Source organism: Tunturiibacter gelidiferens, assembly GCF_014201335.1.
Lineage (GTDB): Bacteria > Acidobacteriota > Terriglobia > Terriglobales > Acidobacteriaceae > Edaphobacter > Edaphobacter lichenicola_E.
Genome location: NZ_JACHEB010000015.1, coordinates 57,672 through 160,937, shown reverse-complemented (window position 1 = coordinate 160,937; position 103,266 = coordinate 57,672). Strand labels below are relative to the sequence as shown.

General features: G+C 56.3%; 93 protein-coding genes, 1 tRNA gene and 2 pseudogenes (1 of these 96 cut by a window edge). 44 read left to right on the top strand and 52 right to left on the bottom strand.

Translation table 11 applies throughout. The features are described from left to right. Positions 1–636: 636 nt before the first annotated feature. The 3 genes from HDF14_RS24430 to HDF14_RS24420 form a co-directional block, all read right to left on the bottom strand. Positions 637–2,583, bottom strand: a complete 1,947-nt coding sequence (locus HDF14_RS24430; RefSeq protein ID WP_183981363.1) for an alpha-amylase family glycosyl hydrolase — start codon at positions 2,581–2,583, stop codon at positions 637–639. A 56-nt stretch (positions 2,584–2,639) separates the two neighbouring features. After that, positions 2,640–4,457 carry an alpha-amylase family glycosyl hydrolase gene (locus HDF14_RS24425; RefSeq protein ID WP_183981362.1) on the bottom strand — a complete coding sequence of 606 codons (1,818 nt, stop codon included), beginning with the start codon at positions 4,455–4,457 and terminating at the stop codon, positions 2,640–2,642. A 103-nt stretch (positions 4,458–4,560) separates the two neighbouring features. After that, positions 4,561–7,974, bottom strand: coding sequence for a TonB-dependent receptor (locus HDF14_RS24420; protein WP_183981361.1), 3,414 nt, complete (start codon positions 7,972–7,974; stop codon positions 4,561–4,563). 311 nt (positions 7,975–8,285) lie between these two features. On the opposite strand from HDF14_RS24420, the gene HDF14_RS24415 reads away from it, so the two are divergent. Both HDF14_RS24415 and HDF14_RS24410 read left to right on the top strand, forming a co-directional pair. Next, positions 8,286–10,502 (top strand): winged helix-turn-helix domain-containing protein, encoded by a 2,217-nt coding sequence (locus HDF14_RS24415; protein ID WP_183981360.1) that lies wholly within the window; start codon positions 8,286–8,288, stop codon positions 10,500–10,502. 356 nt (positions 10,503–10,858) lie between these two features. Beyond that, a complete protein-coding gene (locus HDF14_RS24410) occupies positions 10,859–11,146 on the top strand; it encodes a helix-turn-helix domain-containing protein (RefSeq protein WP_183981359.1) in 288 nt (95 codons plus the stop codon). A 674-nt stretch (positions 11,147–11,820) separates the two neighbouring features. On the opposite strand, the gene HDF14_RS24405 is transcribed toward HDF14_RS24410, so the two are convergent. Beyond that, entirely contained in the window at positions 11,821–12,333 is a 513-nt protein-coding gene (locus HDF14_RS24405) for an SEFIR domain-containing protein (RefSeq protein WP_313899685.1), read from the bottom strand. An 859-nt stretch (positions 12,334–13,192) separates the two neighbouring features. Between HDF14_RS24405 and HDF14_RS24400 the strand changes: the two genes are divergently transcribed. Then, positions 13,193–15,688, top strand: a complete 2,496-nt coding sequence (locus HDF14_RS24400) for a zinc-dependent metalloprotease (protein WP_183981358.1) — start codon at positions 13,193–13,195, stop codon at positions 15,686–15,688. Between the two features lie 377 nt (positions 15,689–16,065). Here the strand turns inward: HDF14_RS24400 and HDF14_RS24395 are convergent, their stop codons facing one another. Beyond that, a complete protein-coding gene (locus tag HDF14_RS24395) occupies positions 16,066–19,494 on the bottom strand; it encodes a TonB-dependent receptor (protein WP_313899683.1) in 3,429 nt (1,142 codons plus the stop codon). Positions 19,495–19,756: 262 nt separating this feature from the next. After that, positions 19,757–20,953 (bottom strand): glycoside hydrolase family 88/105 protein, encoded by a 1,197-nt coding sequence (locus tag HDF14_RS24390; RefSeq protein WP_183981356.1) that lies wholly within the window; start codon positions 20,951–20,953, stop codon positions 19,757–19,759. A gap of 122 nt (positions 20,954–21,075) precedes the next feature. On the opposite strand from HDF14_RS24390, the gene HDF14_RS24385 reads away from it, so the two are divergent. The 3 genes from HDF14_RS24385 to HDF14_RS24375 all read left to right on the top strand — a co-directional run bounded on the left by HDF14_RS24385 (position 21,076) and on the right by HDF14_RS24375 (position 25,629). Next, positions 21,076–23,580, top strand: coding sequence for a glycoside hydrolase family 2 TIM barrel-domain containing protein (locus tag HDF14_RS24385; protein ID WP_183981355.1), 2,505 nt, complete (start codon positions 21,076–21,078; stop codon positions 23,578–23,580). An 80-nt stretch (positions 23,581–23,660) separates the two neighbouring features. Then, the gene (locus HDF14_RS24380) at positions 23,661–24,836 is read left to right on the top strand and encodes an ROK family protein (protein ID WP_183981354.1); all 1,176 of its coding nucleotides are present in this window, start codon (positions 23,661–23,663) and stop codon (positions 24,834–24,836) included. A 28-nt stretch (positions 24,837–24,864) separates the two neighbouring features. After that, complete coding sequence (locus HDF14_RS24375) at positions 24,865–25,629, top strand: SDR family oxidoreductase (protein WP_221304867.1); 765 nt, start codon at positions 24,865–24,867, stop codon at positions 25,627–25,629. 16 nt (positions 25,630–25,645) lie between these two features. On the opposite strand, the gene HDF14_RS24370 is transcribed toward HDF14_RS24375, so the two are convergent. Together HDF14_RS24370 and kduI are read right to left on the bottom strand one after the other, a co-directional pair. Continuing rightward, positions 25,646–26,113, bottom strand: a complete 468-nt coding sequence (locus HDF14_RS24370) for a cupin domain-containing protein (RefSeq protein WP_183981353.1) — start codon at positions 26,111–26,113, stop codon at positions 25,646–25,648. Between the two features lie 40 nt (positions 26,114–26,153). Then, on the bottom strand, positions 26,154–26,984 hold the full coding sequence (kduI, locus tag HDF14_RS24365) for a 5-dehydro-4-deoxy-D-glucuronate isomerase (RefSeq protein ID WP_183981352.1): 831 nt from the start codon (positions 26,982–26,984) through the stop codon (positions 26,154–26,156). A 325-nt stretch (positions 26,985–27,309) separates the two neighbouring features. On the opposite strand from kduI, the gene HDF14_RS24360 reads away from it, so the two are divergent. After that, the gene (locus tag HDF14_RS24360; protein ID WP_183981351.1) at positions 27,310–28,662 is read left to right on the top strand and encodes a glycoside hydrolase family 6 protein; all 1,353 of its coding nucleotides are present in this window, start codon (positions 27,310–27,312) and stop codon (positions 28,660–28,662) included. A gap of 99 nt (positions 28,663–28,761) precedes the next feature. Here HDF14_RS24360 and HDF14_RS24355 read toward each other — a convergent pair whose 3' ends face one another. Beyond that, positions 28,762–29,973 carry a hypothetical protein gene (locus tag HDF14_RS24355; protein ID WP_183981350.1) on the bottom strand — a complete coding sequence of 404 codons (1,212 nt, stop codon included), beginning with the start codon at positions 29,971–29,973 and terminating at the stop codon, positions 28,762–28,764. Positions 29,974–30,181: 208 nt separating this feature from the next. On the opposite strand from HDF14_RS24355, the gene HDF14_RS24350 reads away from it, so the two are divergent. The 3 genes from HDF14_RS24350 (at position 30,182) to HDF14_RS24340 (ending at position 35,424) form a co-directional block, all read left to right on the top strand. Continuing rightward, positions 30,182–31,366, top strand: a complete 1,185-nt coding sequence (locus HDF14_RS24350; protein WP_183981349.1) for an alginate lyase family protein — start codon at positions 30,182–30,184, stop codon at positions 31,364–31,366. A gap of 73 nt (positions 31,367–31,439) precedes the next feature. Next, the gene (locus HDF14_RS24345) at positions 31,440–34,787 is read left to right on the top strand and encodes a TonB-dependent receptor (RefSeq protein ID WP_183981348.1); all 3,348 of its coding nucleotides are present in this window, start codon (positions 31,440–31,442) and stop codon (positions 34,785–34,787) included. 64 nt (positions 34,788–34,851) lie between these two features. After that, positions 34,852–35,424, top strand: a complete 573-nt coding sequence (locus tag HDF14_RS24340; protein ID WP_183981347.1) for a hypothetical protein — start codon at positions 34,852–34,854, stop codon at positions 35,422–35,424. Between the two features lie 32 nt (positions 35,425–35,456). On the opposite strand, the gene HDF14_RS24335 is transcribed toward HDF14_RS24340, so the two are convergent. Both HDF14_RS24335 and HDF14_RS24330 read right to left on the bottom strand, forming a co-directional pair. Continuing rightward, entirely contained in the window at positions 35,457–35,633 is a 177-nt protein-coding gene (locus HDF14_RS24335; RefSeq protein ID WP_183981346.1) for a hypothetical protein, read from the bottom strand. 202 nt (positions 35,634–35,835) lie between these two features. Continuing rightward, the gene (locus HDF14_RS24330; protein ID WP_183981345.1) at positions 35,836–36,495 is read right to left on the bottom strand and encodes a hypothetical protein; all 660 of its coding nucleotides are present in this window, start codon (positions 36,493–36,495) and stop codon (positions 35,836–35,838) included. A gap of 290 nt (positions 36,496–36,785) precedes the next feature. Here HDF14_RS24330 and HDF14_RS24325 point away from each other — a divergent pair, with 290 nt between their 5' ends. Continuing rightward, on the top strand, positions 36,786–37,283 hold the full coding sequence (locus tag HDF14_RS24325) for an HD-GYP domain-containing protein (protein ID WP_183981344.1): 498 nt from the start codon (positions 36,786–36,788) through the stop codon (positions 37,281–37,283). Positions 37,284–38,137: 854 nt separating this feature from the next. On the opposite strand, the gene HDF14_RS24320 is transcribed toward HDF14_RS24325, so the two are convergent. The 6 genes and pseudogenes from HDF14_RS24320 to HDF14_RS27770 form a co-directional block, all read right to left on the bottom strand. Next, positions 38,138–38,656 (bottom strand): peroxiredoxin-like family protein, encoded by a 519-nt coding sequence (locus tag HDF14_RS24320; protein ID WP_313899682.1) that lies wholly within the window; start codon positions 38,654–38,656, stop codon positions 38,138–38,140. Positions 38,657–38,712: 56 nt separating this feature from the next. Next, complete coding sequence (locus HDF14_RS24315; protein ID WP_183981343.1) at positions 38,713–39,018, bottom strand: putative quinol monooxygenase; 306 nt, start codon at positions 39,016–39,018, stop codon at positions 38,713–38,715. A gap of 145 nt (positions 39,019–39,163) precedes the next feature. Beyond that, complete coding sequence (locus HDF14_RS26980; protein ID WP_313899684.1) at positions 39,164–39,415, bottom strand: beta-propeller fold lactonase family protein; 252 nt, start codon at positions 39,413–39,415, stop codon at positions 39,164–39,166. After that, positions 39,379–40,290, bottom strand: a complete 912-nt coding sequence (locus HDF14_RS24310; RefSeq protein ID WP_260698557.1) for a lactonase family protein — start codon at positions 40,288–40,290, stop codon at positions 39,379–39,381. Before HDF14_RS24310 ends, HDF14_RS26980 begins: the two co-directional genes overlap by 37 nt. Before the next feature lie 1,027 nt (positions 40,291–41,317). Then, a complete protein-coding gene (locus tag HDF14_RS24305; protein WP_260698556.1) occupies positions 41,318–42,181 on the bottom strand; it encodes an acyltransferase family protein in 864 nt (287 codons plus the stop codon). A gap of 55 nt (positions 42,182–42,236) precedes the next feature. Beyond that, a pseudogene (locus tag HDF14_RS27770) lies at positions 42,237–42,371 on the bottom strand (DsbA family oxidoreductase); the annotation flags it as partial. Positions 42,372–42,497: 126 nt separating this feature from the next. Between HDF14_RS27770 and HDF14_RS24295 the strand changes: the two are divergent. Both HDF14_RS24295 and HDF14_RS24290 read left to right on the top strand, forming a co-directional pair. Then, a complete protein-coding gene (locus HDF14_RS24295; RefSeq protein ID WP_183981376.1) occupies positions 42,498–42,881 on the top strand; it encodes a winged helix-turn-helix transcriptional regulator in 384 nt (127 codons plus the stop codon). Positions 42,882–43,220: 339 nt separating this feature from the next. Next, positions 43,221–43,535, top strand: coding sequence for a hypothetical protein (locus HDF14_RS24290; RefSeq protein WP_183981341.1), 315 nt, complete (start codon positions 43,221–43,223; stop codon positions 43,533–43,535). Between the two features lie 194 nt (positions 43,536–43,729). On the opposite strand, the gene HDF14_RS24285 is transcribed toward HDF14_RS24290, so the two are convergent. The 8 genes and pseudogenes from HDF14_RS24285 to HDF14_RS24255 form a co-directional block, all read right to left on the bottom strand. Beyond that, positions 43,730–44,170 carry an amino acid permease gene (locus tag HDF14_RS24285; protein WP_221304865.1) on the bottom strand — a complete coding sequence of 147 codons (441 nt, stop codon included), beginning with the start codon at positions 44,168–44,170 and terminating at the stop codon, positions 43,730–43,732. 38 nt (positions 44,171–44,208) lie between these two features. Beyond that, positions 44,209–45,035: pseudogene (gene trpC / locus HDF14_RS24280) on the bottom strand (indole-3-glycerol phosphate synthase TrpC). Positions 45,036–45,238: 203 nt separating this feature from the next. Next, positions 45,239–45,643, bottom strand: coding sequence for a zinc-binding dehydrogenase (locus HDF14_RS26975; protein WP_313899681.1), 405 nt, complete (start codon positions 45,641–45,643; stop codon positions 45,239–45,241). Then, positions 45,640–46,155, bottom strand: a complete 516-nt coding sequence (locus tag HDF14_RS26970) for an alcohol dehydrogenase catalytic domain-containing protein (RefSeq protein WP_260698554.1) — start codon at positions 46,153–46,155, stop codon at positions 45,640–45,642. Before HDF14_RS26970 ends, HDF14_RS26975 begins: the two co-directional genes overlap by 4 nt. Before the next feature lie 219 nt (positions 46,156–46,374). Then, complete coding sequence (locus tag HDF14_RS24270; RefSeq protein ID WP_183981340.1) at positions 46,375–46,767, bottom strand: cupin domain-containing protein; 393 nt, start codon at positions 46,765–46,767, stop codon at positions 46,375–46,377. A gap of 111 nt (positions 46,768–46,878) precedes the next feature. After that, positions 46,879–47,622, bottom strand: coding sequence for a helix-turn-helix domain-containing protein (locus HDF14_RS24265; RefSeq protein WP_183981339.1), 744 nt, complete (start codon positions 47,620–47,622; stop codon positions 46,879–46,881). 654 nt (positions 47,623–48,276) lie between these two features. Then, positions 48,277–48,696: a DoxX family protein gene (locus HDF14_RS24260; RefSeq protein ID WP_183981338.1), complete on the bottom strand. Its 420-nt coding sequence runs from the start codon at positions 48,694–48,696 to the stop codon at positions 48,277–48,279. 181 nt (positions 48,697–48,877) lie between these two features. Beyond that, entirely contained in the window at positions 48,878–49,750 is an 873-nt protein-coding gene (locus HDF14_RS24255) for an NmrA family NAD(P)-binding protein (RefSeq protein WP_183981337.1), read from the bottom strand. A 169-nt stretch (positions 49,751–49,919) separates the two neighbouring features. On the opposite strand from HDF14_RS24255, the gene HDF14_RS24250 reads away from it, so the two are divergent. Beyond that, positions 49,920–50,600 carry a TetR/AcrR family transcriptional regulator gene (locus tag HDF14_RS24250; protein ID WP_313899680.1) on the top strand — a complete coding sequence of 227 codons (681 nt, stop codon included), beginning with the start codon at positions 49,920–49,922 and terminating at the stop codon, positions 50,598–50,600. Positions 50,601–51,075: 475 nt separating this feature from the next. Here the strand turns inward: HDF14_RS24250 and HDF14_RS24245 are convergent, their stop codons facing one another. Next, on the bottom strand, positions 51,076–52,095 hold the full coding sequence (locus HDF14_RS24245; RefSeq protein WP_183981336.1) for an IS110 family transposase: 1,020 nt from the start codon (positions 52,093–52,095) through the stop codon (positions 51,076–51,078). Between the two features lie 260 nt (positions 52,096–52,355). Further along, complete coding sequence (locus tag HDF14_RS24240) at positions 52,356–53,351, bottom strand: AraC family transcriptional regulator (RefSeq protein ID WP_221304862.1); 996 nt, start codon at positions 53,349–53,351, stop codon at positions 52,356–52,358. 321 nt (positions 53,352–53,672) lie between these two features. Here HDF14_RS24240 and HDF14_RS24235 point away from each other — a divergent pair, with 321 nt between their 5' ends. From HDF14_RS24235 to HDF14_RS24220, 4 genes are all read left to right on the top strand, one after another. Next, positions 53,673–54,404, top strand: a complete 732-nt coding sequence (locus HDF14_RS24235; protein ID WP_183981334.1) for an SDR family NAD(P)-dependent oxidoreductase — start codon at positions 53,673–53,675, stop codon at positions 54,402–54,404. A gap of 101 nt (positions 54,405–54,505) precedes the next feature. Beyond that, entirely contained in the window at positions 54,506–55,240 is a 735-nt protein-coding gene (locus HDF14_RS24230) for an SDR family NAD(P)-dependent oxidoreductase (RefSeq protein ID WP_183981333.1), read from the top strand. 71 nt (positions 55,241–55,311) lie between these two features. Then, on the top strand, positions 55,312–55,914 hold the full coding sequence (locus HDF14_RS24225) for an NADPH-dependent F420 reductase (RefSeq protein ID WP_158945372.1): 603 nt from the start codon (positions 55,312–55,314) through the stop codon (positions 55,912–55,914). A 65-nt stretch (positions 55,915–55,979) separates the two neighbouring features. Then, positions 55,980–56,396, top strand: coding sequence for a nuclear transport factor 2 family protein (locus tag HDF14_RS24220; protein WP_183981332.1), 417 nt, complete (start codon positions 55,980–55,982; stop codon positions 56,394–56,396). A 353-nt stretch (positions 56,397–56,749) separates the two neighbouring features. On the opposite strand, the gene HDF14_RS24215 is transcribed toward HDF14_RS24220, so the two are convergent. The 5 genes from HDF14_RS24215 to HDF14_RS24195 form a co-directional block, all read right to left on the bottom strand. Next, positions 56,750–57,781, bottom strand: coding sequence for an IS110 family transposase (locus HDF14_RS24215; RefSeq protein ID WP_183981331.1), 1,032 nt, complete (start codon positions 57,779–57,781; stop codon positions 56,750–56,752). Positions 57,782–57,989: 208 nt separating this feature from the next. Next, on the bottom strand, positions 57,990–59,237 hold the full coding sequence (gene hflX, locus HDF14_RS24210) for a GTPase HflX (RefSeq protein WP_406707267.1): 1,248 nt from the start codon (positions 59,235–59,237) through the stop codon (positions 57,990–57,992). A 445-nt stretch (positions 59,238–59,682) separates the two neighbouring features. Beyond that, positions 59,683–60,192, bottom strand: coding sequence for a peptide-methionine (S)-S-oxide reductase MsrA (gene msrA, locus HDF14_RS24205; protein ID WP_183981329.1), 510 nt, complete (start codon positions 60,190–60,192; stop codon positions 59,683–59,685). Positions 60,193–60,196: 4 nt separating this feature from the next. Then, the gene (gene msrB, locus HDF14_RS24200) at positions 60,197–60,652 is read right to left on the bottom strand and encodes a peptide-methionine (R)-S-oxide reductase MsrB (protein ID WP_183981328.1); all 456 of its coding nucleotides are present in this window, start codon (positions 60,650–60,652) and stop codon (positions 60,197–60,199) included. 140 nt (positions 60,653–60,792) lie between these two features. Beyond that, entirely contained in the window at positions 60,793–61,203 is a 411-nt protein-coding gene (locus tag HDF14_RS24195; protein ID WP_183981327.1) for a helix-turn-helix domain-containing protein, read from the bottom strand. Positions 61,204–61,757: 554 nt separating this feature from the next. Between HDF14_RS24195 and HDF14_RS24190 the strand changes: the two genes are divergently transcribed. Together HDF14_RS24190 and HDF14_RS24185 are read left to right on the top strand one after the other, a co-directional pair. Beyond that, positions 61,758–62,336: a hypothetical protein gene (locus tag HDF14_RS24190; RefSeq protein WP_183981326.1), complete on the top strand. Its 579-nt coding sequence runs from the start codon at positions 61,758–61,760 to the stop codon at positions 62,334–62,336. Then, positions 62,281–62,862, top strand: coding sequence for a site-specific integrase (locus HDF14_RS24185; RefSeq protein ID WP_183981325.1), 582 nt, complete (start codon positions 62,281–62,283; stop codon positions 62,860–62,862). Before HDF14_RS24190 ends, HDF14_RS24185 begins: the two co-directional genes overlap by 56 nt. Before the next feature lie 175 nt (positions 62,863–63,037). On the opposite strand, the gene HDF14_RS24180 is transcribed toward HDF14_RS24185, so the two are convergent. The 3 genes from HDF14_RS24180 to HDF14_RS24170 all read right to left on the bottom strand — a co-directional run bounded on the left by HDF14_RS24180 (position 63,038) and on the right by HDF14_RS24170 (position 65,412). Continuing rightward, positions 63,038–63,112 (bottom strand) — tRNA-Asn (locus tag HDF14_RS24180). A gap of 328 nt (positions 63,113–63,440) precedes the next feature. Then, positions 63,441–64,202 carry a CAP domain-containing protein gene (locus HDF14_RS24175; RefSeq protein ID WP_183981324.1) on the bottom strand — a complete coding sequence of 254 codons (762 nt, stop codon included), beginning with the start codon at positions 64,200–64,202 and terminating at the stop codon, positions 63,441–63,443. 439 nt (positions 64,203–64,641) lie between these two features. After that, positions 64,642–65,412: a WecB/TagA/CpsF family glycosyltransferase gene (locus tag HDF14_RS24170; RefSeq protein ID WP_183981323.1), complete on the bottom strand. Its 771-nt coding sequence runs from the start codon at positions 65,410–65,412 to the stop codon at positions 64,642–64,644. Positions 65,413–65,586: 174 nt separating this feature from the next. Between HDF14_RS24170 and HDF14_RS24165 the strand changes: the two genes are divergently transcribed. After that, positions 65,587–66,327, top strand: a complete 741-nt coding sequence (locus HDF14_RS24165; RefSeq protein ID WP_183981322.1) for a DUF305 domain-containing protein — start codon at positions 65,587–65,589, stop codon at positions 66,325–66,327. After that, positions 66,324–68,339 (top strand): LVIVD repeat-containing protein, encoded by a 2,016-nt coding sequence (locus tag HDF14_RS24160; RefSeq protein WP_183981321.1) that lies wholly within the window; start codon positions 66,324–66,326, stop codon positions 68,337–68,339. The genes HDF14_RS24165 and HDF14_RS24160 overlap by 4 nt, the downstream gene beginning before the upstream one ends. A 136-nt stretch (positions 68,340–68,475) precedes the next feature. On the opposite strand, the gene HDF14_RS24155 is transcribed toward HDF14_RS24160, so the two are convergent. The 3 genes from HDF14_RS24155 to HDF14_RS24145 all read right to left on the bottom strand — a co-directional run bounded on the left by HDF14_RS24155 (position 68,476) and on the right by HDF14_RS24145 (position 72,156). Beyond that, positions 68,476–69,288, bottom strand: coding sequence for a family 1 encapsulin nanocompartment shell protein (locus tag HDF14_RS24155; protein WP_183981320.1), 813 nt, complete (start codon positions 69,286–69,288; stop codon positions 68,476–68,478). After that, complete coding sequence (locus HDF14_RS24150; RefSeq protein WP_260698551.1) at positions 69,281–70,363, bottom strand: Dyp-type peroxidase; 1,083 nt, start codon at positions 70,361–70,363, stop codon at positions 69,281–69,283. Before HDF14_RS24150 ends, HDF14_RS24155 begins: the two co-directional genes overlap by 8 nt. A gap of 71 nt (positions 70,364–70,434) precedes the next feature. Beyond that, a complete protein-coding gene (locus tag HDF14_RS24145; RefSeq protein ID WP_183981319.1) occupies positions 70,435–72,156 on the bottom strand; it encodes a tetratricopeptide repeat protein in 1,722 nt (573 codons plus the stop codon). A gap of 236 nt (positions 72,157–72,392) precedes the next feature. Here HDF14_RS24145 and HDF14_RS24140 point away from each other — a divergent pair, with 236 nt between their 5' ends. From HDF14_RS24140 to HDF14_RS24125, 4 genes are read left to right on the top strand one after another with little or no spacing between them, the layout of a single operon-like run. Next, entirely contained in the window at positions 72,393–72,728 is a 336-nt protein-coding gene (locus HDF14_RS24140; RefSeq protein ID WP_260698550.1) for an ArsR/SmtB family transcription factor, read from the top strand. After that, positions 72,725–73,141: an SRPBCC family protein gene (locus tag HDF14_RS24135; protein ID WP_183981318.1), complete on the top strand. Its 417-nt coding sequence runs from the start codon at positions 72,725–72,727 to the stop codon at positions 73,139–73,141. The genes HDF14_RS24140 and HDF14_RS24135 overlap by 4 nt, the downstream gene beginning before the upstream one ends. 29 nt (positions 73,142–73,170) lie before the next feature. Further along, positions 73,171–73,371, top strand: coding sequence for a hypothetical protein (locus HDF14_RS24130; protein ID WP_183981317.1), 201 nt, complete (start codon positions 73,171–73,173; stop codon positions 73,369–73,371). 39 nt (positions 73,372–73,410) lie between these two features. Beyond that, on the top strand, positions 73,411–73,830 hold the full coding sequence (locus HDF14_RS24125) for a DUF1801 domain-containing protein (protein ID WP_183981316.1): 420 nt from the start codon (positions 73,411–73,413) through the stop codon (positions 73,828–73,830). Between the two features lie 471 nt (positions 73,831–74,301). On the opposite strand, the gene HDF14_RS24120 is transcribed toward HDF14_RS24125, so the two are convergent. Further along, on the bottom strand, positions 74,302–75,306 hold the full coding sequence (locus tag HDF14_RS24120; protein WP_183981315.1) for an NAD-dependent epimerase/dehydratase family protein: 1,005 nt from the start codon (positions 75,304–75,306) through the stop codon (positions 74,302–74,304). 366 nt (positions 75,307–75,672) lie between these two features. On the opposite strand from HDF14_RS24120, the gene HDF14_RS24115 reads away from it, so the two are divergent. Continuing rightward, complete coding sequence (locus HDF14_RS24115; protein ID WP_260698549.1) at positions 75,673–76,143, top strand: DUF3011 domain-containing protein; 471 nt, start codon at positions 75,673–75,675, stop codon at positions 76,141–76,143. A gap of 35 nt (positions 76,144–76,178) precedes the next feature. Next, positions 76,179–77,066, top strand: coding sequence for a transporter substrate-binding domain-containing protein (locus HDF14_RS24110; protein WP_183981313.1), 888 nt, complete (start codon positions 76,179–76,181; stop codon positions 77,064–77,066). On the opposite strand, the gene HDF14_RS24105 is transcribed toward HDF14_RS24110, so the two are convergent. Beyond that, positions 77,067–78,884, bottom strand: coding sequence for a mechanosensitive ion channel family protein (locus HDF14_RS24105; RefSeq protein WP_183981312.1), 1,818 nt, complete (start codon positions 78,882–78,884; stop codon positions 77,067–77,069). Between the two features lie 205 nt (positions 78,885–79,089). Here HDF14_RS24105 and HDF14_RS24100 point away from each other — a divergent pair, with 205 nt between their 5' ends. From HDF14_RS24100 to HDF14_RS24080, 5 genes are all read left to right on the top strand, one after another. Further along, positions 79,090–79,425 carry an STAS domain-containing protein gene (locus HDF14_RS24100; RefSeq protein WP_183981311.1) on the top strand — a complete coding sequence of 112 codons (336 nt, stop codon included), beginning with the start codon at positions 79,090–79,092 and terminating at the stop codon, positions 79,423–79,425. A 109-nt stretch (positions 79,426–79,534) separates the two neighbouring features. Beyond that, positions 79,535–80,371, top strand: coding sequence for an ABC transporter permease (locus tag HDF14_RS24095; protein ID WP_183981371.1), 837 nt, complete (start codon positions 79,535–79,537; stop codon positions 80,369–80,371). Positions 80,372–80,425: 54 nt separating this feature from the next. Further along, the gene (locus HDF14_RS24090; RefSeq protein ID WP_183981310.1) at positions 80,426–80,905 is read left to right on the top strand and encodes a hypothetical protein; all 480 of its coding nucleotides are present in this window, start codon (positions 80,426–80,428) and stop codon (positions 80,903–80,905) included. A gap of 26 nt (positions 80,906–80,931) precedes the next feature. Further along, positions 80,932–81,390: a metallophosphoesterase family protein gene (locus tag HDF14_RS24085; RefSeq protein ID WP_183981309.1), complete on the top strand. Its 459-nt coding sequence runs from the start codon at positions 80,932–80,934 to the stop codon at positions 81,388–81,390. A gap of 102 nt (positions 81,391–81,492) precedes the next feature. After that, on the top strand, positions 81,493–81,945 hold the full coding sequence (locus tag HDF14_RS24080) for a hypothetical protein (protein ID WP_183981308.1): 453 nt from the start codon (positions 81,493–81,495) through the stop codon (positions 81,943–81,945). 82 nt (positions 81,946–82,027) lie between these two features. Here the strand turns inward: HDF14_RS24080 and HDF14_RS24075 are convergent, their stop codons facing one another. Next, the gene (locus HDF14_RS24075; RefSeq protein ID WP_183981307.1) at positions 82,028–83,113 is read right to left on the bottom strand and encodes an aldo/keto reductase; all 1,086 of its coding nucleotides are present in this window, start codon (positions 83,111–83,113) and stop codon (positions 82,028–82,030) included. 127 nt (positions 83,114–83,240) lie between these two features. Here HDF14_RS24075 and HDF14_RS24070 point away from each other — a divergent pair, with 127 nt between their 5' ends. Beyond that, positions 83,241–84,434: an amidohydrolase family protein gene (locus HDF14_RS24070; protein ID WP_183981306.1), complete on the top strand. Its 1,194-nt coding sequence runs from the start codon at positions 83,241–83,243 to the stop codon at positions 84,432–84,434. A 23-nt stretch (positions 84,435–84,457) separates the two neighbouring features. Here the strand turns inward: HDF14_RS24070 and HDF14_RS24065 are convergent, their stop codons facing one another. The 6 genes from HDF14_RS24065 to thrC all read right to left on the bottom strand — a co-directional run bounded on the left by HDF14_RS24065 (position 84,458) and on the right by thrC (position 90,664). Further along, positions 84,458–85,129 carry a hypothetical protein gene (locus HDF14_RS24065; RefSeq protein WP_183981305.1) on the bottom strand — a complete coding sequence of 224 codons (672 nt, stop codon included), beginning with the start codon at positions 85,127–85,129 and terminating at the stop codon, positions 84,458–84,460. Positions 85,130–85,149: 20 nt separating this feature from the next. After that, positions 85,150–86,109 carry an ABC transporter permease gene (locus HDF14_RS24060; protein ID WP_183981304.1) on the bottom strand — a complete coding sequence of 320 codons (960 nt, stop codon included), beginning with the start codon at positions 86,107–86,109 and terminating at the stop codon, positions 85,150–85,152. Continuing rightward, complete coding sequence (locus tag HDF14_RS24055; protein ID WP_183981303.1) at positions 86,106–87,503, bottom strand: hemolysin family protein; 1,398 nt, start codon at positions 87,501–87,503, stop codon at positions 86,106–86,108. Before HDF14_RS24055 ends, HDF14_RS24060 begins: the two co-directional genes overlap by 4 nt. Positions 87,504–87,732: 229 nt before the next feature. Further along, on the bottom strand, positions 87,733–88,065 hold the full coding sequence (gene trxA / locus HDF14_RS24050) for a thioredoxin (protein ID WP_183981302.1): 333 nt from the start codon (positions 88,063–88,065) through the stop codon (positions 87,733–87,735). A 296-nt stretch (positions 88,066–88,361) separates the two neighbouring features. Beyond that, positions 88,362–89,279: a homoserine kinase gene (thrB, locus tag HDF14_RS24045; RefSeq protein ID WP_183981301.1), complete on the bottom strand. Its 918-nt coding sequence runs from the start codon at positions 89,277–89,279 to the stop codon at positions 88,362–88,364. Further along, entirely contained in the window at positions 89,276–90,664 is a 1,389-nt protein-coding gene (thrC, locus tag HDF14_RS24040) for a threonine synthase (RefSeq protein ID WP_183981300.1), read from the bottom strand. Before thrC ends, thrB begins: the two co-directional genes overlap by 4 nt. Between thrC and modA the strand changes: the two genes are divergently transcribed. From modA to HDF14_RS24025, 3 genes are read left to right on the top strand one after another with little or no spacing between them, the layout of a single operon-like run. Beyond that, positions 90,649–91,464 carry a molybdate ABC transporter substrate-binding protein gene (gene modA / locus HDF14_RS24035; RefSeq protein WP_313899679.1) on the top strand — a complete coding sequence of 272 codons (816 nt, stop codon included), beginning with the start codon at positions 90,649–90,651 and terminating at the stop codon, positions 91,462–91,464. The genes thrC and modA overlap by 16 nt on opposite strands. Positions 91,465–91,514: 50 nt before the next feature. Then, on the top strand, positions 91,515–92,201 hold the full coding sequence (modB, locus tag HDF14_RS24030) for a molybdate ABC transporter permease subunit (RefSeq protein ID WP_183981299.1): 687 nt from the start codon (positions 91,515–91,517) through the stop codon (positions 92,199–92,201). Continuing rightward, positions 92,191–92,946, top strand: coding sequence for an ATP-binding cassette domain-containing protein (locus HDF14_RS24025; protein WP_260698548.1), 756 nt, complete (start codon positions 92,191–92,193; stop codon positions 92,944–92,946). The genes modB and HDF14_RS24025 overlap by 11 nt, the downstream gene beginning before the upstream one ends. 9 nt (positions 92,947–92,955) lie before the next feature. Here the strand turns inward: HDF14_RS24025 and HDF14_RS24020 are convergent, their stop codons facing one another. Further along, a complete protein-coding gene (locus HDF14_RS24020; protein WP_183981298.1) occupies positions 92,956–94,041 on the bottom strand; it encodes a UDP-N-acetylmuramate dehydrogenase in 1,086 nt (361 codons plus the stop codon). A 128-nt stretch (positions 94,042–94,169) separates the two neighbouring features. On the opposite strand from HDF14_RS24020, the gene HDF14_RS24015 reads away from it, so the two are divergent. From HDF14_RS24015 to HDF14_RS23995, 5 genes are all read left to right on the top strand, one after another. Then, on the top strand, positions 94,170–94,595 hold the full coding sequence (locus HDF14_RS24015) for a BrxA/BrxB family bacilliredoxin (protein ID WP_183981297.1): 426 nt from the start codon (positions 94,170–94,172) through the stop codon (positions 94,593–94,595). A gap of 115 nt (positions 94,596–94,710) precedes the next feature. Continuing rightward, positions 94,711–95,712 carry a sigma 54-interacting transcriptional regulator gene (locus HDF14_RS24010; protein ID WP_183981296.1) on the top strand — a complete coding sequence of 334 codons (1,002 nt, stop codon included), beginning with the start codon at positions 94,711–94,713 and terminating at the stop codon, positions 95,710–95,712. A gap of 99 nt (positions 95,713–95,811) precedes the next feature. Continuing rightward, positions 95,812–97,617 (top strand): DUF885 domain-containing protein, encoded by a 1,806-nt coding sequence (locus HDF14_RS24005; RefSeq protein ID WP_260698547.1) that lies wholly within the window; start codon positions 95,812–95,814, stop codon positions 97,615–97,617. Positions 97,618–97,654: 37 nt separating this feature from the next. Continuing rightward, positions 97,655–98,506, top strand: a complete 852-nt coding sequence (gene proC, locus HDF14_RS24000; protein WP_183981295.1) for a pyrroline-5-carboxylate reductase — start codon at positions 97,655–97,657, stop codon at positions 98,504–98,506. A gap of 40 nt (positions 98,507–98,546) precedes the next feature. Continuing rightward, positions 98,547–99,527, top strand: a complete 981-nt coding sequence (locus HDF14_RS23995; RefSeq protein WP_183981294.1) for a COX15/CtaA family protein — start codon at positions 98,547–98,549, stop codon at positions 99,525–99,527. A gap of 59 nt (positions 99,528–99,586) precedes the next feature. Here the strand turns inward: HDF14_RS23995 and HDF14_RS23990 are convergent, their stop codons facing one another. Further along, positions 99,587–99,979, bottom strand: a complete 393-nt coding sequence (locus HDF14_RS23990; RefSeq protein WP_183981293.1) for a hypothetical protein — start codon at positions 99,977–99,979, stop codon at positions 99,587–99,589. Positions 99,980–100,116: 137 nt separating this feature from the next. Between HDF14_RS23990 and HDF14_RS23985 the strand changes: the two genes are divergently transcribed. Continuing rightward, positions 100,117–101,529, top strand: coding sequence for an L-fucose/L-arabinose isomerase family protein (locus HDF14_RS23985; protein ID WP_183981292.1), 1,413 nt, complete (start codon positions 100,117–100,119; stop codon positions 101,527–101,529). 5 nt (positions 101,530–101,534) lie between these two features. On the opposite strand, the gene HDF14_RS23980 is transcribed toward HDF14_RS23985, so the two are convergent. From HDF14_RS23980 to HDF14_RS23970, 3 genes are read right to left on the bottom strand one after another with little or no spacing between them, the layout of a single operon-like run. Further along, the gene (locus HDF14_RS23980; RefSeq protein ID WP_183981291.1) at positions 101,535–101,735 is read right to left on the bottom strand and encodes a hypothetical protein; all 201 of its coding nucleotides are present in this window, start codon (positions 101,733–101,735) and stop codon (positions 101,535–101,537) included. Continuing rightward, positions 101,732–102,070: a hypothetical protein gene (locus HDF14_RS23975; protein ID WP_183981290.1), complete on the bottom strand. Its 339-nt coding sequence runs from the start codon at positions 102,068–102,070 to the stop codon at positions 101,732–101,734. Before HDF14_RS23975 ends, HDF14_RS23980 begins: the two co-directional genes overlap by 4 nt. Before the next feature lie 10 nt (positions 102,071–102,080). Beyond that, a complete protein-coding gene (locus HDF14_RS23970) occupies positions 102,081–102,656 on the bottom strand; it encodes an RNA polymerase sigma factor (RefSeq protein WP_183981289.1) in 576 nt (191 codons plus the stop codon). A gap of 164 nt (positions 102,657–102,820) precedes the next feature. On the opposite strand from HDF14_RS23970, the gene ppk1 reads away from it, so the two are divergent. Further along, positions 102,821–103,266: the 5' end (the start) of a polyphosphate kinase 1 gene (gene ppk1 / locus HDF14_RS23965; protein WP_183981288.1), read on the top strand. It continues 1,735 nt past the right edge of the window; the window shows 446 of its 2,181 coding nt (coding positions 1–446); it begins with the start codon at positions 102,821–102,823; its stop codon lies beyond the right edge, outside the window.

The window sequence follows — 103,266 nt, the reverse complement described above, 5'->3', positions numbered from 1 at the left end:
CGTACGCCAGCCTGCCTCCGTTAGGCGTCGTCCCTGATCGCGCATTTCAACTCTTGCAATAGGAGTTCTGGTTGCGATGAAGTCTTTCGCACTCACTCTAGAGCGAACAATTCACTCATTGAGCTGCTTGATCGGCTTTTCGGACAATTCCTGTAAAGTCGGATTTTCGGTAAGTTCATTTGCCAAATGGAGATAACAGGCGTGGGTGTTGAAAAACTCGAAATCTCAGAAAACCAGTACAAATTTGGGGATAGAAAATGTCTAGGCAACCTCAACAAATCGTTTGTAGGGCATCCGACGCGATCTATTTTCTGAGGATTTTTGCAAAGTGAGTTTTTCGACACCCACGCCTGTTATCGCCGGGTGAGGAAAGGGCCTGAGTGAATTTTCTACGAGGGCTCGCAATGTCAAGTGCATCCTGTAACGAATGCAAGGCCCGGGCCACTATCGATTAGTGGCAGGCCCTGGCCAACTGTAGACCCACTTTCCAAGCACCGCATCTGTGGACTCTTCCCGCAGGGGAAACGCTCTCCGGTTGGAGTGATTCGAAGACCGGGGCGCATGGCACACCAGTACGGTTGGCGCCGAGGTCCTTCTTCTTTGACGATAGCAACCAGTCACAAATATCTCCGGTAGTCAGCGAAGTTGTACGACCGTTAGGCCTAGGGGAGCGACGTTAGCGCTAATTGAATGCGAAGATACTTGGACTGAGTGCTGGTCGCCGAGTAACATCTCACTTCTAGTGCAGCCTTCCATTGCAGTTTCGTTCATTTCTATATTTAGCTTCCTGGCGGTAGCGGACTTGTTTGCAAGGACTAGAACTCTCTGCTGGCCTGCGGTACATCCGTGTTCCAGACTCAGTCCGCGCACATAAGCAATTGTGTCGTCATCGGACTGGACCAATTGTTGCCTTCCTTGCTGCAACTCCTTGACGCCATTTCGCAATGCTAAAAGCCGCTTGACGGCGTCGTGAACGCTCGCCTCGTCGGTGCTCCTTCGAGCGGGAAGGAATGCGTTTGTCGAGGATTCCTGTGGTTCGAAACCACCGGGGTGGTCTCTCCGATTATCGGGGTCCTCGCCGCCGGCCATGCCAATCTCGTCTCCCGAATATATGACGGGGGTACCACGTGTGGTAAGAAGAATGCCGAACGCCAACAATAGTTTTTCGGGCGTCGCTCCGGGTTCGCTCATGAACCGTTTCGTGTCGTGACTGCCGAGAAGAGTTACTAACCGGTCGGGATGAGGGTACACGCTGTCTTGCCGGAACAAATTTGCCAGATCTGTCATCGGCGCATTCCGAACAGTGACATCTCGTATGACTGAAAAAAATGGGTAGTCGAAAGGAGTGTAGAGACCTGTGTCGATATCGGTTGTGCCACCGCTGCGAACAACGCCTCCAGCAAAGAAAGAGTTGAGCATGGGAGGCATGGCGAAGGTTCCGTTGAATACCTCGCCGACCGTTGTCAGGTGGGGAAAGATCTCGGTGAGTTGGGCGTGAAAATCATGCCAGAATTGACGTCCTACGTACGGGAAAGTATCCAATCTGAGGCCGTCGGCAGAAGTCTCCTGGACCCACCAGATTGTGTTTTGTATCAGATACTGAGCCGCGAGAGGATTCTCTTGGTTCATATCCGGCAGGAGATCGACGAACCATCCATCGAGAACATCTTTTCGGTCTCGCGCGGAAGTATCAGGATCCATGAGAGCGCGGAAGTTGCCTTGAGCGAGTCGATGTTGCGCGTTTGTTCCGTGGAACCAATCTGGAGTGGGTGAATCCTCAACCCACGGATGCGCCGGACCGACGTGATTTGGAACGATATCCAAAACCAGCTTCATGCCTCGAACGTGCAGGTCGTTGGCAAGCGCGGTGAGATCGGCAAGCGTGCCAAAGTGTTCGTCCACTTTGTACATATCGGTCGTACCGTAACCGTGATAGCTGTCTGGCTCGCGATTCTGATCGACCGGGGTGATCCAGACGGTGTTTACACCCAGATCCTGAAGGTAGTCGAGGTGCTGTCGAATCCCACGAAGATCGCCGCCATGCCAAGCGTGCGGATCGTTGCGGTCGTATGTCATGCCTGGTTGACGATTATTGCTAGGATCGCCGTCTGCAAAACGGTCGGTCATGATGAGATACATCGCGTCTTGCGACGAAAATCCCTGTGGGTTTGCGGCGGGCTTCTCGCGTGCAGCGAGGGTGTAGGAAATTGACGTGGCCCCAGCGGAGTTTCGTGCTTCGAGGAGGAATGAGCCTGGTTTTGCCGACTTGATGCCAAGCTTTAGGAACGCCCAATGACCATTTGGAGAGGTACGTACGAGATCGATGGTTGTGTCTGAATTTTTGATGGAGAACTGTGTCCGTTGCAGATGTTCTCCCTGAACTAACAGCACCGGGTCTGGCAACTGTGTCCACCAATTGGGAGGATCTATTTTTGAAAGGACCGGCGCCTGGGCAAACCCGAGTGGTCCCGCCGCACAAAGCAGAAGGAGGAGCGCGAGTGAGAGGATGTGGTTCGACGGAAGATGCTTTCCTCTAATCGATGAATCGTTGATTGTACCTGCGATATGACGTGAACAATCCATCTGCGATCTCCTTCATGAGAGGTCGGTATCTATTTCGAGCCTGTGAGTCGGACTGCCTAATCGAGGTCTGAAATTACCGCTGCATTGGCGGCGAGATGGACTGTAAGAGTGCCGGTGTTGATAGAGATTGAGTTGGGCGAGCCTAAGAGGACCGTGCTTCTTTGCGCGTTCTGAATCTCTGCCTTGTCGGTCTTGATAACGACGTCTGCCGCTTCGCTGCCTTTGTTCACGGCAACTAGAGTTCGCTGCATTCCATGGGTTGAGGTGGTAAGTGTGCGAACGTACACGATAGTGTTGTTGTCGGCGTGGAGCAGTTGTTCGGTCCCGGTCTGAAGGGCTGGGTGGGAGCTGCGAAGAGCAAGAAGATTTTGAAGTAGTGAGAATGCTTTTTGTTGATCGGGAGAGCGCCCTGCTGGATTGAAGGCATTATCCTGCGTGGGACCAAAGCCTCCGGGAAAATCGTGGCGATTGTCCGGGTCTGCTCCTCCGCGCATAGCGATTTCGTCGCCAGAATAGATCTGCGGTAAACCTCGCATGGTGGTGAGAATAGTAAAGGCCAGCTCAAGAGTATTGGATGAAGTGGCACCGTCGAGAAAACGAGTCGTGTCGTGGTTCCCGAGGAAAGGAACGAGGCGCTCAGGATGGGGATATAGGTTGTCGAGCCGTAGGACGTCGGCGAGTCTGGTCATCGGCGCGTCCTTCAGAAAGACATCGCGGAGAGCAAAGTAAGTGGGGAAGTCGAAGGGGGTGTCGAGACCTGTGTCGATGCCAGTGCGAGTGACTCCGCCAGCGAACGTGGAAGTTATCGTAGGATCGCTGTTGAATACCTCTCCCACCGTGGTGAGGTGTGGGTAGAGCGAGTGGAGCTGGGCGTGGAAGCTCTGCCAAAAAGCGCGACCGACGTACGGGAAAGTGTCGATACGTAGGCCATCGAGACGAGCCTGTTCTGTCCACCAGACAGCGTTTTGCGTCAGGTATCGGGAGACGGCAGGATCCTCCTGATTGAGATCGGGAAGAGTGTTGGCGAACCATCCCTGAGTCACATTGATTTGGTCGCGCCAGGGGGCGTGGGGATTGGTGAGGGGAGCAAAGTCTGTTTGAGCGAGCGTGTGATTTTCAAGCGTGCCATGGAACCACGTGGGATCAGGACTGTCGCGAACCCATGGGTGGTTTGGGCCGACGTGGTTTGGAACGGTGTCGAGGACGAGCTTCATGTGACGAGCATGTAACGCCGCTGAGAGATCTCTCAGATCGGTGAGGTTGCCGAAGTGTTCGTCGACGGCGTACATGTCGGTTGCACCGTAGCCGTGATAGCTCTGGTTGCCGTGATTTTGATAGACGGGCGTAATCCAGACGGTGGTGATGCCGAGCTGCTGCAGGTAGTCGAGGTGCTGAGTGATGCCGCGAAGATCTCCGCCGTGCCAACCGCGGGATTTGGCGAGTTGAGCATCGTGATCAGGTCCATCATTGGAAGGATCGCCGTCTGCAAATCGGTCGATCATGATGAGGTACATCACGTCTTTTGAGGAGAATCCGGAGAAGCCGCCGGAGGGGTTTCGGCGAGGTGCGAATGTATAGGCGACTGTGGTTGCGCCCCTTGATGTTCGCGCGGTGAGCCGGATGGTTTCCATTCGAGCGGGCGAGGCTGTCAGCCAGATTTGAGCGTAGTGGCCATTATCGGAGATGACTGTTTTTTTGATGTGTAAGGCAGCGTCGCTCAAGGTGAAACGTGCGTCGTTCAGGTTTTGCCCTTTTGCAAGAAGCATGGGGGCAGGCATCGTGGCCCACCAGTTCGGTGGATCTACTTTGTCGATTTGCGGAGACTGCGCGAGCGCGGAGACGGAGCACGCGAAGACAAGAAGGAGGCGGCGCATGGAACAGATCCTCAAAAAAATACGCGACGGCGCGAAGATTGAATTGATGAAGACAAGCGGCACCAGAGAGACGCGCTCAGAGGTGCCGCTTGGATAGAAGCAGTTAGAAGTTGATGTGGGCTGCGAGCTCTAACTGGCGTTCGGTGTTGAGGCGAATGCTGTTAATGCTCCCGAACCCGTTGTCTGCTCCACTGGTATTTGCACCAGTGGTAAAGACGGTGTTGGATCCGGGGATGTTGGTGCCATCGTGGATGTTGGTGTCCGGATTTCCGAATTGCGGTGTGTTGAACAGATTGTAGGCTTGAGCGCGGAACTCAGCGTTGACCCGTTCGGTAACGCGGAATCCCTTGAAGATTCCAAGGTCTACCGTTTTATAGCCAGGGCCGGAGAATGCGTTGCGCTGCAGGTTTCCTGGCCGTGTGAAGATGCCGGACGAGTTGATGGGGGGAAGGCCGAAGACGCCGGTAAAAAACGTGCGATTGTTGGAGCTGTTCGATCCGCCAACGAGCTGACGCTTCACTTTGCTAAAGCTGATGAGGTCGGGCCGGTTGTCGATCGTTCCGGGACTTCCTGTGGTGCTGAAGTCGATCGGTGTGCCGCTGTCGAGTGTGACGATTGTGTTGAGCTGCCATCCTCCGAGGAGCTCATCGAGGCCACGGTTCATGTTTGCGCCAAACATTTTGCCGCTGCCGACGGGAAGCGAGTAGACGGCGCTGGCGACAAAGACATTTCGCTGGTCCTGATCGGAGTTGCCGTAGTTGGCGCTCAGGTCTGGACCGGCCGGGGTGATGAAGATACGTCCGCTTGAGCTTGCGCCGGTGCCTGAGCTGAAGGCTCCGTTTGAATTGTCACGCGAATGCGACCAGGTGTACGCGACGGTTGCGAGCAGGCTCGACCCAACACTGCGGTTGAGATAGACCTGCAGGCCGTCATACTTGGAGGAGCCGCCTGCGAGACCTTCCGTGATCGTTCCGCGGTTCGGAAAGAGGCCGGCGGTGGTGCCGTCGAGGACGGGCGAGTTGGCATTGAACCAGGTCATCAGGTGATCCGATTTGTTGCCAACATAGGCGATGTTCACCGAAGTCGCGTGGTCGAGTTGTTGTTGGATCTGCAGGTTGTACTGCGTGACTGCACCGTTCTGATTGTTTACTGGCACAGAGATGACAGTTGCGTTAGCGAGGTCGATTGAGTTGATCGCCCCGGGGCCAAATGCAGGTATGGGAAGAGCAGCGGTGGCGGTGGCGGCATTGCCCGGGATGGTGGGGCTTTGGCCAGTGAATGTAATGCGGTAGCCATTGGTGGCGGCATATTCATTGATACCGTTGAAGCCTGGCTGGTTGGACAGCTGATTGCCTACTCCTCCCCGATCGAGGAAGTAGAAGATGCCGTAGCCGCCGCGGAGCGAAGTCTTTCCGTTTCCGTAGAGGTCATAGGCGAAGCCGACGCGAGGTGCGAAGTTGTTCTTGTCAGTGTTAATAAGCGAGCGCGAGTTTCCATTGACCCCGGCGACCTGGAGGGTGCCGGTCGAGAAGTCGTAGTTCGCTTGATTGTTGTTCTGCTCGTAGGGATAGGTGTAGAGATCGTAGCGGATGCCCAGGTTGAGAGTCAGGCGGCGATTTACTTTCCAGTCGTCCTGTACAAAGTAGCCAGTCTCATAGTTGAACGTCTTGAAGAAGGTGCTTGCCGCTCCAATCTCGTAGTCCGAGAAACCGGCAAGGATCTCTGAAGTCTCGTAGCCGGTGAAGCGTCCGGTCCCAGGAAAATTGACGCCGCCAAGGACAAAGTAGCCCTTCGAGTCATTTCCCTGGAAGAAGTCGACTTCACGACGGATGATATTCGCACCAGTTTTCAAAGTGTGTTTGCCGTGAGTGTAGTTAACACTGTCAAGGTACTGAAATGTCTTTTCAGGGACGGAGTACGGGCCGCCGTCACCGGTGTACTCGATCTGGGTGTTGCTTCCGCCGATGAGAGCGCCGCCTCCCAGGAGTGAGTTGCGATTGGCGTTGACGATGCCGAGATTGGCAGAGATCGGTGTGCCCTGGTCAGGGTTCACATATGCGAACTCAGGACGAATATAGCCGAACCGGAATTCGTTGACGAGGTTCGACGTGAAGATGTGGGTGTAACCCGCCGCTCCGCCTCGTGGGTGATTTACGTTTCCACCCGAGGCAAATCCTGCCGGCAGGTTCGTAAAGAGACTGTTTACGTCCAGGTTGTCCTGGCCATAGCTGTAGCGTACGAAGACGGTGTCCTTTTGCGAGACGTGGTAATCGAGGCGGGCGTCGAAGTCGTTGAAGTTCTGGATGGCATTCCGTACGGCAAAATAGTTATTCAGTACACCCGCCCGGGTGGGTGCATCAAAGGCATTGAGATAGTTGAGCCCCGCTGAATTGATACGATCCTTTGGAATGATGTTGCCGGCGAATGGCTGGCACGTGGTCGGATCATAGATCGCTCCAACAACAGGTGTGGCACCGGCGGGAAGCGCTGGGCAGCCGGTGGCCGACGCGAAGGCTCCGGGATTGCTGGTCACGTTCTGACCAAGAAGCTCGGAGAAGTTCCCCTGGCGCATAAGAGCGGTCGGTACGGTGTAAAAGCCGGTGTCCTTCGGCTGCTTCTGACGTAGAGCCTGATAGTCACCGAAGATAAATATCTTGTCTTTCCAAAGCGGACCACCGACCGCGCCGCCGAACTGTTTGCGCTGGAATGCGGGAGCAGGGTTGCCAGGGTTGAAATAGAGAGGGTTTGCATCGAAGATCTGATCGCGGAAGTATCCGAACGCCGAGCCGTGGATGCTATTGGTCCCCGACTTTACGGAGTTTTGCAATATGGCTCCGCCGGCACGGCCGAATTCGGCAGGAGCGACCGAGGTTGTAACGCGGAACTCCTGGATCGCCTCGGGAGGCGTAAAGAAGACGATGGAGTTGACGAGTGACTCATTGTTATCGACCCCATCGAGGATGAAGTTGTTGGACTGCTGACGAAGCCCGTTCACCGCAAGCGCGCCGCCGCCTGAGTCGGAGTAGCGGAAGGTTTCGACGTTGCCATTTCGGCCGCTTGCGTCGGAGTTGAACGCTCCACGTGTGACGCCAGGGATGAGGTTCGCGAGTGATGTGAAGTTGCGACCATTGAGCGGGAGGTCGGTGACCTGCTTTCCTTCGATGACCGAGCCGGTGGAAGAAGTCGAGAGGTCTACAACCGGTGCGGCGTCATTAACTTCGACGGTCTCGCTGGAGGCACCAACGGGCATCTTGAACTCGACCGTCTGGACCTGGGAGACCTGAAGCACGAAGGCCTGATTCACACTCTGAAAGCCAGCATGGCTGGCTTCCACTTTATAGTTGCCTCGAGGCACGGCGGAAAAAGTGAAGTTGCCGTCGCTCCCGGCGGTAAGAGTTTGGGTTGCTCCGGTGTCTGTGTTGGTGAGCTTCACGGTAGTGTCAGGGACCACGGCGCCGGTTGGATCCGTGACGATCCCGGTGACGCGTCCGGTGTCGGTCTGCGCTCGTAAGCTCAAGCCTGAGACTAGGAGTAAGCAGACTATAGATAGCAACAGATTTTTAATGAGAGATCGGTAACCAGAGGGTGTATTCACGGTGAAGCCTCCTAAAAGACAACTCAACTGAAGTAGTTCTTTGAACTTTTCATGTTGCGGGTAGAACATTGTCGGTTCGCTGACGATCAACGCCATCGTCCGAACGTCTTTTATGAGCTATCTTTTCGTCAACAGATAAGTTGTTGATTCTTAGGCAACTAAATTCGCGCGATCAACAGCCAAAACGGGCCCTACTCTGCGCAACATGCTAGACTTAGGTTCTAGGCCACGTCATGCCGTCTCATAGCGATACAGTCTCGAAGGTCAGTTTTGGAGTGTTTGAAGCCGATCTGCAAACGGGAGAGCTTTGGAAGGCGGGTCGCAGGGTCAAGTTGCAAAGCCAGCCATTTAGAGTACTGACCTGCCTTATCGAACGGGCGGGTGAAGTCGTCAGCCGGGACGAACTTCAGCAACAAGTGTGGGGCCCCGACACCGTCGTCGATTTCGATCATTCCATCGGCACAGCTGTTAATAAGATCAGGGACGCATTGGGCGACACCGCGGACAATCCCCGGTTTGTGGAGACACTCGCCAAACGCGGTTATAGATTTATTGCGCCAGTCGCAATTCGGACTGCAGCACTTGAAACAGGCATCTCTGGCGAACGCTATGTGTCGGATACCATCGATGCGCAAGCCGTTTTGGTAGTGCCTAGGACTGCCGACGCCGAATCAACTTCTACGCATCAAGACTTGCCAGTTCAAGCTGCGACTGTTACTTCGCCAAAGCTTGGAGTCTGGGTTGTTGCGGCTTGCTTGGGGGCTGTTCTGGTTGGCATCGGCGGTTTTTATGCTGGCTCAAGGCGACCTGGCCCGCTACCACGGATAGAACGGCTTACGCGGACTGACTGGATAGCCCCGGGTACGCCGGCAACTGAGAGTTTGCCGGCATCAGCCACGGATGGATTAAGGATTTTTATCCCCGTAATCTCCGGGGGCAGATCAGTCCTGGCACAGGTAGACGTACGAACGGGCGAGGTTCAAAAGCTTCCCCTGCCAAGCGAGATCTCCTCTCCTACTCTTGGTGACCTGTCGCCCGATGGCTCAACGCTGCTCCTACGCAACCACCTGTCTCCTGAATCTGAGCAACCGCTATGGACGTTCTCGACGGGAGGGGGTACGGCGCTGCGACTGGCCAATGTCATAGCGCACGACGCAACCTGGATGCCCGATGGTAAGAGGGTTCTTTATGCGGCCGGAAATCGACTGTTCATCAGCAGGTTGGAGGATGGGACGTCTACACCTTTTGCAACGCTCCCAGGTCGAGCCTTCTGGCTGCGTTGGTCGCCCGATGGAAATATCCTCCGATTTACGCTGATGGATCCCGTGGATCACACCCTTGGCCTCTGGGAGACCAGTAGGGACGGTCGGTCATTGCGACCGATTCTGAGTAGTTGGACAAAGCCTTCTTCTGAATGCTGTGGGATATGGACCGGAGACGGTAAATACTTCGTCTTCCAATCTGATAGAGGCGGCAGCAGTGATCTTTGGCGGCTTGACGGGAAGAAGATCGTGAACCCGGTACGCGTGACGAACGGTCCGTTGAGCTTTGCCGGTCCTGTCACTTCGCGCATTGGGCACCGGATCTATTTTCAAGGCGTTGAAACCCAGTCTTTGCTGCAGCGTTATGACGAAGGACGGCGAGAGTTCGTGTCTGCCCCCGGGTTCTTGTCCGACGCCAACAGGATCGAATACTCACGTGATCGCCAATGGGTTACCTGGACGGACCTTCAGGGACGCCAGTGGAGGGCGAAGTCCGACGGCACTGAGCTCATCCAACTCACACCGGACTCGCTGCAGGTGTTCCATGCACACTGGTCACCTGACGGAAAAAAACTCGCCTTAATGGCGCGCGAACCCGGCAAGGCATGGCAGATATACACGGTCGCTGCAGATGGTGGAACTCTTGAGCAACCTCTTCACGAGAACCGAAACGCCGCTGACCCATCTTGGTCCGACGATGGGCAGTCAATCGTCTTTGGGCGGATACCCGACATCATGGGCAAGGAAGACGGTCCCAGAGCTTTGCAGATCCTTGATCTTCGAACGCACAAACAAACTCAACTTCCAGGCTCTGAAGGGCTCTTCAGTCCGCGTTGGTCTCCCGATGGACGATATATCGCCGCGATCTCACTGGACCAGCGCAAGCTCCTGCTGTTCGACGTAGCAACACGTAGTTGGCGGACGCTAGCAGATACGACAGTTGCGGACCCGGTATGGGCCTCGGACAGCAAGGCCATCTTCTTTCATGCCTCTTCCGCGGACATGCAGCCCATCTACCGAGCCTCAATCTCTGATGGTCAGCTTGAACAAATTGCGAATCTTTCCGACTTCAGCGGAGGTGACACAGAAGACTACTTTTTCTGTGGCCTTACGATCGACAACATCCCTATTGTGCGATCAAGAACCGGAACAGGAGATCTTTACACGGTCGATCTCGACAGCCAATAGCAATTTGGTCTCTGTGGGTATCGCGGTATCTGTGAAGATGGCTTCCGTATCACTCGGGCAGTGGTCTTTGCTTCTCGGGATATGGATGGACTGGCAGCCGGGTGGCACCTGGAATGATTGAACAATGTTGCAAGTGTGGGCGGGCAGGAGATGCCGGCGGGTGTATTTTCGGTGCACTCGCCGTTGCGGGCTAGATGCCAGCCGGTAGGGCGGGTTCGCTGGTGATTGCGAACAATACGTCGATGGTCTTCTCAAAGGAAGATAAGCCTCCGGCAACTTCCCGCAAAGTCAGGCGGTCTCAACCGGTCGATGCAACACACCATCTGATATGAATTCGATTTCTAAAGGTGGTGTTTATGGCACAAGGAAAAGGGAACAGGCTTTCCACTGAGCAGCGGATCGAGATGTGGCGGCGCTGGAAGGCGGGCGAGTCGTTGCATGACATTGGGCGAGCCTTCGGTAAGGGGCATGGTTCCATTCGGTTCCTGTTGACGCAGCGCGGCGGGATCGTTCCTCCCGCTCGTCGGCGTTCACCGCGGACTCTGACGCTGGCCGAGCGGGAAGACATCTCACGAGGAATCGCAGCCGGTTCGACGATCCGGGAGATAGCCAGCAGGTTGCAACGTCCTGTGTCCAGAGTGTAATTTTCTTGTAGCCTGCCGCGCGCGCGAAGTACGTGCACTCGTCTACCAAGGCCTTGCCGAGGCCTCTGGCGCTCGCTTCGACGAGCAGCAGGCGCAGCTTTCAGCGACGACAGGATTTCCGAACAGCCTGGCGGGTGGCATGCATCGCAGCTTGTGTGCCTGACCTCAACTTCCACGATCTTCGCAGGACCGCTATCAGGAACATGCGCCGGGCTGGCATTCCCCAAGTTGTGCGAATGAAAATCAGCGGTCGCAAGACCGATAGCCTCGAACGTCGCTATTCGATCACTGATAACGAGGATATTGAGAATGCTCGCGAGTTGATGGAAAAGCGTTCCTCTATCGCAAAGATCGAAATGAAGCCGAGGTAACTCAACATCATAGCGACTGGAAATCAGGATCTATTCCGGGCATGAACTGCATGCGCTTGTAGCTTCCTTTAATCATCTTCCTATGAAACTTTGAGAACACCTCTACAACGTCGTCCTTGGTGCCAAGGAACTCGTCGCCCTGACTGGTCTCCAAACTGTGTTTAACCTCTCCGTTTATCTGCCACTGACGAATGAGTGCATACACCCAAGGCCCGGGGGTGCCGGGTTTATCGTATTGCGCATGAAATTCAGCCTGTGGTCGTTTCTTGAGAGGACCTAATAACGTCCCGGCATTCTGCTCTGCTAAAGCCTCTCCGGCCGCTTGCAGGAAGATTTTAGCTTTCGGTTCTGCCTTCTTTGAAAGTCTGGCTTGCTGCCAAGTGGTGGCGGCTCGATTGGCTCTCCGTGCAGTACGCGAAGCAAACTGTCATATTCATCTTCGCGGATGGGATCGTCGGTGAGATTCACATCCATGCGGCTTTTGAGATATATGGGTGTCGCAGTTTTATACGTACCGCTCCGGAGAACCGGCAGAAATTTATTGGTTAGAATGTCCTCTGCCATCTGACCTGTAATCACTGTCGACTCGTATCCAACACCACCTTCCCGATTGTCGGCTCGCTTGGCATATTTGTCCGTGCAGATGACGATCACGAAATCGCTTGTAGCGATAGCTTGTTCCATGAAGTGGGTTTTGTCTTGTCCGGGTTTTAGGTACCACGTATCGAGGATTGTTTCGCCGCTCTCGCCCTGTAGTCGTACCGCAAACTTCAACACCCATGCTTTATGCTCCGGGCAATCCCACGAATACGATATGAAGGCACGCGGTGCTGTAGAAGTAGGTTTTGCGAGAGGGATGTCTGTAGCTGCGGCGGGTGTCTGGATCTCCTGCTGGAGCAGATATTCCTTGCCTTCGTCGCTTACCTTGTGAAAGCCGAACCGGACACATCGACGAGGTATCCTTCATTGACCAGTTTCGTCCACGAGGCGCCAAGCAAATGTTCTTTTGACGGCTGATTTGTCGACCTCTTGGTAGCCGAAGGCAAGTCCATAAGGGTCACCCGTCAGGATGAGATTATGTTTGCTAAGCGCACTGGTATCGCGACGACCTATCTTTTCGAGCCTTGCCAGAAGAAGTCGCGATTTCTGCTCTAAGGGCAGCTTCTTCAGTGTTCAAGGGTAGGAGCGGTTCAGACAGGGCGTTCGCGGGGTCGTTCATTTCAGAACATTACATTGATGGCCTTCCTGAAGTGGTCTTGCAGCGGAACGGCGATAGTCGGGATACAGGGGATACTCAGTTTTCCTGGAATCAGCGACTTGAGGCTCCAAGATACCCGGTGATACACTCATCTTTAGGTTGAGGTGCTAGCGCCGCAAGGCATAGGGTTCAAGTCCCCTCGTCCGCACCAATCCAAAGAATCAATGAGATATGAGAAGGCCAGCCCTAATCGGCTGGCCTTATTTCCTGACACCGTAACGGCTTTTGTAACGGTTGCAAAAAAGGGCCGTTACAACTACAGCCTATTGATCCGCCTGATCACTAGATCGGATTCGCTTGGACCAAGTATCAAGGACATCGGCGGAACGTCCCGACGAAATGATCGGCCAGCGTGAGGTAGCGAAGGTTGTTAACCCGCAGGCGGTATGCGCCGATCCCCTGGTGTAAAACAAAATAATGCCCAACCGCCCGACCCTGGCCCTCCTCGCACTCTCCGCGATCCTCCCCGCCACACTCTCCGCACAAACCATCGCCGCCAAAACCACCGGCATGAAGCACCTCGACGGCTATCTCCCACTCGACTGGGACGCCAAGACAGGCAAGCTCTACCTCGAAATTCCTCATCTCGACGCCACAGGCCACAGCCCAGAGCTCATCTACACCCACTCCCTCCCGTACGGCACCGGCTCCAACGATCTCGGCCTCGATCGCGGCCAAATCTCCTCCGGCGAAGTCCTCCACTTCGAGCGCACTGGTCCCAAAGTCCTCCTCGTCGAACCAAACCAATCCTTCCGCTCCACCTCCACCGACCCGCTCGAGCAGCTAGCCGTCCGCCAGTCGTTCCCCGAGTCCATCCTCTACGGCTTCAAGGTCGAAGCCGAGGACCCCAACGGCGCCGTCCTCATTGACGCAACTAACTTCTACCTCCGCGACGCCCACTGCGTCGCCGAAACACTCACCACCACCAAGCAAGGCACTTACAAACTCGACCCCGACCGCTCCACCATCGCCCTCGACGCCACCAAAGCCTTCCCGAAAAACACCGAAGTAGAATCCATCCTCACCTTCACCACCGACGATCCCACCAAAGCCGAGTTCGTCAATAACGTCACCCCCGATGCCCACGCCCTCACCCTCCGCGAGCACCAGTCCTTCATCGAACTTCCCGGCCCCGGCTTCGCCCCTCGCCGCTTCGACCCACGCACCGGCTACTTCCCCGCCAGCTATCGCGACTACGCCGTTCCACTAGGCGCCCCACTCGACCAGCAATTCATCATCCGCCACCGCCTCATCAAAAAAGATCCCTACTGCAAACAAAACTGTGAAGCCGTCACCCCCATTCAGTACTACGTCGATCGCGGCGCCGCCGAGCCCATCCGCACGGCGCTCCTCGAAGGCGCGCGCTGGTGGGATCAAGCTTTCCAGGCCGCAGGCTGGGCCAAAGGCACCTTCCGCGTCGACATCCTCCCCGCCGACGCCGACCCCATGGACATCCGCTACAACATCATTCAGTGGGTCCATCGCTACACCCGCGGTTGGAGCTACGGCTCCGCCGTCGTCGACCCGCGCACCGGCGAAATCATCAAAGGCAACGTAACCCTCGGCTCCCTCCGCAGTCGCCAGGACTACCTCATCGCCGAATCCCTCCTGAGCCCCTACGAGAACGGCAAACCCCTCCCCCCCGCAAACGATCCCATGCTTGCGATGGCTCTAGCCCGCACTCGCCAGCTAGCAGCGCATGAAACCGGCCACACCCTCGGCCTCGCGCACAACTTCGCCGCCAGTTCCTTCCCCCACACCCCCGAAGAGTCCGTCTCAGTCATGGACTACCCCCACCCCTACATCACCCTCAACAAAGAAGACATCCCCACCCTCTCCGAAAGCTACGCCGTCAACATCGGCATCTGGGACAAGGTCGCCATCGACTACGGCTACCGCGAGTTCGACTCCGCCGGCAAACCAACAGAAGACCCCGCAGCCCTCAACAACATCCTCAATGCCAGCGAAAAAACCGGCCTCCTCTACATCACCGACGAAGACGCCCGCCCCCTCGGCGGCGCCCACCCCCGCGCCCATCTCTGGGATAACGGCACCGACCCCGCCGACGAACTGGACCGCATCCTCACCATCCGCACCGCAGCCCTAGCCCGCTTCAACCAGAACGCCATCACCACAGGTACGCCCATGGCACAGCTCGAAGACACCCTCGTCCCCCTCTACCTCCTCCACCGCTACCAAACCGAAGCCGCCGTCAAAGAGATCGGCGGCCTCGACTATCGCTACAACCTCCGCGGCGACGCCCAGTCCAACCCCGAGATCGTCCCCTCCGCCGAGCAGAAAAAAGCCCTCACCGCCGTCCTCAAAACTCTCTCCCCCGAAACCCTCACGCTGCCCGAGCCGCTCTTAAAAATCCTCCCACCCCGTCCACCCGGCCTCCCACGCACACGCGAATCCTTCCCCTCTGAAACTGGCCTAACCTTCGACCCCATCGCCACCGCCGAATCTGCCGCAGACCTCACCCTCAACGTCCTCCTCGACCCCGCTCGCGCCTCCCGCCTCGTCCAGTACCACATGCGCCTCGCCGACTCCCCCTCCCTCCGCGGCGTCCTCGAAGCCATCTCCAAAACTACCGCCGAGCGCCCCGAAGGCGGCCACACCATGTCCTCCGAAGTAGAACGCGCCGTCGAATTCCGCGCCCTGGAAGCCATGCTCTCGCTCGCCGTCAACCCCCAAGCCTCCACGCAGGCCCGCGCCATCGCCCGGTCTCACATCAACGATCTCCTCAAGCAGTGGACCACCGCCGCCCCACTCACCGACACCGCCGAAGCCATCCACCGCGCCGCCCTCATCGATCGCATCAACGACTTCAACCGCGATCCCGCCAAGTTCATCCCCGCCAAACCCATCGAAGCCCCACCCGGCATGCCCATCGGCAACGCCGACGACTTCTAGAGGCGTGCCGCGATACGCGCATTTTCCGAATCTGTGGGGATGGATGATTTTCCTCAAATATCGTCACCTGAGCGTGGAAGTCTCAGCGACTGCCTTCCTCTTCACGTCTCCGAGAGAACGACCGCAGTTACATGGCGCATCGCCGACCAAAACCTTTCTCTACGTACCTCCCGCCCGCTTCGTAAAAAGCGACAAAAAGGGTAGGTATCGCCCTCGATATCGGAGAGCGGTGCCAGAATATCGCCACTAGTTTCTGCGCAACGATAGTTTCCCTGCTCCAACAGCGAGAGGGCATCACGATGGATTGTGAACGCCCTCGTCCACTCATTCTGTCGCCTTGTAGCATCCCGTCGTTTGTCGTTCTCGAAAGAGAGCGATCAGAACAGAATGCGACCGCCCAGCTGGATGATGCGCATGTTGGTATTCGTCGCCTGACCTGAGATGACGCCGAAAGTACCGGTGTTGTTGAGGGTGGCCGCAGGCTGCCCCATGTTTACCATGTTGAAGACGTTGGTCGCTTCACCACGGAACTGGAACCTTACGCGCTCATAGATTGAAAAGTCGCGGAATATAGCGGCATCGACGTTGCGATAGCCTGGGCCATCAAGCGAATTGGCCCGAACCGTGCCATCGCGATCTCCCGCGCCTGCACCTGCCGGACAGCCTGTCGAGGCCACCTTGCAATATGCTGTCGTGTCGAACCACTGCAACCTGGAGACGGAGCGATTCCGGCTGGTATTGAGCACGTTCTCACGCTTCCCTACCGCGACGTTCGGACGATCGTTAGTGTTGCCGTCCATGTTGTCGTCGGTGCCGCTGGTGATGTTGAATGGAAGACCGCTGCGAAGTGTGACGATGGCCGAGATCGACCAGCCGTTCAGCAGCGTGCGTACGACAGGCTTGAAGCCACCGAAGTAATCTGGCTTCCACACACCCGATGCGACAAACTGGTTGCGGATGTCGTTGTCGGTGCGCTGCCGCTCGAGCGACATCATCCGATAATCCTCAGGGATGGTGGCGTTGCTATTGCCGATGTTGCCTTGCGTCTGCAGCGAGGCGCTCGCCAGAGCCTTGGCCCAGATGTAGAACCCGCTCACGCTGATGTGGTTGCTGAGGCGTTTATCTACCGAGATCTGCAGACCATTGTAGTTTGTGTTCTGACCATCTTCGATGACGTATCCGTTGCTCATGTACTTCGAATTAATGGCTGGATTTGCGCACGCCGTTCCCGAGCCAAACGGAATCGCGTCGAAAGGACGACGGCAGTTGTAGTTTGAGGTCGTGTTCAGAGCCGGATTGTCGGTGTTGTAGATCGGATCGTTCTCGTCGATGTAGAGCGGCAGTTTGCGGCTGAACGCACCCGCATAGTTGATGGTAACGGCAAGGTCCTTCGCAAGCTGCTGCTGCATGCCGAAGTTCACCTGCACGTTGTACGGCCACCGCATGCCCTCCTGCAGGAAAACCAAGGAGGCGGGCGAGACATAGCGCGGATTAGTCTTACTATAGACATACGGGAAAGGCGAGGTGCAGCCCGCAAAGTCCTGGCAGTCGGTCGAGTAGATATGTTGCAAGCTGGTGACGTGACTGAACGCGGCCGTCTCGCGAACAGCAAAGGGCTGGAAGTTCTGCGGCAGCATCCACTCGTTGCCTGCGATGCTGTTGAAGAAGAGACCGGCGCCGCCATGAAAGACCGTATGGCCGTTGTTGTACGGGTCGTAGGCAAAGCCGACGCGCGGCGAGAAGTGGTTGTAGTTTGTATCCACACCACCCTGCGGAACACCGGGATCACCGGGGAAGAGCTGGCCCAGCATGGCGTTCGGCGAGACAGTCGACTGTACGCCGGGACGGAAGATGGCGTAGCGTCGCTGTGTATCCGTGGGTGCCGTCTGCACGTCGTATCGCAGGCCAAGGTTCAGCGTAAGCGTAGGTAGCGCCCGGAAGTCGTCCTGCGCGAAGAAGCCGTAGTTCCAGTAGTTGGCGTTTGCATCATCGGGCGAGTCCTGTCCCATCGTGTTCGGGTGTCCAATCAAAAAGTCTGAAATGGCTGCGCCGGTTTTGTTGTAGGTCGCCAGAGACGATGCAGTGGTGGGGACCGTGGTGCTGGTAAAGCTGAAGGTTCCGTAGTTGTTCAGCAAGGTCTCAAGACGGTCTTTTTCAAGATAGACTTCGCCGCCGATAGAGAGCGAATGACGGCCCTTCGTCGTGTTGTAGACATCGCGGAGACCGTAGACGTTGTCGCCTGCAACCGGTCCACTGATCGCGTTGGCGAGATGGAAGAAGTTCGCAACGTTGATATCCGGCAATGACGGGGTTCCCTGAACGTTCAGGTCGGATCCATACGAAGCGAGCGAGATGTCAGGATTACTAATACGCCCGCCCATCATGCGGGTGTAACTCAGCCAGATCTGGTTGACCGACCGTGGGGAGATGGTCCAGACATCGCTGACGTTGGCGTTCTGCTGACGATAGTCGTAGTCGTTTACCGCCCATCCGGGAAGATTCGAGCCGGATGGAAGATTCTCTTGTGCGCCGTTCGACTGGTAGTAGGAGACGGTGAGGCGATGCGCGGCCGCAAGCTGATGCTCGACCTTGATGAGGAACTCGTCGGTCTGGTTGGGCAAACCTTCGTTTCCAATGAAGCGATTGTCGGTGCGGCCGGGAGTTGGTAGCGGCACATTTTTCGCAAGGACCGCCGCGGCTACCGGATCGGGTTGATAGTTCGGGTCCAAATCAAGGCGATTTCCTGCCACGGGCTTGTGGGTGATGGGATCGTAGACCTGAAACTGGCCACCAAAAGCAGTCGAAGACTGACCCTGTCCCGGCAGATTCTCGGAGAAGTTTCCCGCACGCTGCAGTTGATCAGGAACGACGGTGTTGAAGTTCACAGGGCTGATCTGGCGCAGACCCGCGTAACTGCCGAAGAAGAATGTCTTGTCCTTCCAGATAGGGCCGCCGAGTGTTCCGCCGAAGCGATTGATGTGTTCCGGCGTACGCGTCGTTTGTAGCCATGCATTCGAGTTGAAGTTTGTCTCCTGGTGGAACTCGAAGACAGAACCGTGCATCTGGTTCGTACCGGATTTGGTCAGCACAGTGATGATTCCGGCGCCTGTTCGACCGTATTCCGCGTTGAAATTGCTAGTCTGCACGGCGAATTGATCGATCGCATCTGGGTTTGGCAGCACGTTTCCGGTATTGCGCAGACCGGTCATATTGATGCCGCCGTCCAGGTAGTAGGTCACCTGGCCAACCATGTTGTCGGAGGAACCATTGATGATCACGTGTTGGGCGGGAAATCCGACAGTGTTTTCTGGAGGTCCCGCCGCCTGCACCCCGGGTGTGAGGTTTAGCAGTTGGTACACGTTACGGCCCACGATTGGGAGGTTGTCGACCTCGCGGTTGTCCACCGTTTTCCCGAGCACCGAGCTTCCGAGGTTGACCAGCGGCACTTCCGCCGTAACCTCGACCACGGAGTTGTCGCCGCCAATCTGAAGCGGCAGGTTGATGTTCGCCTCCTGCGTCGCGGTCAGTACGATACCGCTCTGCACCAGATCCCTGAAGCCGGCTGCTGACGCCTTCACGGTGTAGGGACCGACGGGCAGAAATTCTGCCCTATACTCACCTCGGGCATTTGAGGTCGTAGTCCGAACAAAATTGGTTGTCTTTTGGGTAATCGTAATGGTTGCGTTCGGAATTACCGCTCCGGTTGTGTCGACTACGTTTCCAAACATGGTTGCGGTGCTGAGCTGCGCCGACGCTCCGCCAACCAACGACAGCAAACACGCCAAGCACAATAACAAACTTTTCACTAGTCTTCTAAAAACCATTTCAGCCCCTCTGCCTCGAAAATGACACTCTCTGGTCGCCGCCGATTGTCCTGCTTTCACTTCACCGATACTCGCGACGCCATCCTCTTCTTACTTCGATCAAAAATCTCTTCCCTTGTCGGGTTTTGTTGCAACGACGAACATAAGAAACTTCTGTATATACAACTGTCAAGAATTAAAATTTTTGTAGTGCTTTTTTTCCCGAAAATCACCTTGTTCGAGATGGCCCACCGAAGGAGGCCGGCTATTGCCGGATCTGCCTCGGACTGTGTTTGTGGGTGCTCTCCATCAGCTCGCTGCCGGCCAGGAGAAAGCCGCCCACGCCGTATACATAGCTGGAAGAAGGTGTAAAGGAGTCGGGTGCGGCGCCGATTGGTTGAATCGCGCCCAGTCTGCCGTCTGCATAGATGTGCTTCACCATGCCCGCCCACGAGCGCTCCACGACCGGCCGAAATGTCTTTCTATCGAGGATGCCTTCATTGATTCCCCACGCTATCGCGTAGGTGAAGAACGCTGAACCTGAGACCTCGGAGGCCATGTACGCATCCGGATCAAGCAATCCCGTCTTCCAGAGCCCATCTGCCGTCTGAAGCTGCGCGATCCGCGTTGCCATCTCGCGAAATTGAGCCACGTAGCGATCTCTCGTCGGATAATTCTTCGGCATGAACTGAAGTACGTTCACCAGTCCGCCGAGGACCCATCCATTTCCGCGCGCCCAGAACAGAGGTTTGCCGTTTTTTTCTTTTTCGGTGAGATAACGGGCGTCTCGAAAGAAGAGGTGTTCTGCGGGCGAATATAGCAGGTCTGAGGTCACCTGCCAGTTTCGGTCGAGCGTTTCGAGATACTTGCTATCCCCGGTGATGGCGTACATCCTGACAAGTACGGGTGGCGCCATGAACAGCGCATCGCACCACCACCAGGTTGGCTTGCTCGCAACCACGGGCTCAGCACCCAGACGATCCATGATCTCCTTGGTCGCCGCCATACGCACAGGCTCCCTCTTGAGACGATAGAGGTCTAGATAGGCCTGACCGATCGCCTGATCGTCGGCATGCGGAAAGCGCGTATCTAGCAGCTTCCACTCAAACCCTTCACTGATCTTTGTGACCGCGTCGGAATACTTCGGATCACCAATAGCCCGTGAAGTTGCAAGCAGACCGTCATAGAGCGCAGCGTAGGTCCACTGTTGGTTGAATCTCCCTTTCGCGTCCTTAAGCTGCCAGTCGGCCACCTTGCGCATGACGCGTTCGATGTCAGCTCGATCCAGCTTTGCGGACAAATCTGACGCGAGTGGCCCGGGATCTGTCGGCGCATCGCCGCTGGCCTGTCGATCAACCGTCGTTCCTTGCTGCGGTCCTGCGGCACGCTGCGCAAAACACCGGATTTGCGAGGTTGAAACTGAAAATAGGAACAAAGAGATGAGAAAGGACTGACGATTCAAAGATGCCTCACAGGTGACAACCGGGTGACCGTTTTGACAATCGACTACGCCTGCGAATATATCAGTGCTTAGGGTTATGCAGCATCTTTGAACTAAATCAGAGTTTGGGCCACAAACACTTCATGCATGTAATCTCGCGCCGCCAGTTCCTGATGTCTACGCTTCCAACCGCAGCAGCCGCGGTGCTTCCAGTTGCTCCCGCATGGTCACGCGCCCTGGCAGAACTGCAAACGCCGGAAGGCAGCACGGCCGCCGCGGAGCGGATCACCGATGGGTGGGAGTATCTCGAGGGCTCACTCGATGGACCATGGCAGGTCTGGAATAGTTCGGAGATTGCCACGTGGAGCAAAGTCAGTCTGCCCCACTGCTTCAATCACTACGACGGTTGCGATCCGGACACTCCCGCATATCGTGGCATCGGCTGGTATCGCAGGCATATCGCGGTCACGAATCCTTATCCGAAGGGCCGGACCATACTTCATTTCGCCGGCGCGGGCCAGACGACGGATGTTTTTCTTGGCGAGTCTCATCTAGGACATCACGTTGGCGGATATGGCGAGTTTGCCGTCGACATTACGTCGCAGGTTCAAAAGCCTGGCGCAGACCTGCGGCTCGCAATCCGTTGCGACAACGGCCGCGACCTCGATCGCATGCCTTCGGATGTGAGTGATTTTACGTTATACGGAGGCCTATACCGGCATGTCAGTGTCGTCTACCTGCCGGAGTTCTCACTTGAAGCCGTTCACGTGCATATCGAACTGAACACCACCCGCGATGCCGCGGAGGTTACAGTTACCGGGCGTCCCAATGGCTCGATGTTCCCTTCGGATTCTCTGCTCAAAGTGGAGCTCGTTGCGCCAAACGGCCAACTCATACACGAGGGCTCCATCACTTGGGCGAACGCAGAACCGGCTAAGACGGCTTTCGATGGAGAGCGTGTCTTGAGCGGCTTCAGCCTTCCCTCTCCCGATCTCTGGTCACCATCGAATCCGCATCTTTATCAGTGCCGTGTCACTTTAACTGTAGAAGGAACAAAACACTCGCTGACAGAGCGATTCGGTGTGCGTTCCGTCGAGTTTCCCGAAGGCGGACCATTTCTGCTCAACGGAAAGAGACTGCTACTGCGTGGCACCCACCGGCATGAGGATCATGCAGGATATGCCGCCGCCCTGCCCGATGAGATCGTTCGACGAGAGATGCGGATGATTCGGGAAATGGGAGCTAACTTCATCCGGCTCGCGCACTATCAGCAATCAAGACTCGTGCTGGAGTTATGCGACGAGTTGGGCCTGCTTGTATGGGAGGAGTTGCCATGGTGCCGCGCAGGTGTTGGATCAGATCGTTGGCAGACTCTAGGCCGCGAGAAGTTGCGCATCATGATCGACCAACACATCAACCATCCTTCGGTCATCTTCTGGGGTCTCGGCAATGAGGATGACTGGCCGGGCGAGTATCCATCCGTCGATGAGGCTGCGATTCGCGGCTATATGACAGAACTTAATACACTCGCCCATCAGCTCGATCAATCGCGGTACACGTCATATCGGCGTTGCGACTTCGCCCGCGATATTCCCGATGTCTACAGTCCCTCGATCTGGGCCGGCTGGTATGGTGGGCTTTACACGGATTATCAGCATTCACTTGAGACACAGCGCAAACGTGTCGGCCGATTCATCCACATCGAGTGGGGTGCGGACAGTCATGCACGCCGTCACTCCGAAGATCCAAACCGCGGCATCTTCGGAGTCTCCGCGGGAGCCAACACGGCTGAGCGCGGACTTGCCTACGAGAACCACGGGGGTGTAGCTCGCGTCTCGCGTGACGGTGACTGGTCGGAGACCTATGCATGCGATCTCTTCGACTGGCACCTGAAGACTCAGGAGTCGCTGCCGTGGCTTGCCGGTACGGCTCAGTGGATATTCAAGGACTTCACCACACCGCTGCGCGTGGAGAACCCGGTCCCTCGCGTAAATCAGAAGGGGCTCGTCGAGCGGGACATGACGCCGAAAGAAGCCTACTATGTCTTCCAGTCTTATTGGAGCGCGACTCCAATGGTACGTCTCTACGGGCATACATGGCCGGTCAGATGGGGAGCTTCGGATGAAAAGAAGACGATCCGGGTTTATTCGAATTGTCCCCAAGCAGAAGTCTTTTTGAACGGCACCTCGCTCGGCGTCAAACACCGCAACCCCGACGATTTTCCATGTGCAGGACTACGCTGGCTGGCTTCGTTTCGAAAGGGACGTAATGAGCTACGCGTTGTCGCGCGGCCACACGAAGGCAGAGAGGTCGCCGATGAGCTGAGCTTTGAGTACCAGACTGAGTCCTGGGGCAAGCCGGCGAAGTTCGAGCTGCGTGAGATCGCACGCGATCAGGGACAGATTACCTGCCAAGCGACGCTTCACGATGCAAACGGTGTGCTCTGCCTCGACGCTGCTCATCCGGTGCGTTTCACACTCGCGGGAGAAGGCGCGCTGATCGATAACCTTGGCACCTCGACTGGATCACGGGCGGTGCAGCTCTATAACGGTCGCGCAGAGATCTCAATCGCCAGCGTGCGTGGCGAAGTGAGCTTGGCTGTCTCCTCTCCATCACTACCTACAACGCTGTGCAAACTCTCCGGCTAACGCCAAACTTCGTCAATTCCCTCTTTTAGGCTCACTTCTTCCACAGACGTAATGAATCTGAGGTACGCTTACATCCATCGATGAGCACGCAACGATTCCGCAATCGAAAACATGAGACGGCCGCTTCGAACAAGACCCCGCGACAAATTAATCGTAATCTGATCTTCAACCTGGTCCGGACGAAACAGCCTGTCAGCCGTGCGGATTTATCCCGTCTGACAGGCCTCCAACGCAGCACGATCTCACTCATCGTCGAAGAACTCATAAAGAACGGATGGCTCGTTGAAGGCTCGATTGGAAAGCTTCCTCGTGGCCGCAACCCGACGTTTCTGGGACTCAACCGCAGCCGTGCGATTCTTGCAGTCGATATCCATCCCACGCAAACAACCATCGCGGTTGCGGACATCGAAGGCAGGATCATCTCGCAGCAAGTTCTGATGCTGCCGCAAGACGCGAATAAATCCCTGCACGCCATTGTGGGCGCTATCCGCAAGATCCAGCTCTTTCATGAAGAGTTGTCGTTTTATGGGATAGGCATCTGTCTGCCAGGACGTACCGATCTGAATTCGAAGAAGCTCATCTTCGCGCCGAACCTGAAGTGGCCGGTACTGGCGTTGAAACAGAAGATGGAGCGCGCTACCGGGCTGCGCGTCAAGATGGACAACGTAGCAAATGCGTGCGCGCTCTCGGAGGTATGGTTTCAGAGCAGCGATGGACAGCACGATCTTGTGGTCGTCAATGTCTCCGAGGGTATCGGTACCGGCATTTTTGTGAACGGCAAGCTGCTGCGCGGAGAGAGAGGAATGGCCGGCGAGTTCGGCCATATCCAGATCAAGCCGGATGGACCGTTGTGCGCCTGTGGGAACTATGGCTGTTGGGAGACGCTGGCGTCAAATCGCGCCGCAGTCTCGTTTTATACGAAGGCCCGCAATCCTCACACACCACCGACCTTCGAAGCACTCGTCAAGATGAGCCAGAGTGGCGATCAATCGGCGACCCAGGCTCTTACCCAGATGGCCAAATATCTTGGGCGGGGCATTCGAATAATCTCGGTTGCGCTCGCGCCTAAAGAGATCGTCGTGGTAGGTGAGATTACGACGGCGTGGCACAGCTTCGGATCGATCATTGAAGACCAGCTCAAGAACAACGCATTCACCAAGATCCCGATTCTACGTCCCGCCTATGACGGCAACACTGCGCGCCTTCGCAGCGCCGTCGCGCTCGTGCTGAGCGAAGATCCCGCGTGGACTGAATAATTTCCCGGCAGAGGAGAGGTGTGTTTTTATGAGTATTCTCGATCGTTTTCGTCTAGATGGAAGACTCGCGCTGGTGACCGGCGCGGCCAGCGGCCTAGGCGCGGCCATTGCAGTTGCGCTGGCAGAGGCCGGGGCCTCTGTTGCCTGCCATGGGAATCGTCGCCCGGCGGATGAGACCAGCGAACGGATTCGTGCCATGGGTCGTAAATCGCTGAGTTTCGTGGCAGATCTCGGTCGCACGGATGGCGCCAATACGCTGTACGCCGCGGTCGAGACGGGCATGGGCAAGCCGGACATTCTCATCAATAACGCCGGAACGATCCACCGCGAGGCCGCAGAGCAATATGGAGCCGAGGCGTGGGCACAGGTGCTGCAGGTTAATCTTTCGAGCGTCTTTCGGCTCTGCCAGCTCGCCAGCATCTCGATGCTCGAGCAGCGCCGCGGCAAAATCATCAATATCGCTTCGTTGCTCTCGTTCCAGGGCGGAATTCGGGTGCCCGCGTACGCTGCCTCGAAGGGTGGTGTTGCGCAGCTAACGAAAGCGCTCGCCAACGAGTGGGCCGACAGGAACGTGCAGGTTAACGCGATTGCGCCCGGCTACTTCAGTACAGACAATACGACGGCGCTGCGCAACGACGAGGTTCGAAGTCGTCAAATCCTCGAACGCATTCCTGCAGCTCGCTGGGGCGAACCGGAAGACCTCGCTGGCGCGGCCGTCTTTCTTGCCTCTCCCGCGAGCAACTACGTCACGGGCGAGGTTCTAGTTGTCGATGGGGGCTGGCTCTCTCGTTAGAAGAGGGCCTCCACTCTTACTCCTTCACCTTGACGACCACCGCGCTGAACTGCTCGCCGGGCGCCAGGATGAGCTGATGCGGCGTTCCTGCGGGGACATGCACGACGTCTCCCTTCGCGACGGCGTGAGTCCGCCCGCCTTCGATAGCTGTGCCCTGGGTCTCGCCACCGTCCTTCGTCTTAGGGTTCTGCACTGTGCCGCCGGTGATCAACGTCGCTTTGCCACCAGTCACAAAGAAAATGTCGTCGAAGTGTTCATGAATCTCGGCGCCGCCACTTTTGGCGCGCAGCGATAGCTTGATCGCGTGCGAGCCGTAGTCGCCCAGCGTGGCTCCTCCGCTGCCCTTGGACTTTGCATCGGCTGCGAGCCCGGAAAACTGCGTAGCTACGTTCGCGGAGGAAAACACTTCGGCATCTTTGCTGGGTTGCCCAAGAGCCGGGAAGCTCAACGCTGCGACTGCAGCGCAGAGAACAAAGTTTCTCATCGTTCACTCCTAAAAAATCGAATGAAGTTCATGCCAAGGTTTAACGCAACGTTGTCAGCGGCGCTGGGTCCATATCTGCGTAATCTTGGTTCTCGCCGCCCATGCCCCAGCAAAAGCTGTAGGCCTGCGAACCGGCTCCGGCGTGGATCGACCAGCCGGGCGAGATAACGGCCTCACGATCTTCCACGAAGAGATGACGCGTCTCGTGGGGCTGGCCCATCAGGTGAAACACGCGAGCCTCCGGCGCGAGACTGAAGTACATATAAACTTCAGACCGGCGCATGTGAGTATGGGCGGGCATCGTGTTCCACACACTACCCTTCTCGAGGTGGGTTACACCCATCACAAGCTGGCAGCTTCTCGCCCCTTCAAGGTGGATGTACTTGCAGATCGATCGGCGATTGGCAGTCTCCACAGAGCCTAGCATCACGGGCGTGACCTCTTGCTTGCGGATCAGCGTCGTCGGCCACGCAGTATGGGCAGGATAGCTGAGCAAATAGAACGCCGCCGGGGCGTTCGTGTCGAGCGATTCGAAGATCACATCGCGGCTGCCGCGTCCGATGTAGAGACAGTCGAGCGAATCCATCGGATATACTTGGCCGTCGACACGGATCTGCCCCTTACCCCCAATGTTCAGGGCGCCAAGCTCGCGGCGCTCCAGGAAGTACTCCGAACGAAGCATCGTCTCGTTCGCGAGCGGCACGGAGACGTTGATAGGTGAGGCCATGCCTATGATGGTCCTATCCAGATCGACGTAGCACATGCTTAAATTCTGCGGTTGATGCAGCCCCTTCACAAGAAATGTGTCCCTCAGCTCTGAGGTCGTCATGGTCGGAAACCGCACGGCATCCGCCATCTGATAAAGCCTCATCGATTCTGCCTCTCTCGCTTCAAGAATCTTCTCTAGTCAAATAATCTTAAGATCAAACTTTATGCTTTGCCTTCGGCAGGGCAAAGTATACCAAATAAGCATGGCGATGCGACAACCTTCGCACATGCTGCCGAGGAGGAGACGATATGGAACGACCTGAAGAATGCTGTCGCTCTATACTGCAGCGACTTCGAGTCGTTTATCCCATTGACAACAAGAGTCGAGGATCAATAAGTTGATTCACTGCACGGCGATTGAACCTCTCACGTTCGTCGAAAGGTGTCGATCGCACGCGCGCTTGCCAATACAACTCGGGAGGCTCACCATGCGCCATCGCTTCATTTGCAAGATTAGCGTCAGAGCATTCGCAGCAGCCGCTCTGCTTTTGATCGCCTCTCCGGCAATCCAGGCATACGCCCAGACGCCGGCAGACAAGACCCTTCCCCCGAACACCCGCTTCTTTGTCCCACAACCTGCTGATGGCTCCATTCAACAGGCTGTCGGGCTGCTCGAGAAGTTCCAACTCAAAAACGCTCTCCTGATCGCTGAAATGGAGGCCACCCCGCAGGCTGTCTGGCTCACGGGCAATACTCCAGCACAAACTGCCACTACCGTTACGAGTACACTGCGCCAAGCCAACTTTCAACGGGCAATTCCAGTCTTCGTTCTTTACAACATTCCCGGCCGTGACTGCGGAAGCTACTCCGCAGGCGGCGCCGAGAATACGGCCGACTACGAAGCCTGGATCGACGCCATCGCCGGCGCCGTTGGCAATCAAGAGGTCGTCATCGTGCTGGAGCCTGACGCCATCGCCGACCTTCCCAGCGACTGCGGATACGATCCCACCGTCGTGGATATCCCGCAAGCCGTCTCCAATCGCTATGCCCAGATCAACTACGCCATCACTCGGCTTGAGCAGCAGCCTCAGACCAGTGTGTACATTGACGGCGGCAACGCCCATTGGCAGGCCGTTCCTGTCATTACTCAGCGCTTGATCACCGCAGGCGTTCAACAGGCCCAAGGTTTCTTCTCCAACGTCTCGAACTACAACCTCTCTACCTACGAGTCGAAGTTCGACACCTGGGTCTCATCCTGCATCGCCTTCGGTATGAATCCTGCCGATGGTGGCTGGCGCCTCGGCAACTACTCCTACTGTGCGAGCCAGTATTACTCTCCGCTCGGCACGGTGAACCCCGACGACATTACCACCTGGGTTTACACCGACGAGTGGTTTCAGCAGAACATGGGCAGCGCAGTCCCGAGCACTCACTTCGTCATCGACACGAGCCGCAATGGACAAGGCCCCTTCAACGCAGCCAGCTACGCCAACCCGCCTTACAACCAGCCCTCATCCGTGATAACGACCCTGAACAACGGAGGCTGGTGCAACCCACCTGCCCGTGGTCTGGGTGCTCCCCCGACAGCGAAGACGGGCATTGCCCTGCTGGACGCTTACCTATGGGTTAAGACTCCTGGCCAGTCCGACGGCACCTGCGACTCTGCTGGTGGCGCACGAGCATGGGACTACGGCGTCTATGAACCCGCCGGATGGCCCACCACCGCCGCGCAACAGGCGATCTTCGATCCGCTCTGGGGACTCGACGATCCGATAGCAGGTGCGTGGTTCCCTCAGCAGGCGCTCGACCTTGCCCAACGCGCCAACCCGCCGCTCCATTAGCCAGCCTGCCTCCCGCTCAACACAATGCCGCTACTTCCATATTCAAGTAGCGGCATTCGGGTGTATGCCTCCCAGGATAGCCTACGAGCCATTCAAGACTCACCATACGTGAGTGGCTACCACAATTGGAGCTCCGACACGTCCATTCACCACATCGACACGAAGCACAACCTCAACATTCTTGTCGCGCCAGTTCCATCCCACCTGCCGATTGAAATGCTCGAGCAGATCAGGAGACGTTGCAAACTGTGACGCTGCATCCGTGCCGAAGCGTTGGAGACCCGCGATGGCAACAACCATACTGTCCGTTGAGGGATTGCGGAACCTCGCCACAAGCGCATAGTCGGGACTATCACTGAACGGCTTCGAGCGGTCGCGTTCCCAGACTTTCTTAGGATCATCAGCGTCCACGATGCTTTCGTCAGGATGTTGCGCAAAGTGGAATCGCAACGGTGCGACCAGCCTGCGGGTCCAATCGTTGTTATACGCACCCACTAGAACCGTAGGGCTCTCTCGTATCTGCGCCAGTGTCGTGTAGGAGGACGGTTGCACCCGATAGACGCCCCCACGCGCATTGATCAGAGCTGCGACCCTACCCATCGCCAGTCCGTTTTCAAAGGACAGATAGGGATTGAGGTTTGCAGGGTCTGTCGCGACCTCGGTGCCGATATTGGAGCGCGGTGAGAAGATGACCCCGCCCAAACTGATGACCGTAGGTGTCTTCTGGTCAAGAATTGGGGACCAGAACCGTCCCACCGCATCGGTCCGCATAATGTTCCAGGAACGCAGTCCGACGAGAATAAGCAGGATGACACAGGAAGTTACGACCACCCATTCCAGCGTACGTCTCGGTTTGATCAGTACAGTTCGAGTGTTATCTATAGATAGCGCGTCCACGACCGACTTGGCGTCGGCACCGTCCCCCTCGGAGACTGGGGCTTCCACCATGCGCAGGAACTCCGGCCGATACGACCTGGCCGTTAGGCTTATCTGGATTGGTGTCTCTACCTCGTGATAGTGAAGAGATAGTCGTTTGCGCACTTCGCCAGCTGTGTAGCGGACGATCGTGTCTAAATTAGTGTCATAGTCAGGCGCCCGACCAAAGACATCAATGCCAACAGTCCGTTCCTTGATCTCATCCCCATGCCCAAGTAGTGTCTGCTCGACAACGTAGCGCAGCAGAGCCGGGTAGCGCTTGCTGTTGCAGAATTGCGGACTTGCCAGCACGCTCTCCAGCTCATGCAGAACTTCAGAATGCTCCTCGGGTGAGGTCGGTATCCAACGTTCGCGTACTGGAGGGGGGTGGATCATTGAGTCGTCCAAAGTATAGCGGACGCGGATAGGCAAAGTAATGCTTTCAACAGCTTGCGGATTTGGGACAAACGTTTTCTGGGGCTAACAACGATCCAAAAATGGGACAAACGGTGAGTTACTTGCCGATTGCACCTTTCAAGGTGAAGTGTGGTGTCCGCCGCTAAAGGACCATCTCTGCAGTGGCTATCTCAAACAGGCTGGAATAATGGCATTCAATCGAAGAGAGTTTTGTGCCGCCGTGGCGGGCACGATCGTAGTTGGACGGGCAAGGTCAGCCTGGGCTGCAGGCGAGTCGGCAGCTTACGTAATGGTCGCTCAAAGAGATAGGGGTCGAATTCTCAAAGCAGCCAAGGAATATCTGCCGATGGAGCCGGTGACAATCACCGCGTTACGGTCCCCCAAGAGTCCAGGCGGACCCCACGACTTCTTCTCTCAGGCAGACTACTTCTGGCCCAACCCAAAGAACTCCGATGGGCCGTACATCAACCGGGATGGACAAAGCAACCCGGAGAACTTCAATGACCACCGCAAGGTAATGATCGATCTTTCGGTTCGAATGCCTGCTCTTACCGCGGCATGGCTCCTGACGAAAGACCGTCGCTACGCGAAACGAGCCGGGGACCATCTGCGCGCCTGGTTCGTGACGCCGGAGACGAGGATGAATCCAAACCTCGAGTACTCCCAGGGTGTGCATGGCGTATCCACGGGTCGCAACTACGGCATCATCGACACACTCCACCTGGTTGAGGTTGCGCGAGCTGCCAGCTTCCTTGGCCCCGAGGCCCTCTCCGCAGCCGACCTGCAGAGCGTCAAGCAATGGTTTCGTGAGTACCTAAGTTGGATGGAGAACAGCGAGAAGGGCAAGCAGGAGCGCACGACTCTGAACAACCATGCCACCTGCTGGGCCTTGCAGGCTTCGGAGTTTGCCCGGCTGACTGGCGACGAACAAACGCGCGACGAGATCCGGCAGTGGTTCATCGGAGCGCTTCTCCCGGATCAGCTCGGCAAGGACGGCTCATTCCCGAAAGAGCTAGCGCGCACCAAACCTTACAGTTACTCCATCTTCAACTTCGACGTGATGGCTGGACTGGCACAGTCGCTGAAAGGATCTGGTACTGACCTTACAACCTTCGCCCTGCCTGATGGGCGTGGCCTCTGCAAAGCCGCGGAGTTCCTTTACCCCTATCTGAAAGACAAAGCGAAGTGGCCCTACGCAAAGGATGTCGAGCACTTCGATGCTCTGCCCGTACGTTCGCCAGGATTACTCTTCGCCGGGCTGGCGTGCCGGCACGAGGAATACATCACGCTTTGGAAGACTCTAAATCCCGAGCCAACTGACAAAGAGATCATTCGTAACTACCCGATACGTCAGCCGCTGCTGTGGGTCTGAGACAGGAATAGCCATGACATTGCTGACATCGGTCGCAACACCAGGAATTCGAGAGAGGTAAAGCACTATGCGTATGACAAAAGTAAAAGTTCTTCTAGGATCGGCCCTATTCTTTCTCGGAGCTCTCGCGGTACCGCTGGCGATATCTCAAACCAACACGGGCACCATCGTGGGCACGGCGACGGACGACTCCGGTGCGGCCATCCCCGGTGCAACGGTCACAGCGACAGATCTCGGCACCGGAGAAGCGCGCACAGTTACGACGGGTAGCAATGGCGAATTCACCATTCCCAATCTGCAGATTGGGCACTACTCCGTCGCGGTCAGACGCGAGGGTTTCGCGCCAGCTGAGATTGCCGACACAGAGATACAGGTCGCGGAGCGTGCGACCATCAACCCTGTTTTGCACATAGGCAGTGTGAGCGATAAGGTCACCGTCATTGCAGATCAAGCACCGCTACTCAACCAGGCCTCTTCGTCTGTCGGCCAGGTCATCGATACCCAGACCGTACAGAACATGCCGCTCAACGGCCGCACCTTTTGGCAGCTTACGCAATTAACGCCCGGTGTCAGCTTCATACAAGGTGGTCAGAATATCGCCACCGGCGGAACGTCGATTCGCGCAAGCGCGGTCAATGTCAACGTCAATGGACTGTCTCCATCCTGGACCGGCTGGTATCTTGACGGAGCAAACATCACCGAGTTCCAACTTGGCGGCACCATCATTCAGCCGAACGTCGATGCGCTCGATGAGTTCAAAGTGGAATCGAGCAATATGGGCGCGGAATATGGTCACAGCCCCACCATTGTGAACGCCACGCTCAAGAGCGGCACCAATAAATTTCATGGCACCGTATATGAGTTTCTGCGCAACAATGCGCTTGATGCGAAAAACTACTTTTTCGTGCCTCCTGTAGGATCCAACGCACGCAATCAGGCGCTGCACCGCAACCAGTTCGGACTTGCGGTGGGAGGGCCGATCTGGCGAGACAAGACATTCTTTTTTGTTGACGCGCAAAGCACTCTCTACACCCTCGCGCAGAACTTCAACAGCATCGTTGCAACCGATGCCGAACGTACAGGTGACTTCTCCGGAGCGCCAGGGGTGACCATTCGCAATCCGCTCACCGGCGCGATCGCAAACGACGGACGAGGACCCAACACGTTTACCCCTGTGCCCCAGGCCGCCTACCTCCTGCAGTACATGCCGCACGCCAATGTCGTATCAAACGGCATTGGCCGAGCCATCCTCACCAACAAACTGAAACAGCAATTGGACCAGGGTGATATTCGCATCGACCACCAACTCACGCAAGCGGATCATCTGACCGGGCGCTACTCCATCTCGGACAGCCACGAGACCGACCCCAACGCGTATCCGGCGATGGGTGGGTTTCCACTCAGCAGCCTCGGTCAGGATGCGCTCTTCCGAGAGACACACGTCTTCAATTCCAAGTGGATCAATGAGCTTCAGGTGTCCTACTATCGCAGCTACTTTCTCTTCACCAGTTCGTTGCAGGGCCAGGACATCAACGCTGCCGCGGGGATCTCTGGCTTGCAAGGATTAGCACCTGAAAACACCGAAGGGTTTCCAAGCGTTACCATCTCGAATTATTCCAACTACAACGGTCAAGCCAACAACAGCTATCCCAAACAGAACAAGATTCGCTCCTGGCAGTACGCCGACCACGTGACGTATGCGAGCGGAAAACACGACGTCCGTTTTGGGTACGAGCTCTTCCACAACACGAATACCTTTGTGGCGGGGAACAACTCCACGGGAACCTTCAATTTCAATGGAAATTACTCGGGCGACAATATGGCCGACTTCCTGATGGGTTATCCGCGCAGCGCATCTCGCAGCAGCTTTCGCAGTCTCTGGGGAAATGCCGGAAACTTCCAATCGTTCTATGCGCAAGATAACTTTCATGCAAAGTCGAATCTGACCATCAATGCCGGCCTGCGGTGGGAGATCAACCCCTTTTATAACTCGGGGGATAAGGGCCAGATTACGGGTTTCGATTTGACCAATGGCAAACTCGTTTTGCCACGAGACTTCTCCATCAATGCGCAGCCGCTCACGCCCCAACTAGTCGCAGATTTCTCCGACCGCTTTGAGTACGCAGAGGATATGGGGCTCCCGAAATCCATTCGTAAATCAGCTTACTTTGACGTTGGACCGCGCCTCGGGTTCGCTTACAGCCCCACAACCAATACTGTCCTGCGCGGCGGTTATGGCTTGTTCTTCCTGTTCCCAGACGATAATGCCATCAACAATACGCAGAATACGGTGCCATTCATCGCATCGCAGTCGTTGAACAACACGACGTCGATTCCGACCTTCACGCTGGCTGACTTTTATCAGGGTCAGCCTGTGGTAGCGCCGAACACGTCTGGCGCGGTCTGCGCCTTCGGCTATGTCGCCAATTCCTGCTCTACGCCCAGCGTAACCTCCATGGCCCTCGCTGCGCAGAACACAAGTATTCAAGAGTGGAACGCCGCGGTACAACATCAATTCGGAAGTAAGGTGTCGCTCGACGTCGCTTATGTAGGGAACAAGACCACGCATATGCAACAGGCATTTCAGATCAACGATCCGAACCCGGGACCCGGAGCTGTACAAAATCGTCGAGAACGGCCACAGTGGGGCACCATCAGCTACTCGAAGTTCGCCGGCAACGGGAACTACAATTCGCTACAAACAAAGTTCGAGGCGCGCGATTTGCACGGCGCTACCTTTCTCGTTTCGTACACCTACGCGAAGTGCCTGACGGATGGAACTTATACGACCGTTGTGCGCGAGGACACGCCTCTGATCAACTACTACGGCGTGTGCAGCTACGACCTGAAGCACAACTTCGTCGCAAGCGCCCTCTATGAGCTTCCATTCGGCCGCGGCCGTACATTCTTTTCGGAGATGCCCGGTTGGGCGAACGTCATCGTCGGGGGCTGGAATCTCTCAAACATCGCGACGCTGCAGTCTGGGTTACCGTTTACCCCGACCATCAGCGGCGACCAGGCGAACACAGGGGTAGGCAGCCAGCGGCCAAATGTTGTCGGACAACCTGTCTTGGTCCGCAACGTCAACTGCTGGTTCTACGACTCGCACAACTCTGCCTGCCACACTTTTCGGCCAAGTGGCGCCGATGCCTTCGCCGTTCCTGCGCAATATACCTACGGTAATGGCGGCATTAACACGCTGCGAGCCGATGGTTTGGTCCAGTTCGACACTTCGCTGATCAAATCGTTCCGCTTTTCCGAGTCGAAAGCACTCGAACTCCGGGCATCGTTCTACAACATCTTCAATCACACAACCTTTGCGGCTCCAGCAACAAATATCGAGGCGACGTCAGCAGGAACGATCAGTTCTACGTTGAACGCGGCAAGAGAGGGTGAAGTGGCAGCAAAGATCTATTTCTAAGGCGGAGCGGAAGGTTCACGCCCTAACATCTCCAGCCGATAGGTCAATCAGACTAGGAATTTTGATGCAAGACGAACAAATTCTGTTGGAACGTCCCAGACTGCAAGCCGCGAAGGCGCTTGTTTCATTCATTGACGAGGACCGAGACATCCTAAGTCCGAACGGTTGTCCCTACGAGGACAAAGGGAACGGGCGACGAGTAGGACTGAAACGGAAAGTAGCGAAACGGTTCTTTGCTACCTTTTACACCCTTATCCGGTCTGCCGCCCGCTCCACGCGGAAAGACGGCGTCGATTCTGAGATCCTGCGCGAACAGGTGGACCTCTTAGGAGAAGCGCTTGCCAAGATGGTTGTTGAACTCGAAATTATCAAAGGCGACATGCCCCTGTCGAGTCCACAAGCTCTGCTTTTTGCTGACGATGCGCTCCAACTTATAAGGGAATTGAAGGTACGTGACCACTATTCTAGCCAAGATCTGAATGCACTCGCACGACCCTTTAAAAATATTTCGCTAGTAAATACAGGAATAAAACGACGATCGCGCACGCCATACCCCAGAAAGTCCAACCTCCGCGATCCCCAAAATACAATGCGTTGTCAGGGACAGAGTTGGAACGGGTTGTCAGGGTCACATTGAAGAATGAAACGATCACCGATTTGGGCCGCTTCCTATACGTTCATGCGCCGCCTGTTTACAACGCCTTCCACTTGAACAAACTCATCATCGCCGACAAAGGTCCGCATGTAAATCTTTCGGGCAGAACTCAGTCCGACCCAACCATTCTCTCCGATCGCACGTTCGGCTGTAGCGCCTTCCGTGACGAATTTGTGGCTGATGTCTGTCACGACAATCCTCGTGTTATGTCCCTGACCATGAAGCTAAACCGTTTGCCCTCTTACAGGCAGTCTGCCGCTACGGGCGGTTGCGGTGAATATTGCGGGGGTGGGCATAGCGAATGTGACTGACTGCGGATCAACAAGCGGAAGGTCTGCCTTCTTGCCGGTTGGAGCGACGTTTACTCGCGATTCTTCTACGAGTACAACTGGCTCAGCTATCTTCTGTTTCTGAGCCCGTCGCAATGGTCGCCCCAGCTGTGTTGATGTGGCTGGCAAACATCTTAATGAGGTCTGCATGAACGTGGCTATCGAGGTTCACCATGACACGTTCCGCCGTGAGTCCCTGGGAACTATGACTGGTGACCGCGTAGCCGTGATCGAAGTGCCGCATCTGGTTGGCATCGAAGCTGACCGCTTTGCCGTTGTCCATCTTTACGGAGAGCTGGCCGTCTTTGTCGATGCGTTGCACGGTGCCAAGGTCGCGGTTGGCAACGCCCAGCTCTTTGGACGGCGCGGTGAAGCTCAAACGGTCGCCAACAGCAAACTCCCGTTCCAACTCGCGGTAAACCGTCACGCCGTATAACCGCGCAGGGTTGTAGGTGGCCGTTGTTCCGTCCTCTTTCTGAATGGTCAGCAGGTTGTCTTTGGGTTGGGTCGCAATGACCTTCGTATAGCCTTGTTTTTCAATGCCGATGTCCTGACTGCCGCGCGGATAGTAGAGTACGTCATTCACGGCATAGCGAGCGGCCCAGGTACGGTCGGCTCCGGTCATATCCGAACGCGGCGCGAGGCGTTGTCGGGCGAGACGACGATGGTGTTGTCCGGTTGGCAGCATAGCTTCGCGCAATCGCCGCGATACGCTGCTGCGCATGGGCAATCTCCGTAACGCGCCCCTGTTGTTCCAACAACTTCCATCGTTTCAGATACAATTCTCTCGCTATCTTCGTCGGAAATTCCCATGGTGGTTTGGGATGAGCTCACTTCATCCGAACTGTTATCTCATGTTATTGCGTTAGAGCCTCGGCATCGCGATTTCTCCGACAAGAGACTCACTATCGATGGTATATGTCTCGCGTTCGCGCTGATAGCCGATTCAAACTCTGCTGGCTTCATTGCGCACTCTGTCGGGGTGGCGAGGGTCGCGGTCTCGATAGCAAACTCATGGGACTTGACCGGAAGAAGATCAAACTCCTTCAGCGGGCGGCGTTGGTTCATGACATTGGGAAGATCGGCGTCCGGTACCCTGTTCTTGAAAAATCGGAAGCTCTTACTTTGGACGAGTGGAAAGACATCCATCGGCACCCCAGTTACACAAAAGAGATCCTCGATATGATCCCCGGATTTGACGAGATCTCCGCTATTGCCGTCACCCATCACGAAAAACTGGATGGATCAGGATATCCGTGCGGATTGAACGCTTCCGAGCTTCCATTGCCTGCCAGAATTCTGACGGTCGCGGATATATATGATGCGCTTTCATCTCAACGGCCTTATCGACGACCGCTAGGGCACGAAGAAGCGCTTGCCATCATGTATCGTGAGGCGCCAAGAGCGCTGGATCAAGGATGTTCGGACGCTCTGGCAACGGTGACAAGCCGTGACTCTTCAACGAAGACCTCTAAGAGCCGACCAGGATCAGTCAGTTTATGTGGGTATTAGCGATTCCGCCAAATAAGTGTGGTGGCAAATTGTATTGCAAACTGCTTCGTGATCTTTGAACGGCTTCGTAAAAAGAGACTTGGCAACAGCGAATTTCAATAGTGTTATGGAAAGGGTCATGCAAATAACGACGATAGAATGATAAGGCAAAGAAGAAGGCCGCGAAGAAGGTTGAAAAAGCGGTCAGAAAAGCTGTGAAGAACGGCTTAACCGAGAATGCAGTAGAGGAAGCGGTAGGACTTGCCTTGTCTAGGTCTGCGGCAAGAAAAAGGCAGTCGGCAAAGCATCCGTAGCTGAGGACGCGCAGGCTGCAAAAAAAGCCTGATCCTGTAACTGCGCCTCATTTCAGGTGTGCCAATTCAAGGAGTTTCTCGCGCAGTGCGGGGTTATCGAGCGTGCGTTCCTTTGGATGGAGAGCTTGCTGCCACCCTCTTAAAGTGGCAGGAGAGACAGGGCAAAAGGACGGGCCTTGTGTTCCCTTCCCCTCTCACTGGTGGCTATCACGCGGGAATGATCCAAAAAGCTGCATCTCAAACCCGCAGGAGAACGCATCGGCATCAAGGGGCTTGGCTGGTACGCCTTCAGACACTCCTATCGTGGTTTACTCGAAGAATCTGGAGCAAATGCAGGAATGCAGAAGGGCCTAATGCGTCACGCCAATATCAGCACGACCATGAACACATAGAGACGTCAAAACGCACGAAAAACGATGCAGTGAAACAAGCGCACGAACACAAGTTCCGCCATACAGCTTGGCTAGCTCTCGTGGAGCCACGCGACTGCGGTCTCCGGCGAAAGTCGCTTCATATAGTCGACCTCGACGAAAGACTTCAGGACAATCCCGTCCGCGCCTATCAGAAATGTAGCGGGCAATGGAAGTTCAGAAGAGTTGTCCCCATTGAATGCAGGAATGTCAACTCCAAAAAGACTCCTGCCTTGAGCCCATCGTCCAGCCTGAAGACGATTCCAAACGCTCGAGCAACCACGTTGCCGCTGTCGGATAGCACAGGAAAGACCAGCCCATGCTTCTCCGTCGTGGTCAAGGAATCGTCCGGAGTCTGTGACGAGATCGCAACCAACTTGGCTCCACTGCTCACGATCTCGAAGTGACGCTCCTGCATCGCCTTGACCGTGAGATTGCAAAATAGGCACCAATGACCCCGGTAAAACATGATAAGCAGTGGACCAGCGGCATGCGGCTCCGCACTCCTTACGATCTTTCCGTTGGCGTCCGGCAACTCAAAGTCAGGCATCGACCGTCCAGGCTGAAGTGCAGCATCTGATAATCCCGCAACCTTGGGCTTCGGTCGCAGCTTCGATCGTAGGCATGACGTGGGGTGGAATCTTCTCGCGCACCATCCGAGAAGTAGCACTTAACTAGCTTTGCAGATCCATTCGTGCCCTCTCCTCAGTGAGGAGAAGCTCTCGACTAGTCGTTGGGTGTCTTGGACGCAAGAATCGAAGCCATCTCGATTTGAGGAGCCGTTGCGAACAGCTCTTCAGCCCTGGCAAAGAGTGCTTTGGCCACAGCACCACTGACGTGCGCAGTTCTTCCCTCTTCGTCGACAAAGGTATCGAAGATGCCGAAGGATGCGGGACCGATCTTGATCGCGTACCAGGACGTCGTTCCTGTCTCTTCTGCAACCAGGGGTTGAGCTGACTTCAAAAACTCTTCCACTTCATCTTCTTTGCCGGGCCGGGCATTCAACAACGCCAATATCGCAAACCTGTCCATGTATCGCTCCAGTAATGTCGTATTCGTGCTGCGTGGTATGACACGGACAGCTTCTTCGGGTTACATGAATATTCCGTAACACGGCAAGAAATACAAGTCAATAAATTGCGGGCTACAGATAGACCCGTAGCCCGCTGGTAACTGCTTAGAGTGCGGCGATACCGTTGAAGCCGACGCTCTTGGGCAAATTGCCCGCCTGACCGAGGTTGGTGAGAGATCCATCTTCGTTAATCGCAAACGTGGAGACGTTCCCAGATTGCGAGTTGATGGTGTAGAGGTACTTGCCGTTGACGGAGACCGCGATGTCCACGTTGTGGCTGCCGGACGGGATGCTGCCTACGACTGTGCTGCCGATAGGAGTTAGCTTTCCGTCTTTGCCAATGTTGAAGCCTGAGATGTCGTTGCTCGCGGAATTGGAGACATAGACCTTGGTTCCATCAGGCGTGATCGATTCCAGCAGTTGCCAGAGGCGAAAGTGGGGAGGCTTTGGGTGACAGCGGTCAGGGTGCCGTTCGCATTGACCTTATAGGAGGAGATCCCGGATGCGTTGTTCCCGCCTGCGGGTCCGGTCTCGGAGACGATAGCGAAGTTATTCGGAGCGTAGTTGACGGTGAAGGTACCGGGAGCTGGATTTGCGTTCACGATGATTGGCGAGAGCCTGCCGTCGGCCTCGACGTGGAAGGCATCGAGATTGTTGGTGACGCGCTCTGTAACGAGAAGGAACTGTCCATCGGGGCTAAAGGACAGCGATGCTCCGCCGCTGGTGGTCCCGGTGAGAAACTGCGTTGAGTTCTGGATCTCCTTGAGCTGTCCGCCGAAGTCGAGGTGGAATCCTACTACGCTGCCGGGTCCGCCGCTGTTGAGGACATAGATCAGGCCACCGCTCTCCGCGACCGCGGAAGGCTGTACTCCTTCAGAGGGTGTCTTATTGAGGAAGGTAAGGTTAGCTTTGTGAACGCTGAAGACAGAGACCGTACCGCTTCCCGCGTTGACCGCGAAGAGTAAGGAGTGATCCTGGCTAAGGGTGAGAGAACCTTGTGATTCGAGTGGGTCGGTAGTGCCGCCACTGCCGCGGCCGTTGGTGTCGTGGTAGACAGGTTCTGAGAGCGTGCCATTGGCAGCACGCTCATACGCAATGACCTGATTCTTCTTGGCATCGTTCGTCATGATGAAGACCGCGCCAGTGTTGTTGCCCTGCGCAGCGCAAAGAACTGGAGACGCCGCTCCAATTCCAACCATGATCATTAATAGGCTTCGAGTTACTCTGCTCATCACTTACCCCTTGTGTCGACCGAATTGCGCGCAGTCGACGAACTCTACCGAATGCTTCAAGTGAAAAATTTGGTTTAGTTCATTTATGCGCGCAGTTGTTGGAGAGGTAACGACTGAAAAGGTTACAACATTCCGAATGTCATGTGACCTTGCTCTATTTAAGAAAGCGATGCATCCATCGCACGATTCATTCTTGGATGTTTCGCGAGTTGGAGATGCACGTCATCACAACGTGAAGTAATCTCTTGCGAGACTATACTTTCTACGCAGTTACTCCTCTACTGATGTGAGCAATAACTAAATTGGGACAGTGAGATAAACAGCCAGCTGCTAATAAAGTACTTCGCAAAGAGGCCTGCCATCCGTATCAAGCAGACTGATCTTCCCGAGATCAAGTTCCTGCACCGCAGCCTTCTATCCGGAGTGCACAGCCAGCGTGTTCCCTTGTAATCCGTCAGATTCACCTTGCATCACGGAGATGGCAAGATGCAGATCTCATAGCGTCGCCATGCAGCTGCGTAATGGGAGTGTCCCCAAAAGCGTCCTGAATCTCCGCCTCCGTCAGCATCCTGAGAGGCATACTGCCTAGGCAATGTGCGCTAGTTTGGTAAGGCCGCTAGCCCTTCATAAACCCGAAAGGCGGGAGCGTCTTGGATCTTCATGAAATGAAATCGCAGATCGCCAAACATCGTATTGGAAATCAGGATGAGCCGGACTCCATTGCATGCGAAATAAGGAAACAAAACGCCGAGGGAGATTGTACTTCCCGTGCACGCTCTACCGAAGGAGACAGCATCGGGTTCTTCGGTGGCTAATCCCGCACCTGTCTGAAACATTCAGAGCACCTTCTGCACCCGCAGAACGAGCTTGTTGCCAGCAACAGCAGATACGGCAGCACAAAGGCCCAATCCTCATCCGTCACAGCACTCGGGTAGCCGCCGACTTCTTTGCTTCACCCATACTCCAAGGCTCTGCAAAGATACCTCGCCAGCAAAGTAACTACCTGGATGCAAGTTAAGAACAGGCTCTAGACTCGGCCTTGCTTTGCAAGGAACCTTCTGCTTAACCATTTCCGTACAGGCTCGTCGTAAAGCTTCAGGCTGGTATACGCAATCGTGATGGCCGCGATCGCGACCAGAAGTGCTGGGAGGACGCCCTGAGCTCCGGTTGGTTTATCGCGTACGACCCACTGAGTGTAGATGTAGATCAATGGATAGTGTGTGATGTAGAGCGGATAGGATAAGTCTCCGAAAAACCGCGCCACTCGAATCGATGGACCGTCAACACGCTTCTCGCCGGCACCGATGGCCACAATGATCGGGAAGAGAAGGATGACGCAGAACGCTTCGTAAAGGCCATTCATCCAGTGGTACTGTGTACCTCCGAACCGCGGAAGCGACAGTGCAACAAGCAGGAGCAGGCTGGAGATGCCGAACGCACCCCTAAACTGGATGCGCGCTCCGAGTCGACTGAGCAGAATCCCTGCGAAAAAAGGGAACAGAAGCCGGGAGAAGCCGACGTGCAGCTCCTTTGCGCTAAAAGCCCAGCCACCAATGAGGTCTCCACGCTGCCCAAAGACGGCGAGCTGAATGAGAAGAATGGCTGCCAGGAAGACGAACACGCTGAGGGCTCTCTTTGAGAGCTTACGCAGGCCAAGCGCGTAGAGGATGTTGGCGATGTACTCAAAGAAGAGCGACCAGGCCGGGCCATCGAGTGGCTGCATCTCATTCCAGCCCCGGATGTCCATCGAGGTCGGGAGAGGAAGCAGGGTGCAACCCACGAACATGACCAGCAGCATCTTCCACACGGGGGTGGTAGCGATCAGGGGAAAGGCCGGACCCTTCTGGAAATAAAAGAACGCCGCACCAATGAGGCTTCCCATGATGACCATGGGTTGCAGGCTCCCAACTGCCGAACTTCGCCGAGCGGTACACTCGCCGGTCGAGGCCATTGACTGGCATATCGGCATTCAGCTCGAAGGGAAGCCAAGGCATCTCAACCCTTTGCCCCAGGATCGCGGCCGCTTTCTCTACCCGCCGCTTCGCCACAAAGCACCATGGACAAATCAAATCGGACACCATATCAACCACCAACGAATTTGTGTGCTGTGTACCTGTCTCCAAGACATCCTTCATAAAGGGCGCTCCGCACGTCTTCATTACTCTAGAGACCAAGTAACTAACAAACAAGTCGTTACTAAATGGTGACTGTCGAAGGACTATGAAAACAAAGATCCGATCGGACGTCGCAGAACCGCTTTACGATCCGCAGTACCCAGCCAGACAGGTGTTGCAGATCATCGCCGATGGACCCCAATCGTCCTTTTTTGCATCAGAGGCCGCACCCGTCGTTTCAACGAGCTGCAGCGTTCGATCCCAGACATCTCCAAAAAGATGCTCACTCAGACGCTACGGAAGTTGGAGAAACGCGGACTGCTCAACCGACTGATTCATCCAGTTGTCCCCCCTCATGTTGACTACAGCCTCACGCCAGCAGGCAACAAGTTCGCCGAAGCCGTCGCATTGCTCTGCGAATGGGCCGTGCAGAATAAGGCTTTGCTCAAGCAGGTTGCCGCCAGAGGCACTCACTGAGTAGTCGATCTAGCACCAAATGGGTATAGAGGACCGGCAACTTCCGGATGGCCGACCAACCTACTCCATTCGTGGACACAAGGGCACTTATGGTTACTAGTACAGCGGATCGCATTCTCAGTTCTTATGCTGAATGGCGCGTGCCATGCGCTTGTCCAACATCTGCATACGAATAAATGCTGGGATGAAGCCCATCTTCGGATCGGCTCCTCCAGAGGCAGCATGCTCACGACAGTTTGACTGCCCGGCCACGATGCTTTCATGTACTCCGTGAAGAGCGAAAAGAGGGCTGCACTGGATGCATACTCCCATCCGTCAATCCTGTTCAGGACGGGATCTATGATTCCCTTGCGGCTCTCAACAATCACCTTGATCCGTTCCTCAATCAGAAAGGCGCTTTCTCGTCGTATCACGACATTCATCAGCGCAATAGAGAAACACGTGATCATCGCCACTGACACGATGCTGAAGAACGAGAAGATGATCATCATCTTCCATCGAATGGCAGCCCATGCATTGCTCAACTTCAGAAAGGTCTTCACTTCCCTACCGCTCTGTGCTCGATCCAAGCACTCATTACAAATGTCGTTGTCACAGTACGGCACAGGGACGCACGGCATCGCGCGCATGACTTACAACACGGCGACCAGATGATTCGAGCTAACGGACTCGAGCTTTTGCTTGGTTGGGTCAAGAAAATCTGAAGTGCGGCGCTTTGAATGTGCCGTTCGTATTTGTCTCTATGAACTTAGATAGGATGTGAGACTGCTCTGATGAGGGATGACATCTCTGCCAAACAAACTTGAGTCTCATCTTGCTTCGAATCCCGCACGATTGAACAATCGACATTAGCCATTCATGATTTTAAATCTATCGTATTCGTTTCGTGATCCGCCTCCGAAGTCGCCCAAATGACAAAACAATGAAGCGATGCAAGTTACCAGCCACATGAACCAATAGTTCCAGCCGGTCAGGTAACCAGGAAGTGGGCCTAAATAATTATGGGCGTATCGACTGAATGAACCGGCGACCGGTTTATGTACAGCCATTTCGCCCAACGCGCGCAAGATGATGAATATCGTCGAGCCACCGACGATGTAAGAGATGAGAAGTGCCGGACCCGCGAGGTCGATCGCGGTCGCCGAACCTAACAACAAACCCACTCCTGTGGTCGATCCCAAAGCCATCAGACGAATGTGGCGTTCCTGTAGGCTGCGCTTTAAAACTTGTTCGTTCATCTTCAGTGTCCCGACCAAATCTGGTCCCGCATTACACTGCTTGATCGACAACTTACTTTCTCCATTTTCAATTACTCATGAGGTATCACTCAGATCTTCACATCACGAGCAAGAAAGGTTCGGGCCCCGGAGGCAGAGAGTCGCAGGATGTCTGCGTGATTTGATATGCCGCTTTCGCTAACAATGACCCGGCCCTTTGGAATTTGAGCTGCTAATTCCTCGGTCGTACCCAGCGAAACTTCGAAGGTACGCAGATCGCGATTATTGATGTCGACGAGCTTCGTTTCGAGTGGGAGCGCACGCTCTAGCTCCTGCTCGTTATGCACCTCGACCAAGACACCATTCCAAGATCATGGGCCGCATGCACCAGTTCACGAGCCTCAGCATCATTGACGCTGGCCATAATGATAAGAACGCAATCGGCACCGCAGACGCGGGCTTCATCGACCTGGTAGGGCTCAAAGAGAAAGTCCTTACGCAAGACGGGCAGGCCTGAAGCGTCGCGCGCAAGACGAAGGTAATCCAGATGGCCCTGGAAGGATGGTTCATCGGTTAGAACCGAAAGACAGCTGGCTCCTCCTTCGACATAAGCACGCGCTAAGGCGGGAGGATCGAAGTCCGGACGAATCAGTCCTTTTGACGGACTTGCTTTCTTGATCTCGGCGATCAGCGTAGGACGACCCGAGGAAAGATGACTTTCGATAGCGGCCGCAAAGCCCCGCGGGGTCGGCGCTTGTCGAGCCAACTTTCGCATCGCCTCGACGGAAGTTTTTTGCTTGGCGAGGAGAATTTCCTGTCGTTTGTAGACTTCAATCTTAGCGAGAATGTCGGGTTTCGAGGTCGTCTGGGTGCTCACTTCAATTTTCCATTCTTCATATAACAGTTCCGCATCGGATTTATTCCGGGTAAACTCCATGGGTGCCACAGCCCACTCGCTCGTGGTTTGGGTGTAGTTGAATGCGTAGCTAACTTCAGGCCGGTGTGTATTCACGCCATCGGCGGTAACCTCAAAAGCCGACAGGTCTCTATAAACTGTGACCTTAAGTTCAACTTAACTCACCCCTCCGCATTATTCGTGTCTATTACTGTAGTTTGTATCGAGTATTGCGGCGGACGGAACTATTTCGTCCGGATGATTAGCTTTCCGGGATTGCCAGCAATCGAGCCATCATAAGCATGGTCTGCTTCTTCCATCGGCAGCTCAGCTTTGACAAAAGCTTTCAATTCCCCGGAATCGAAGAGCTTGCCCAAGGAAGCTAATTGTTCTCCATCCTGTTCGACGATGAAAAAACCACTCTTTACTCGTGAATCGGTACTGGCTTCTGCGTCTGCAGCAATCGTGACCAGCCTACCACTCCGCTTGAGAAGACCCCAGGATCTGTCCAAGGTTTCTCCACCCACGGTGTCGAAGATTACATAGACTACGCCTGCCTCTTCAAAACGGCGCTCCCGATAATCGATGACCTCATTAGCTCCAAGCTGCTTTACAAAATCGATGTTTGCCTTGGACGACGTGGCAATCACATACGCTCCCTGCGATTTTGCAAGTTGAACCGCGAAAAGTCCCACCGCCCCAGCCCCTCCGTGTATAAGAACCCGCTCGCCTTTCTGCAATTTTGCCCGGACATGAAGTCCCTGCCATGCCTCAGCAAGCCAATCGGAGCTGAGGCCGCTTCGATGTGGGACAGAGAAGATGGCTTCGGAGAAAGATTCGATGGTTTTGTTATGCAGAACTCGGCCGTAGCACCCTCTGCGAACCAATCGTTCAGGCCGAAAACAGCGTCTCCCAGGCTATAGCCAAGTGCCCCCGCGCCTAACCCAGCAACTGTGCCTGAGAATTCATGTCCAGGAATTGCCTTCGATCGGGCTGTACCGTCCGCATAGTGGCTGGTGGGATACCAAAGCTTCTCTGTAGGGGTCACTCCGACGGCGGAAACCTGAATCAAGATTTCGCCCGCTTGTGGCTCGGGTACCGGACGCCTCACCGGCTGCAGGTTCAGTTTGCCTGCAAACTCCATTGCTTTCATATCTGCCATTGCTTCACTCCGTGGAACTCGTTGAATTAGTTGTGGTCTCGCTATCGGGACGTAGTGTCGTTTGCGGTCTTGTGCTCGCTTAACTTCGTGATCGACTTAGACAGATTGTCCAAGTTTCGGCGGCGTGCAAAGTTTTCGAATTCATACGAACCTCCACATAAGCAATATTGCTTCAAACAAGACGTCTATCTGGAGAGCTGCAATCCACGACCTCCGAAGCTAGTGGGCAGGAATGAGAATTGGTGCTCCTTCGTTCTTGATGAAAAATACGATGAACTTCGCGGGTTTGGTCTTGCTCGCATTACGGCCCACAGTGTGAACGTCTTCAGGCGATTCGTAGAAGACCTGTCCCGGACCAAGCCGCTGAAGCGTGCCTCCGCGAACTTGCATCTCAACTTCCCCTTCGAGAACGTATACCACCACATGTGCATCATGCCGGTGGATCGCGTCGACAGCTCCCGGGGCGTAATTGACGGTAATAACTTGAATCTCTTTACCCGGCGCGTCGGGTAGCTTCTTCGTCAGGAGTGTGTCCACTGTTTGTGCGTGCGCTGTCGTGCCCACCAGGCTAAGAACGAATAGAGTGAGGATAAACTTCTTCATGTTATGCATTGTTTCTGTCCTTTCGCGACGAACTTCGACGAATACTACCGGGTAACCGATCTGTGTGGCTGACACTCTCCTGTTCAAGCCTCTAATCCTGGACCGTCCTCGCATACCACCTCAACATGTAGAACTTGCAGAAGACCTGACATACGAATCTCGCAACCGTCTGCTCAGTTTGAGTCGCTGGTATTCTGTAGGACTTAGACCACACACCTTTCGAAATATCCGAGCAAAGTGTTGTTGCGTTTTGAAACCAAAAGCCAGAGCGATATCGATCATTCGTAGATTCAACGATACGAGCAACTCTTTGGCGCACTGCACTCTTTGTTGCAATACGAATTGGTGTGGGCTTTCACCCATCGACTTTTTGAAGATGTGAGAAAAGTGAGTAACGCTCAGACCCGTGACTGCTGCCATGTCGGCGAGGCTTATATCTTCGCTGATTCTTGATCGGACAAGGTCTATGACATTACGACGACCAACGTCGCTAAGCCCACCTTTGATTGGACGCCAGGCTTTCACTGAAAGAGAGTAAGTTCGTACTAAAACTGCTGCCAATGCCATTTCAATAGATTGAAGAAATAATTGGCCACTGGGGAAACCAGATGTTCTTTCGATATTGACAGCAGTCATCAGAGCTCTGATCCGAGGATCCTTGAGCTTAGGGATACTATGCAACTCGATCTCTCTATTCGCCTCGCCCGCAGCCTCGTTTAGGTGGAGATCAGACAGTTCGAACCGAGGTTTCTTCATTTGGTCCGGGCTTTCGACGAGCCCGACAACATGACGACGACATAAAGCAATGTCGCCTGCCATATATTCAAGCCGTTCCGTTGGACGGCCGGCGATGCTGAGATTCATAGTTCCAGGCTGAAGCATCATCACAACAAATTGAGACTCATGCACCAACCTGAATGGTTTTGAAGTGAGAGATATTAAATCGACCCTCGATGACATCTGTCTAAATCCTAACTAAGGTACCAAGAACCCAAGGAATGTTGGCTAGCCAACATTGGCGGCCCTTATAGAAAGGGATGCAGTTTTTAAAGAAAGAATGCAGCTTTCCTCTTTCGGACCACAGTACGAATAGAGGAAGTCCTATGTTTGCAATGATCAGCTAACAGGTGACAAGTGATCATTTACGTCATTTGTTATGTGGCTCGCTATCTTGGCAAACATAACTAGATCAGATGCTTCATCTCTGTGAGCGAGACACAAAGCTATGGCATTGATTATTGGAATGAATCGATTGTGATATGTCATGATTTCGAGCCACAGTAGATTGGGATTCTGATTTTGTTTTCTCAACAATTGGAGAAAGCAGAGGACTCTTTGGACCACAGGGTGAATACTGTCGCCAACCTGTAGGAGCTCTACAATGTCGTTACGGATTTTGCCGTACCAGTAGGTGGGCGTCCTCCTGCACCTTCCCCTGATGACGACAAGAGCGTTTAGCAGGACTGACGGTGCTGCCAGCGGCGCGCAGGAAAAAACAAACTGCGCTGAGCGTGTTCTTCATATCGACCACCTATTTGCGCGCAGGCACCGTCTCGACACATACGAAGCGAAGACGAACGCCATGACGAGAATCGGATCGAATTTATCCCAAGTACTGCCACCGCCATTCAGTTGTGAATAGAACGCGAGTAAAAGGGTGATCGCGAAACCAGCATAGACCCACTCAGTGAATCGAGGCACATTGGGAATCAGAAGGCCCACGCCACCGAGGATGTGGGTTACGCCAATCAACGGGATGATATAAAGCGGGTATCCGAGCTGCTGATTGGCGATCCTCCATTCGCCGGGATCGTGAATGAGATATAACCTTCCGAAGTACACCCACATGAAGGCGACAAGACCGGTTGTTACCATCGCGGCTATTTGAGTTGCTCGACCTGACTGCACGGATTTATCTATTGTTTGTTCGGCTTTCATAGTAAAAGGATCCTCTTCTTGCGGTTACGATGGGATGGCCTTTCGCCAGCGCGGAACCGGACGATCAGCCGTCCGGTTCTGCCCGTTGCACTCAAACAAGAAATTTCATGTTTGAGCTCAATCTTTTTTGACGTTAGCGCCGCAGTTTCCAAGGAACCGGCTGGTTAAGCTTGCCCCGGACTTATGCTTTGACGGCATTCAGTGCAGCCGCAAACACATCGCGTGCGGACGTTGTACCCGCTACGTGCTCGGTACCCGTGACTCCGAGGTCCATCCATCCCGCGTTAATGCTTTCGAACATTTCTTCGGCCGGTCCAGTGTGGCCCTTCGGGACGCCGAACTGCTGAAACGCATCCGCCCAGGCGGCACGCGGGAGTGCGAAGGCTTTTACGTCGAGTTTCAGGACTCCACCCAATTGTGTGGCCACTTCATCCGCGCTTACCATCGAACCCAGCTCGATGACGCGATGGCCTGACCACGCCGGCCCAGCCAGAAGGGTTGCCACCTCTGCGCCGATGTCGTCTGACGCGACCATTGCCGATTTCCGGTTCGTAGGATTGTAGAAGACCGGTAGTGTTCCGCCTTGGGCGGCCTGTAAGCCGAAAAGAAAGTTCTCGAAAAAGCCGCCTGCGCGTACAAATGCGACCGGAGAGGGCAGGCTGCGAAAGCCTTGCTCCAAAAGTGATAAGGCCGTGATCATCCCTATCCCACTTGTTCTATTCGCGCCCATCGACGAGAGTGCTACTACCCGCGAGGGCACTACCTTGCTCAGCGCCTCGATATAGTTCGCAATCACGCCCTTTGCTTCTTTGTAATCAGGCGAGGGCGCCCATACAGCCGGCAACATAACAAACGCACCCTCAACACCTTTGAGCGCCGCCGCTATGGCTGTCGCATCGTTCCAGTCTCCCTCCACCAACTCCACGCCTTGGTCTGCCCACTTCGCCGCTTTCTCGCGATCGCGAACAAGTGCTCGCACCTGTTTGCCTTGCTTCAGCAGGTGCCGCGCGGTGGCGCCCCCAACGTTTCCCGTAATGCCCATGACTAAATACATGCTCGTTTTCTCCTTTTGCCTCGTATTTGGTCGCCCATCCAAATGAGCGACCTGACGATTAGAGCCCTAAAACTAACCATTGGTCGCAAAATAATCGATGGTTTTAATACCAATGGATACAAATCAACATTTGGTCGCAAAAAGCGTCAAAACGGATTAGGCTATTGAAGTGACATCCACATCACCAAGTCGACGGGTCGAGCGCAAGGAGAGGTTGCGGGGCGAAATCCTTGCGGCTGCCAGCAAAATGTTTGCCGATCGCGGCTACGAAGCCGTGACGCTTCGCGAGATCGCTAAAGAGATCGGCTATACCCACGCCGTGATCTATCAGCATTTCCCCGACAAATGGCACATTCTTGCCGAGTTGAGCAGCGAGACGATCGAGCTGATGGTTCAGAACTTCGACGCGATTGCCGCTAAGCATCTTGCACCGAAAGAGCGTCTTTTTGCGACTTCACGCGGATTGATTCAATTCTGCATTGCCCATCCACAACAGTTCCGTAACGTCTTTTTCGGGCCTGAGAACCGCAACGGTGTCCGCGCTGGACAATACATCAACGACCTTGGCGAGCCGTTGTTCGCGCGTTTCGTGCAGCTCTTTTTCGATGTTGCCAAGGAAGAACGATTGCCAAACAGAGATGACATAGTGGTAGCTCACACCTGGTGGTTTTCGATCTTTGGTCTCGCCACACTGATGGTTATCCAAGGGGCTGTGCCCGACTTGCCTGACCAGGCTCTCGTGGTCGACCAAACGATCGCAACGCTTTGGGCGGGCGTTCAGGCCGTTCCGCGATTGCCCAAGAGCGCAATCTCTAAACGATCCGGCCGATCCAGTGCCTCAAAGCCATAACAGCTTCTGTCTACTGAGGAGCTGTTGGAGATACCCGTGAGAAGTGCGAAGGCCTGAACGCTATGAAGTATTGAGACAGGTCGTCGAAGATCAAACGCAATCAAAGCTTGTGCATGCAAGATACATAGACCTTGATCGCTTAGGCGCCCCGGCATTCGATTGGTATCGGGAATGTATGGTCCGCCGCTGGACTGCAAGGGAAAGTTTGGTCGAGAAGACAAGTCTGCGCAAATGTATTCGGCCTTTCGGTGGAGATCAGCTCTCCTGGCAATGATGAGTTGCGCGCGTGTCTGTCCTTCTAAGTCGGTCAGTCGTTGAAGACCATTCTCGGTACCAGGCTGCGGACACGCCGTTGTGACTGTTCTTTCGTCCTTGCTGCCCCTGTGCAGACTTCGGTGGGGAAGCTTAGTCGTCGTGGTGGTGCGAAAGTGGGAGCGCATCAGCGCTTCCAGGCGCAGGCGTCTTTTCCGCAGCGTTATGCGGCGACAGGTCTGTACTCATTGCCGCTGGAGAGCACGGCCCATGCGATACGTGCGAGCTTGTTGGCCATGGCGACCACCACGACGTTCTTGGGAGCTCTGTGATCGAGTGCGTCCAACCATGCTCCGATCGGCGCTCTATCTCGCTTGATCCGCAGCACGGCAGCGCGTGCGCCATGGATCAGGATCTTACGTAAATAGACGTTGCCCCGCTTACTTATGCCGAGCAGCTTGGCCTTCCCTCCCGTTGAATACTGGCGCGGCACAATCCCGAGCCATGCTGCGAACTCTCGTCCCTTGCGAAACGCAGCACCGTTACCGATGGCAGCGACGATGGCCGTCGCCACGACCGGCCCGATCCCAGGAATCTTGCGGATGCGAGTACACCCGGCATCGCTGGCAGAGATGCGCTCCAGTTCATCGTTCAGTTCTTCGATCTGCTGCTCAACGAGCTTCCACTCACCCCACAGCGTGTCGATCAGGTTGTGCATCAGCGGTGTCAGGTCGGCTTCGGCGTTCTCAAGGATGTCCGCCATCGCTGCCTTGAGCTTCGCCGGCTTCTGCGCAAACACCCTGCCGCGTTCGAGCAGAAAAGCCCGCAGTTGGTTGATCACTGCCGTTCGACGCGAGATCAGCCGATCCCGAACACGGTGAATCGCTTGAAGGTCTAGTTGGTTATCCGTCTTGATCGGAACGAAGCGCATGTTGTTGCGCTCGACTGCTTCGCCGATCGCCTCTGCATCGACGAAATCGTTCTTGTTGGACTTCACAAAAGGCTTCGCAAACTGCGCGCCGATCAGCCGAACGTCATACCCCTGCTTGCGTAATGCCCGACCCAGAAAGTGCGCGCCAGAGCAGGCTTCCAGGCCGATCAGCGACATCTGCATGTTAGCGGTGAACATTAGGAGTTGCTTCTGCGTGAACTTCTTCCGCACGAGCACCTTACCAGCTGCGCCAAGTGCGACGAGGTGAAAGGTAGTCTTGCCCAGATCGATGCCAACCGAGTGTATCTGCATGCCGATGATCCTCCTTGTAGAAGCTGCCACCACCATCCCTCTACTACGGCTGAAGAATCAAGCGGCGGACCATTTCATTAGTCGGCTTCTCGTCACTGCTTTCTCACATGTCGAAAAGAGCGTTTACCGGGACTGATCGTGGTCGGTTTTGGGTCCGTGGTCTCCCGTTCCCAAATGCGAGGCAGCTGGGGCACCCGTTTCAGTGGAAGAACACACTTCCATGGCCCCTGGGCCCCGCCGCCAAAGTCAGAATCCTCCGCTTAAAAAGCTTCCGCCGTTCCGGCATTACCGTGGCCTTCAAACCCATGTTTGAGGTATTCACCAGGGTTGGCCCCGACAACTCGCTTGAACGCCTTACTGAACGCAGCGTCGGACTCGTAACCGACAGACCGAGCAACGTCTATGAGCTTCTTGTCACGCTGTTCGAGTAACTGCATCGCCTTCTGCATCCTCCACTCGGTTACGTATTCCAGCGGTGTTTGTCCGAGTAGCTCTTTAAAACGCGCTGCGAATGCGGAGCGAGACATGCCCGCCGCTTCGGCCAGAGATTCGACTGTCCAAGGTGTATTCACACTGTCGTGAACGGCACTCAGAGCAGTGCCAATTTGAGGATCGAAAACAGCACGAAGCCATCCTTTGTTACGTTCCGGTCCCGACGCGATATGCGCCCGGAGTATTTGGATAAACAAGACCTCGGCTAGCCGAGTCGCGACTATTTCAGATCCCGGCACCTGTTCTGCCATTTCTGACGCCAGCGCTCGCATTGTGTCGTGAAGAGCTAGCGTGCGTGCCTGCTCGGCCTTAATCAGAATGAAGCTCGGCAATAACTGAGTGATCGGCCTCAGGCTGGCGCGATCGAAACTCATGGACCCACAGACGATTGTCGTCGGCGCGCCACCCCCTCCATAATGAGCGACATTGTTGTTGGCTTTGGCCCCGATCTCGCGGAAACTCCACCTCGGACGTGTTCGCGGGCTGTCGCGCAGAACGATCAAAGTCCCCCGGGCGAGCAAAAAGCAATCGCCACCGGTGAGGGGAATCGGCTTCGGAATCCCTTCCACACTCAGCCAGCAGTTGCCGCGCGAAAGCATGACGAAGTGCGCCAAATCTGTGGGTGGCATCTCTTTGTCGGAAGGCGTGACTTTGTCTTCGGTCCGCTCTTCCTGCTTTACGCCCCACGGGGCTGTGGCTTCGAGCCTGTGCAGACCGAAAGCGGTTACGTGCAGCGTTCTGAAGATGTCTGTTATCGGGTCCAACTGAGCCTCCATCTGCTCTCGAAAGCAATAGTGTTCTGTGAGCCTCTGCGAAACTGCGCAGCTTCGCTCGTCGGACAAGTGCAGCATCAGGTCGAAGAGGCCTCTACCATGACGGACATTCTCCTTCCTTCCAGCATCACAACTCCTAGACTCCTTTTCCCCCGCGCGTCCCAGTTCTATCAATAATGAGCAAAACAGCTCGGTTTAGCCATCTTTCTGGACGAATAGACAAAAATCTTGGACTCCCGAGCAGTTTTCGTCCGCCGCCAAAGAATCTACCTTAGTGTACGGAATGCTTCACACATTCCGAAGGGAGCAATTATGGGAAAGCTTGAAGGTAAGGTTGCAGTCATCACGGGTGGATCGAGCGGCTTGGCGCTGGAGAGCGCCAAGCGGTTCGTTGAAGAAGGCGCCTACGTTTTCATCACGGGCCGGAGGCAGGAGGCGCTCGATGAGGCGGTCAAGCTGATTGGCCGGAACGTGACCGGCGTGCGCGGCGACGCGTCCAATCTCGACGACCTCGACCGTCTGTTCGACACAGTCAAGCGGGAAAAGGGCAAGATCGACGTTCTGTTTGCGAGCGCAGGCAAGGGCGAAGCCGCCAAGCTGGGTGAGATTACTGAGCAGCACTTCGATGCGGGCTTCGACCTGATTGTGCGTGGAACGCTGTTTACGGTTCAGAAGGCGTTGCCACTGCTCAACGATGGCGGATCGATCATCATGATCGGGTCCGTTGCTTCGGTAAAAGGATTTCCTGGTTTCGGCGTGTATGCGGCGAGCAAGGCGGCATTGCGTTCATTCGCACGCACATGGGTCAACGAACTGAAGGGCAGGCATATCCGCGTGAACGTGCTGAGCCCGGGGCAGGTCGATACACCGGATTCCCAGCGACTCGACAAGGAGACGAGGGAGATGTTCGAATCCCTGATCCCGCGCGGCAAGATGGGTCGTCCTGAGGAAATTGCGGCGGTCGCGCTGTTTCTTGCTTCAGACGAGTCGAGCTACGTGAATGGGGTGGATTTGGCTGTCGACGGCGGCTTCTCAGCCATCTGAATTCGCGCCGACGAATCGACAAAAGATTAGGACTCGCGAGCAGTTCTTCTCCACCGCCAAAAAGATCACTGAATTCTACAGATCGACCAAAGGGAGTCATTATGGGAAAGCTTGAAGGAAAAGTTGCAGTCATCACGGGTGGGGCTACCGGCATCGGCCGCGCCGCAGCAAAACGCTTCATCGAGGAGGGCGCCATCGTCTTCATCTTCGGCCGCCGGCAGGCAGAACTCGACGCCGCTGTGGCCGATCTCGGGTCCAACGCCCGCGCAGTGAAGGGCTCGATCTCCGATCTGGCCGACCTCGACCGGCTCTACGCGGCGGTGAAGGCCGAGCGCGGAACCCTCGACATCGTTTTCGCCAATGCCGGGGCGGGAAGCCCGCTTCCGCTTGGCAAGATCACCGCCGAGCACATTGACGAGACCTTCGACACCAACGTGAAGGGTACGATCTTCACCGTCCAGAAGGCGCTTCCGCTGATGGGCAAGGGCGGTTCGATCATTCTGACGGGCTCGAGCGCCGGCACCACGGGCGCCCCGACAATGAGCGTCTACAGCGCGAGCAAGGCGGCAGTGCGCAACCTCGCGCGGACCTGGGCGGAGGACCTGAAGGGCACCGGCATCCGGGTAAACGTGCTGTCGCCCGGAGCGACGGCGACAGAACTCGCAAAGGCAGCGTTAGGCGAGGAGGGCCAGAAGGTCTACGCCGCGATGACTCCGCTCCAGCGCATGGCCGATCCGGCGGAGATCGGGGCGGCTGCTGCCTTTCTCGCGTCGGACGACAGCAGCTTCATGACCGCTAGCGAGCTCGCCGTCGACGGCGGCTTAGCGCAAATCTGACGCACTCGCCCAACGGCGCTCCAGTCGATTATTCGGAGCGCCGCAGGATTCGGTAAATCAAAGGAGAACATATGAGCTACGCAATTGTAGGATTCGGAAAGATAGGTCAGGCTCTCGCCCAAGCCTTTGCCCGTAAGAATATCAACGTGGCCGTTGCGAGTCGCCGGCCCCCCGAGGCGTTGGCACCGCAGGCTCGGGCGATTGGACCCACGGTCGTCGCCAAGTCGCTGCGGGATGCACTCGAGGCTGACACAATCATCTTGGCGGTTCCGTTCGGGGAACATCGCGAGATTGCGAAGGCCCTGCCGAGTTGGAAAGGCAAGACAGTCATCGACGCGATGAACTCGTTTCCAGTCCCACCTGAGGAACTGGACGGTCTCCCATCCTCCGCATTCGTTGCGAAGTCGTTCACCGGCGCCAAGTTGGTGAAGGGTTTTAATCACCTGGTTGCGGCCACACTGGCTACCGACCCGATCGTCGAGGGCGGCCACCGGGTCGTCTTTCTGTCGAGCGATGACGAGGACGCTATCGCTCCCGTGGCGGATTTGGCCAAACAACTTGGGTTCGCACCCGTCAAGCTTGGAAAGTTCAACGAGGGTGGCGCGTTAGTCCACGCACGCGGCAAGACTTGGGGTCTGCTCATCTTTCAGGATTTGTTCAAGAAGCAGCAGTAATCGACGATTCCGAAACGTCCGATTGGATCGGACACGCTTGAGGTAAGGGAAAAGGAGAGATTCCGATGAGCATCGAAAAGAATGTCCAAATTGTGAAGGATTTCTTTGCAGCAATGGGCAGCCGCGATAAGCAAGGTCTGCTGGCGTTGGTTGCCGAAGATATTGAGTGGATCGTTCCGGGCGAGGACTGGCCGCTGGCCGGCACGCACCGCGGGCACGCGGGATTGGAGAATTTACTTCAGAAGGCTAACGAAACGGTGGAAACCTCATACCCAAAGCCCCCCGAATTCGTGGCGCAGGGAGACCGGGTTCTGGTCGTCGGCGTCGCTACGGGGAAAATCAAAGCCACGAATAGGGCGTTCAAGGACGACTGGGTCTTCGACATCACCGTTCGAAACGGCAAGGTGACGAAGATTCGGGAGTACATCGATACGCAAGCACTGGCGCGGGCCTCCGAGATGGCCGCGAGCCCCAGGCTGTAACCCATCTGAAATTGGCGGATCTCGGTGAGTGCATTTTCGCCAATGCACTCATTGAGACACGATAACTACCGAGAATGTATGGTCCGCCGCAGGACTGCAAGGGAAAAGCTTCGGAGCGATATACAAGTCTGCGGCAATATATTCGGCCTTTGAGTGGAGAACGTGTCTCCTGGCCATGATGAGTTCCGCTGCGTGCCTGTCCTTACAAGTCGGTCGGTCGTTGGAGAGACCATTATCGGTATCAGGTTGAAAGCACGCCGTTGTGACTGTTCTTTCGTCCTTGCTGTTCCAGTGCAGACTTCGGTGGGTAAGTTCAAATCCGTTGATGTGGCGCCGTTACTGGCACTGTCAGTTCATGCTGCGGAGACGCTCGATAGTGGTCTATAGTCTTCGCCGCTTGATAGTACGGCCCATGCGATGCGTGCCAGCTTGTTCGCCATAGCAACCACGACAACGTTCTTGGGAGCTCTGGCGTCCAGTCGATCCAGCCAGGGCCCGATGGGTGCTCGATCTCGCTTGATCCGCAACACGGCAGCTCGTGCACCATGGATCAGAACCTTGCGTAGATAGACGTTGCCACGCTTGCTGATGCCGAGCATCTTCGCCTTGCCTCCAGTGGAATACTGCCGTGGCACGACCCCAAGCCATGCTGCGAAGTCTCGCCCCTTACGGAAGGCAGCTCCGTTGCCGATGGCGGCAACGATGGCCGTGGCTACGATCGGTCCAATGCCTGGTATCTGACGAATGCGGGTGCAACCGGCGTCTGCAGCGGAGATCCGTTCCAACTCCGTGGTGAGTTCTTCGATCTGTTGTTCAACCGTCATCCACTCACTCCACAGAATGTCGATGAGGCTGCGCATCTGCGGTGTCAGATCCGCTTCCGCGTTCTCGAGGATGTCAGCCATTGCAGCCTTGAGCTTCGCTGGTGTCTGCGCAAAGACCATCCCTCGTTCGAGCAGGAATGCCCTTAACTGGTTGATGACTGCTATGCGCCGCGAGATAAGCCGGTCGCGCACTCGGTGGATAGCCTGGAGGTCCAGCTGATCATCCGTCTTGATCGGAACGAAGCGCATGTTCTTGCGCTCGACGGCTTCAGCGATAGCTTCGGCATCCACGAAGTCGTTCTTGTTAGACTTCACGAGAGGCTTCACGAACTGGGCTGGGATCAACCGAACGTCGTGGCCCTGCTTCCGCAATGCCCGTGCCAGAAAGTGCGCTCCTGAACAGGCTTCCAAACCGATCAGCGATGTCTGCATGTTCGCGGTGTACGTCAGTAGCTGGCGCTGCGTGAACTTCTTCTTCACGAGCACCTTGCTAGACGCTCCGAGTGCTACCAAATGAAAGGTCGTCTTGCCCAGATCGATGCCAACTGAATGTATCTGCATAACGATGATCCTCCTTGTAAGAAGCTGCCTTCACGATCCTCCTGCTCAGGCAGGGGAATCAAGCGGCGGACCATCTCATTAGTCGGCTTGTAGTGACTAATCCAACCGGCGGTGGAGCGACGCGGTATTGGTTTGTGCCTTAGGCTCGGAGACTTGCCTATTCTTAAGTCCGATGGATAATTCTGTATGCTTCGTTCGCACACGTTCGTTAGGATAGGTGATGTTTCTCACGGAAACGGCAGTACCGGTCAAGAAGGGATGCCGGTCCGCGGGCTCGGAAAAAGACTAGGTTGCCTTCGAAGCGTTTCTCGTTGATGATTGCGCCCCTTTCGAGGGCGGTAAGTATGGAGCCTTCTGATTGCGGGAGCCTAAAGCTTGACTCGACGAGCGGGTCGACCACGAGCGCCGCATCGACGGCCTTCAGAAGTTGGTCAAGGCCCGTACGCTGAAGCGAGGAGACGGGAATCGCTTCGCGATCTCGGGAGAGGTGGGCGAGTTCCCGCAACGGGATGAGGTCGGTCTTGTTCAAGACCTGGATGACGGGCTTGGCCGATACTCCTAGCTCGGCTAAGACTTTTTTAACCTGAATTTTCTGCTCCTCGCGCATAGGACTAGAGGCATCCTGAACGTGGAGAAGAATTTCGGCTCGCTCGACTTCTTCAAGGGTGGCGCGGAAGCTTGTAACAAGTGTGTGGGGAAGATTGCGTATGAAGCCGACGGTATCAGACAGCAGGATCTTGCGTCGGGAAGGAAGCTGCAGCTGCCGGAGTTTGGGGTCAAGAGTAGCGAACATACGCGCCGATTCGAGCACACCGGCTTCAGTCAAGGCATTGAAGAGCGTGCTCTTGCCGGCGTTGGTATAACCGACGAGGGCGACCACAGGGACCGGGACTGCTTCGCGCCGCTGCCGCTGCTGGCGGCGAATGCGACGGACAGCGTCGAGCTGGGTTTTGATGTGATCGATCCGAAGGTTGATCTTACGCCGATCGGTTTCAAGCTGAGTTTCGCCAGGGCCGCGGGTTCCGATGCCGCCGCCGAGCTGCGACATGGCGCGACCGCGTCCGGCGAGGCGGGGCAGCTGGTATTTGAGCTGTGCGAGTTCTACCTGGAGCTGGCCCTCCCGGGTCTTGGCATGGCGCGCGAATATGTCGAGGATGAGCTGCGAACGGTCGATTACATGGCAGGGTAGCCGGGATTCGATGTTGCGAAGCTGCGAAGGTGTGAGGTCGTGATCGAAGAGAACAAGCGACGCGTTGGTGCTGGCCACAACGTCAACGATTTCGTCGAGTTTGCCCTGACCGACGAGGCTTGAGGCATCTGGCTTTTGGCGGCGCTGAACGAGAGTAGCCGCAATGGTCGCACCGGCCGATCGGGCGAGTTCCTCGAACTCTGTGCGGCTCGCATCCAAGTCGAGGGCGGAGGCTTCGTTGCCTGGGAGGTCTTCCTCTCCCGCCATGACAGAAGCCGCGGTTCGGGCAAGTCGAGCGGCCGCCGTAAGCTTGCGCTTGCGGAGTTCTCCCGTGAACTCGACCACGACAATCACGGCAAGTTCCTGCTGAGTCTGCGAGGTACGCAGTTCGCGGGCTAGAAGTGCCGCGTCCTGTGCTTCGCTTGCCTCCACAAGACTGCGACGGACTGTCTTTCCACGGTTTCGGCGTGATTGCGCCTGATCCGGAGTGGCTACGTGCGAAGCCCTCTTACTAGTCAAATTCGTCTCAATTCAGGGCCGAGTTCTCGACCGACTTTCCAACGGTCTTAGCTATTTGCTGCATAGGACTGAATCAGGCTGAACTGTGCGGGTGTTTCGCGGACTTGTAGTGCGAAAGGATGGGGGCTCCGCAACAAAAAACCTTCCGACACAGCAGACGACCTTACGCGAAGCCATGAGACTTCAAGCGCGCTCAGGCAGCTCGCTTTGGAAGTCTCCAATTCGGTCTGATGAAATGGCAGGTATATCCATTTGGAAGACGCTCGAGATAATCCTGATGCTCCGGCTCGGCCTCCCAGAATGTACCTGCCGGAACTACTTCGGTCACGACTTTGCCGGGCCACAGTTCGGAGGCATTGACGTCCGCGATTGTGTCTTCCGCAATCCGCTTCTGTTCGTCTGTCGTGAAAAAGATCGCCGAGCGATAGCTCGTGCCGGTGTCATTCCCCTGACGATTCAACGTCGTAGGATCGTGAATCTGGAAGAAGAACTCTAGGAGGAGACGATAGGTGAGCTGTTGAGGGTCGAAGACAATTTCGATTGCTTCAGCGTGCCCTTCATGATTACGGTAGGTCGCGTTTGCAATAGTGCCGCCCGTATATCCGACCCGCGTCGTAATTACGCCCGGGAAGCTGCGCAAGAGATCCTGCATTCCCCAAAAGCATCCGCCTGCGAGAATTGCGCGCTCGTTCGATGATGTCATGCCGTTACTCCAGTCCTTTTTTCTCGAACAGCTCGAGATACTTGCCGTACCCTTCGCTCTCCAACTCATCAAGAGGAATGAATCGAAGCGACGCGGAATTGATGCAATAGCGTAGTCCCCCAAGGTCTTTGGGGCCATCATCAAAGATATGTCCCAAATGGCTGTCACCGTGGGTCGATCGTACTTCCGTTCGGCTCATGCCGTGACTTTGATCTGATCGTTCGTCCACATTGCTTGGTTCAACTGGTTTAGCGAAGCTTGGCCAACCGCAATTGCTGCCGAACTTGTCTAGCGAAGAGAAGAGCGGCTCGCCCGATACGATGTCCACGTAGATACCAGCTTCATCATGATCCCAAAAGGCGTTTTCAAAAGGTCGTTCGGTTCCGCCTTGCTGTGTGACTTGGAACTCCTCAGAAGAAAGGCGGGAGATCGCTTCCGCACTTTTTGTGTAATTCGGCATGTCTGGACCAACCTCTGATCTTCTTAAATTCTACAACCGCGTTGCTAAGACCATTTGCCTCGTCAATGGACTGGCCATTCGAAGAAGTTGACTCTCTGAGCGAAGAAATTCAGGTCCGCGAGTTATTCCTCTGGTGTTGTTCAGAGGGGTCGACTGCATATTTGCCCCAAATGCGGACACACGATGAATCTGGCACTGATCGACCTCAACGCGATTACGACGGGCAATCGAATCGACAACAAAGTCGAGACTAGAAACGGATCGGTATAGGGCGACTTCCCGACGTTCAACACGATATCCACGCCCCGCGCTGCTCTTCTAGCAGCCTGAAATGCCCGCTCGGCATGAAGTACGGATATTCGTGCCTCTTCGACAAAAGCTCGAGCCGAATCGTTGACTTCAACCATCTGGTGATCCCGGGGAAAGAGCGGAATGCCAAGACGGTCTTCCAGTTCAGAGATTCTCTTTGTCAAAGCCGGTTGAGTTATATGTAGTTTCTGCGCGGCTCTGGAAAAATTGAGTTCTTCCACCAGCGCAATCGCGGCTTCCATCAGCCTGATGTCATTTTGCCCCATCTCCAGCCTCCCTTGTACTGCTCAATTCGGGATATCCAGACTGCGGTGCATACCTTTAGATGCGGGTTGAAGGCTCGAACGATGCCGCGTCCTAAGCACGGTCAGCGTCCTCGTTATTCCTAAATGGAATAGCGCCCAAACCAATTGGAATTGGACTCAGATTCACAGTTCGCCGATGCTTGTCGCTAATGCTCTACCCGATGCTTCGACATCGCTGCGGAGACGATCTCAAGCATCATTTTCTTATTTTGAACAATTTTCGCTAGAAGGGAAAGAAGAATAATGAACCAATTTTTAACGGAAATCGAACTGTCTGATCGGATTCACGTGAGTCTGGCAACCCTCCGGCGCTGGAGGCTAGAAAATCAGGGACCGAAGTTTCGAAAACTGGGAAGTCTAGTCCGTTACGGGGAGTACGATTTAACCCTGTGGATGGAAGCGCAGCCTAGTGGTGGGATGGGCGAAATGGAACGCATCCCCCCGGCATCCATCCATTCCGGGCGCGACCGGATTCAAAAACGAGGGTAGGCATGGCGATCTTTCAGCGTGGTGAGATCTGGTGGTACGAGTTTCCCTTTTCGGGAAGACGTATTAGGGAATCGAGCAAGAGCACGTCAAAGACATTGGCTCGAACCGCCGAACGGAATCGAAAGCGCGAGCTGGAAGAGGGGTTCAACAACGTGTCGGACACTCGGCACGAACGAGTGCGAACAGTTGGGGATATGGCAGGGGAATATCTTACCGCTTATAAGTTGCGTCACCCACAATCAGCGGTTTTCGCAGACTATGCGGTTTCACACGTCAAGCGAATCGTCGGGAGCAAGATGTTTGTCGACTGTAACGAGGCTACGATAACCTCCTACCAAAATGAACGATTGAGGGAAGGTGCAGCTCCCAAGACCGTTAATGAAGAGGTTGGCTTTCTGCTTCGTATCATGGATGAACTTGGTGACATTCTTCGCGTTCGTCTTATAAAAGCGAAAGCTGCTGAAGCTCAAGGTTGGCAAGTCTATCGGCAAGGCATATTCAGAAGAAAAGGTTCGGATGTTAGAGGTGGCGAAGAGCGCCCGTTCGCCGCACATCTATCCCGCCATCATGCTCGCTCTTAACGCAGGCATACGGGATGCCGAGCTCAAACAGCTCACCTGGGGCCAGATCAACCTAAAGCGAAGTTATCTGACTGTCGGAGAAAGTAAGACGGAGGCAGGTGAGGGACGAACGATTCCTCTAAATTCCTCTCTGGCCAAAACGATGAACGAATATGCCGAGTGGTATAAGGAACGGTTTGCGGCGACTGAACCCGGCTGGTACGTCTTCCCTTTCGGAAAGCCGCGTCCGAACGATCCCACCAAACCTGTCACCGCCCTAAAGACCGCCTGGAATAACGTTCGGAAGAAAGCTAAAGTTACCGGGCGTTGGCATGACCATCGCCATACGATGATCACGGACCTGGCTGAAAGCGGGGATGGGGACCAAACCATTATGGATATTGCCGGCCATGTCTCCAAGAGCATGTTGAAGCATTACAGCCATATTCGGATGGAAGCGAAACGAGACGCATTGGAGTCTATCGTCAAACGCAACCCGCAAAAAAAGGTGGGTTCAGGCCCTCCGAAACGTTCGAAAGTTGCCTAGTCGCTCGGACCGAAAGCAATTCCCAAAATAATCACATCGCGCTTCGACGATTGCTCATCCTTGCGCGCGATTAGTCACTTTTTTTATTTCTGGTACCCACAAATTCCCCCACAATCGGTCTTTTTGAGAGGTTTTTGGGAGGTGTTGCTGAGGGTCTAACTTGTTGATAATAATATGGCTCCTGAGGTAGGACTCGAACCTACAACCCTTCGGTTAACAGCCGAATGCTCTGCCATTGAGCTACTCAGGAACGTCTTTTTGGACCCGCGGGGAGACTCACGCGCTTGTTTAGTTATAACAAATCGGAATAGAGGGGTCAAAGGCTACCGTCATGGCTACGTGCAAATAGTCACCATGGGTGCAAAGAACGCTTTTTATCAGATTGACGAATGCCTGTATCTCCGAACTGCTTTCAACTATGAAGTCAAAACGATGACAATGTGAGAGCTGTGGGCAGCATCTCGAGGCGCCATTGTCCGGATAGACCGGGCATAGATGCTTTCAGAGCCCTGGCAAGGACCAGATCGCATGGCAGCTTCCGGGAATGGCTAAGGCTGGCGCATCTGCTGCTGTTTAGACTAGGGGTAGAGGAGGACGGCGATGTTATAGGCCGTGAAGGGGCTGTTCCGTGTTGTCGAGCAGGCTCCGACTACGGCCTGGTGATATTTGCCTGACGCCAGTTTGCTTTTGAGTTGGTCGGGAATTTGATTCAAGCTTCCTGCGGTGTATCGCATGATGTACCAGGGTTGGCGAGAACCCGCGTAGCCAGAGGACATTGTGCATGTTCGACGGGCCTCTTCTGTAGTGGCGGCGACGCGCATTCCCGATTGCGCGATAACGCCGGCAACCGTGCGCTCCTGCTGGTTGAGTGAGAGCGTTTGAACTGTGCTGGCGAAGTCCTCGACTGCGTAGAGTTGGTGATCGCGGGTCACTATAGCGATTCCAATCGAATCTACGTTGGGATCGAGCAGGTTGGCACGGTGGCCGGGCGAGCGCATCCAGAGATTGTGGATGATGACGGAGGTGGGGGCTTCGGCTACGTTTTCTGTGATGAGGCTGAAGTGTGCGCCAACATTGGATCCGCGTTCCGCGAGCGCGGGTTCTCCATTGAATTGATGGGAGATTTCGGCGTGGGCGGCCATCTCGCGAGCGTGGACGGCGGAGGCTTCTGCGAGGACGGGGTCGAAGCGAAGTGGCTGAAGTCCTTGATTGACGCGGTCTTCGTTCGCGGCGGCGAGAAGGTATTGCTCGGCTACTGTGAGATTTCCTGAAGATTCGAGGCCCTGGCCCGGAAGCACGCGCGTGGCCGAAAGCAGCAAGACGGCGAACGCTATGGACAAGAGATGCGATTTCGGCAATGAAATCATTGACTTGACACACGCTGCAAAGGAGGCCGGCATGAAGCTCATTCTAGGTATGGGGTACCGGGGTGGGTAATACAACTTTCTGGTGAGCATGAGAGTTTTCCCTGGTTTGCCTATCGGTTCTGACGCCGGGAAGGTGAGAAGACGATGCTTGAAGTTGCAAACTTTGGTACTAAAAAAATCGACAGGGAGAAACCTCACTTTTACAGGGGGTTTTTACTTATTTTGACTGTTTTGTGGTGGTGAGATCGTGGTGAAGTTGTGGTGGATTGCGTGGTGAACGTGGTGTTTTGGATGTCGTTTTTTGAGCGTCGAAAAACATGCCATGTTTTTCAAGTTTATTTTCGGTTCGCGAGCCAGAGGTGTCCGTTTTTGGGACAGGTATCTGATTAGTCAGAAGTTAGCGAGGGTTTGGCTAAGATCTCAGGTCAGATCTCAGTTCGGGGAGACGGCTGCGGTTGCGGAGCATGATCGCGAGGAGTTTGCGGGCGTCCCAGTAGCGAGGGATGTAGCGCTTCGGTTCGGCGAGAGAACGGAAGAGCCAGCCAAGGTAGAACTTGTCGGCCCAGACGGGAATGTGAACCTGATCGCCTGAGAGGAAGGCGATGGCGGCGCCGATGCAGTGGATGGCGGGGCGATAGGCAAGATTGCGTTTGAGGTAGAGGCCGAGACGCTCCTGGGTTCCACCGCCGATGGTGACGATGACGTGCCGGGGGCGAAGTCGGTTGAGGCGTTCGACCAGAACAGGGTCTTCGATGGGCGCGTTGCCGTACATGGGAGCCATGTAGATGTTGTCTTCTGGGATGACGATTCCCTGCCCTGCGAGCCAATCGAGATTGCGCTTCGTACTGACTGGGCTGGCCATGACCCAGAGCGTGTTGCCAGGTTGGCGAACGTCTGGCTCGAGGAGCAGATCGCGGAGGTACTCGAGGCCGGAGAGGCGCTTGATAGGGATCGGCTGCAGACGATTCCAGATGAGGACCATGAAGGCAGAGTCGGTGATGGCGAGGTCCGCGTTGAGCAGAGCGTCTCGGTAATCGGGGCTGCGGTCGAGGTCCTTGAGGGCCGGGGCCGCGGGGACTACGAGGAGACCGCCTTTGGCGCGCATGATGTCGATGGCTTCTTTTGCAGAGCCGTCGAAGAAGTCGATGCCAAGGATGCGGTGAGTGGCCGGAGTTGTCGACATGAAGGGATCTATTCGTCTCTATCTTATTCGACACGCGAAAGATGAAGAGTCGCCAATTCTCGTGGCGTCACCTTATTACCACCCACACGCGGACAAAGGAGGCGCATCTATGCCCCGATCAGGTGCGCACGAGCCACATGATCAGGGGCCACATGATACCGTGGGAGAACAAAAATGCTCGATGGATTGGGAAAACCTGGGTTCGGTTCGGTCGGTCGTGGCGGCAAGTCACGAACCAAGGTGACGACGGCGGTACGGTTCTGCGGATGGTTCTCGGCTGTGTTGCTTTGCAGCTTGCCGGCCTGTGCGATTTATGGTCAGCAACCTCAATCGAACACGGCTCCGGTGGTGGTGCAGCCAGGCGCACCAGGAACACCGAGCAAACGGCTGCCGCCTTCTACAACGGGGACGGCCCCGCAACGGTCGCAGGCAGATGTCGAGTTCATGCAGGGCATGATCATGCATCATGGGCAGGCGGTCGTGATGACGGATCTGATTCCATCGCACACGGAGAACGCGGAGATTCGCTCTTTGGGAGCGCGGATCGGCCTTTCTCAGGCGGATGAGATGAAGTTTATGAAGCGCTGGCTTAGGGCGCGTGGGGAGCCCGTGACCATGTCCATGCCGGGGATGCCGGATATGGATATGAACGGTAGTCCGATGGCGGCCATGCCGGGGATGCTGACGCCGAAGCAGATGGATGAGCTGCGACAGGCTAAAGGCGCGGAGTTCGACAGGCTGTTTCTGGCGGGAATGATTCAGCATCACAACGGAGCGCTGGTGATGGTGAAGCAGTTGTTCGATACGCCCGGTGCGGGGCAGGATGCGGAGTTATTCGACTTTGCTACCGACGCTGACAACACGCAGAGGGCCGAGATTGCAATTATGCAGGGCATGTTGAAGGAGAAACGATGAATCGTACGCAGTCTTTTGCTTTTCGTTTGGCTGGAGTGGCCTTTGGCACGGCTTTGGTGTTTTCCGGTTGGGGAGCTTTGCTGGCGCAGGCTCCGGCTGCTCCCGCTGCTCCGGCCGCGAAGGCGGCTGAGGAAGACGAAAATCCGTTTGTGCCGCAACCGGCTGTTCCGCTCCCGCCGGGTATGACGGGATCTACGACGAGCGATCCGCGCGTGGGGCTGAAGGCAGGCCTTTACGACGCCGGCGAGACTGCAATGGGGATGGAGCACCTCGCATTCGTGAAGAAGCCTGAGGCGTTTCAGCTGTCGACCACGAATCCAGATGATCCTGCGGTTCAGAAGAGTCTGGATCTGATAGGCGTGGGTAATCGGAATAAGATTCCGAAGCCAATGCAGCTGGTGATTGCGCAGCTCGCTTTTGCAAACTCAGACTTCGCGTTTCAGGGAACGCATCTGTTCCAGGGCAACTTCTATGGCGTGAACTTCTACGACATCTCGAACCCGGCGAAGGTGTCACTGATTACCTCGCTGGTGTGTCCGGGTGGGCAGGGCGATGTATCGGTGTACGGGAATTTGCTGTTTATGTCGGTGGAGATGCCGAACGGACGGCTGGATTGCGGAGTGCAGGGCTTTCCGCCGCTGCCTCCACCGGAGCCGGGGCATGAAAAGGACCACAGAATTCCAACGGCGAGTCCGGATCGCTTTCGCGGTGTGAGGATTTTTGATATTTCGGATATCAAGAATCCGAAGCAGGTAGCAGCGGTGCAGACCTGCCGTGGGTCGCACACACATACGCTGGTGTTGGACCCGAGCGATAAGGACAACGTCTACATTTATGTTTCGGGGACGTCGTTTGTGCGGCAGTCAGAAGAGCTGGCGGGCTGCTCAGGCGAGGAGAAGCCGGACAAGGATCCGAATACATCGCTGTTTCGAATCGATGTGATCAAGGTGCCGATTGCTGCGCCGCAGCAGGCCAAGGTGGTTTCGAGTCCGCGAGTGTTTATCGATCCGCGTACGGGCGCTCTGAATGGCCTGAACAATGGTGGAAGCCACGATAAGAAGGCAGAGAAGCCAGCGGATACCAACCAGTGCCATGACATCACGGTGTATTCGGCTTTGGGGCTTGCGGCTGGGGCGTGCTCGGGCAATGGCATACTGCTTGATATTAAGGACCCTGTGCACCCGAAGCGCGTGGATGCGGTGAACGATCCAAACTACTCGTATTGGCACTCGGCGTCTTTCTCGAACGATGGAACGAAGGTTGTGTTCACCGACGAGTGGGGTGGAGGTTTGCAGCCACGCTGCCGTCCGACGGATCCCAACAAGTGGGGAGCGGACGCGATCTTCAATTTGAAGGACGACAAGCTGTCGTTTGCGAGCTACTACAAGATGCCGGCTGCTCAGACGGAGACGGAAAACTGCGTGGCTCACAATGGCTCATTGATACCAGTGCCCGGGCGTGATATCGAGGTGCAGGCCTGGTACCAAGGCGGTATTTCCGTGATGGACTTTACGGATCCGGCCCATGCGTACGAGATTGCCTACTTCGATCGCGGGCCTGTCGATGCGAAGGCGCTAGTTTTGGGCGGCGATTGGTCTGCGTATTGGTACAACGGCTACATCTACGGGTCGGAGATTGCGCGCGGCCTGGACGTGTTCAAGCTGATCCCGAGCAAGTTTCTGACTCAGAATGAAATTGATGCGGCGAGGCTTGTTCAGGTCAATGAGCTGAACGTACAGAATCAGCAGAAGATTACCTGGCCATCTCAGCTGACGGTCGCGCGAGCCTATCTCGATCAGTTAGGACGTTCGCAGGCGCTGTCTGCGGATCGGATTGCTGATTTGAATAAAGCAATCGCGCGGGCGCAGAAGTCACACCTTGCCAAGAAGGATTTAGCAAAACTTCATGGCATGGCGGCGTCTGTTGAAACGAGCGCGTCCGACGCAAAGGATGCGAGGGATGCTCAACGGCTGCATGAGTTGGCTCACATCCTGGAGGGTCCGACAGCGTAGCTTGGGAGATGGTCTGGCGCACTCGCCAAGTGTCCGAAAGTCGCTTCTCGGACACTTGGCGGATGAGTACTAGTAAACGCGCGTTGCTTCCGCTATGCCTATTTCCGATTGCTCCTGCACGTGGCCGTATCTGCGGCTAAGAAGATTTCTGTGACGGCGACAGCGCGACCGAAGCTTCGCTGGTGAGCACCCGGAAGACGAAAGTCTCCTGAAGATACAGTTGGACGGCGGAATCGGTGTGGCTGAGATAGCCGATCGAAACGTCCTGTCCGAGGTTCAGCTCAAAGTCGCCGCCTCGGGTCGTCAGAACATATGCGCCTTCAATTGCAGGGGCCCAGATCAGGTTGCCGTCCACGATACGCTTCACATGCTCGAGCACGGGATATCCGTGATCGCGGGTTTCGGCGAGCGCTGTGTATTCCTCGGCCCCCAGCACAACCGAGTAGGGCCCGTTGACGCCCATCAACCGCAGTTGGCTCAGCGCATGCGCCACTGCATCCGGATAATCCCGCACATCTGAGGGTAGGGTATCGATGGGGTTGCTGGTGCCTTCGCGGATGCCCTGGATATCCGCTTCATGATATCCGTTGAAGATAGCGCGATCTTCCGCGAAAGCTAGTTTCTTCGCAGCGTCCTTCGCAGGCTGCCAGTCAGAGTCATCGGAGCCACGGTCCACATCGTCGATCGTCTGACGTGACAGCTCGAATGGAACCCGCAGCTCCACTAAAGGCTTCACCTCACGCTGTCTTGCGAGGATGCCTTCCGCAGGAGCGGAGATGTTCTTCAGGTGCCCGGTCCCGACTCCAGGAAAAGCGATTCCTCCCGGCGATGGAACATCCACAACGCGTCGTCCGGCCAGATACCGCTTAAGTGTTCTCGTCGTCTCTTCCTCAATCTCCGCCCATGCCGCGTCAGAGATAGGTGCCAGTTCTCGATGGAGGTTATTCATCTTTCTCTCCCTTTAGTGATCCTATTTTGAGTGATGTATCGTGCACGGCACCGGGTGACGGTGGAGACGAAGGCGGTTCGGCGGACGGCGCTTTTGCATCTTCCGGCGCGTCGGGCGTGACGTTGTCGAGAAATGTTGCAGATGGCACAAAGAACAGGCTGCCGGTCACGGGGCGGCTGAAGTCGAGCAGCCGGTCGTAGTTTCCAGGCGGCCGGCCCACGAACATGTTTTCCAGCATGGTCTCGGTGATGCGCGGCGTGCGGCTGTAGCCGATAAAATACGTTCCGAATTCGCCGTGGCCGGGACGCCCGAAGGGCATGTTGTCTCTCAGGATCTGAAGCTGACGTCCGTTCTCCTCGATGTTGGTGAGAGCGTTGTGTGCGTATGTGGGCTTTTCCGCGTCGCTCAGTTCTATGTCCGAGAGCTTGCGGCGGCCGATGATGCGTTCCTGCATCTCGACCGGGAGCGAATTCCACGCCTTCAAGTCGTGGAGGTACTTCTGCACGATGACGTAGCTGCCGCCTGCAAAGGCCGGGTCTTCACTGCCAACGACCGCCGTGTCGCGCGCCGCATCACCCCGTGGATTCTCCGTTCCGTCGACGAAGCCGATCACATCGCGGTCATCGAAATAGCGGAAGCCGTGCACCTCGTCGGCCACGGAAACGATGTCTCCGATGCTGTCCATGATCTGCGTCGCCAGCTCGAAGCAGAGATCCGGGCGTTTGGCGCGAATGTGGAAGAAGATGTCCCCCGGCGTGGAGACGGCATCGCGTCCCCCGGAGCAAATCCTACGAAACGGGTGAAGCTCGGCGGGGCGAGGCGCTCCGAAGAGGTTGTCCCATGCATCTGACCCGAATCCGGCGACGCAGGTAAGGCCCGCCTCTACGTCTCGAAACTCCACCGCGCGAATCAGCCCGGAGAGACCAGCGCAAAAGTCGCGCAGGCGCGCGTAAGCATCTTCGTCCTGGGGGATACACAGCACCAGAAAGATCGCCGACCGTGTAAGCGGACCGACCACAGTCTGCGGAAGAACGATCTCGTTGAGCTCGCCAGGGGTGTCCATTGTTTTCTTCAATCCCGATCTGCTTTGGTTTCATCTGAGTATCGCATTTTTTCAGAACTCAGAGCACGTGGCCACGGTGGGAGTTAGTGCGTTTGTTCGAGGAGCTTGATGTTTGCGAGTGTGTCTTCATCGTTCGGCTTCAGCTCGAGAACTCTCTTGTAGAGCGCGAGCGCCTGATCATGTTGGCCTGACTGCTGATAGAGCACAGCAAGGTTGAAATAAGGAATTGGGTCTTTGGTTTTTTGATCGACAGCAACCGCGAATTGCTTCGCGGCATCGTTCGATCGATTCTCCTTCATGTAGAGGACACCGAGATTCACATGAGCTGCACTGTTGGAGGGGTCGAGCTGCAGAACTCGCTGGTAGTTGGTCTCGGCCTCACTCGTCTCGCCGACACTCTGATCCGCCGTGCCGCTGTTCAGGAGTGTGGGTATGTCGTCGGGAGCCTGCGCTAGCGCCTGCTTGTAGGCTGCCTGGGCCTCACCGAACGATCCGAGTTGAAGGTATACATCGCCCAGGCTTGCGTACGCGTGGGGATAGTTGCTGTCGAGTTGAATGGTGCGCTGGTATTCGTCGAGCGCTGCATGAAGATCGCCCTTCACCTTCTGCGAGTAGGCGAGGTTGTAGTGAAGGGATGGGCTTTGCGGCGTCGCCTGCAAGGAGTGCGCGAATAGCTGTACTGGGTCGGCCCAATCTGCAACCCTCGTGGTGGTTCTATAGAGATTCCACACGGCCCATAACGCGATGATGCCCGCCAGCACTTTGCGCAGGCGAGGCTGGTTAGGAATGGAGCAGACGGCAATGATAGCTACAACGATTCCGACGGAGGCGAGATAGGCAAAACGCTCCGCGAGCCCCTGGTAATTCGTGAACACGACGAATGGCGCGATGCAGATAAGGAACCACGTGAGACCGCCGAGAAGGGCGGGATGATTCCGACGCTGGAACGCCGCGTAACCGAACGCAAGAACAAAGCAGACGATTGCGGCAAGCAACCATGGGTGCGACTGTCCTAGGGAGAAGAAGGTAGAGCGCTCCACACTCATGTGCAGTGGAAGGATTGTGAGGGTCAGATACTTCGAAAGCGCGAGGCCGGCCCACTTGAAGGATGCGATTCCGGAGAAGGACTTTACCTTGACGCTGAAGCGCACGGCTTCGATGGCGAAGGCGGCGAGGCCGAGCGTAGCCAGGGTTATGGAGAGATTCTTCGACCGCTGTTCTTCGATAAGAAGTAGAAGCAGTAGCAGAAGAGGAAGGATCAAGATGCCGAGTTCGTGTGAGAGTCCGGCGCAGAAGGCGGCGAAAAAGCATGCCAGCCTCCAGGTCCATCCGCCATGGCGAATACTGTTGAGCGCAGAGAGAAGACAAACCAGCACGAAGAGGGTGCATAGAGCGTACGACCGTCCGCTGATCCATGCCACCACTTCGGTGTTGATGGGCAAGGAGAGCCACAACAGGCACACAGCCGCAGCGGGAACGAGAGGCATCTTGAGCCTTCTGAGGAGAGCGAAGGCGAGATTGCTATTTATGAGGTGGAGAGCGATGTTGGTTGCGTGATAGCCGCCTGCGTCGAGACCCCAGAGGGCGCGGTCGATGAAGAGGGAGAACCAGAAGAGCGGCCGATAGGTAGACCCGGCATAGCCGAGGAAGGAGGTTGTGAGCTCAACCGGGTGCAGGAGAAAACGTTGTACGAAGGAGCCCCAGGTGGAGAGGTTTGGATTGTTAACGATCTGCTCGAGATCGTCGTAGACGAATGGGGAGGTGAAGCTTCGCCAGTAGAGGACCAGGATGAGGGCCCCTGACAATAGCAGGAAGGTTCTTTGGGAGTGATGTTGAAGCCAGTTGGCCGAGGAAGATTTCGGGCGTCGACTTTTTACTGACGACTTCCTCCCCACTGTTCCACTCCTCTCTGCAAGGATAAATCAGAGAACACTTCGGATGAGCGTAGAGGAAATGAGTTTTAAAGAGGAACGCGTCAGGGTCGTAGTTTTGTGCTGGACGATGCAGGATTTTCCATTGACAAATTCATAACCATTCGGTTATGGTTTGTGCCATGCCGAGCGCCGCAGACAATCTGTTCAGGGTTCTCGCCGATCCGACCCGCCGGGCCATCTTCGAGCGGCTGACCCGCGAGGGCGACCAGACCGTTCATGCTTTGACCGAGCGGGCAGGTGTGTCGCAGCCGATGGTTTCGAAGCATCTGTCCGCCTTGAAGCGTGCGAGGCTGGTTCGCAATCGCCGCAAGGGGCGCGAGACCCATTACCACGCCAGGCCGGAAGCTCTCGCACCGCTGGTGGATTGGATGAGGGACTACGGCCGCTTCTGGAACGACCGGTTTGACCGGCTCGAAGACTTACTAAAAAGGATGGACCCATGACTACAACTACTCGCACACTTGTGATCGAAAGAGAGATGCCATACCCGCCGGAAAAGATCTGGCGCGCTTTGACAGAAGGCCCGTTGATTAAGGAGTGGCTGATGGATAACGACTTCCAACCTGTCGTGGGCCATGGGTTTAGTTTCCGCTCCACGCCCGTGCCCAATTGGAATGGCGTAATCGATTCTGAAGTCCTGGTGGTCGAGCCTAACAAGAAGCTCTCGTATAGCTGGGGCACTATGGGGCTGGAGAGCGTCGTCGTTTGGACATTGGTCCCGACAAGTGGCGGAACACTGTTGCGCATGGAGCAGTCTGGCTTCGGCTCCGATCAAGATGCCGCGTATAAGGGCGCGACCTACGGGTGGAATAAGTTCATCGGCAACATGGAGCGAGTTGTCGCCGGGTTCCAGTAACGTCGCATCGAAAAGGAGGCGTGGACATCATGAACCAACGTTTGATTTTTCGCTGGATTCACATCATCGTCAGCATTCCGATCTACGGATATATCTACAGTCCGTTTGAAAAGCTGCCGCAGTACGCCCACCCTACTCGGTTTGTCTTCTTTCCTCTCATGGTCCTTACGGGATTGTTGATGTGGAAAGGCCATCTGCTTCGGCGACTTATTCCGAACCGATCGGCCTAGCAAGGTGCAGAGACCGGGACACGAAGGATCGGAGGAAATATGAAGCCAACAAGTGGTACGAGTGGCGGGGACGCTTCGGCGAACATCACCAAGCGGATTGAAGAACTTGGGGACTGGCGCGGAGAGACCCTCGCGCAACTCCGTCAGCTCATTCGCGATGCCGATCCCGACATCGTGGAGGAGTGGAAGTGGATGGGGACACCCGTGTGGTCTCACGACGGCATCGTCTGCACAGGGGAGTCGTACAAGCAGGTGGTGAAGCTCACGTTCGCTCGCGGAGCCTCCATCGAAGATCCGAAGAAGCTATTCAATTCCAGCCTGGAAGGAAACGCGCGGCGTGCGATTGACGTCCGCGAGGGAGAGAAGATCAACGAGGCTGCCTTCAAGAAACTCATCCGCGCCGCAGTGGCGGAGAACTCCGCGGTACTCGCTGAACGGGCAGCCAAGAAGAAGAAGTAAGGGCTGGCTCTCCTTATTCGACACTCGAAAGATCGATCGGCGGACCTATGGCGCATTCACTAAGGACGCTTACGTCATCTTCATCGGTGGCGATGAAGATGACGTCGCTCAATCGAATCTTTAGTGATTACAACGATAGCGGCGATGATTCCAACCAATGGAAAAATAACCAGCAAGAATACATAGAAGATCATTGGCCATCTCCAACATTATATCGTAATACGATATAATGTGCTTCAGCATATCACAGGAAGAGAACGATTCGACAGAGGCATCCTGGTGTTTTTCAACTCTTCGACCGGCCTGGCGGTGATCGAGGGGCGAAGAGTGTCTTCAGCCGGATACGGGATTTAGCTTTTCGGGGAACACAAATCGACGTTAGAAGAGACCACTAACCCTGCTTTTAAAGTAAAACCGGACCCTCGAGAATAGTTACATGCTCTCGGGTCCGGTTTTGTTTGCTAGGACTAACTATCGTGTGGCGGCTGCGAGCGGTTTGCTGGACAGGATCTCGTCTTCGATCCAGGCGTAGGTTTTGGCGAGGCCGTCGCGGAGCCTGATGGACGGTGCCCAGTTGAGTTTTTGCTGGATGAGAGTGTTGTCGCTGTTACGGCCGTTGACGCCCTTGGGGGCGCTGAGGTTGTAGTTGCGCTTAAGCTTGATGCCGGCGATGTCTTCGGCGATGTCGACGAGTTGGTTGATGGTGACGAGCTCGTCGGAGCCGAGGTTCAGGGGTTCGTGAATCTCGCTCTCGGCGATCATCTGCGTGCCCTTGGTGCAGTCGTCGATGTACATGAAGGAGCGGGTCTGTTTGCCGTCGCCCCAGATTTCGATCTCGTGCTTGCCGGAGTGCTTGGCCTCGATGACCTTGCGGCAGACGGCTGCGGGAGCTTTTTCGCGGCCACCGGTCCAGGTGCCTAGCGGGCCGTAGACGTTGTGGTAGCGGGCGACGCGGGCCTGAAGGCCGTAATCCTCTTCGAAGTGGCGACACATGCGCTCGGAGAAGAGCTTCTCCCAGCCGTAGCCGTCTTCGGGAAGTGCGGGGTAGGCGTCCTCTTCTTTGAGGGCGACGACGTCGGGATTAGTCTGCTTTTCGCCGTTGTAGACGCAGGCCGAGGAGGAGTAGAAGAAGCGCTCGACACCCTTTTCGCGGGCGGCCATGAGCATGTGCGTGTTGGTGAGAACAGAGAGCATGCAGAGGGCTTTGTTGTTTTCGATGAAGCCCATGCCACCCATGTCGGCGGCGAGCTGGAATACGACTTCTGCGCCTGTGGCTGCAGTGAGGCAGCTGTCCTTGTCTTTGAGGTCGAGGGAGAGACTTTCGACGTCCTTGGATACTTGATACCACTCGTCGAGGGGTTTGATATCGACGGCGCGGATGACATCGACGCCATTGGCGAGGAGGCTTTGAACGAGGTGGCCGCCGATGAATCCACCGGCACCGCAGACGACTGCTTTCTGTCCTTTGAGCTTCATAGGGGAAGAGACTCCTTGGGGTCTTAAGTTAGAAGCTGTTGAAGTGGTTCAGGTTATCCAACGGGTGCTCGAGCATGACGTTTCTCGCTTTGCTTCCAAGTGCCTAGTATAGCTGGGAGGGGTTATGGGGTGCTATGAGAAATAAATCCTAACGGGAGGGATTGACTTTTGGCGTTTTCATCTGGCGATGAATCTCCTGATCGCAAAAGAGATACAAAAAATGGCACAAATCTGATGTCGCATCGTCTCGCATTTGACATGATGCCTACGCACTCCTCGGAGGAACGCCTGATGGGGCTCTCTCGTGTTGTTGCTACTGTCTTAATTTTCACTACTTCAATTTTCACTATGGCTCAAACAGGAGGATTGACCTGCTCGAGCGATGATGGGGGTTGCAGATACTGTCGCGCCGATACGCAGAACTACGTTCAACTAACGCGTCAGATTTCGGGTTCGCGATGTCAGCAGGGATATAGCTGGGGGTACGATCCACGCGGCATCTGGGTGGATCGGGGGTGCAGGGCGCAGTTTGTCTATGGACGCGGACGCAGCGACAGCGGCAGCAATACGAGCGCCGCGATTGCTGGTGGGATTCTCGGCGCGTTGATTCTTGGGGCGGCGGTGGCTGCGTCGAAATCCGATAACGATGATGGTGGCGACCACGAGCGGGTGAACTACTACAACGATGGATACCGGATGGGACGGCAAGATGCCGATGAAGGCAGACGCGACTACTACCAGTGGTGGAGCGAACGCTATTCGACGAAGTACGAGAGGGACTTTGCCGCGGGGTATGCCGACGGCTACCACAACTATGGACGCAGGCCGCCGCGATAGACACGTTTTGAACAACCTGAGGAGGAGTTCGCGAGATGAAGAATGCTACAGTTTCCGCGTCGATGCAACGGGTTGCTGGTTTGGTTGCGCTGCTGGTGTGCGCGATGGTGGCCGTGTCGCAGGAGACGCCCGCGGTGCCGGCTCCGCCGGTTCTACCGAATACCTCGAAGGAGATTGTGGTGCCGGATCGCAGTACTGTGGATCTGTTGGCCGAGATCAAGAAGACCGGCAAGCTGCGAGTGGGTGTGGCAGAGATTGTTCCGTGGACAATGCATGATAAAGACGGAAAGCTGGTGGGGTTCGAGATCGATGTGGCGAGGAAACTGGCACGCGACATGGGCGTCGAAGTCGAGTTTCATCCTGATGAGTTTCGCTACTTGATTCCGGATCTTGAGGCGAATCGTTTTGACATTATTATTGCGGGCTTTTCGATTGAGGCACGCCGGGCCCTCGTAGTGAACTTCAGCGAACCGTACAACGTGACCGATGTGACGATTGCGACGAGCAAAAAGATGGGCGGCGAGTTGAAGACGATGGAGGACTTCAACAAAAAGGGAGTGACGATTGGCGTGGTGGAAGGAATGACGTCGGAGGATCTGGCGGCGCTCGAGTTTCCGAAGGCTTCGATCCAGACCTACACGGAGGACAGTGCACTGTTCACCGATCTGGTTGCTGGGAAACTCGCGGCGGCCGTTGCAGACAGCCCGCGGTTAGAGATTCTTGGAAAGCTCTATCCCGATGCAGTTGCTGTGCCCGCTGTGGCTCCGCTGGGAACGTTTCCAGCGGCGTTTGCGGTGCGACGCGGAGACATGGATTTCGTCAATTATTTGAACTCGTGGATCGCAGCCCGCAAAGCTGACAAGTGGATCAGCACGCGGCGGAAGTATTGGTTCAAGACGACGGACTGGGCGGCTAATCTGTGATCAAACCTTCGTCAGCTCTCGTTGATCGATGGTATTAGGTTTCGGCGCTGTGTCTACCGGTGTGTGCAGTAGATCGATGACGGACTGATAGAGACGGTTGCGCATGCCGAAGCGGTCGCCGGCGCGGATGACGTAGCGGACGACGATGTCGACGCCGGAGGCTGCGGGGCGCATGTCGACTGATGGCGTGGCCTTGAACTGACTGAGGCCGTTGTGGCGCGTGGTGGTTTGCCACTCCTGCTCAGCGAGCTTGGCGTCTCGTTCGGTTTGCTCCATGACCGTATTGTGAATCGCTTCGATGGTCTTGTAGGAGTCGAGGCTGGGTGGGATGTTGACTGTGATCTCGTCCCACATCCACTGGCCGGTAGTGGAGAAGTTGAAGTACTGGCCAGAGATGGCGAAGTTGTTGATGAAGGTGACGCGACGACCGGTGGGGTGGCCCTTGTCGGTCCAGTTGCCGGTTTCGAGCAGAGCGGTGCGGAAGAGACCGATCTCGACGACCTCGCCACCGACACCGTTGATCTCAACCCAGTCGCCGACGCGGATGCCGTTTTTGCCCATGAGAATGAACCAGCCGAAGAAGGCGAGGATGAAGTCCTGGAAGACGACCGTGAGGCCGGCAGCGCCAAGTCCGAGGATGGTAGGAACCTGACTGGGCGCGCCAAAGACGACTAAGAGGACCAGCATGAGCGTGACGAACTGGACGCCAAGAATGATGATGGTGCGGAGTGTGTGGAGTCGGCGCTGCTCCATGTGCACGCCGTCGAGGAACTTGCCACACAGTGTGGTGAGTAGGACGCCACAGAGGATAAGAAACGCAATGAGCGAGAACGATTGCAGTGCGAGGTGGGCGACGATCGCGTGCTGGACTCGGACCTGTGCAAGCCATTTGCCGTAGGTGGTAGAGAGCTGCTGCTGAGTCTGGAGCTGATCCTCGACGATGCTGTGCATCTGCGAGAGGGCGTGAGCCTTGTTCAGGCGTGCGACGCGGGCTTTTACTGTGTCCGTGGGTGCATTGGCGCCGGATGCGTTGATGTTTGCCGCGGCGGCGGCGACTCTCCTTTCGAAGTCGGCGTGCTTCGCGGAGAGGGTAGCGACGTCGGAATCCGTTTCAGCTTTGGCCTGTTCAATGAGGGCCATGCGGCTGCGCTGGTCGAACCAGGAGGAGATGCGGCCGTAGAGGGTGCCGTAGCGGCGAGCGGAGAGGACCCCAATCTGGCCGCCGGTGTTGGACTGGGAGGCATCGTACTTCTTCATCGCGGCCTGGCGGGCGGTGAGCTCCTGCTGGATCTGGCCGCGTTTGTCGCCGCTGGCGCGGGAGAGTAGATCAGTTGCGTCGCCAAGTTCATCGCTGTCGAGTTGGAGTTGGGCCTTGGCGGCGTCAAGATCGTCGGAGCTTGCTGTCGTTCCGTTGGGCTGCTTGAGTGAGGTTGTCAGGGCGTCAACTTTTCCCTGGTCTTCCTTGACCAGGGCCTGAAGCTGGGTGACTCTTTGTTGAACAGCGAGGGCGTCGCCGGTGAGGGTGCGGGTCTGGAAGGTCGCTTCGCGAAGGGCGAGGGCGAAGGCCTGGTCGACTTCATGGTCAGCGAGGCGGGCGGCCTCGTGGGCGAAGGATTGCTCCTCGGCGGAGACCGCAAGGGGAACGAGCGACTCGATGGTCTGCCAGGGGCGCTGGTCGACGAGGCTATTGCCGTGACCACCATTGGCTTTGAGAAATGGCATGTGGGCCATGGCACCTCGTGTCCACCAGGCTGCCGCGAGGCAGATGACAAGGAGAACTGTGGGGATTGCAATGGCGAGACGGCGGAGTTCCTTCATTCTTCAACCCTATATGCTTCGTAAATTAGCTCAAAACCCCATTCGGGTCACTGTCTAGGTTTGATTCAGTACGCGGCACATCTGTTGTCGCTGCGTGAGTTACCTCGGATGAGCGTTTTCAGGAGTTTAGGCGTAACCGGAAATTAATAAAGGCACGATTCGCTTAGGAGTACATTTCTCGATAGCTCAAAATTCAGGAGATTGCGTGACCGAGACACCGGAAGTTGCCTTTAATTGCACTGTGGAGAACTCGACTGAGAATGGCGTGAAGGTGACGACCGTTCGGTGCCATGGCCGCTTGATCAACCAGACGGCTGGCCAGGTAAAAGACATCGTGAAGCCGCTAATACCGCAGGGCGGAATCATCGTGATCGACCTGAACGATGTGACTTTTCTGGACAGTCTGGGACTGGGCACGCTGGTGGGACTGAAGGTCTCGGCCATCAACGAAGGCTACTGCCAGCTGAGGCTGGAGAACCTGACTCCGCGCCTGCAGGAACTTTTGAGACTTACGAATCTCACGAAGCTGTTCTCATCTTAGGTCAAGGGTTCGCGACAAAAATCCGCTTCCATTCCCCCGCCAACGAGCATGTAGGATTTAGGGCGTGGGTACTTCTGTTGCAAACGCCGGTGTTGCTCCGGGACCATCGATGGTGGAGATTGCGAAGCGACAGCCACTGGCGGCCGTGGGCGTCGCGCTGCTCGTCTTGTTTGCGATGTGCGCAGTGTTTGCTCCGTGGCTGGCACCGCAGGATCCTGCGCAATTGGATCTGACGGGCCGGCTGATGGGGCCTTCGTGGGCGCATTGGTTCGGCACGGATGAGTTGGGACGGGACATTCTTTCGCGAACTTTGTTTGGCGCGAGGATCTCGCTGGTGGTGGCGGTGAGCGTGGTGGGGCTTTCGCTGGCAGTAGGGCTGGTCGCGGGTGGGCTGGCCGGGTTTTACGGCGGGTGGACGGACACAGTCGTGAATATCTATGTAACGAATGCGTTTCTTGCGCTGCCGGGAATTCTGCTGGCGATTGCGTTCGTTGCGTTTATGGGGCCCGGCCTGGGGAATGTGATTCTTGCGCTGGCGATCTCGGGCTGGGTCGGGTACGCGCGGCTGGTGCGGGCGCAGGTGATGGCGGTGAAGGAGCGGGAGTTTGTTGAGGCGGCGCGGGCTCTGGGGGCTACCGATCTTCGCATCATGACGCGGCACATTTTGCCGAATATTCTGCAGCCGCTGATCGTGCAGGCGGCGATTGGGATGGCGGGAGCGGTGCTGGCTGAGGCTACGTTGAGCTTTCTCGGGTTGGGCGTTCCGCCGCCTGCGGCTAGTTGGGGATCGATGCTGAACGATGCGCGGTCGCATCTCTTTGACTCGCCGCATCTGGTTTTTTTCCCGGCGATGGCGGTAATGCTTTGCGTGCTCTCTTTCAACTTTATCGGGGATGCACTGCGGGATTATCTCGATCCGCGAACGAGGCTTGGGGCTGGGCTGTAAACGTGGCGATGGGTTATCAGATATGCTTGGCCTTGGAACTGAGAGGCAATAAAGATGCGCAAGAGTATCGTTTCACCTTCGACTACAACGGCAACTCCTATCAGCGATCTGTGGCGTGATTTGGAGCGGATTGCCCGCGTGGAGATCAGCTCCGAGGACGAGGGGTTTCCGATTGAGAATGCGCTGGGCAAGAAGGTGACGGAGGGATGGCGAGCTGCAACGACGGGGCCGCAGTTGATCCGGTTGCACTTCGATGAGCCGCAGACGATCAAACGAATTCATCTGCAGTTTGTGGATAAGACGTCAGAGCGATCGCAGGAGTTCGCGGTCTTCGCGGGAGCGGGATCTGAATTGAAGGAAGTGGTGAGGCAGCAGTGGGCTTTTTCGCCGAACGGTTCGACCGAGGAGATTGAAGACTATCCGGTTGATCTGAAGGGCGTGACGACGTTCGAGTTGCGTATCGATCCGGATAGAAGTCACGATCCGCAGTTGAGCCAGTCGTATGCTTCGCTGCAGAGTTTGAAGCTGGCGTAACGGGCTATCTTGATGGCGGTGATTCGATGTTGATCGGAGTGATCTCCGACACGCATGGGTTGATGCGGCCGGAGGCTTTGACCGCACTGCGTGGAGTGGAACATATTCTGCATGCGGGCGATGTTGGGGATATTGCGATTCTCGACGCGCTGCGCGAGATCGCTCCGCTGACGGCGATTCGTGGGAATGTGGATTCGTCGGGCGCTTGTGCGGAGTTGCCTGCTACCGATGTGGTGGAGTTAGGTGGGTCGCTGTTTTATCTGGTGCACTCGGTGCATGATCTGGATATCAATCCCAAGGCGGCTGGCGTGGCGATGGTGGTGAGCGGCCACTCGCATAAAGCTTCGGTGACCGTGAAAGATGGGGTAGTTTACTTCAATCCTGGGAGCGCAGGGCCGCGAAGATTTTCTTTGCCGATCACGGTGGGGTTTGTGACGGTGGAGGATGGGGTTGAGGCTAGTGTGAAGGAGTTGGTGGTTGGGTAGTGGTGGTCCCGGTATCCGAATTTACCTATAACCCGTTTTTCGTGTGCTGACCGAAGAGCGCTTTTACGATAGAAAAGAATCGGAGCCAGATCGTGAGGAAACATGCAACGTGAGTCCTTCGCTGCATTCGTTGCACGGACCCTAGAAGAAGTAATCGTGCTGGCTGAAGAAACCACGCACAAGAGACTTCCACGCAGATTCGCGTTTCAATGGCTAGGCAAAGCGCACCCTCGGATCACAGAAGACATTGTCGAGTACATCGTCCAGCGGGTTTACAAAGACTCCGAGAACATCTATCCCTGTGTCGATATTGGGGTCGGAGATCTCCTCGAAGACGGGTCTCTCCTGATCGTGGGCAACGTGGCGGGGTATGCGCCCTGCAGCTTCCGTCGGAATTGGACTGGACGCGAGGGACCATTCGTCTACATTGTCGGGAATCCATTCATGGCAAGAATGGCGGGACAGACACCGGCATGGACTCCTGAGAGCGGCGTTTTCGGCTACTTAACTCCCAAAGTGAGCACAACCCCGTATCCCGACGTCGATGCGCCGTGAACCCCTTCAAAGTCGGGTTATCGGCAACTTCTAGTTGTGTGATCTATCAGGAGCACACTGCGATCAGTTTTGCGGCGCAGTATTAGCCTTTGCTGCGGTCGGTGAAGCGGAAGAAGAGGGATTGTTCGGCTACTGGCGCGGCTAGTTCGTTGAGGGCGGCCATCTGGGAGTTTGAGAGAGGCGTGAAGTTTCTTGCGATATGCACGTTTTCTTCGAGCTGAGCAATGTTGTCGCAGCCGATGATGACGGTGCTGACGGGCTGCGTGAGAGTGAAGTTCATCGCGTCCTTCATAGTCATGACGCCGGGGCGATGCGCGATGGCGGAGCCTTCCCATGAGTGGCGCTGGGCGTCGAGCGATGGCGGAGTCCACGAGGCGAGGAGACGACCGCGTGAGGGGACCTTCATGCCGATGATGCCCATCTGCTTTTCGACGACGAGCGGGAGGAGCTTGTCGGTGAAGCTGTGAATGTGGGTGTCGGCGGCGTTCATCGCCATCAGAATGGTGTCGAAGTTGTAGCGATTGACCGCGTCGATGAGGGCTTCAGGGCGGTAGTGGCCGGTGACGCCGAGGTAGCGGACGACCTTCTGATCGTGCATCTCGATGAGAGCTTCCATCGCGCCGCCCTTGGCGAAGATGGCGTCGACATCCTCTGGGAGACCGACATCGTGGAGCTGCCAGAGATCGACGTGATCAGTGTTGAGCAGCTGGAGCGATTTCTCGATCATTCGGAGGGAGCCGTCGCGGGTGCGCTCTTTGGTTTTGGTGGCGAGGAAGGCTTCATTGCGGCGAGTCTTCATGACGCGGCCGACGTACTGCTCGCTCCACCGCTCTGGTCCACCGTAGATGGAGGAGGTGTCGATGTAGTTGACGCCGAGGTCGAGTGCGCGCTCGATGATGGGGACGGCGACGTCGAAGTTCGCGGGCTTCTCCAGAGAAGCCTGGCCGCCAAGCGAGAAAATGCCGACTTTGTAGCCGGTCTTGCCGAGGTTGCGCGTAGGCATAGCGGCAACCGTCTTTGTGTTGTCGGGGAGCGGCGGGAGCGTGCGCGGTGTTTCAGCTGCAATTGCGCCTTTGGTCAAGAGAGCTGCGGCGGCGACGCCTCCAGTCTTCAGGAAGGTACGGCGATCGGAGGTGGAGGGCGTTGTGGGCAGATTCTTTGGCTTCATTCGAGTCCTCGGAGACGGTCAGACGCTTCTAGGAAGAGTGTAATCCTATCGAGGATTATGTTTCGGGATTTGTGTCTGACGCATTACAGCTTTGAACTTTGTCTCAGCGGATTTCGTAGAATGCCGCATGCGAATTGTCTTTCTTTTGCTGTTGTGTCTTTCTGGACTCTGTAAGGCGATCGCACAGGATCTTGCAATCGTGGATGCAAAGGTCTATCCGTCGCCAGAGGCGCAGGCCGTCAACCACGCAACGATCTTAATCCGCGGCGGAAAGATTACCGCAGTTGGAGAGCATGTCGTTATTCCGCATGGTGTCGCGACCTTGCCCTGCACCGGATGTGTCGTGTTAGCCGGCTTCTGGAATACGCATGTTCACTTTACTGAGGCCAAGTGGATCGATGCGGCGCATCAACCTGCCGAAAAGCTGGCGCAACAGTTGCGAGAGATGCTCACGCTTTCCGGTTTTACAACGGTTGTCGATACTGCTTCGATTCCAGATAACACCGTTGCTCTTCGTCGTCGTATCGAATCCGGAGAGGTGCTGGGGCCACGTATTTATACGGCGGGCGCGGGGCTTTTTCCGCCACACGCGCTTCCCTACTATGTGAAGGATATGCCGCCTGAGGTGCTGGCTCAGCTGCCGCAGCCTGACACTCCGGCCGAAGCCGCAGCGGCTGTTCAGAAGAACATCGCGGCGGGCGCGGATATTGTGAAGCTGTTTACGGGTTCTATCGTGGCTCCCGGACATATCGTCCCGATGCCACTTGATATTGCTACTGCAGCTGCGAAGGCTGGTCACGAGCACGGCCAGCTTGTCTTCGCTCACCCTTCGAATCTTGCGGGAACTCGTGTGGCGATGGAGAGCGGAGTCGATGTTTTAGCTCATTCTCCAGAGGATCTTGAAGGAATTGACGACGCTCTTCTTCTCCAGATGATAACTCGTCACATGTCGATGATTCCGACGCTCAAACTCTTTTCTCATGATTCGAACATCGCTCAGATAAGGTCGGTCGTCTTGAAGTTTCATCAGTTTGGCGGACAGCTTCTGTTCGGCACCGATACCGGTTTCCTGACCGACTATAGCGTGACGGAGGAGTATCGACAGCTGGCGCTCGCTGGCCTGACTTTTCGCGATGTTCTGGCAATGCTGACGACGGCGCCGGCCGAAAGATTTCATGTCAGCAAAGAGAAGGGCCGGGTTGAGATAGGAATGGCGGGCGATTTGACGGTGCTGTCGAGCGATCCAGCAACAGACTCGCTCGCGTTCACGCAGGTTCGCTACGCGATTCGCGGCGGCAAGGTCATCGCAAGCAAGCCCTAATCCGCGACTTCTATGAGCTGCCCCTAGTTGGTGTCGAAGTGGACCGAGTCGAGGATCTTCTGCATGCGCATGCGGACGGCATCTAGTTCGTGCGGAGTGATGTCCTGCACGCCGCTGACGTCGCCGCCGCAGAAGGTGTTGATGACGGCGTCGAATCGGTAGCAGGAGTTGTTGTGGGGGGTGGTATAGATCTCGTCGCGGGATTCGGTGCAGATGCCGCCGTGCTCGTCGTAGCCGTGAGTGAAGGAGAGGCCGCCGATCTGGGCGGTGGACGCGGTGCGCGGCTCTTTGACGGTCGCCTGGGCACTGCACTCGGCTGGAGTGAGATGGGGCGTGACGCTGAAGTAGAAGAGTGCTCCGCTGAAGGTAGAGTTGGGGTGCGGATTGAAATCGATGCTCGCTACGGCGCGCAACTGGGTGGTGCGAGCGATTGATCGAGCGTCGAGGTTGAAGGTGCTTACCTCGGCATCTTTGCGGGTGATATCCCAGGCGGCCGGAACGGTGAATGTAACTCCGTAGCGGGAGTCGTGGAAGGGATGTGCGGGCGGCATGGTGGGTTCGATGGCCGGAGGCTTGGGACGCAGCAAGGGCGGGACCGGTTCAGACCCTGAAGATTTGGTCTGCGCCGGGGCGCCAGCGGCGAGGACTGTCAGCAGAGCCGCAGTGGTGTAACTGATGATGAGCCTGGATTTCATGCTTCCTTCTTTGGGCGCGGTCATTCGGCCCGCATACGCGGATTGGCTACAGTGTAGGCGATGTCGGTGAGGAGATTCACTACAACATAAGTTAGGCCCACCGCCAGGATGCATCCCTGAACCAGCGCATAGTCGCGATTGGAGATGGCCGACAGGGTGAGCCGGCCGATCCCGGGCCAGCTGAAGATTGTTTCGGTTACGATGGCGCCTGCAAGAAGGCTGCCAAACTGCAGCCCAATGACGGTGAGGACGGGGATCAGAGCATTTCGCAGGGCGTGCCGGTAGACGACGGCGTTTTGTGTGAGCCCTTTGGCGCGGGCGGTGCGGATGTAGTCCTGGTTAAGCTCTTCGAGCATGGCGGTCCGGACCATGCGGGTGAGGATGGCAGCCAGGCTAAGGCCTAGCGTCACTGCCGGGAGTATGAGGTGCAGGAGGAAGCTGATCGCGTCGCCGCTGCCCGCTCCCGAGACCGGAAGCCAGCCGAACTGGATGGAGAAGATGAGGATCAGGATTGGACCGAGCGCGAAGTTAGGGAAGGAAAGGCCTACGAGAGAGACGACGCCGAGGGTGCGGTCCTGCCAGCGGCTGCGATGGAGAGCCGAAGCAATGCCGGCCGGGATGGAGAGCGCGATGCCAATGAGCAAAGCCGCAGCTGTGAGGGTGAGGGTATAGGGGTAGCGCTGGAGGACGAGGTGGACGACAGAGTCGTGGAGGCGGAGGGACTGGCCCAGGTCGGCGTGGAGGACGCCGTGCAAGTAGTGGGCGTATTGCTGGCTGAGCGGAGCGTCGAGGCCGTAGGAGTGGCGGAGAGCGTCGATGTCAGAGGCCGTAGCTCCTTCGCCGAGCATCTGGACGATGGGGTCGCCAGGAACGAGGTGGATGAGGAGGAAGACGACTGAGACGACAACCCAGAGAACTGGGAGGGTTAGGAGAATGCGGCGGATGGGCTTCCAGAGAGCTGTGGTGCGGTTCTCGGTCACTGAATGGCTTCCCTGCTGTCGGTTTCGTCTTCGATCTGGCTCGGCGGTGGAGCAATATCCTCTACGATGACACGGCTGATGCGACGGCCAGCCATCTCGGCGACCTCGAAGCGACGGCCTTCGTACTCGACGCTCTCGCCGACGGTGGGGATGTGGCCCAGGTTCGCGAGGAGAAAGCCAGCGAGGGTTTCGACGCCGGCTTCGCGGGGGAAGGTCCAATGAAGCTGGTTGCCGAGATCTCGGAGCGTGGTGCTGCCGTCGAGAGACATGGCTCCGGTGGTGCTGAGGAGCGGGGATTTGCTGATGTCGAACTCGTCTTCCAACTCGCCGACAATTTGCTCGAGGACGTCTTCGGCGGTGACCAGGCCGACGGTGCTGCCGAATTCGTCAACGACGATGGCGATGTGGCGGCGACGCTCCTGGAACTCTTGAAGAAGCTCGATGGCAAGCTTGGTCTCGGGCACAACCGTAAGCTCGCGCATGACTTGACGGAGGGTGAGGCTGGACTCGCCTTTGCCGCCGAGCGAAAGGGCGACGGTGCGGAAGTGCATGAGGCGGGAGATGTCCTTCGAGTAGACGATGCCGATGATGTGCTCGTGGCCGCTGGCGGGGTCGTATACCGGGACGCGGGAGTGCTGCTCCTCGACGATTCGGGCGGAGGCCTGCTGGAGCGGCAGGTCGGCGGAGAGCGAGAAGATGCTGCCGCGCGGAGTCATGATCTCGCGCACCGTGACGTGATTGAGTTCGATGGCGCGGTGGATGATCTCTTCCTGAAAGACGGGAAGCAGGCCCATGCGACGGGTAGCGGTTGCGATTAGCTTCAGCTCTTCGGGCGAATGCACGGCGCCTTCGCCACGCAACGGAGCGCGAAAGAGTCTGAGGACGACCGCAGCTGAGGCGTTCATCAACTTTACGACGGGACGCGTGAGGCGGATGAAGACGTCCATCGGACCGGCGACGGCGAGCGCGATGCGTTCGGTCCGCTGGAGTGCGAGCGACTTGGGGACGAGCTCGCCGAGGAGGACTTCGAAGTAGGTGATCAGCGAAAAAGCGAAGATGACCGCGCCAGTGTGCGCGTAAATGAGGGCGTGGGGGGGCAAACGATGGAGCGGACCACCGAGAAAATTGAGGATGATCTCAGCAACTGCCGGTTCGCCGATCCAGCCGAGAGCAAGACCGGCGACGGTGACTCCAAGCTGGACGGCAGGAAGGAATTCATCGATGGAGTGTTTGAGCTTAAGCGCCGTGCGGGCTCCGGGACGGCCCAAGGCGATCAGTTGCTGGATGCGAGTCTCGCGGACGCTGACCAGGGCGAACTCGGCAGCCACGAAGAAGCTGCTGGCCAGGATGAAAAAGGCCACCATGATTATGCGAAAGAGCATCCACTCGAACATTAAGGCTTGAGTTTATCCCACTTCGTGGGGCGCAACCGCTTCGCCCGGGCCTCCCGATGGTCGGCAGAGTAATTTCATCGCGACCAGCGGGAGCGCCAACCGAAGGGGTATACAGGTCACGAAGTGACCGCCCCGCGCGTAGCTGGCTTTTGGAGCACGAATCAGCGTGCAAACGAAGACGGCCCGCGAGTTGAACCTCAGCGGGCCGTACTTTTGCGTAACTTCAGACTTACGCTAAGACCTTATTCACGGACTTGTCGATGGTGTCCTTGGGGACGAAGCCAACGATCTGCTCAGCAACCTTGCCATCCTTGAAGATGAGCAGGGCGGGAATACCACGGATGCCATATCGCATCGGGGTTGCAGTGTTGGAGTCGACGTCCATCTTCATAACCTTGAGTTTGCCCTGATAGTGAGTGGCAACCTCATCGACGACCGGGGCGAGTGCGCGACAGGGTCCACACCATGCCGCCCAAAAATCGACCATAACCGGCTCGGCCGACTGAAGTACATCTCTTTCAAAGTTTGCGTCATTTACTTCGGTGACGAACTGTCCTGCCATTTATCTTCCTCCAGAATGCTCTGCACTTTTAACACCCATCCGGTGCAATGCAGTCTTCTCAATAATAGATGCAATTTTGAACTGATAGTTTCAGCTAGCAAAATACCACTTAAAGAGGAAACGCCCGGACCTCTGATGAAGAGGTCAACGGGCGGCGTAGCAGCCCTCCCCAGAACTGCCCACTCGGCTAAAGTACGGTTCTTTTTACAATTCGTAAAGAACTCTTAGGTAACAAAATGATCATTACTGTATTGTTACCTAAGTGCCTAAGCCCTTTAGGTTGAGCTAAATCAGGCTTAGGCCTCAAGTATTCCGGGAGAGATTCTGGTTTGAAGGACTTCAAGTGATTGATCTCCGGCGGCTTGTCGAACTATCGCGGGAAGGGCGGAAGGCACAGCGTCTTCCGTGATGATTAGCACTGACGGGCCAGCGCCACTTAGAGCGACACCAAGAACGCCGGGATTCCCGGTAAGCGGTAGGAGCAGGGGAAGTAGCGCACAAGCCTTCATGCGGTAGGGCTGGTGAATGCGGTCCTGCATGGCAGTGCGCAGGAGGTCGCCGCGCCCCTGCGCAAACGCCGCTACGAGGAGAGCAGTGGACTGAATATTGGCAACTGCATCTTCCCTGGAATAGTGGGCCGGAAGGAGAGCTCGGGCTTTTTTTGTTGCGAGGCTGCCCGCAGGCAAAGCAAGCGTCAAGCCCCAGGTTAAGCGTTCCCCACAAGTTGCTGTAATAACTGAATCTTCCCTGACAGAAGAAGCCGTCATTCCACCAAGATAACAAGCCGCAACATTGTCTGGGTGGCCTTCGCGGCAGCAGGCTTCTCTGAGGATCTGCTGACCGTTCCACCCAAGATTGCCGAAGTGATTTGCCAGAAGTACGCCAGCCAGAAGCGCCGATCCGCTCGAGCCGCAGCCCATTCCTAGGGGTATTTCGTTCTGGAGTTGGAGATGAAGCCTGGGGGCCATAACTCCGGCAGTCGCAAGAACGTCGACGTAGGTCGTCAGGATGAGGTTGTCTTCCAGTTTGGCACAGAGGTCCGCGTTGCGGCCGGTGGCATCGATATGGAAGCTGTCGGCGACGGTGGTGTCGATGGTGAGATAGAGGGCCATCGCGAGCCCGAGAGCATCAAACCCCGGGCCGAGGTTGGCCGAAGTTGCGGGCAGGCGCAGGTGGTAAGGTTTACCCGGATCTTTCGTAGTGAGTGCGCTCATGCTGGCTGAGGCTGATTCATGTGGGATTCAAGCGTGCGGAGGACGAGGCTGGGGTCCGCTTCGAGGACGATTGGGGGCTTGCGTAGAGCGGCATGCTGAGATTGCTCTAAAGGACTAAGTGCAGCTTTTTCAGCGTCTGAGAACAATTCGTTGCGGTGATAGTCGATGGTGTAGGCCGAGTCTTTGAGAGTGTGACCGGTGAGGATCAGAACGACGCGCTCCTCTGCGGTGATCTTGCCCTGTGCCACGAGTTTCTTGAGGCCAGCGAGAGTGACAGCGGAAGCGGGCTCGCAGCCTACGCCTTCAGCGCCGATCTCGGCCTTGGCGAGTGCGATCTCCTGCTCGATGACCTGCTCGCACCAGCCGCCTGTTGTCTGGAGTGCGTTGACGGCCTTGCGCCAGGAGGCGGGATTGCCAATGCGGATGGCGGTTGCCCGGGTGTTTGCGACCACCGGAGTTAGGCTTTCGCCGCCGTTCTCCTGCAGGCTCCGGTAGAGGGGATTCGCGCCTTCGGCCTGGATGATGCTGATCTTCGGAACTCGTGGGATGAGGCCAAGCTCGTGCATCTCGGCAAAGCCCTTGGCAAGGGCGGAGGAGTTGGCGAGGTTGCCCCCGGGAACGATGACGTGCTCGGGAACCTGCCACTCCATCTGCTCGAGGAGTTCGAAGGCCGGCGTCTTCTGGCCTTCGAGACGGTAGGGGTTGACCGAGTTGAGCAGATAGATGGGGAACTGCTTCACGAGTTCGCCGAGGATTTTGACGCAACCGTCGAAGTCGGTCTTGAGTTGAATGGTCAGGGCGCCGTAGTCCATCGACTGCGAGAGCTTACCCCAGGCGATCTTGCCCTCGGGGATAAAGACGATGCTGCGCAGCCCGGCGCGCGCGGCGTAGGCAGCCATGGCGGCAGAGGTGTTGCCCGTCGAGGCGCAGGCTACCCAGTCGAAGCCCCGCTGAGCGGCAACCGAGAGAGCGGTGGTCATGCCCGTGTCCTTGAAGGAGCCGGTAGGGTTCATGCCCTGGTGTTTGGCGAGAAGCCAGTCGATGCCGGCAGCTTTGGCGCAGCGGGGAAGATCATAGAAAGGGGTATTGCCTTCGCGGAGGGTAACGACTTTTTCGAGGTCATCGACGATGGGGAGCAGATCGCGGAACCGCCACACTCCGGACTGGTCGATGGCCATCGAGGACGACCGACGCTCCTGCCACAGCCAGCGGAGGGCGCTGGGATTCGGCAGGCGGCTTTCGGGGCCGGCAGTGGCGTTGGTCCATGGGTAGACAACTTCATAGAGACCATTGCACAGTGGGCAGCGAAAGTTGCTGCTAACCTCATCCTTGCCGATGACGGTCCCGCATTCTGTGCATCTGAGGTGATGTGTTGCTACTTTCATGGTTGCTACTAGCCTATCGCAAAGGTCGAGGTGCGTCTGCGGCCCTTGTGTGTCTTGCTATCTGTCTGGGGGTGGTTCTTGGCGGTCGAAGCGCCTGGGCGCAGAAAGAGTTGCGGGTTGCAGCCGCTGCGGACTTGCAGCCGGTAATGCCGGTGCTTGCACAGGGGTACGAAAAAGCGACGGGAGTGAAGCTGGTCGTCAGCTTCGGATCATCGTCGACACTGGCGACCCAGATTATGAACGGCGCTCCGATGGATATTTTTCTGGGAGCGGATTTCTTCTTCCCGGAGAAGGTCGTGGCAGCGGGTCTGGCCGATGAAACAGCGCCGGTAGCGTACGCCAAGGGCACGCTGGTGCTGTGGGCAAGGAAGGACTCTGGTCTGCTGCCGCTTAGTATGGAGCGGCTGACCGACCCCAAGGTTACGCGGGTGGCAATCGCCAACGAACTGCACGCTCCCTATGGACGAGCGGCAGCGGAGGCCCTGCGACGGATGAAGATCTACGATCAAGTGTCTCCGCATTTTGTCGTGGGCGAAAACATTACGCAGACAGCGCAGTTTGTTGAGTCGGGAAATGCACAGCTTGGTTTGATATCGATGACCGCTGCAAGCACGCCGCACTTCAAAGATATTGGCACCTACGTGCTGGTTCCGACTTCGCAGTACACGGAGATACGGCAATGTGCTGTGACCATGGCGAAGTCCGATCGCAAAGCGGAGGCGCACGCATTCCTCGACTGGATGCTGTCGCCGGCGGTTCAGGCAAAACTCAGTGAGATGGGTCTCGCTGCAGTGAAGTAGTCATCTTCGTATTCCGCGGTGAGCACCCACGAATGTCATAGACTGGCGCAATGGATTTCGACGCGCTCTGGTTGACGTTGCGACTGGCCGTGGGGACGACGGCGATTCTTCTGTTGGTGGCAGTGCCGCTAGCATGGTGGATCGCCTCCGGACACGGGTCGGGGCGTGCTCTTGTGCAGACAATCGTGGCACTGCCGCTGGTGTTGCCGCCAACGGTGCTTGGCTTCTATCTGCTGGTCGCGATGGGGCCGCTGACTGCGCCGGGAAGGCTGCTGATCCGAATCTTCGGACATCCGCTGGCCTTCAGCTTCGAGGGACTGCTGATTGGATCGGTTCTGTACAGCCTGCCGTTTGCCGTGCAACCGCTGGTGGCTGGGTTTCAGGCAGTGGATCGAGGATTTATCGAAGCCGCTGCCGGGTTGGGCGCGAGGCCCGCAAAGGTGTTCGTCTCGGTGGTGGTGCCGATGGCGCGCACTTCCCTGCTGACGAGCGCGGTGCTGACGTTTACGCACACGGTAGGGGAGTTCGGCGTCGTGCTCATGCTTGGCGGCAATATTCCCGGGGCAACACGAACGCTTTCCATCTCCCTCTACGATCTGGTGCAGGACGGAAACTACGCGGCGGCGAACCGAACGGCGCTGGTGCTGATTGGCTTTGCGATGGTGGCACTCCTGGCGATCTATCTTCTGCCCTCGATGCGCAAGGTAGATGGAAGGCAGGCTGACATTGTCCGATAGTCTGTCGGAAGACCTGCTGACGGTGAGGATGAAGCATCGAGTGGGGGCAGTTTCGCTCGACGTTAGCTTCGCGCTCACCCATCCGTGGACCGTGTTGTTCGGACCCTCCGGCAGCGGTAAGACGACCGTGCTGCGGACAATTGCCGGGTTCGTGCGTCCGGATGCTGGTTCGATCGCGCGGGGCGGCGACGTATTGGTGGACCGGGCATCCGGTGTGTTTGTGCCCGCGCATCGTCGGCCGGTTCGGAGCGCGGGACAGACGGCTTGGCTTTTTCCTAATATGACCGTCCGCTCCAATGCTGTTTATGGTCTCGGTTGGAGTACGAAGCCTGACGATGCCCAAAAAGCCATCGAGGAGACCATGAGGCTGTTCCGTATCCAGGATCTTCTCGATCGAAAGCCTCACGAATTAAGCGGAGGCGAGAAGCAGAGAGTTTCCGTGGCGCGCACGGTTATCTCGGCGGTCACATATGAAGGGCCCAGCTCCACGCTACTGTTGCTTGATGAGCCATTCTCAGGTTTGGATTACGCGATGCGAGACGAACTTGTTGGCGGCCTGCGCGAATATCTTATGCGCCATAAGATTCCCGTGCTCTCTGTGACACACGACGTGGGCGAGGCCTTTCAACTCGATGCTGAGGTGATCAGGATCGCGGACGGCCGGGTCGTGCAGCAGGGCCCTGCGAGCGACGCGTTGAAGGACGAACGTCAACGGCTGATGAGCCAGCTAAAGAGTGGGTCTTAAGAGTGGGTCTTAGAGACCCACCTGAACTGGCTCCTGTTCAAGCTGAATGCCGAAGCGATGGGCAACTTCGCTCTGAATGGTATCGCGGAGAGCTGCGATGTCGGCGAAGCTGGCATGGCCGCGGTTGATCAGAGCAAGGGTGTGACGGGAGGAGATGCCCGCTTCTCCTAGTTGGAAGCCTTTGACGAAACCGGCCCGTTCGAGAAGCCACGCGGCGGGTAGCTTGACCAGGTCCTCACCAGCCGTCCAATGGGGAATCTTATCGGCAGGGATGGCCAAGGTGGCGGCTATGTTTTCCAAAACAGAGGTGGGAACTACCGGATTCTTGAAGAAGGAGCCCGCGCTGCGGCAGTCGGCCTCGCCTTCAACGATCAACATGCCCTTGCCCTGACGGATATTGCGAACCGCGTGATAGATCTCAATCGGCTTTGGCCCTGAAGTTCGACCCGAAAAGTGCTCTTTCAGGTCGGCATAGCGGAGACTCGGTGTTGCATCGAGGTCCAACCGGAAGGTTACCGAGACGACGATGTACCGATTGCGATGGGTGGTGTTGAAGATGCTACGGCGGTAGGCGAAGCCACAGTGTTCAGCAGTCAGACTGACAAATTTGAGAGTTTCAAGATCGAGTACATGAACCCAAAGAATGCTGGTGGAGACCTCCTGTCCATAGGCTCCGATGTTCTGAATGGGTGCACCCCCAACAAGACCCGGGATGCCTGCAAGACACTCGATACCCGTGATATCAGCCTTGGCGACTTTTAGGACGAAGGCGTCCCAATCCATTCCGCCGGGGACGTCGTAGGTCACGCTCGTTTGCTTGGGCCTATCGTCTCGGTAGCCGCCGCCGATATTGATAGATCCCTCGATTTTGACACGAAGGACCAGGCCGTCGAACCCACGATCGGTCACCAGCAGGTTGCTGCCGCCGCCGAGTACAAAGATGGGAATACTGCGTTCTCGCGCAAAGGTGACGGCCTCGATAAGCTGTTCCGAGGTCGTGATTTCGCAGAAAAAACGAGCGGGCCCGCCGATGCGGAAGGTCGTGTAGGGGGCGAGCGGAATGTTCTCCTGAATTTGGAGGTCGCGAGGGGGCACGGGTTAGAGAGTACAACACCGGCGGCCTGTTCCAGAGACAGAGGTGGCGCGGCGAGGGCGCGAGACCGTACAATCGAGATAAGCGCGGCTTTTACCCGCGAGCAAAATGGGTTAAAAGGGAGAGTGTTATGTATCCAGAGATTATGGTGATTCCGATGCGCGAGGAGTTGACGCGCGCAGGCTTGACGGAGGCCCGCAGTGCAGCCGAGGTCGATGCAGCGGTTGCAAAGCCGGGAACGACGATGGTGGTGGTCAACTCCATCTGCGGTTGTGCAGCCGGCAAGATGCGTCCGGGAGTTCGTCTGGCGATGCAGCATACCGCAAAGCCCGATCACGCCGTGACGGTGTTCGCAGGACAGGACCGCGACGCAACCGAGAAGGCGCGTAGCTACTTCGGCGGACATCCTCCGACCTCGCCGGCGATTGCCATTCTGCGCGACGGCCAGTTGGTCTACCTGATGCAGCGTTCGGCGATCGAGACCTCGACCGCTCCGGCGATTGCCCAGGAGCTTCAGCGTGCGTTCGATACTTACTGCGCGCCGACGACCGCCTAAGCCCGGAAGCTGTTGAAATCTAAAGCCGGAGATCCGCTGCAGCACTGGGCGGTCTCCGGTTTTTCGCGTTTTATGGCTGAACGGAAGCTGGATTTTGCCGATGTAAGAAACAGCCATGTCGATCACGCGATCTGATTCTCCGACCTTCACTGAACCTTCTCGAGGACTTGCCAAAGAGCCTTGGCCTGAGGGCAGCGGCTTCGAGATCGTGGGCTACAGTGCGGAGATCAAAAGGCTACGACTGCAGGTGCGACGGATCGGCCCGCACTTTAGAACTGTGCTGATAAGTGGCGAGGCCGGAACCGGAAAGGAACAGGTGGCTCGTGCGCTGCATGGTATGAGCCATGTGGCCGACGGCCCGTTTGTAATGTGCCACGGAGCGGTTCTTGAAGAGGCCGTGTCCGAGCATCTGAAAGAAAATGCGGATGCACTTGGCTGTCTGACGAAGATGGCTCATCGCGGAACGCTCTTTCTCCATGGAATCCACGAGATGCCCTTACAGACGCAGCTTAGCCTGTTGCGCCTGCTGCGGCGGCACGATTCGACGCAGAATCACGTGCAGAATCAAATGGACCCCTGCAAGCTTGATTTGCGGATGATTGCGGCGACGAGCGAAAACCTGAAGATCTTAGCCTCTGCTGGACGATTTCAGCAGGAACTCTACCAACGGTTCGCCATGGTGGAGATCACGCTGCCCCCGCTACGCGCGCGAAGAGGCGACATCCCAGATCTGGCGAAATATTTTATGTCTCAGTTAGCGCCGCTCTACCGGAGCAAGGTACCAACGATCGCCGACGAAGCGATGGAACGCATGCTTAACTACAGTTGGCCCGGAAATGTACGGGAGCTGAAAGCAGCAGTACGGAGCAGCCTGTCGCGAGTTGAGGGGGATGTGCTCGAATCGCATCATCTGCCTCCCCTCGTTGAAGATGTTCCGTCATCGACAGAGGACGGGATCGCAGAGAGTGCGCGATTGCAGGATGTAGTCGAACAACATGTGTTGCGAGTTCTGAAGGTCTGCGGAGGCAACAAAGTGCGCGCGGCCGAGGTGCTGGGGATCAGCCGCTCGACCCTCTACCGGATGCTGGATGCTTCGGCTTCGGCGGTGCTGCAGTAAAGCTCGCCGAAACTGCAACAAAACACCGCTGATGAAGTACCGAGGGACTGCAGATACACGGCTCGCCACGTTAGACTAAACGTCAGGATTGAGGAGATCATGACGAGATTGCGGTTGAGATGTGCGAGTGGGTTGGTGCTTGTTTGCTTTTTGAATGGAACGCCAAAAGTTATGCAGGCACAGTCGTTGACCGCGGCGTCGACCGCCCCATCGGTCGCTGCACAGAGCAAGGCCCTGTCCAGTCTCTTCACGCAAATATGGGAAGACCGCCTGAAACGTTCGCCCGAGTTTGCTTCCTCAATCGGCGATAAACGCTACGACGATCAACTTACCGACTACTCGACCCAGGCGTTGAACGCTGCGTTGGCGCGTGGCCGCGACTACATTGAGAAGCTTTCCGAGATCGATACAACTGGCCTTACCGATCAGGAAAAACTGTCCGCGGATCTGATGCTGCGTCAACTCATCGAGGAGCAGGAGGCAGCGAAGTTCAAAGAGTGGGAGATGCCGGTCAATCAGTTTTACGGCTTCCACACCGACTTAGCTCAGCTGCCGAGCCGGCTGCAATTCGATTCGGTGAAAGACTACGACGACTACATAACGCGGCTAAAAAAGATCCCGAATGCCTTCTCGCAGATTATGACGAACATGGACTTGGGCGCGGACGAAGGTCGGGTACAGGTGCAGTACCTCATGGAGAAGGCGCTGGTGCAGACCCAGGCGCTCGCGAACCAGAAGCCGGAGGAGAGTCCGTTCGCGCTGCCGCTCAAGAAGTTTCCTAAGACCGTGAGTGCTGCAGAGCAGAAACGCATTTCGTCCGAGATGCTCGATGCAATCTCGATCAGTGTGCTGCCGTCCTACAAGCGGTTTGCCGGATTTTTGAAGGCAGAGTACATCCCGAAGTCGCGCAAAGAGATCGGCGCTTCCGCTCTCCCCGACGGCGAGGCCTACTACGCATTCCGCATTCGGCAGAGCACGACGCTGAACAAGACAGCAGCAGAGATACACCAGATAGGCCTCGATGAAGTGAAGCGCGATGAGGCCGAGATGCTGGCAATCGTGAAGAGCCTTGGCTTCGCGGACATCAAAACCTTCAGCGCTGCGCTGAAGTCCAATCCGAAAGAGCACCCCGTCTCTCCTGAAGCTCTCATCGACGATTACAAGGGGTACATCGCCGGGATGAAGCCGAAGCTGCCTGAGTTGTTCGGCCGTCTACCTAAGGCTCCGCTGGAGATTGTTCCGGTGCCGGCGTACATGGAGAAAGATCAGTCAGCCGCTTACTACGACAACGGCACAGCCGACGGAAGCAGACCCGGCCGAGTCTATGTCAACGAGTACAACTTCGCCGAGCGCTCGCTGGCCCCGGTTGAAGCAGTGTCGTATCACGAAGGCATTCCAGGTCACCACCTGCAGATCTCAATCGCGCAGGAATTGACTGGCATTCCGGAGTTCCGGAAGTACACCTACTACACCGCATATACCGAGGGCTGGGGACTCTATAGCGAGCGTCTTGGCAAGGACGTTGGCTTCTACAAAGACCCTTACAGCGACTATGGGCGTCTGGAGGCGGATATATGGCGAGCGATACGGTTGGTCGTCGACACGGGCGTTCACTCGCAGCACTGGACGCGACAGCAGATGGTCGATTACTTCCACGATCACTCAGCTATCGACGAGACCAACATTCAGTCCGAGGTGGACCGCTACATCGCATGGCCCGCGCAGGCGCTGGGGTACAAGATGGGCCAGTTGAAGATCCTCGAACTACGGGAACGCGCGAAGACAGCACTTGGTCCCAAGTTCGATATCAAGGCGTTTCACGATCAAGTGCTCGACTCCGGCGCACTTCCGATGGACGTACTGGAGCAGCGCATCGATGCCTGGATCGCTGCTCAGAAAAAGTAGCCTGCGTGAAAAAAGCTCTGTCTGATAGCCTTTGGAGATGAGCGAAAGCTATGAAGTGTTGGTTCCAGCTCCGGTGATGCCGGGGCTGCGGGTAGCGGTGTTGGGCGCAGGAAAGATGGGCGGCATCCTGCTGCAAGCCTTCTTGAAGAACAACCTACTGGCGCCGGAACAGATCTTTGCTACTGTTCAACATCCGGAACGAGCGCAAGCATTGTCGGCACAGTTCGGCGTTGAGGTCACAACCGACAATCTCGCAGCAGCGCAACTGGCGGATGTGATTTTGCTGGGTGTAAAGCCTACACAGGTGCCGGCTGTGATCGAGGAGATCCAACCCGCCCTCACTCCAAAGAAGACCGTACTGTCTTTTGCAGCGTCGGTGAAGACACGCAGCATCGAGGAAGGCGCGGGATGCGAACTTGCTGTGATCCGCGCGATGCCAAACACTCCGGCTATGCTGGCTGCAGGTATTACGGCACTCTGCAGTGGCCGGTTCGTCTCTGCGGAGCAGATGGCAGTAGCGCAGAAGATCTTCCAGACGGTCGGCCGCACGGTCGTTGTCGATGAAAAACACATGGACGCAGTGACTGGGCTTTCCGGCTCCGGGCCGGCGTTCCTCTACATCATCATCGAAGCGCTCGCCGAAGCTGGCGTGAACGTAGGGTTGCCGCGCGATGTCGCGACCCTGCTGGCTGCGCAGACGACGCTGGGTTCGGCAAGGATGGTGCTCGAGACCGGTTACCACCCTGCCCTTCTCAAGGACGCCGTAACGACACCCGCAGGGTGCACCGTCGATGGCATTCTCGAACTTGAAGAGGGTGGCCTGCGCGTAACTTTGATCAAAGCAGTCAAGCGAGCGACACAGCGGGCGAAGGAGTTGGCGAACGGGTAGGGCTTGAAACAGCCTCGTCAAAGCTGCGTAGAATAAGGCTATGGCTACGGCTGGAGCAGTGAAGGTGCCAGGTGGATCGACGACGAGGCCTGAGGTGTCTCGTGCGTTGGTGAGGTTTGGTTGGGCCGTCGTCGGCTACAACGTGCTGGTAATCCTTTGGGGAGCACTGGTGCGGGCCACAGGATCTGGCGCCGGATGCGGAAACCATTGGCCCCTCTGCAATGGAGAGGTCATTCCGCTCTCGCCTCGAATCGACACCATCATTGAATTTACACATCGCTGCATGACCGGCGGTTCGACCTTTCTAGTGATAGGGCTCTTGATCTGGACTTTCCGCGGCACCGTGAAGGGTCTCGCGGCACGAGCATTTGCCGTTGCGTCCATGCTGTTACTGCTCAATGAGGCTTTTCTCGGCGCGTTGCTGGTGAAGTTGGGCTATGTGACAGGCAATCAGTCCATGGGACGAGTTGTAGTGCTCTCCATTCATCTGAGTAATACATTGTTACTCCTCGCCGCGTTGACCCTGACCGCCCGGCTGCTGACCACGGGACAGCGATGGGCCGAGCTGAGGGGAAGTAAGACGAAAAAGACCTGGGCTTTGCTCGGGCTTGGAGCGACCCTGGTGGTCGGAGTCAGCGGGTCCCTCGCAGCGTTGGGAGATACCCTCTTCCCTGCTTCCTCGCTGCGAGCGGCGTTCGCTCAGGACTTTGCAGCGGATTCGCCCTGGCTGCTGCGGCTGCGTGGCGTACACCCGGTCAGCGCTATAGTCGCAGCGGCATTCGTGCTGTGGCTGATAGGACAAGCCCGGCGAGCTGGAGAGGGCAAGTTAGCGGCGATTGTCGTCGGACTGCTCGCCTTCCAATTTGCGCTTGGGTTAGCCGATGTTCTTCTACTGGCGCCGGTGTGGATGCAGATCCTGCATCTGCTGGGAGCGGATCTCTATTGGGTGGCCCTGGTAGCGCTCGCGGCGGCAGTATCGTCGCCACAACAAATCTCGAACACGTTAAATATCGCAAGTTAAGGCCTTCCCCCTGAGCCCGACAACGCAGGCTCAAGGGATAGCGCTGTGGTCAGGCGGTACTACTGCGGAGTAGGCTTGCCGACGATCTTATCGCCGACCTTTTCGGTGCCGTGCGCTGTGTCCTTCGCCGCGACCTTAGTGCCATGACCGATATCCTTGCCCACGGTCTTAGTGCCGTCGGCTGTCTTGTCGGCAGCCGTCTTTGTCCCATCGGCGGTCTTATCAGCAGCGGTCTTGGTCCCGCTAACGGTCTTGTGATAGACCTTCTTCGTGCCGGAAGCCGTCTTTTCAGAACCAGTGGCCACGCCATGGCCCACATCTTTTGTTGCATCTTTCGTGTCGGTTCCTGCGGCCTTCACGTCATGCCCGACACTATCCTGAGCGAGGGCAAAGCTGGCTGACGTCGATACAGTAAGCGCAGACGCCAAAACGAAAAATCCTAGTCTCTTCACTTGCATTGGTCTCCTTTGAGGCTTAAATGAAGCCCCTTACAGGATAGAGTACCGGTTCCGGAAAAGCGATTCACACAAACAAGTGGGCTCGTCTCAAAACTTTCGATAGATTCGAAGGAGAAAGAAGGTGGTTTGTCATGACAAAACAGATGACGATGGGCGTGATTGTAGGCAATCGTGGATTTTTTCCGAGCCACCTGGCTACCAGCGGACGGCTCGAGATGGTTGCTGCGCTCGAGGCTAAGCGGATCAAGCCGATCGTCCTTACGCCGGAAGAAACTGCTCATGGCGCCGTAGAGACCTATGAAGACGCAAAAAAATGTGCCGACCTCTTCAAAAAACATGCGGCCGAGATTGATGGCATCATCATCACGCTGCCGAACTTCGGCGAAGAGCGCGGCCTCGCCGATACGTTGCGGCTGGCAAACCTGCAGGTGCCTGTGCTGATTCAGGCAACACCCGACCATGCCGGCAAAATGTCGATTGCATTTCGTCGCGACAGCTTCTGCGGCAAGATGTCGATCTGCAACAACCTGAAGCAGTATGGAATTCCCTACTCGTTGACTCGCCTCCATACGGAAGCTCCCGACTCGGCCGAGTTCAGCGCAGACCTCGAATGGTTCTCAGCGGTATGCCGCATCGTTCGTGGTCTGAAGAATGTTCGCTTCGGCGCAATTGGTGCTCGCCCCACGGCATTCAATACCGTTCGATACTCCGAAAAGCTGCTCGAGCGTTCAGGCATTACGGTCGAGACGCTCGATCTAAGCGAAGTAATGGGCCGCATCAGCCGCATGAATGACATCGACGACGCTGCGCAACAGAAACTCGCTGCCATCAAGAAGTACATCCCCATCGGCGACACGCCCGACGCCGCACTAATGAAGATGGCCAAGCTCGGCGCAGTGATCGATCAGTGGATGTCCGCGAGTGAACTGACCGTGAGCGCCGTGCAGTGTTGGACCTCCCTCGAAGAGTTCCTCGGCATTGTTCCCTGCACAGTGATGAGCATGATGAGCGAGAATCTGATCCCGTCGGCCTGCGAGGTCGATATTCTCGGGACCCTGAGCATGTATGCGCTCACGCTCGCAAGCGAAACTCCCAGCGCGCTACTCGATTGGAACAACAACTACGGAGACAACCCCGACAAGGCAGTCTGCTTCCATTGTTCGAATCTACCCAAACACTTCTTCAACGAAGGAGTGAAGATGGACTTCCAGCAAATCATCGCCGGAACCGTCGGCAAGGAAAACACTCATGGCACGCTCGACGGCACTGTAAAAGCTGGCGCTATGAGCTTCGCCCGCTTCTCTACCGACGACTTTGCCGGCCAGATCAATGGCTACGTGGGGGAGGGGGCCTTCACCAACGATCCTCTTCAAACCTTTGGTGGCGCAGGCGTCGTCGAGATTCCAAAGATGCAGGAGCTGCTGCGCTTCATCTGTGAAAACGGCTTCGAACACCACGTTGCCGCCAACTTCTCAACGACTGCAGCGTCGGTTCACGAAGCCGCCAGCAAATACCTTGGCTGGAAGATGCACTGGCACCGATAGATCACTTAGTGTGGTTTGCGGAGTTGCTGATTCTTGATCAGGAGCTCCGCGACCAACCGGTGAAGACGAGCGTTCTCCATCTCAAGCTCTCCAAGGCGCTCCATGGGGCTAGCCGCCGGTTGTCTGCTATGAATCGACGAGGAACTGCCAGGCACGCCGGCCGCCCTCTCTTCTCCATCTACCCGTTGTGAATTGATCTCATTCATATCTGTGACTCCGCGGACGGCGCGAATGGACTACGCCCGCAACGCATGCCTTTGCGAAACTTCTCGCGCTCCTCCGGTGTCATCTGCTCCCAACGTTCTTTCATGCGCTGTCGCCACCGATTGCCGCCTCTTCCGCCATGACGATGAAAGCCGCCGAAGAGAATCTTGCTCAGCACAAACAAACCTAGTCCCTGCCAGAAGGTGATCATGTGCCACCCAAAAATCGGCGGCATAAGAGCATTCCACAGACTCTTGACGAGGAAGCCAAGCACGACGCTGGCAACTAAAGCGAAGAGTGCGATCTTCACTGCTTTGAATGCAGGATGGTAACCCATTTATTGCTCCTCATTTCTTCTCAAAATCTTCGTAGATCAACTGCAATCTCTGGCGCAGATACGTGACGGCATAATGCTTTCGTGAAAGCAGCGTGTTCACACTGATCCCAGTTTCGGCAGACATCTCTTTGAAGCTCTGCCCCATCAACTCGTGGGCAACGAAGACTTCACGCTGGGCCTGAGGTAGCTCCTCAAGAGCATCCTCCAACGCGTCGAGCAGTAGACTCCTCGCGTAGACTGCTTCCGGTCCCGCATCTGCGGAAGGAAGCAGGTCTTCGAGCGTGTCACCATCTCCTTCGACCGATACCGGATTGCTGAGCGAAGTCGGCTTCTTTCTGCGGAAAAGATCGGTCATACGATTGCGTGCCACTCGAAAAAGCCACGCCGTCACATGCTCGACGGGCTTCATCAGCCGGTAGGCCTCAAGAAGTTCGTAGAAGACATCCTGAAGGACATCTTCCGCTTCTCCGGTGTCAGCGACGTGCTTCCGTATGAAACTACGCAGTCGGGGCTGGTCTCTCTCCACCGCCTGCGAGATGAGTCGATCCTGCTCAGTAATAGTCCAATTGCTCGGAATTTCGCTCATCTACAGGTGTAGACGGATGACCCGGACAAATATTTTATGAAGAGGTGGAATTTGTCTAAATTGTTTAGAGAAGGCTCCGTGCGGGGCTATCGAGGGAGGTCCCCTAAATTTCTCGGTTCTTCATACATTGGATTCACGCAGGTAAGGTAATCTTTTAGACCTCTATGACTGCCACCAAGCGAACTGCCGGAAACTCTACCAGCCCCAAAAAGGCTGCCGAAAAGGCGGTCGAGACTCTCTTTTTCAGCCGCGACGAGTCCTGGATGCGGTTCAACCAGCGGGTACTCGAGGAGGCGCAGGACGAGAGCAACCCCCTGCTGGAGCGGGTCAAGTTTTTGGCAATCACGGCCAGCAACCTGGACGAGTTTGTAGAGATCAGGGTCGCCGGTTTCTTGCAGCGGATCGAAGATGGTTACAATCTCGCGCAACCACCGGACGAGGGTGGTTTCACCCCACAGGAGCGGCTCGATGGGTTGATGGTCAGAATTCATAAGTTCGTAGAGGCCCAATATAAGTGTTTAAATGAGCAGTTACTCCCGGCGATGGAAGCAACCAAGATTCGCATTTTGAGATGGGGTCAACTCAGCGATGCGGCACGAAAGCAGGCTCT

What these genes read in the sequence shown, in the direction of transcription:
- HDF14_RS24425 (WP_183981362.1), bottom strand. Translation starts at nt 4,457, where the DNA reads ATGCGCCGCCTCCTTCTTGTCTTCGCGTGCTCCGTCTCCGCGCTCGCG.
- HDF14_RS24410 (WP_183981359.1), top strand. Translation starts at nt 10,859, where the DNA reads ATGGCACAAGGAAAAGGGAACAGGCTTTCCACTGAGCAGCGGATCGAG.
- HDF14_RS24015 (WP_183981297.1), top strand. Translation starts at nt 94,170, where the DNA reads ATGTATCCAGAGATTATGGTGATTCCGATGCGCGAGGAGTTGACGCGC.
- HDF14_RS24325 (WP_183981344.1), top strand. Translation starts at nt 36,786, where the DNA reads ATGGGACTTGACCGGAAGAAGATCAAACTCCTTCAGCGGGCGGCGTTG.
- HDF14_RS24385 (WP_183981355.1), top strand. Translation starts at nt 21,076, where the DNA reads ATGCATGTAATCTCGCGCCGCCAGTTCCTGATGTCTACGCTTCCAACC.
- HDF14_RS24345 (WP_183981348.1), top strand. Translation starts at nt 31,440, where the DNA reads ATGACAAAAGTAAAAGTTCTTCTAGGATCGGCCCTATTCTTTCTCGGA.
- HDF14_RS24085 (WP_183981309.1), top strand. Translation starts at nt 80,932, where the DNA reads ATGTTGATCGGAGTGATCTCCGACACGCATGGGTTGATGCGGCCGGAG.
- HDF14_RS24380 (WP_183981354.1), top strand. Translation starts at nt 23,661, where the DNA reads ATGAGCACGCAACGATTCCGCAATCGAAAACATGAGACGGCCGCTTCG.
- HDF14_RS24195 (WP_183981327.1), bottom strand. Translation starts at nt 61,203, where the DNA reads ATGGAAGCCGCGATTGCGCTGGTGGAAGAACTCAATTTTTCCAGAGCC.
- HDF14_RS24215 (WP_183981331.1), bottom strand. Translation starts at nt 57,781, where the DNA reads ATGCAGATACATTCAGTTGGCATCGATCTGGGCAAGACGACCTTTCAT.
- HDF14_RS24055 (WP_183981303.1), bottom strand. Translation starts at nt 87,503, where the DNA reads ATGTTCGAGTGGATGCTCTTTCGCATAATCATGGTGGCCTTTTTCATC.
- HDF14_RS24245 (WP_183981336.1), bottom strand. Translation starts at nt 52,095, where the DNA reads ATGCAGATACACTCGGTTGGCATCGATCTGGGCAAGACTACCTTTCAC.
- HDF14_RS24070 (WP_183981306.1), top strand. Translation starts at nt 83,241, where the DNA reads ATGCGAATTGTCTTTCTTTTGCTGTTGTGTCTTTCTGGACTCTGTAAG.
- HDF14_RS24140 (WP_260698550.1), top strand. Translation starts at nt 72,393, where the DNA reads ATGGTTTGTGCCATGCCGAGCGCCGCAGACAATCTGTTCAGGGTTCTC.
- HDF14_RS24095 (WP_183981371.1), top strand. Translation starts at nt 79,535, where the DNA reads ATGGTGGAGATTGCGAAGCGACAGCCACTGGCGGCCGTGGGCGTCGCG.
- HDF14_RS24430 (WP_183981363.1), bottom strand. Translation starts at nt 2,583, where the DNA reads ATGGATTGTTCACGTCATATCGCAGGTACAATCAACGATTCATCGATT.
- HDF14_RS24160 (WP_183981321.1), top strand. Translation starts at nt 66,324, where the DNA reads ATGAATCGTACGCAGTCTTTTGCTTTTCGTTTGGCTGGAGTGGCCTTT.
- HDF14_RS24375 (WP_221304867.1), top strand. Translation starts at nt 24,865, where the DNA reads ATGAGTATTCTCGATCGTTTTCGTCTAGATGGAAGACTCGCGCTGGTG.
- HDF14_RS23975 (WP_183981290.1), bottom strand. Translation starts at nt 102,070, where the DNA reads ATGGGTTACCATCCTGCATTCAAAGCAGTGAAGATCGCACTCTTCGCT.
- HDF14_RS24080 (WP_183981308.1), top strand. Translation starts at nt 81,493, where the DNA reads ATGCAACGTGAGTCCTTCGCTGCATTCGTTGCACGGACCCTAGAAGAA.
- hflX (WP_406707267.1), bottom strand. Translation starts at nt 59,237, where the DNA reads ATGGCGGGAGAGGAAGACCTCCCAGGCAACGAAGCCTCCGCCCTCGAC.
- HDF14_RS24310 (WP_260698557.1), bottom strand. Translation starts at nt 40,290, where the DNA reads ATGAGCAGAGTAACTCGAAGCCTATTAATGATCATGGTTGGAATTGGA.
- HDF14_RS24225 (WP_158945372.1), top strand. Translation starts at nt 55,312, where the DNA reads ATGAGCTACGCAATTGTAGGATTCGGAAAGATAGGTCAGGCTCTCGCC.
- thrC (WP_183981300.1), bottom strand. Translation starts at nt 90,664, where the DNA reads ATGAAAGTAGCAACACATCACCTCAGATGCACAGAATGCGGGACCGTC.
- HDF14_RS24350 (WP_183981349.1), top strand. Translation starts at nt 30,182, where the DNA reads ATGGCATTCAATCGAAGAGAGTTTTGTGCCGCCGTGGCGGGCACGATC.
- HDF14_RS24355 (WP_183981350.1), bottom strand. Translation starts at nt 29,973, where the DNA reads ATGATCCACCCCCCTCCAGTACGCGAACGTTGGATACCGACCTCACCC.
- HDF14_RS24190 (WP_183981326.1), top strand. Translation starts at nt 61,758, where the DNA reads ATGGCGATCTTTCAGCGTGGTGAGATCTGGTGGTACGAGTTTCCCTTT.
- HDF14_RS24005 (WP_260698547.1), top strand. Translation starts at nt 95,812, where the DNA reads ATGACGAGATTGCGGTTGAGATGTGCGAGTGGGTTGGTGCTTGTTTGC.
- HDF14_RS24265 (WP_183981339.1), bottom strand. Translation starts at nt 47,622, where the DNA reads ATGAATCTCAGCATCGCCGGCCGTCCAACGGAACGGCTTGAATATATG.
- HDF14_RS24090 (WP_183981310.1), top strand. Translation starts at nt 80,426, where the DNA reads ATGCGCAAGAGTATCGTTTCACCTTCGACTACAACGGCAACTCCTATC.
- HDF14_RS24120 (WP_183981315.1), bottom strand. Translation starts at nt 75,306, where the DNA reads ATGAAGCTCAAAGGACAGAAAGCAGTCGTCTGCGGTGCCGGTGGATTC.
- HDF14_RS24290 (WP_183981341.1), top strand. Translation starts at nt 43,221, where the DNA reads ATGATTCCCTTGCGGCTCTCAACAATCACCTTGATCCGTTCCTCAATC.
- HDF14_RS24010 (WP_183981296.1), top strand. Translation starts at nt 94,711, where the DNA reads ATGTCGATCACGCGATCTGATTCTCCGACCTTCACTGAACCTTCTCGA.
- thrB (WP_183981301.1), bottom strand. Translation starts at nt 89,279, where the DNA reads ATGAGCGCACTCACTACGAAAGATCCGGGTAAACCTTACCACCTGCGC.
- HDF14_RS26970 (WP_260698554.1), bottom strand. Translation starts at nt 46,155, where the DNA reads ATGGCAGATATGAAAGCAATGGAGTTTGCAGGCAAACTGAACCTGCAG.
- HDF14_RS24230 (WP_183981333.1), top strand. Translation starts at nt 54,506, where the DNA reads ATGGGAAAGCTTGAAGGAAAAGTTGCAGTCATCACGGGTGGGGCTACC.
- HDF14_RS23970 (WP_183981289.1), bottom strand. Translation starts at nt 102,656, where the DNA reads ATGAGCGAAATTCCGAGCAATTGGACTATTACTGAGCAGGATCGACTC.
- HDF14_RS24235 (WP_183981334.1), top strand. Translation starts at nt 53,673, where the DNA reads ATGGGAAAGCTTGAAGGTAAGGTTGCAGTCATCACGGGTGGATCGAGC.
- HDF14_RS24065 (WP_183981305.1), bottom strand. Translation starts at nt 85,129, where the DNA reads ATGAAATCCAGGCTCATCATCAGTTACACCACTGCGGCTCTGCTGACA.
- HDF14_RS24220 (WP_183981332.1), top strand. Translation starts at nt 55,980, where the DNA reads ATGAGCATCGAAAAGAATGTCCAAATTGTGAAGGATTTCTTTGCAGCA.
- HDF14_RS23995 (WP_183981294.1), top strand. Translation starts at nt 98,547, where the DNA reads ATGGCTACGGCTGGAGCAGTGAAGGTGCCAGGTGGATCGACGACGAGG.
- HDF14_RS24170 (WP_183981323.1), bottom strand. Translation starts at nt 65,412, where the DNA reads ATGTCGACAACTCCGGCCACTCACCGCATCCTTGGCATCGACTTCTTC.
- HDF14_RS24330 (WP_183981345.1), bottom strand. Translation starts at nt 36,495, where the DNA reads ATGCGCAGCAGCGTATCGCGGCGATTGCGCGAAGCTATGCTGCCAACC.
- HDF14_RS24135 (WP_183981318.1), top strand. Translation starts at nt 72,725, where the DNA reads ATGACTACAACTACTCGCACACTTGTGATCGAAAGAGAGATGCCATAC.
- msrA (WP_183981329.1), bottom strand. Translation starts at nt 60,192, where the DNA reads ATGACATCATCGAACGAGCGCGCAATTCTCGCAGGCGGATGCTTTTGG.
- HDF14_RS24400 (WP_183981358.1), top strand. Translation starts at nt 13,193, where the DNA reads ATGCCCAACCGCCCGACCCTGGCCCTCCTCGCACTCTCCGCGATCCTC.
- HDF14_RS24260 (WP_183981338.1), bottom strand. Translation starts at nt 48,696, where the DNA reads ATGAAAGCCGAACAAACAATAGATAAATCCGTGCAGTCAGGTCGAGCA.
- HDF14_RS24270 (WP_183981340.1), bottom strand. Translation starts at nt 46,767, where the DNA reads ATGCATAACATGAAGAAGTTTATCCTCACTCTATTCGTTCTTAGCCTG.
- HDF14_RS24340 (WP_183981347.1), top strand. Translation starts at nt 34,852, where the DNA reads ATGCAAGACGAACAAATTCTGTTGGAACGTCCCAGACTGCAAGCCGCG.
- HDF14_RS24075 (WP_183981307.1), bottom strand. Translation starts at nt 83,113, where the DNA reads ATGAAGCCAAAGAATCTGCCCACAACGCCCTCCACCTCCGATCGCCGT.
- HDF14_RS24165 (WP_183981322.1), top strand. Translation starts at nt 65,587, where the DNA reads ATGCTCGATGGATTGGGAAAACCTGGGTTCGGTTCGGTCGGTCGTGGC.
- trxA (WP_183981302.1), bottom strand. Translation starts at nt 88,065, where the DNA reads ATGGCAGGACAGTTCGTCACCGAAGTAAATGACGCAAACTTTGAAAGA.
- HDF14_RS23980 (WP_183981291.1), bottom strand. Translation starts at nt 101,735, where the DNA reads ATGAATGAGATCAATTCACAACGGGTAGATGGAGAAGAGAGGGCGGCC.
- modB (WP_183981299.1), top strand. Translation starts at nt 91,515, where the DNA reads ATGGATTTCGACGCGCTCTGGTTGACGTTGCGACTGGCCGTGGGGACG.
- HDF14_RS24255 (WP_183981337.1), bottom strand. Translation starts at nt 49,750, where the DNA reads ATGTATTTAGTCATGGGCATTACGGGAAACGTTGGGGGCGCCACCGCG.
- kduI (WP_183981352.1), bottom strand. Translation starts at nt 26,984, where the DNA reads ATGAGGCTTTATCAGATGGCGGATGCCGTGCGGTTTCCGACCATGACG.
- HDF14_RS23985 (WP_183981292.1), top strand. Translation starts at nt 100,117, where the DNA reads ATGACAAAACAGATGACGATGGGCGTGATTGTAGGCAATCGTGGATTT.
- proC (WP_183981295.1), top strand. Translation starts at nt 97,655, where the DNA reads ATGAGCGAAAGCTATGAAGTGTTGGTTCCAGCTCCGGTGATGCCGGGG.
- HDF14_RS24110 (WP_183981313.1), top strand. Translation starts at nt 76,179, where the DNA reads ATGAAGAATGCTACAGTTTCCGCGTCGATGCAACGGGTTGCTGGTTTG.
- HDF14_RS24415 (WP_183981360.1), top strand. Translation starts at nt 8,286, where the DNA reads ATGCCGTCTCATAGCGATACAGTCTCGAAGGTCAGTTTTGGAGTGTTT.
- HDF14_RS24130 (WP_183981317.1), top strand. Translation starts at nt 73,171, where the DNA reads ATGAACCAACGTTTGATTTTTCGCTGGATTCACATCATCGTCAGCATT.
- msrB (WP_183981328.1), bottom strand. Translation starts at nt 60,652, where the DNA reads ATGCCGAATTACACAAAAAGTGCGGAAGCGATCTCCCGCCTTTCTTCT.
- HDF14_RS24305 (WP_260698556.1), bottom strand. Translation starts at nt 42,181, where the DNA reads ATGGTCATCATGGGAAGCCTCATTGGTGCGGCGTTCTTTTATTTCCAG.
- HDF14_RS24105 (WP_183981312.1), bottom strand. Translation starts at nt 78,884, where the DNA reads ATGAAGGAACTCCGCCGTCTCGCCATTGCAATCCCCACAGTTCTCCTT.
- HDF14_RS24155 (WP_183981320.1), bottom strand. Translation starts at nt 69,288, where the DNA reads ATGAATAACCTCCATCGAGAACTGGCACCTATCTCTGACGCGGCATGG.
- HDF14_RS24360 (WP_183981351.1), top strand. Translation starts at nt 27,310, where the DNA reads ATGCGCCATCGCTTCATTTGCAAGATTAGCGTCAGAGCATTCGCAGCA.
- HDF14_RS24125 (WP_183981316.1), top strand. Translation starts at nt 73,411, where the DNA reads ATGAAGCCAACAAGTGGTACGAGTGGCGGGGACGCTTCGGCGAACATC.
- HDF14_RS24315 (WP_183981343.1), bottom strand. Translation starts at nt 39,018, where the DNA reads ATGGACAGGTTTGCGATATTGGCGTTGTTGAATGCCCGGCCCGGCAAA.
- HDF14_RS24370 (WP_183981353.1), bottom strand. Translation starts at nt 26,113, where the DNA reads ATGAGAAACTTTGTTCTCTGCGCTGCAGTCGCAGCGTTGAGCTTCCCG.